Origin of the sequence: Microbacterium sp. Cr-K32, from assembly GCF_000708345.1 — a bacterium.
In the GTDB taxonomy this organism is placed as follows: Bacteria; Actinomycetota; Actinomycetes; order Actinomycetales; family Microbacteriaceae; genus Microbacterium; species Microbacterium maritypicum_A.
Genome location: NZ_JARD01000012.1, coordinates 114,884 through 227,759 on the forward strand (window position 1 = coordinate 114,884; position 112,876 = coordinate 227,759).

A 112,876-nucleotide genomic window follows, 5' to 3' on the forward strand; every position below is an offset into this window, starting at 1 on the left:
AAGAGGCGCGTGCCCAGCTGCTCGACGAGGTCGGTCGTCTGCCGGACGCCGTCATGGCGTGCGTCGGCGGCGGATCCAACGCGATCGGCATGTTCGACGCGTTCCTCGATGACGAGGGCGTCAAGCTCTACGGCGTCGAGGCGGCGGGCGACGGCGTCGACACCGAGAAGCACGCGGCGTCGATCGAGCGGGGCCGCCCCGGTGTGCTGCACGGTGCGAAGACCTACGTCCTCCAGGACGCCGACGGCCAGACCGTCGAGTCGCACTCGATCTCCGCCGGACTCGACTACCCGGGCGTCGGTCCGGAGCACTCGTGGCTCGCCGACATCGGTCGTGCCGAGTACATCCCGGCCACCGACGACGAGGCGATGCAGGCGCTGCGTCTGCTCAGCCGGACAGAGGGGATCATCCCCGCCATCGAGTCGGCGCACGCTCTCGCCGGTGCCCTGCGCATCGGCCGCGAGCTCGGCCCCGACGGACTGATCGCCGTGTGTCTGTCCGGCCGCGGCGACAAGGACATGGACACCGCGGCGCGCTACTTCCAGCTCTACGACGAGGCCGCTCTGGCCCACGATGTCGCCGCGGAGAGCGAAGAGGAAGAACTGGCCGCGAAGGGGGAGCCGCAGCTATGAGCCGCGTCGAACAGGCGATCCAGCGCGCACAGGACGCCGGGCGCAGTGCCTTCGTCGGCTATCTGCCCGTGGGTTTCCCCGACCTCGAGACGAGCATCCAGGCGGCCATCGCCCTCGCCGAGAACGGTGTCGACATCATCGAGCTGGGCCCGCCGTACAGCGACCCGGTGATGGACGGCGCGATCATCCAGGAGGCGACCACCAAGGCCCTGGCGGCAGGTTTCCGGATGGCCGACCTCTTCACGGCGATCCGCGCGATCACGGCGGCGACCGATGTGCCCGTCCTCGTGATGACGTACTGGAACCCGGTCATGCAGTACGGCATCGACCGTTACGCGGACGACCTGCTCGCTGCGGGCGGCGCCGGATTGATCACGCCCGACATCACACCCGACGCGGCAGGGGAGTGGATCGCCGCGAGCGAGCGGACGGGCCTGGACCGGGTGTTCCTCGCCGCTCCGACCTCTTCCGACGAGCGTCTCGACCTTGTGGTGAAGTCGTCCACCGGGTTCGTCTACACGGTCTCGACCATGGGCATCACCGGGGAGCGCATTGAGCTCGATCGCGCCGCCCGCACCCTGGTCGGGCGTCTTCGCGCGCACGGCGCTCACCGTGCATGCGTCGGCATCGGCATCTCCACCGCCGAGCAGATCGCCGGGGTGTCGGAGTATGCCGACGGCGCGATCGTCGGCACCGCGCTCGTCCGCGCCCTGCGTGACGGCGGCGTGCCCGCCCTTGCGGAAGTCACCCGAAACCTGGCCTCCGGCACCTCGTCGGCACGCCCCGATCACGAGAACTAGAATCGCACTCATGTCACTCGCGCTCCACAGCACCTTCACGAACGTGCTCGCCAGCATCCCGAGCCCCACGGTCTCGTACTTCGACCTCGGGCCGATCCGGATCCACTTCTACGCGCTGTGCATCATCGCCGGCATCATCGTGGCGACCTTCCTGACGAATCACCGTCTCACCAAGCGCGGAGCGGAGCCGTGGGTCGTCATCGACATCTCGATCCTGGCCGTGCCCCTGGCGATCATCGGTGCGCGCATCTTCCACGTCCTGACCCACCCGAACGACTACTTCGGGGAGGGGATCAACACCTGGAACCCCTTCCAGCCCGGCTCGGTGTGGGCGATCTGGGAGGGCGGAATCGCGATCTTCGGCGCCCTCATCGGCGGTGCGATCGGTGCGTACCTCGGGTGCCGTTGGACCGGTATCCGCTTCTGGACGTTCGCCGACGCCCTGGCCCCCGGCCTGCTGTTGGCGCAGGCCATGGGCCGCTTCGGCAACTGGTTCAACAACGAGCTCTTCGGTCTTCCCACGGACCTGCCCTGGGGGCTGGAGATCCCGTCCACGAACTCGGCCTTCCCCCCGGGACTGCCCGAGGGCACGCTGTTCCACCCGACCTTCCTCTACGAGGTTCTCTGGAACGGACTGGGCGTCATCGTCCTGCTCTGGCTCGGCCGCAAGCTCTTCTTCCAGTGGGGCCGTCTGTTCGCCATCTACCTGATCTGGTACAGCGCCGGGCGCATCGTCTGGGAGTCGATCCGCATCGATCCGAGCGAGATCATCCTCGGCCTGCGCAGCAACGTCCTTGCCGCGATCATCGGCGTCCTCGTCGGTCTCGCGATCCTCATCGTCCAGACACGTCGACACCCCGGACTCGAGCCCTCGCCGTACCAGCCGGGTCGCGAACGGACGGACGTGGACGCTGATGTACAATCGCAGAACAATCCCTCTGACTTCGTGGACGTGAGCGAGCCTCCGACCGAAGAAGTCACCGCAGGAGCCACCGCCACAAGCACTGCTCCCACGAGCGAGGACGGCTCTCGATAACGCCGCCTCGTGGCGGGAGAACCATTGCACTGAACGAGCGGGCCGACGTCGTCCCCGGGTTTCACTCGAAGATCTGAGGACGGTAACTGGTGTACTTCCAGCCCCCTTACGGCGCCTCCGGCGCATACCCCCCGAAGCAGGGCATGTACAACCCGGCGTTCGAGAAGGACGCCTGCGGCCTCGCCATGGTCGCGACCCTGCGCGGCGAAGCCGGGCACGACATCATCGCGTTGGCCCTCGAGGCCCTGCGCAACCTGGAGCACCGCGGAGCCATCGGCTCGGATGCGGGCACCGGGGACGGCGCCGGCATCCTGACGCAGATGCCCGATGCGTTCCTCCGCGCCGTCGTCGGCTTCGAACTGCCGCCCGTGGGGGAGTACGCGGCCGGACTGGCGTTCCTGCCCCGCGATTCGAGCGAGCGCCGCCAGCAGAAGGCCGGGATCGAGAAGATCGCCCGCTCCGAGGGCCTCCGGGTCCTCGGCTGGCGCGACGTCCCCACCGCCAACGAGAACCTCGGCAAGCTCGCCGATGAGGCCCGTCCTGCCTTCGAGCAGCTCTTCGTGAGCGCCGGCGGGGCGACCCACACCGATGCGCCGCTCACGGGCATCGCCCTCGACCGTGTCGCCTACCGGCTGCGCAAGCGCGCCGGTCACGAACTCGGCGCCTATTTCGTCTCGCTCTCGGCGCGCACGCTCGGCTACAAGGGCATGGTCACGACGCTCCAGCTCGAGCCGTTCTACCCCGACCTGCAGGATGAGCGCTTCGCGTCCGAACTCGCCGTGGTGCACTCCCGGTACTCCACGAACACGTTCCCCTCGTGGCCGCTCGCGCAGCCTCTGCGCATGCTCGCCCACAACGGTGAGATCAACACGGTCGGAGGCAACCGCAACTGGATGCGCGCCCGCCAGTCTCAACTCGAATCCGAACTGCTGGGCGACATCACCCCGCTCCTGCCCATCTGCACTGACGGTGCCAGCGACTCGGCCTCGTTCGACGAGGTGCTCGAACTGCTGACCCTCACCGGCCGCAGCCTGCCGCACGCCATCATGATGATGGTTCCTGAGGCCTACGAGAAGCAGGCCGACATCACACCGGAGCTGCGCTCGTTCTACGAGTACCACTCCAACCAGATGGAACCGTGGGACGGCCCTGCCGCCCTGATCTTCACCGACGGCACGCTCGTCGGTGCCACGCTCGACCGCAACGGCCTGCGTCCCGGACGCTGGACCGAGACGACCGACGGGCTCGTGGTCATCGGCTCCGAGACCGGCGTGCTGCAGTTCGAGCCGGAGCGCATCAAGCGCCGTGGTCGCCTGCAGCCCGGGAAGATGTTCCTCGTCGACACCGCGCAGCGCCGCATCGTCGAGGACAGCGAGATCAAGCACGACCTCGCCACGATGCACCCGTGGCAGGAGTGGCTGGACGCCGGTGCCGTGCGTCTTGCCGAGCTGCCGGAGCGCGAGCACATCGTGCACCCGCCGGCATCGATCACTCGCCGTCAGCGCACCTTCGGCTACACCGAGGAAGAGGTCCGCATCCTCCTCACCCCCATGGGGCAGACCGGCGTCGAGCCGCTCGGCGCCATGGGATCGGACACGCCGATCGCTGTGCTGAGCAAGCGTCCCCGGCTGTTGTTCGACTACTTCACGCAGCAGTTCGCGCAGGTGACCAACCCGCCTCTCGACTCGATCCGCGAAGAGGTCGTGACGAGCCTCAAGCTGGGCCTCGGCCCGGAGAGCAACCTGCTGTCGTGGGGGCCGGAGCACACCCGCACGGTCTCGCTCGACTTCCCGGTGATCGACAACGACGAGCTCGCGAAGATCCGCCACATCGACAAGGCCATGCCCGGCCGGTCGAGCGCGACCATCCGGGGTCTGTACCACTTCGATGCCGGGCCCCAGACGCTGCAGGACCGGCTCTCCGAGATGTGCGCAGAGGTGGACGAGGCGATCGAGAACGGCGCCGAGTTCATCATCCTGTCGGACCGCGACTCCAACAAGGACCTCACCCCGATCCCGTCTCTCCTCATGGTGTCGGCGATCCATCACCATCTCATCCGGCGCGAGAACCGCATGAAGGTCGGTCTCATCGTCGAAGCGGGTGACGTCCGCGAGGTGCACCACGTCGCGACGCTGATCGGCTACGGCGCCTCCGCCGTCAACCCGTACCTCGCTATGGAGACGGTCGAGCACCTCGTGCGCACCGGCTACATCAACGGCATCACGCCCGAGAAGGCGGTCAAGAACCTGATCTACGCGCTCGGCAAGGGCGTGCTCAAGATCATGTCGAAGATGGGCATCTCCACGGTGTCGTCGTACGCGGGCGCTCAGGTGTTCGAGGCGGTCGGCCTCAGCCAGGAGTTCATCGACGCGTACTTCACGCGCACCGAGTCCAAGCTCGGCGGTATCGGCATCGAGGAGATCTTCGCCGAGAACCAGGCGCGCCACGACTACGCGTATCCCGAGGATGCGGCCGCACGTGCGCACGAGCGTCTGTGGACCGGCGGCGAGTACCAGTGGCGTCGGGACGGTTCTCCGCACCTGTTCAATCCGGAGACGGTGTTCAAGCTGCAGCACTCGACGCGCACACGGCGGTACGACATCTTCCGCGAGTACACGAAGCTCGTCGACGAGCAGGCCGCAGAGCTGAAGACCCTGCGCGGACTCTTCACCCTGCGCACCGGCACACGCAAGCCCGTGCCGCTCGACGAGGTCGAACCGGTCTCCGCGATCGTCAAGCGGTTCTCCACGGGGGCGATGAGCTACGGCTCGATCTCCAGGGAAGCGCACGAGACCCTCGCGATCGCGATGAACAGCATCGGGGCCAAGTCGAACACGGGCGAGGGCGGCGAGGACCCTGATCGGCTGGTCGACCCCGAGCGCCGCAGCTCGATCAAGCAGGTCGCCTCCGGACGCTTCGGCGTCACGAGCCTCTACCTCACCGAGGCGGACGACATCCAGATCAAGCTCGCGCAGGGTGCCAAGCCTGGCGAGGGAGGTCAGCTGCCCCCGACCAAGGTGTACCCCTGGGTGGCACGTACACGTCACGCGACCGCCGGGGTGGGCCTGATCTCGCCGCCGCCGCATCACGACATCTACTCGATCGAAGACCTCAAGCAGTTGATCTTCGACCTGAAGAGAGCGAATCCCGAGGCACGCATCCACACCAAGCTGGTGAGCCAGTCGGGCATCGGTGCGGTGTCGGCGGGTGTCGCGAAGGCACTGAGCGACGTCATCCTGGTCTCCGGTCACGACGGGGGAACGGGTGCCAGCCCGCTGAACTCGCTCAAGCACGCCGGTACGCCGTGGGAGCTCGGTCTCGCCGAGACGCAGCAGACGCTCATGCTCAACGGCATGCGCGACCGTGTGGTCGTGCAGGTCGACGGGCAGCTCAAGACCGGTCGCGATGTGATCATCGGAGCCCTGCTGGGAGCCGAGGAGTTCGGCTTCGCCACGGCTCCGCTCGTGGTCAGCGGCTGCATCATGATGCGCGTATGCCACCTCGACACCTGCCCGGTGGGCGTCGCGACCCAGAACCCGGTGCTGCGCGAGCGGTTCACGGGCAAGCCCGAGTTCGTCGTGAACTTCATGGAGTTCATCGCGGAGGAGGTGCGCGAGCTCCTCGCCGAACTCGGATACCGCTCGATCGACGAGATCGTCGGCCGTGCCGACCTCATCGAGGTGAACGCCGCTGTCGAGCACTGGAAGGCCGAGGGGCTCGACCTCACTCCGGTGCTCGAAGGACCGGTGTTCCCTGCGGGTGAGCCGCGTCGCAGCGGGCGCACACAGGATCACGAGCTCGAGAAGCACTTCGACGTGCAGCTCATCGACATCGCGAAGGGGGCGCTCCTCAACGGCGAACCCGTCGTGGTGGAGCTGCCCATCGCCAACACCGAGCGCGCCGTGGGCACGATGCTGGGTCACCAGGTGACCTCGCGGCACGGGGCGGCGGGTCTGCCGCAGGGCACGATCGACGTCACGCTGCACGGCACCGCCGGACAGTCGCTCGGCGCGTTCCTGCCGCCGGGGATCGTGCTCCGCCTCGAGGGCGATGCGAACGACTACGTCGGCAAGGGGCTCTCCGGCGGCGACATCACGATCCGCCCGCCGCGCGGCTCCGCGATCGCTCCGCACGAGAACGTGATCGCCGGCAACGTGATCGGCTACGGCGCGACCTCGGGGACGATGTTCATCTCGGGCGTCGTCGGCGAGCGCTTCCTCGTGCGCAACTCCGGTGCGACCGCTGTCGTCGAGGGCGTGGGTGACCACGCTCTGGAGTACATGACGGGTGGTCTGGCCGTGATCCTCGGGTCGACCGGGCGCAACTTCGGCGCCGGCATGTCCGGGGGAGTGGCGTATGTGCACGCGCTCGACACGAGCAAGGTGAACGCGCAATCCCTCGGGAGTGGAGAGCTGCTGCTCGAACCGCTCGATCGAGCGGACCTCGAGGTGCTGCGCAGCCTGCTGGTCGCGCATGTCGAGCGCACGGCGTCGCCGTTGGCCTCGTCCTTCCTCGAGAGCTTCGAGGAGACCGCTGCAGAGTTCGTGAAGGTGCTGCCTCGTGACTTCGCCGCTGTGCGGAGCATGCGCGAGGAGGCGCTGGCCGAGGGGATCGACCCCGACGGCGACATCGTGTGGAACCGCATCCTGGAGGTGACCGGTGGCTGATCCCAAAGGCTTTCTGAAGGTGACCGAGCGGGAACTCCCCGCACGACGTCCGGTGCCGGTGCGCATCATGGACTGGAAAGAGGTCTACGAGCCCGGTGACAAGCAGGTGCTCCGTCGTCAGGCCGGCCGTTGCATGGACTGCGGTGTGCCGTTCTGCCACCAGGGGTGCCCGCTCGGCAACCTGATCCCCGAGTGGAACGACCTGACGTGGCGCGGTGAGGGTCGCGCGGCGATCGAGCGTCTGCACGCCACCAACAACTTCCCTGAGTTCACGGGACGGCTGTGCCCTGCGCCGTGCGAGAGCTCGTGCGTGCTCGGCATCAACCAGCCGGCCGTGACCATCAAGCAGATCGAGGTCTCGATCATCGACGAGGCGTTCGCGAAGGGCTGGGTCGAACCCGAGCCGCCGGAGCGCCTGACGGGCAAGACCGTCGCTGTCGTCGGATCGGGACCGGCGGGTCTCGCCGCCGCGCAGCAGCTCACCCGCGCCGGGCACACCGTCGCGGTCTTCGAGCGTGACGACCGCATCGGAGGTCTGCTCCGCTACGGCATCCCCGACTTCAAGATGGAGAAGACCCAGCTCGAGTCGCGTCTTCGTCAGATGCAGGAGGAGGGCACCCGCTTCCGTGCCGGTGTCGAGATCGGCAAGGACATCTCCTGGCCCGATCTGCGCGCGCGGTACGACGCGGTCGTCATCGCCACCGGATCCACGGTTCCTCGCGATCTCGCGATCCCCGGCCGTGACCTCGACGGGGTGCATTTCGCCATGGAGTACCTCGTGGAGTCGAACCACGCGGTCGCGGGAGACAAGGTCGCCGATCAGATCAGCGCCGAGGGCAAGCACGTCATCGTGATCGGCGGCGGTGACACCGGAGCGGACTGCATCGGCACCGCTCACCGTCAGGGCGCACTCAGCGTCACCAACCTCGCGATCGGCAAGCAGCCGGGTGTCACGCGTCCCGACCACCAGCCGTGGCCGATGATGCCGACCGTGTTCGAGGTCTCGTCTGCGCACGAGGAGGGCGGCGAGCGGGTGTTCCTCGCGTCGACCGTCGAGTTCCTCGGAAACGAGGTCGGCGAGGTCCGAGCCCTGCGTGTCGCCGAGACCGAGTACGTCGATGGACGCCGTGTGCCCAAGAGCGGCACCGAGAGGGAGATCCCGGCCGACCTCATCCTGATCGCGATGGGATTCACCGGTCCCGAGCAGGGCGGATACACCGAGGACACGCTTCCGCAGGTGACCGACCGGGGTGCGTTCCGTCGCGACTCCTCGTACGAGTCGACGGTTCCCGGCGTGTTCGTGGCCGGCGACGCCGGACGCGGTCAGTCGCTCATCGTCTGGGCCATCGCCGAAGGGCGTGCGGCGGCGGCGAACGTCGACCGGTTCCTGATGGGCACCACCGTGCTGCCCGAGCCGGTGCGCCCGAGTGATGTCGCGATCGGTCTCCAGCCCGCGTAGGCTGAGGCCGGCACCGTCGCCTGATTTACCTTCCCCCACTTCTACCCTGGAGAAATCTTTGAGACGCGCGAAAATCGTCGCCACCCTGGGCCCCGCCACCTCCACCTATGAGACGGTGCGCGCACTGATCGATGCGGGGGTGGATGTCGCTCGACTGAACCTCAGCCACGGCGACTACTCCGTGCACGAGAACAACTACGCCAACGTGCGTCGTGCCGCAGAAGACGCCGGCCGTGCCGTCGCCATCCTCGTCGACCTGCAGGGCCCGAAGATCCGTCTCGGCAAGTTCGAGAACGGCCCCTACGAACTCGCCAAGGGCGACATCTTCAAGATCACCACCGAGGACATCATCGGCAACAAGGACATCAGCGGGACGACCTTCAAGGGTCTGCCGCATGACGTCAAGCCGGGAGACTTCCTCCTGATCGACGACGGCAAGGTCCGGGTCGAGGTCGTCGAGACCGACGGCGTCACCGTCACGACCAAGGTCATCGTCGCCGGTGCCGTGTCCAACAACAAGGGCATCAACCTGCCCGGCGTCGCCGTCAACGTCCCCGCGCTGAGCGAGAAGGACGAAGACGACCTGCGCTGGGGTCTGCGCATCGGTGCCGACCTGATCGCCCTGTCGTTCGTGCGCAACGCCGCCGACGTCGAGCGTGTGCACGAGATCATGGCGGAAGAGGGCGTCCGCGTCCCTGTCATCGCCAAGGTCGAGAAGCCGCAGGCCGTCGACGCGCTCGAAGAGATCGTCGACGCGTTCGACGCGATCATGGTCGCTCGTGGCGACCTCGGTGTGGAACTTCCGCTCGAGGCCGTGCCGATTGTGCAGAAGCGCGCCGTCGAGATCGCGCGTCGCATGGCCAAGCCGGTCATCGTCGCGACGCAGATGCTCGAGTCGATGATCAGCAGCCCGGTGCCGACCCGCGCCGAGACCTCGGATGTCGCGAACGCCGTGCTCGACGGCGCGGACGCGGTCATGCTGTCGGGTGAGACCAGCGTCGGCGACTACCCGGTGGTCGTCGTCGAGACCATGGCGCGGATCATCGCGTCCACGGAAGAGCACGGCTTGGAGCGCATCGCGCCCCTCACGACCAAGCCCCGCACCCAGGGTGGTGCCATCACGCTTGCTGCTCTCGAGGTCGCCGAGTTCGTCGACGCGAAGTTCCTCTGCGTGTTCACCCAGTCGGGCGACTCCGCGCGTCGTCTGTCGCGCCTGCGCTCGCGCATCCCGATGATCGCGTTCACGCCCGAGCCGGGCATCCGTCGCCGTATGGCGCTGACCTGGGGCATCCGTTCGACCCTGGTCGACATGGTGCAGCACACCGACCTGATGTATCACCAGGTCGACGAGTATCTGCTCGGTAACGGTCTCGCCGAGGAAGGGGACAAGGTCGTCGTGATCTCCGGCTCCCCTCCCGGAATCGTCGGATCGACGAACGACCTTCGTGTGCACAAGGTCGGCGATGCGATCCGCGGTGCAGCTCCGATCTACAAGGCCGGCGTCTGACGCACAGCATCCAGAGGGGGCGGGACTTCGGTCCCGCCCCCTCTGTCATGCGCATCGGGTAGTTTTCACTCATGGAGCCGTGGTGTCGTCGGAGGAGCCTGTCATCGGCGTGCTGAAGAACGCGGGGTGGTGGATCGCCGACTACGTGTACGCCGGGTACTGGCAGGTGCGCGCGATGTTCGGCCGCACCGATCCGGCATCCTTCGCATCCGGGAGTGCTGCGCACATCATCGTCCTTCCGGGCGTCTATGAGACGTGGCGGTTCCTGCAGCCGCTCGTCGCCGCCATGCACGACCGCGGGCATCCGGTCCACATCGTCGATACGCTTCACCGGAATCAGCGACCGGTGGCGGACATGGCGCGAGCCGTGGAGGCGTTCCTGACGGAGAACGGGCTCGACGATGTGATCCTCGTCGCCCACAGCAAAGGGGGTCTCGCGGGAAAGGTCGTGATGACGGGTCCCGCGGGCGAGCGAGTGCGTTCGATGCTCGCGATCGCGACCCCGTTCGGGGGTTCGCGCTATGCCCGGCTCATGCTGTCGCGGACTCTGCGGGAGTTCTCACCGGAAGACCCGTCGATCGTGAGCCTCGCGCAGCAGCTCACGGTGAACGAGCGGATCGTGTCGGTCTATGCGGCGTTCGACCCCCATATCCCGGAGGGGAGCGAACTCGCCGGAGCCAAGAACGTCCGCCTCGACACGGGCGGGCACTTCCGGATCCTCGCGAATCCTCGGGTCTTGGCGGAACTCGCGGTCCTCGCGGAATAGTTCGTCGCCGAGGATCAGAAGGTCACCGGCAGCCGTCAGCCTCTGCGCGGTCTCCGTCCAGCGTCGGGAGCCACAGCAGCAGGTCCGGCAGGGAGGCATAGGCGGCGAGGCCATGGCTGACGCCGGGGTAGCGGTGGAACGTCACCTCGGCGTTCTGCGTGCACAGCAGCTTCACGTAGCCCTCGGTCGCGCTCGGCAGCACGAGTTCGTCGGCTTCTCCCTGGCCGACGAAGACGGGCACTCTGAGGGGACTGTTCCCCGCACTGTTCTCCCGCAGCATCGTCTGCCACGGCTCGGTCGTGGCGGGGTCGCTCCGAACATACCCGCCGACCAGCGGGTCGGCGATCGCGTGGATCTCCTCGTTCTGCGTGAGCAGGCACAGCGCGGCCATGTCCGGCGTCGCCTTCAGCCCGGCGGGCGTGAGGATGTCTGTGATCTCTGTGGCTCCGTACTGCTCGGCGTAGGCGGCCTCGTAGGCCGGGACGGCGAAGGAGGCGATCGTGACGCCGGAGAGGTTCACGATGTCGTCGGTCATCAGCGCGTTCAGGTTCGCTGCGGGGGCCGCCACAGCGACACCTTCGATCGTGAGCTCGTGCGCGTACTCCGCTGCACGTTCCGCAGCGAAGAGCACAGCCTGCCCGCCTTGCGAGTGTCCCCACAGCACGACCCGGTCGCTCACGTGTGCGTCGTCGATCCGTCGCGCCGCCCGGACGATGTCGAGCACACTGTTGGACTCGGGCACGCCGAGCAGATACGACGACGCGCCTTCGACGCCGAGCCCCGGATAGTCGGTGGCCACGACCGCGTAGCCCTCGGCGAGCAGCTCATGCATCCCCTCGATGTACTGGAACGGATCCAGGCCGCGTGAAGGCGCACACGTCGATGCCGCACCGGTGGTGGGATGGCCCCAGGAGATCACGGTGCGTCCGCCCTCGGGAGCAGGCCCGTCCGGGACGATCACCACGCCGGAGACAGGGATGTCTGCCCCCACGAGATCGCGGGAGTGGTAGATCACGCGCCACGCGACGGCGCCCACGGGTGCGCTCTCGATCGACTCGATGCGGATGATCTCGCCCGGATCTTCCCGGGGCGGGGGAGAGGGGAGGGTGTAGAACGCGGGATCCGCTCGGGCTTCGTCCTGCTCGGCGAGCGTTCTCCGTGTCACCTCGGTGGCGAGGAGCATGAGAGCCACGGCGAGGACGGCGCCGATGACGATGAGGGCACGGCGCCGACGTCGCGGACGCGCAGCGTGTGCGGCAGGCAGGTCGTCGCCTTCGTGCATAAGGACTTTCTAGCGCACGGGGCCGTTTCGAGGGAGGGGCCGGTGGGCGCGGAGGAGACGATGGAGGGAGTCTCATCGAGGGTGCCGGCGGTGGGACTCGAACCCACACGCCCTTTCGGACAAAGCATTTTGAGTGCTCCGCGTCTGCCATTCCGCCACGCCGGCTCGTGTGTCGCGTTTACGACTTTAGCGCAGGCGAGGCGCGTGAACGTCCGCGCCGAGCGCCTAGGGCCTGTGGACAGGGGCACTCCACTAGGATGGTTGTGTGACAGAGCAAGAAGAGCAGGCTGAGCAGCCCACGTCATCCGCACCCCGACGCGTCGTCGTCGCCGAAGATGAGTCGCTGATCCGTCTCGACATCGTCGAGATCCTCCGCGACAACGGCTTCGATGTCGTCGGTGAGGCCGGTGACGGAGAGACCGCTGTCGCTCTGGCGACCGAGCTGCGTCCCGACCTGGTCATCATGGACGTCAAGATGCCTCAGCTCGACGGCATCAGTGCCGCCGAGAAGCTGCACAAGGGCAACATCGCCCCCGTCGTCCTCCTCACGGCATTCAGCCAGAAGGAGCTCGTCGAGCGTGCCAGCGAGGCGGGTGCTCTCGCGTACGTCGTGAAGCCGTTCACCCCGAACGACCTCCTGCCCGCGATCGAGATCGCGCTGGCCCGCCACGAGCAGATCATCACGCTCGAGGCCGAGGTCGCCGACATGGTCGAGCGCTTCGAGACCCGCAAGCTCGTCGACCGCGCCAAGGGCCTCCTCAACGAGAAGATGGGCCTGAGCGAGCCCGAGGCGTTCCGATGGATCCAGAAGGCGTCCATGGACCGCCGTCTGACGATGCAGGACGTCGCCAAGGCGATCATCGAACAGCTCGCTCCCAAGAAGTAGCGGTGGACGCCGGGATCCTCCGGCTCGATACCGAGCACATCCTGCGGCCCGTACGGCGGGGCGATGGCGCTGCGCTCTCGCGCGCCTATCTCGCGAACCGCGAGCATCTCGCACCGTGGGAACCCACCCGAAGCGAGGCGTTCTTCTCCGTCGACTCGCAAGAGCAGCATGTGCAGCAATGCGTGGATGATGCGGCCTGTGGCCGTAGCATCCGCTTCGTCATCGAATCCGATGACGGAGAGATCCGCGGACGGATGAACATCAACAACATCGTCCGTGGCGCGTTCTGGAGCGCCGACCTCGGATACTGGGTCGACAGGTCGAGGCTGCACCGTGGGCTCGCGAGCCGCGGGGTCGCGCAGATCATCGAGTACTCGCGCGCGGAACTGCGCCTCCATCGGCTGCAGGCGGCGACGCTGCTGCACAATCTCGGGTCACAACGGGTGCTGCTCGGAAACGGCTTCGAGCGCATCGGTATGGCGCCGAAATACCTCCGCATCGCGGGGGAGTGGCAGGACCACCTGCTGTTCCAGCGACTGCTGGAGGAACCGCTCAGCGCTCGGCGGGAAGGTCCTTGATCATGTTGGTGATGCGGATCGTCGAGCAGCGGCGCCCCTGATCGTCCGTGACCACGATCTCGTGAACGGTGATGCTCCTGCCCAGGTGCACGGGCGTGCACACTCCCGTGACGACGCCCGAGGTCGCCGAACGCGTGTGCGTCGCGTTGATGTCGACACCGACGGCGAGTCGGCCGGCACCGGCGTGCAGGTTCGCCGCCATCGATCCGAGGGATTCCCCGAGCACCACGTAGGCGCCGCCGTGCATGAGTCCCACCGGCTGGGTGTTGCCTTCGACGGGCATGGTCGCGACGCAGCGCTCGACGCTGAACTCGACGAACTCCATGCCCATCTTCTCGGCCAGAGCACCCATTCCACGGGCCGTGGCCCAGTCGAGTCCCTCGCTCATCGCGACGTCGCTCATGCATCCTCCTCAGCGGGTGTCTGTCGTCCTCGTTAGGCTGACAGGGTGACGGACTCCGCAAAGCCTACCCTCATGGTCGTCGACGGCCACTCGCTCGCCTATCGTGCCTTCTTCGCCCTCCCGGTCGACAACTTCACGACCAAGGACAATCAGCACACCAACGGCATCTACGGCTTCCTGTCGATGCTGGTGAACCTCATCAAGGCCGAGCAGCCGACGCATCTGGCGATCGCCTTCGACACCTCGCGTCATTCGTTCCGCACGGATGAGTACCCGGAATACAAGGCGACGCGGTCGGAGTCGCCGCAGGAGTTCAAGGGTCAGATCCCTCTCCTTCAGGATTGCCTCGCCGCGATGTCCATCCCGGTCCTGACGAAAGAGGGGATCGAGGCCGATGACATCCTCGCGACCCTCGCGTCGCAGGGCGCGGAGCAGGGCTTCGAAGTGCTCGTCGTCTCCGGCGACCGCGACACCATCCAGCTCGTCAACGACGATGTCACTCTGCTGTACCCGTCGGTGCAGGGTGTCTCCCAGCTTAAGCGCTACGACCCGTCCACCGTTCAGGAGCGATACGGGGTGCGACCAGAGCAGTACCCCGACATCGCGGCACTCGTCGGGGAGACGAGCGACAACCTCCCCGGCGTGCCGAAGGTCGGCGAGAAGACCGCGGTCAAGTGGCTCACGCAGTTCGGCTCGCTCGATGAGCTGATCGCCCGTGCCGATGAGATCAAGGGCGTGGTCGGCGGCAACCTCCGCGAACACATCGAGGACGTCCGTCGCAACCGCAAGCTCAACCGCCTGCTCACCGACGTCGAGCTTCCGGTCGGCCCCGCCGATCTCGCGGTGGCACCGATCGATCCGCAGGCTGTGCGTGACATCTTCGCGCGCCTCGAGTTCCGCACCCTGTTGCCTCGCGTGTTCGAGGCCGTGGGCGCAGGCGAGGTCGCCGACGACCCCGCATCCGTCGTCGTCCTTCCCGTCCCCGCTGAGGTGACGCCGACCGATCTCGCCACGTGGGCCGCGGCCCAGGAAGGCGACGTCTCTCTGCGCATCACGACCCAAGGCGGGGTCCCCGTGCGCATCGGTGCCGCCACGCTGACCGAGCTCCGCGAGACCGACTGGGCAGACGCCGCCGCCGAAGCGTTGCGCGGATGGATCGAGTCCGACGCGCCGAAGGTGCTCCACGACGCGAAGCCGCAGGTGAAGGCGCTGATCCGCCAGGGCGTCCGCCTCGGCGGGCTCGCCTACGACACGAGCCTGGCTGGCTGGCTGCTGCGCCCCAGCTTCCCCGACAAGACGCTCTCCGATCTGGTCGAACGCTACCTCGGCGAGAAGCTTCCCGAGGCCGATCCGACGCAGCTCGTCCCCGAGACGGAGGGGGCCACCCCGTCGCAGGAGGCATGGTTCGCGCTTCGCGTCGCCGATGCGCTTCGCGAAGACATCCCCGAGCCGGTCGCCGCGGTCCTGGTCGACATCGAGCTCCCGACACTGCTCACCCTCGCCGATATGGAGGTCGCGGGCGTGGCGGTTTCTCACGACGTGCTGTCGACGTTCTCCGGTGAGCTCGCCACCCGAGCCGAAGGGCTCGCGCAGGAGGCGTTCTCCGTCGTGGGACGGGAGTTCAACCTCGGCTCGCCCAAGCAGCTCCAAGAGGTCCTGTTCGAAGACCTCCAGCTCCCCAAGACCCGCAAGACCAAGACCGGCTACTCGACGGATGCCGCGGTGCTGGCCGACCTGCAGGAGAGCAATCCCCATCCCTTCCTGAGCCTTCTGCTGCAGCATCGCGAAGCCACAAAGCTGCGCCAGATCATCGAGTCGCTCGACACGGCCATCGGCGACGACCACCGTGTGCACACGACCTATGTGCAGACCGGAAGCCAGACCGGTCGTCTCTCCAGCACCGATCCGAACCTGCAGAACATCCCGGTGCGCACCGAGGAATCTCGCCGCATCCGCAGTGCTTTCGAAGTCGGCGAGGGGTACGAGTCTCTGCTCACGGCTGACTACTCGCAGATCGAGATGCGCATCATGGCGCACCTGTCCGGTGATGAAGGATTGATCGAAGCGTTCAACAGCGGAGAAGACCTTCACCGCTTCGTCGGCGCGCGGGTGTTCGGCGTCGAGCCGAGCGACGTCACTGCGGCCATGCGCACCAAGGTGAAGGCCATGTCGTACGGTCTCGTCTACGGCCTCTCCGCCTTCGGGCTCTCCAAGCAGCTGCGTATCGAGCAGTCCGAGGCCAAGCAGCTCATGGTCGAGTACTTCGCACGTTTCGGCGCCGTGCGCGACTATCTGCGGGCCTCGGTGATGAAGGCGAAGGAGGTCGGCTACACCGAGACGATCTTCGGTCGCCGTCGCCCGTTCCCTGACCTGGCGAGTCCGAACCGGGTGCTGCGCGAGAACGCCGAGCGTGCGGCGCTCAACGCTCCGATCCAGGGCAGTGCGGCCGACATCATGAAGATCGCGCTTCTGCACATCCACGACGATCTCCGGTCCGAGCAGCTCTCCTCTCGCGTGCTGCTGCAGATCCACGACGAACTCGTGGTCGAGGTCGCTCCGGGGGAGTGGGATGCCACGGAGCGGATCGTGCGCGCCCGGATGGGGGATGCGGCCGAGCTCTCGGTGCCGCTCGACGTGCAGGTCGGACGCGGCCGCGACTGGAACGAAGCGGCGCACTGAGACCCGGCGGCGAGAGGGGGTCGGGGATTAGGCTGGCAGCTATGACTTCAGCTCCCCGCACTCCCTCCGCCATCGACGCCGTCGCCGATGAATGGGTCGACACGATCGCGGTACTGGCGCCCACTCTCGGGACCTACATCGGCCGCGACGAGGTGAACGATCGCTTCGGTGACCTGAGCCCCGCGGGGCAGGAAGAGATCGCCGCTGCGACTCGCGCGACACTCGACAGGCTCTCGGCCCTCGAGCCCGTCGACGCGATCGACGAGGTGACCAAGACCGACCTGGGCGCGGAGCTGCGTCTCGATCTCGAGTTTCACGACGCGAAGTGGCATCTGCGCGATCTCAACGTCATCGCCTCGGCGGCGCAGGATGTGCGTGCGGCCTTCGACCTGATGCCGACCGCGACAGTCGAGAACTGGGATGTGATCGCGACGAGGCTCGCCGCTGTTCCCGACGCCCTCCGTGGCTACGTCGAGACGCTGCGCACCGGTATCGCCGAGGGGGTGACGCCGGCACGTCGTCAAGTGATCGAGGTCGCGACGCAGATCGACCGTTACACCGCGGATGACGGATTCTTCGCCGCGTTCGTCGCGGAGGCCGACCCCGAAGAAGGCCAGCTGCCCGCCTCGCTCGCGCGTACTCTCGCCGACAACTCCGCCGCCGCACGCGTCGCGTACGACGAGCTGCGCCGCTTCCTCGCGGAGGAACTCGCCCCCGCCGCCGGAGAGGTCGACGCCGTCGGACGCGACCTGTACGCGCTCAACTCCCGTCGCTTCCTCGGGGCGACGATCGACCTCGACGAAACTTACGAGTGGGGCCGCGAAGAGCTCGCGCGCATGGTGGCGGAGCAGACCGCGATCGCGAATGAGATCCTGCCGGGGGCCTCCGTCGAAGAGGCCGTGGCCCACCTCGAAGCCGACCCTGCCCGCAAGCTCGTGGGCACCGACGCTCTCCAGAAGTGGATGCAGGAGACGAGCGATCGCGCGGTCGCCGAACTCGGAGCCTCCCACTTCGACATCCCCGAGGCGATCCGCACGCTCGAGTGCATGATCGCGCCCACCCAGGAAGGTGGCATCTACTACACGGGCCCGACCGACGACTTCTCGCGTCCCGGTCGTATGTGGTGGTCCGTTCCCGAGGGCGTCACGGAGTTCGACACCTGGCGAGAGCTCACCACCGTCTTCCATGAGGGCGTGCCGGGTCACCACCTGCAGATCGCCCAGGCCGTGTACAACCGGGCCGAGCTCAACTCCTGGCGCCGGCTGTTGGCCGGCACCTCGGGCCACGCCGAGGGGTGGGCCCTGTACGCCGAGCGTCTGATGGAGCAGCTCGGCTACCTCGACGATCCCGCCGATCGACTCGGCATGCTCGACGGACAGCGTATGCGGGCGGCCCGTGTGGTGCTCGACATCGGCGTACACCTGGGCAAGCCACGTCTCGATGGCACGGGAGTGTGGGATGCGGAGTACGCACTCGACTTCATGCGTCAGAACGTGAACATGTCGGATCAGTTCGTGCAGTTCGAGGTGAACCGCTACCTCGGCTGGCCGGGGCAGGCTCCGTCGTACAAGGTCGGTCAGCGCATCTGGGAGCAGGTGCGTGACGGCGTCCGTGCGGCGGAGGGCGACGCCTTCTCCTTCAAGGGCTTCCACAAGCGCGCGCTCGACATGGGTGGGGTCGGCCTCGACACGCTGCGCAGCGCGCTGCTTCCGCGCTGACGGGAATGCGATTCGATCGCCGCGTGTTCATTCACCTGAATAGAGAGGGATGACATGGGCATCGAATTCGGGCTGGACACCTTCGGGGACATCACGAGGGACACAGACGGAGAGCTCCTCACCGGAGCGCAGACCATCCGCAACGTCGTGGAGCAGGCAGAGCTCGCTGACACGGTGGGCGTGGACTTCTTCGGGGTGGGGGAGCACCACCGCGCCGAGTTCGCGGTGTCCGCGCCGGAGATGGTGCTGGCCGCGATCGCGGCTCGCACGGAACACATCCGACTGGGCACCGCGGTGACCGTGTTGTCCTCCGACGATCCGGTACGCGTGTTCGAACGCTTCTCGACGCTGGACGCGCTTTCGGACGGTCGCGCCGAGGTCGTTCTCGGGCGCGGATCCTTCATCGAGTCTTTCCCCCTGTTCGGCTACGACCTCCGCGACTACGACGCACTGTTCGAGCAGAAGCTGGAGCTGTTCGTCGAGCTGCTCAAGGAAGAGCCCGTGACATGGTCGGGCACGATGCGGGCGTCGCTCGACAACGCGAACGTGTTCCCCAAGACCGAGAAGGGTCTTCGCACGTGGGTTGGCGTGGGCGGCAGCCCGGAATCCGTCGTGCGGGTCGCTCGTCACGGGCTCGGGCTCATGCTGGCGATCATCGGGGGACCGGCCCATCGGTTCAAGCCGTTCGTCGACCTCTACCACCGCTCCGTGGCGTCGTTCGGCACGACCTCGCACCCCGTTTCCGTTCATTCGCCGGGCCACATCGCCGAGACCGACGCGGAGGCCTGGGACGCGGCGTACTCCGGCTTCGAGGCGATGAACAACACCATCGGCCGCGAGCGCGGCTGGCCGGCATACAGCCGCGCGCGTTTCCAGAACGATGTCGGTCCGGAAGGGGCGATCTATGCGGGCTCACCGGATCGAGTCGCCGCGAAGATCGCCGACACGATCACGACCTTGGGTCTCGGACGGTTCGACCTGAAGTACGCGACAGGTACCCTGTCGCACGAGTCGATGATGCGCAGTATCGAGCTGTACGGCACCGAAGTGATCCCTCGGGTGAAGCGGATCCTCGGCGCGCAGGACTGACGATATCGCGTGCGGGGCGTCCGGCGCTCGGCTCTACGATGAGGAGCATGGCCAACACCGCCCTGCCGAGCCGCTCATCGCTGGCCGAGCGCCTGGACGTCCTGCCGTTCACGCGTCGACACCTCCGGCTGCTCACCGGATCCGGGCTCGGATGGGCCCTGGACGCGATGGATGTCGGTCTGATCTCCTTCATCCTCGCGGCCCTCACGCAGCAGTGGGGACTGACCAAGGGCGAGGCGGGGTGGATCGCCTCGGTCGGTTTCATCGGGATGGCCATCGGTGCGACGCTCGGCGGTCTGCTGGCCGATCGCTTCGGTCGCCGCCAGGTGTTCGCACTCACCCTGCTCGTGTACGGCATCGCGACCGGGGCCAGCGCGCTCGTCGGCGGAATCGCAGCACTCCTCGTGCTGCGATTCCTCGTCGGGCTTGGTCTCGGTGCCGAGCTCCCGGTCGCGTCGACCTACGTGAGCGAGTTCGCTCCTGCTCGAATCCGCGGTCGTCTGATCGTCGTGTTGGAGGCCTTCTGGGCGCTCGGATGGACGGCAGCCGCCGTCATCGGGTTCCTGGTCATCCCGGCGTCCGACGACGGTTGGCGCTGGGCCTTCGCGCTCGGCGCGATTCCTGCCGTGTATGCCCTGTTCGTGCGGTGGCGGATGCCCGAGTCTCCGCGATGGCTCGCCTCGCGTGGACGCATCGCGGAAGCTGAACGAATCGTCTCGGCCTTCGAGGCTGATGCCGGTGTGGGGACGGCCCCGGCCATTCGGAAGGAGCCGGCGTCCCGCGCGATCGCGGTCACGGCTCGGGCCCGCCTCACCACGCTCTGGAACCCCGAGTTCCGCCTGCGCACCCTCTGCCTCTGGGTGGTGTGGCTGGGCGTGAACTTCGCCTATTACGGCGCGTTCATCTGGATTCCGAGCATCCTCGTGGACGCCGGGTTCGATCTCGTCCGCTCGTTCGGATTCACACTGATCATCACGCTCGCGCAGCTTCCGGGATACGCGGTCGCCGCGTGGCTGATCGAGGTCTGGGGGCGACGGCTGACCCTGTCGGTGTTCCTTCTGGGGTCGGCCGTCTCGGCTGTGATCTTCGGCACGGCCACGACCGAGGGGGCGATCATCGCTGCGGGTATGGCTCTGTCTTTCTTCAACCTCGGTGCCTGGGGCGCGCTGTACGCCGTCACGCCCGAGATCTATCCGACGTCGTTGCGGGGAACGGGCGCGGGCTGGGCCGCCGGGGTCGGCCGCATCGCGTCGATCGTGGCGCCGCTTTCCGTACCGGTCCTTCTGATCGCCGGTGGGGCTCCGCTGCTGTTCGCCGTGTTCGGCGTGTGCTTCCTCGGTGCGGCCGCCGCAGCATGGGGGCTCGTCGATCGGGGTGGTCAGGCTCTCGACGACCGTTGACGCCGCGCGTCGTGAGCCGCAATAGGCTGGGACGATGGCAGATGTGCGGTTCGTGGCGATCGGCGACTCGTTCACCGAGGGGGTCGGTGACGTTCTTCCGGATGGGCGGGAGCGCGGCTGGGCCGATCTCGCGGCCCAAGGCTGGGCGGACGCGGCGGGCCACTCCATCCAGTACGCGAACCTCGCGATCAGGGGCAAGCTCGCCTGGCCGATCGTCGAGCAGCAGCTCGAACCCGCGCTCGCCCTGCGCCCGACGCATCTCTCCTTCAACGGCGGTGGCAACGACATGCTGCGCCCGCGCACCGATGTCGAGCACATCGCCGATGCCTTCAGCCGAGTGCTGCGGCGGTGCGATGAGGAGGGCGTGACCATGATCCTGCTCTCGGGTGCCAATCCCAGCGGGCAGCTCCCGATGGGCTCCCTCGTCCAGCGGCGCGGCGATCTGCTCTCCGACGCGGTACTCCGGCGGATCGAAGAGCGCCCCGACGTGGTCCGAGCACTCAATTGGCCGGATCGTGAGCTCTCGCGCGGTGCGTACTGGGCGGATGACCGTCTGCACATGAACGCGGCGGGTCACCACCGTGTCGCTGCCCGCGTGCTGCACGCGCTCGGTTTCGAGCCCCCGGCGACATGGTGGGCCCCGAATGATCGACTGGGTACCGGGCCATCGGGGCTCGCCTACTACCGGGAGTTCGTCGGTCCCTGGGTCCGCCGACGCGTGACGCGCACCTCGTCGGGCGATGGCCGCACGGCGAAGTACCCGTCCTGGGTCGAACGAGTGCCCTCGTGATGCGAAGCGGTTCCTCGGTTGCGGGGGATCGGTGAGCGACTTCGAATTGGCGCGTATACCCGCCGGTGTTCTGACGCTGCACGATGCGCGTCGTGACGAGCGGCGTGATGTGACACTCGAGCCGTTCCGGATCGGTGTGTATCCGGTGACGGAGGAGCAGCTCACCGAGGTGCTGGGCATCCCGGTGCGCCACCCGCGTCGCCCCGCCGCCGACCTCAGTTGGTTGCGCGCGATCCACTTCTGCAACGCCGCATCCGAATGGGAGGGCCTGGATCGGGTCTATCTGTTCGATGGCGAGGAGGTGACCTGGGACACGACCGCCGACGGATACCGGCTCCCCACAGAAGCGGAGTGGGAGTTCGCCTGCCGCGCCGGGTCGACAGGTCCGCACTATGCGCCTCTTGCCGATGCGGCATGGACGAGTGCGGACGGGGTGTCCTCTCCGCAGGACATCGGCGGCAAGCTGCCGAACCTCAACGGTCTCTTCGACACGCTCGGCAACGTCTGGGAGTGGTGCTGGGACCTGTTGGATCCCGCCCGTTATGACGACTACCGCGTCTTCCGCGGCGGCGGGTTCGCCGACGACGCGTGGAGCGTGCGGGCATCGGTGCGCCGCGGGGGCGCGCCGCGCATGCATCACGAGGATGTCGGGCTCCGACTGGCGCGGGGTGCGTTCGACACGGTCGACGGTGCACAGGGCTGGTCCGCGCGCGCGGACCGCGAACGTGCTGTCCGGAATGGACCGTTGCCTTCCGGATGGACGCCTCGTCGGAGCTGAGACGCCGGTACCGCGCGGCCGCCGTGTCCGCATCACTCCACGTTTTGTCCTGACATCCCGCGGATGGAAAGCTGGGGACATGGCACCTTCCTACGCGCTCATCGTCTCCCAAGGCCGAGTGGCCGATCGCACCGACGGAGCGCTCGTGGGGGCACGACGCGTGGGTGACGCGGTCTCGGCATTGCTGGAGATCGAACCGCACGTCGTCGGTACCCCGACACCGGGCCTGGTCGATGACTGGTCCGTCGCGCTTCCCGAAGCGGAGGCGACTCTGAGCGGATTGCGCGCAGCGGTGCACGACGCCATCTCTACGGGCGCGACACCCCTCCTGATCACGAACACCTGTGCGGCGAGCCTCGGCACTCTTCCCACTGCTGCCGAGCACCATCCCGACGCCGTCGTGCTCTGGATCGACGCACACGGCGATTTCAACACTCCGGATACGACGGATTCGGGCTATCTCGGCGGTATGGTCCTGGCCGCGGCGTGCGGACTCTGGGACAGTGGGCACGGCGACGGCATCGATCCGACGCAGGTGATCGTGGTCGGCGGTCGCGACATCGACGTCGCTGAGGGTGAGTTGCTCGCCGAAGCGGGGGTCACCGTTCTCGCTCCTTCCGAGAGCACGCCGGAGCGCGTCCTCGAACTCGTCGCCGGACGTCCCGTGTGGATCCACGTCGATTGGGACGTGCTCGAACCCGGGTACATCCCCGCCGCCTACCGGGTCGGAGGCGGGTTGCTGCCTCACCACGTGGCGGCGATTTTCGCGGCGCTGCCGTCCGACTCGGTCCGGGGGATCGAACTCGCGGAGTTCGAAGCCGGCGACGACGAGGTGCCGGAGCGCGTCAGCGTCGAGCTCATCGTGGAGACGCTGCAGCACCTGCTCCGATAGGGTGCGCTCAGCGCCGACGTTCCGGATCGAGGCCCATCCGGATGCGCGTCCGCTTGCGTTCGATGAGGATGAACACTGTGCCGATGATCCAGAGGGGGATCGGCATCAGGAACGCGATCCGGAAGGCCTCGAGCGAGTATGTCTCGGGAGTGCCGGCGCCCTGCAGGTCGAGTGCGAGGCCGATGAGGAAGATGGCGATGAGCGCGGCGATGAACCCTCCCGCGTTCGTCACACCGGTGGCGGTGCTCAGACGGTGGGTGGGGTTGTGCGTCCGCGCATGGTCGAACGCGATCATGGAGGCGGGCCCTCCGGTCGCGAGGGCGATCGCCAGCACATAGAGGAGCCAGATGGGCGCGGTGTCGGGCACAGCGATGACAGCGACCCACGCTGCCATCTGCACCCCGACGGCGGGGAGCACCAGCGCGAGCGACCGGTGATTCGGAAGCCGCCGGGAGAGGTCGCCGATGAGGGGTCCCAGAAGCATGCCGGCCACGACATATACGGAGATGATTCCCGCGGCGTGGGCCGTGTCGAGCCCTTCCGCCGCGGTGAGGAAGGGCATTCCCCAGAGCAGCACGAACGCGGTACCCGCGAACGGGGTCGTGAAGTGCGACCAGAAGGCCAGCCGCGTGCCCGGGTGTGCCCAGGCGGCACGTATGCCGACACCGGTATCTATGGCGGAGGTGACGACGCGGACGACACCGGTATCGGTGTTCACCGTGACGTCGGCGCCGCGCTCTGCGGGATGGTTGCGAATCACCAGCGCCACGAGGATGGTGAACAGCACACCGAGGCCCGCGATGCTGCCGAAGGTGATGGTCCAGTTGGTGGCGTGCAGGAGTGCGGCCACCGGGACCAGGGCGATCAGCTGGCCGGCTTGACCGATGATGCCGGTGAACTGGACCATGAGCGGCCCGCGTTGGGCGGGAAACCAGGTCGCGACGAGTCGTAGCACCGCGGGGAAGATCGCGGCATCACCGGCACCGAGCAGGACGCGCGCGAAGATCGCGATGCCGATGCTGGGGGAGAGGGCCATGGTCAGCTGGCCCGCGGCCATCAGCAGCATGCCGACGGTCATGATCGGGCGCGAGCCGAAGCGATCGAGGAGCACTCCGATCGGGATCTGCATTCCGCCGTACACGGCGAGTTGGACCACGGCGAAAAGAGCGAGCGTCGATGCATCCGCCTGGAAGCGGTCGGCCGCTTCGACGCCGACAGCGCCGAGCGATGTGCGGTTCGTGATGGCCAACACGTAAGCGGCGACTCCGACCGACCAGATCACCCAGGCTCTCCACCCCGGTGTCGAGACGGGGGAGGGAGAGACCTGCGGCACGCCTCAACGCTACTCCTCCGCGGACGCGCATTCGGCGACCTCCGCTCGATGTCGGTCGGGGTCGCTACGGTGGCGCCATGACCAGTTCCCCTTTGCACCACTCACTCGACTACATCGAGCTCGTCGTCACCGATATGGAGGCGTCGAAGCGCTTTTTCGGTGACGCCTTCGGCTGGAGCTTCAACGACTACGGCCCAGGATACGCCGGGATCGTGTCGCCACGAGGAGACGGCAACGAAGCCGGTGGTCTGATGCTGGCCGACGAGCCGCGTCCCGTCGGAGGTCCGCTCGTACTGCTCTATTCGGAAGACCTCGACGCCACGAAGGCGGCTATCGAGAAGGCCGGCGGAACGATCCTCCAAGAGCCGTACGCGTTCCCCGGCGGCCGACGCCTGCACTTCGCCGACCCGACGGGCACGGAGCTCGGAGTCTGGTCGACGCAGTAGGAATCAGCCGTGGCTTCGCCGGTGTCGCGCGTGCGACGATTGCCGGTATGGCGGACATCGTGGCGGGTGACATCCCCGAGGACATCGAGAGATGCGTGGACGTCTGGATTCACGCGCTCCGGCACCGTGACGGGGATGTCGACTCCCGCTCGATCGCCGATCGCATGCGAAAGCTGTTCGATGGCCATGTCCTCCGGTTCGCGCTCACGGGGGAGCCTCTGGCGGGTTTCGCTCTCACCACGCCGAAGACACACGACGAGACGACGGCCGTGTTGGAGCGGATCGCCGTGATGCCGTCATCCGCCGGGCAGGGACATGGTCGTGCCCTGCTGCGCGATGCGATTCAGTATTCGACGGGTGCCGGCTTCTTCAGCCTCGAACTCGCGGTGCGGCGAGGGAACGCCGCCATCCAGCTCTACGAATCGGAGGGGTTCGCGGCGGTCTCGGAGCCTGTCCCGCACCCGCTCGGCGGCGAGCCCATGATCACCTACCGCCGTGATCTCGTCGATCGGCACAGCGGAGCGATCGCGGGTACCTCAGGACTCAGCGTTCCGCGGGTACAGGGCCCCGAGATCGTTCTCCGACCTTTCGAGGAATCTGACATCGATGCCGTGTTGGAGGCGTCCTTCGATCGTTCGATCACCGACGTCACCACCGTTCCCATCGTCGCTGATCCCGGGCTAGCCGGCGCGTGGCTGGTCCGGCAGCACGAGCGGGCAGCGAAGGGCATCGGCTACTCGTTCGCGATCGAGGCGAACGAAGAATGCGTGGGGCAGATCGGGCTGTGGCTTCGTGACCGGGACCAGGGTCGAGCGACCGTCGGCTACTGGATCCGACCCACGCGACGCGGCGAGGGATACGCCTACAGCGCGCTGCAAACCCTCACGGAATGGGCGTGGCACCTCGCCGATCTGCATCGTCTGCAGCTGCACATCGATCCGACGAACGGGCCCTCGCTCCGGACTGCTGAGAAGGCGGGCTATGCGCGCGAAGGGTTGCTTCATTCGTGGCAGAAGATCGGCGATGAGCGCCGGGACATGCTCGTGTACAGCCGACTCCGGTCACCGTGGCCGATTGCTGATCCGGCGGCTGAGGAACCGGCTTAGTCGACGATGCGGTGGCCGAGATCTTCGAGGATCATCGTCACGAGTTGATCGGTGGTCGTCTCGGGGCCGACCCGTCGCTCATCGAACCAGGGGAGTGGTTGCCACCCGTCGTGCCATCGGCGGATCTCGTCCTCCCCGAAAGCGTTCGCGAGAGGCCTTCCGGCATGGCGCCGAATCGTCTCTTCGAGGCCGACGTCGAACTGATAGATTCCTGTCGTTCCGCGATGGTCGAGGTACAAGCTCTCGAAGGCTTCGGCGTAGTCGCGCAGATTGAAGATCCCGTCGAGGATGACGTCGTAACCGAGGTCCAGCGCCTGCCGGGCGGCGCCGACGATCAGGATGCTCGCCGCTCGAGAGCGTCTCAACCGGTTGGGGTCGTGCAGCAGCTCACGGCGGAAGTGGTCTTGAGAGATGACGGCGACCCGTTGACCTAGTGCCGGTCGCAGTGCCCTCGCAGTCGTCGTCTTCCCCGATGCGGCGTCGCCGCGCAGGATGACGAGACGCGTGGAGCCACTGCCCGTGAGAGTCATCGAACCATCCTTGCAGCGCCCGCCAGGCGGGTCGAGTCCGGCGATCAATCGAGCGAGAACGGCATTCCCAGCACGGCCCTGAGTCTCGACGCGAATGTCTCGCGACGGCCGGGATCCACCCACTCCGCGTCTCCGTGTCGTTGGTACAGCCGATCGTCGGGAAAGCGGGGGAACACATGCACATGCAGGTGCCAGACGTCCTGGTCTCCTGCGGGCTCATTGTGCTGCCGGATGGAGGTCCCCTCGCATCCGTAGGATGACCGGATGCCGATCGCCACCCTCTGCGTCAGATCCCACACCGCGAAGCCGTCCTCCGGTGACAGGTCGTAGATGTTCTCCACGTGCGTCCGCGGGATGACGAGGACCGCTCCGGGGTTCCCCGGCCACCACTTCGGCGCGATCCGCGCGAATGCACGGTCGGTGACGGCGACCACGTCGGACGGCATGCTGAGTTGGTCGTACAGACCCTGTTGGAATTTGCAGAACGGACACGCATATCCGGGCGGCTCGTGGGTGGCTGGATACACGCACCGATCATCGCACGGGGGAGTGCTGGTACCGGGAGCTGCATCTGTCACCGGTGGCGCTGACGATCTTCTTAGCTGACATAATGTGCATTATCGGCTATCTTTCGTGATCCGAGAGCGGTGATCGATAGGCTCGCCTCGTGAACGGAAGCAACGTCGACATCGACTGGGAATCTGCGCGACGCGCGAATCAGGAGAACTGGGAGGATCGCGTCCCGGTGCACACGGAAGCCTATGGGCTCGCTGCGTTCGACGATCCCGCGCATCTCAGCGACGTCGTTCGCGACGACCTCGCGACGATGACCTCGTTCCTTCCTGCGGACGGTCTGTCCGGCCTCGATCTCTGTCACCTGCAATGCCACATCGGCACCCACACGGTCTCCCTGGCTCGCGCCGGTGCGACGGTGACCGGCGTCGATTTCTCGCCGTCTGCGCTCCGTGCGGCGACCGACCTCGCCGCGCGTCTGGGTATCGATGCGACGTGGGTGCAGACCGATGTGCTCGATGCACGGGCTGCAGTCACCGGTGACTTCGATGTCGTGTACACGAGTATCGGGACGATCAGCTGGCTCGACGACCTGGATCGGTGGGCGGCGCAGATCGTGCAGCTGCTGCGTCCGGGCGGGATGTTCTTCATCCGCGACGGTCATCCCGCCCTGTATGCGCTGGATGAGGACGCGGACACCTTGACCACGCGCTATTCCTACTTCGCGACCGGTCGCGCGCAGCAGTGGGACGACGACAGCACGTATGCCGGCGACGGTCGTATCGACCACGCCCGCACTTACGAGTGGCCGCACCCGTTGTCCGAGATCCTCGGCGCGCTGCTGCGTGCAGGGCTCAGACTCGTCCACTTCGATGAAGGCCGTACGCTGCCGTGGCGATTCAGCGATCGCATGGTCGAGGTGTCCGGCGGCTACGCCTGGCCCGAAGCCGAGCGGGACCTGATCCCCTGCACGTACACGATCATCGCGCGCGTCGACGGAGGCGGAGCCGCCGGAGACGCGTGATGGTCGGAGTGCGGGCGCGGGCACGCGCTCCGACCATTCTCACGCTCCGACGTACTGCGCGAGGTGCTCCCCCGTGAGTGTCGATTTTTGGGATACCAAATCCCTCGGCGTCCCCTCGAAGACGATCCTGCCACCGTCGTGTCCGGCTCCCGGCCCGATGTCGATGATCCAGTCCGCGTGCGCCATGACTGCCTGATGGTGCTCGATCACGATCACGGTCTTGCCGGCATCCACGAGTCGATCCAGCAGTCCCAGGATCTTGTCCACATCGGCGAGGTGAAGGCCGGTCGTGGGCTCGTCGAGCACGTAGACGTCGCCCTTCTCCCCCATCTGGATCGCGAGCTTGATGCGTTGGCGTTCGCCACCGGACAGCGTCGACAGCGGCTGCCCGAGTGACAGGTAGCCGAGTCCCACGTCTTCCATCCGCCCGAGGATCGCCGTGGCGGCGGGCAGCTTGGCCTCCCCGTCGCTGAAGAACACCCGGGCCTCGGAGACCGGCAGATCGAGCACCTCGGTGATGTCCTTGCCTGCGAGCTTGTACTCCAGCACCCCGGCCTGGAAGCGCTTGCCTCCGCAGTCCTCACAGGGAGTCTCGATCGTGTCCATGAAGCCGAGCTCCGTGATGATCACACCCGCGCCCTTGCACGAGGGACAGGCGCCTTCGGAGTTCGCGCTGAAAAGAGCCGGCTTCACGCCGTTCGCCTTCGCGAAAGCCTTGCGGATCGGCTCGAGCAGTCCCGTGTACGTCGCCGGGTTGCTTCGCCGGGAGCCCTTGATCGCGGCCTGGTCGATCGCCACGACTCCGTCGCGCTTGGACACCGACCCGTGGATGAGCGAGCTCTTGCCCGAGCCCGCCACGCCCGTCACGACGGTGAGGACCCCCGTCGGGATGTCGACATCGACGTCCTGGAGGTTGTTCGCCGTGGCCCCGCGCACTTCGATCGATCCGGTTCCGGAGCGCACTGCCTCCTTGAGCTGGGCCCGATCCTCGAGGTGGTCACCGGTCTTGGTGCCGCTGGCCTTCAGCCCCTCGACCGTGCCCTCGAAGCAGATCTCCCCACCGGCGCTGCCCGCACCAGGCCCCAGATCGACGACGTGGTCGCCGATCGCGATGGTCTCTGGCTTGTGCTCGACGACCAGCACGGTGTTGCCTTTGTCCCGCAGCTTCAGCAGCAGGCCGTTCATGCGCTGGATGTCGTGCGGGTGCAGACCGATCGTCGGCTCGTCGAACACGTAGGTGATGTCGGTGAGCGATGACCCGAGGTGCCGCAGCATCTTGATGCGCTGCGCCTCTCCCCCGGACAACGTGCCCGACGGACGCTCCAGACTGAGGTATCCGAGGCCGAGCGTCACGAAGGCGTCGAGATTGGCGCTGAGCGCCTGCAGCAGCGGGCCGGCTCCGGGGAGATCGAGTCCCCGGACCCAATCGGCCAGGTCTGTCACCTGCATGCGGCACGCTTCGGCGATGCTCACACCCTCGATCTTCGACGACCGCGCCCCCTCGGTGAGCCGCGTCCCATCGCACTCCGGGCAGACGGCGAACGTGGCCACGCGCTCCACGAAGGCCCGGATGTGCGGCTGCAGCGCGTCGAGGTCCTTCGAAAGCATCGACTTCGTGATCTTCGGGATGAGACCCTCGTACGTCATGTTGATCCCGGAGATCTTCACCTTCGTGACCTCGCCGTAGAGGAAGAGGTGCCGCTGCTTGTCGGTGAACTGGGAGATCGGCTTATCCGCGGGATAGAAGCCCGACTGGGAGAACCCCTTCACCATCCATCCGTCGGCCGTGTAGCCGGGCACCATGATGGCACCGTCGTCGAGAGACTTCGACTCGTCGACGATCTGGGCGAGATCGAGGTCGGACACCGCTCCCCTGCCCTCGCATCGCGGACACATGCCGCCGAGGTAGATCGCATCCTTCACGATCTTCTTCTCTCCACCCGGGCCTGTCATGACACCGCTGGCCTTCTGCGTCGGGATGTTGAACGAGAAGGCGGTCGGTCCGCCGATATAGGGCTGCCCCAGCCTGCTGAACAGGATGCGGAGCATCGCGTTGGCGTCGGTGACGGTGCCGACGGTCGATCGGGGGTTCGCTCCCAGACGCTCCTGGTCGACGATGATCGCCGTGGTCAGACCCTCGAGGATGTCGACATCTGGACGGGGCACCGACGGCATGAACCCCTGGACGAAGGCGCTGTAGGTCTCGTCGATCATGCGCCGCGACTCCGCCGCGATCGTGTCGAAGACGAGCGAGCTCTTCCCCGAACCAGACACGCCGGTGAACACGGTCAGACGGCGCTTCGGGATATCGACGCTGACGTCCTTGAGATTGTTCTCGCGCGCACCCTGTACGCGGATCAGGTCGTGGGTGTCTGCGGGGTGCTCGTCCGTGGTCATCGGCGTCTTTCGTGGGATCGGTGGAGAAGGTCAGGCGGCCTGGTTGATACGCAGCAGGTTGCCTGCAGGATCGCGGAACGCGCAGTCGCGCACACCGTAGGGCTGATCGATGGGCTCCTGCACGACATCGGCTCCACGTTCGACGAGACGCTCGAAGAGGGCGTCGACGTCATCGCTGGCCAGCGTGAGGGCCGCGTAGCTGCCCTTGGCGATCAGCTCGAGAATCGTCTGACGCTCGGCGTCCGTGATGCCCGGATCGGTTGCCGGCGGGTGCAGCACGATCGATGTCTGCGGCTGACCCTCGGGCCCGACGGTGAGCCACCGCAGGCCGTCGTACCCGACATCGTTGCGCACCTCGAAGCCGAGGGCGTCGCGATAGAACGCGAGGGCCGCTTCGGCATCGGTGTGCGGGAGGAATGCGTAGTGGATGCTGATGTTCATGGTGTTCACGTTAGGTGCGCATCGGTGCGCGGCGCTTCTCGATTCCTGATCGGTCTGGTCACGTGCTTGGCCTGGAACGAGGGGATTCCCTCGACGCTGGCAGCGCGTTCACGGTACACGCTGGGTGCGACACCGACCAGCTCGGAGAATCTCGTGCTGAACGTGCCGAGTGAGGAGCATCCCACCTCGAAGCACACTTCCGTCACCGTCAGGTCTCCGCGCCGCAGGAGCGCCATCGCCCGCTCGATCCGTCGGGTCATCAGGTAGGAGTACGGGGATTCGCCATAGGCCTCACGGAATTTCCGGCTCAGGTGTCCTGCGGACATGTGCACCCCGCGCGCGAGCGCCTCCACATCGAGTGGTCGCGCGTACTCCCGGTCGATGCGGTCTCGGACTCTCCTCATCACGGTGAGTTCGCGGAGGCGAACTTCGTCGACGTCGGTCACGACTTGATCTTGCCATGTCCCCGGAAGTCGCGGCATGACGGAACGAAACGCGGAAGACGGCTTCTCCCCCGCTCCGGCCCGGCGGAGCGCTACCCTGAGGGTGCATCCTCACAGGATCTTCTCAGAAAGGGGTCCCCACCATGTCTGAACCACTCACGGAGGCCAAGTCGTTGTTCAAGTCGATCCGCGTCACGCTGGCCGTCGCCGGTGTGCTGGCGCTGCTCGCCGGAATCGTCCTCCTCGTCTGGCCGGTGAAGTCCGCGGTCATCGTGACGGCGATCTTCGCCACCTACCTCATCATCGCCGGTCTCGTCTACGTCGGACTCGGCATCTTCTCGAGCGCGAAGGGCGGGTGGGCGCGCGTCGGTCACATCGTCCTCGGCCTGCTCTACATCGCTGCCGGTGTCATCGCGTACTTCAACCTGAATGCCGCCGCCGCCACGCTCGCCTTCGTGGTCGTGATCTTCATCGGCGTCAGCTGGATCGTCGATGGGATCGTCGCGCTCACACTGCTGGGCAGCGACGGCTCGCGCGTCTGGACCGTCCTCTACGCGATCCTGAGCATCGTCGCGGGAATCATCGTGTTGTTCTCGCCGCTCATCGCCGGCTTCGCGTTCTGGCTGCTGCTGGGCATCTCGCTGGTCGTGCTTGGAATCATCCAGATCGTGCGCGCCATCACGCTCGGTCGAGACGAGAAGGAATACGTCTCCGCCGTGCAGGGTGGAGCGACGAGCTGATCCTCTCGGTCTGAAAACAGAACGGCCCCGTCCCGCAGCGTGCAGGACGGGGCCGATCTGTGCGCCCTGGCTACTCGGCGGCGAAGGCGCTCACGTCACCGACGAGGCGCGTGTTGTCCGCCGGTACCGGGTCGATGACGGCCTTGGCGACCTCGGCTGCGAACTCCGAGACGTTGTAGAGCTTGCCGGCCGATTCCCGGCGCTCGGCGATGGCGCCCGGGTTCGCGCGCTCGAGCAGAGTCGCCGTGATCGTTCCTTCGATCATGTCGCCCGAGACGACGGTGAACCCGATCCCCTTCTCGGTCAGTCCGGGGATGAGCTCGCGGAGCGCGTCTTCCCCCGCCCGCTTCGAGAGTGCCACCGGTTCGTACTCCGGCATGGTCGGCGTGGTCCGGATGAAGTGCGCCTGGTGGCTGGTGACGAACACGACGCGCGCGCCGTCTCCGAGCAGGGGCGTCGCCGCGTTCAGGACGTTGAGCTGGGCGTCACGGTTCAGCGCGAGGGCGTAGTCCTCGGCCATGCCGGATTCCATGCCGCCGGAGGCGTTGAGCACGAGGACGTCGAGCCGCCCGTATTCGGCGCGGATCGCCTCGAACATCTCGGCGACGGATGCCTGGTCGGTCAGGTCCGCGCCGACGACGAGAGCGCGACGGCCGAGCTCGCGGAGCTGGGCGGCAAGCTTCTCTGCACGCGGTGCCTTGTTGCGGAAGTTGATGACGACGTCGGCGCCTGCCTCGGCGAGGTAGCGCACGGTGTCGGCGCCGATGCCCCGCGATGAACCGGTGACAAGAGCGACCTTGCCGTCAAGGGATCCTGCGGGAAGAACGTCGGTCACGGTGACTCCTCATGATGCGTGAAAAAGCCGTGATCGCACGGCCCTCTCACACTATCAAGCGCGCGCTGTGGCACCCTGATCCGTCGGTGCCCGCGTGATACGTTGACCACAAAGGAGGCCGCATGGACAACTTCACGACATTCGTCACGTTCATCGACCAATGGGCATGGATCGGCTGGCTGGTCCTGATCGCCGTCTTCCTCGTCATCGAGATGCTGTCGCTGGACTTCACCTTCCTGATGCTGAGCTTCGGCAGCGTCGTGGGGCTGGTCACGGACCTGATCGGTGTTCCGGTCTGGCTGCAGGTCATCATCGCCGCGGCCGCCGCCGCGCTGTTCATCCTCTTCCTGCGTCCCCCGCTCCTCAAGCGACTGCGCCGCGGAGAAGATCCGACCAAGTCGAATGTCGACGCCCTCGTCGACCTGCGCGGTATCGCGCTGCACGACATCACTCAGATCTCCGGCCAGGTCAAGCTCGCCAACGGCGACACCTGGACCGCTCGCACCGCCACGCCCGTGCCGATCCCGCAGGGCGCTCCGATCGCCGTGACCGCGATCAACGGTGCGACCGCCATCGTCCGTCCCGTCAACGACTAGGAGAACCCGTGAACGACGCATCGTTCATCCCCACAGCGATCCTGTGGATCCTCGTGATCGCGGTGATCATCTTCGTGGTGGTCACCGTCGCCCGTGCGATCCGCATCATCCCCCAGGCGACGGCAGGGGTCGTCGAGCGCCTCGGGCGCTATCACAAGACGTTGACCCCCGGTCTGAACGTCCTCGTCCCGTTCATCGATCGCCTGCGCCCCCTGATCGACATGCGCGAGCAGGTCGTGTCCTTCCCGCCGCAGCCGGTCATCACCGAGGACAACCTGGTCGTGTCGATCGACACGGTCGTCTACTTCCAGGTCACCGACGCGCGCGCAGCCACCTACGAGATCGCGAACTACCTCGGTGCGGTCGAACAGCTGACCACCACCACTCTTCGCAACGTCGTCGGTGGCCTCAACCTCGAAGAGGCACTCACAAGCCGCGACAACATCAACGGGCAGCTGCGCGTCGTGCTCGACGAGGCCACCGGCAAATGGGGAATCCGCGTCGGCCGCGTCGAGCTGAAGGCGATCGACCCGCCCATCTCGATCCAGGACTCCATGGAGAAGCAGATGCGCGCCGAGCGTGACCGACGCGCCGCGATCCTCACGGCCGAGGGAACCAAGCAGTCGGCGATCCTCGAGGCCGAGGGTGCCCGTCAGGCCGAGATCCTCCGGGCAGAGGGTGACAAGCAGGCTGCTGTGCTCCGCGCACAGGGTGAGGCCGAGGCGATTCAGAACGTCTTCAGCGCCATCCACCAGGGCGAGCCGGATGACAAGCTGCTCGCCTACCAGTACCTGCAGATGCTGCCGAAGATCAGCGAGGGGCAGTCCAACAAGCTGTGGATCATCCCGAGCGAACTCACCGAGGCGCTCAAGGGCATCGGCAGTGCGTTCACTCCGAAGGCGGGCCAGGGCCCGACGAACACGCTTCCGGGCGCGTGACGCACCCGTACTTCTCGAAGACGCGGCATCCCCGAGTCCTCGCCCACCGCGGTCTGATCACCGCGGCAGGCGAGGACTCCGGCGTCTGGGAGAACTCTGCCGCGGCTTTCGCCGCCGCGCACGCGGCGGGCGTCGACTATGTCGAGACCGACTGCCAGGTCACCGCGGACGGCGATGTGGTGCTGTTCCACGACACGACCCTGACCCGTCTGATCGGCGACAGCCGAAGGGTCCACGATGTGCGCACACGCGAACTGCGGACACTGTTCGCCGACCACGGTGGACTCCTGACGGTGTCGGAGGCGCTGGCTTCGTTCCCGGACGTGCGTTTCAACATCGATGTGAAGACGGCCGCAGCCGTCGAGCCTCTCGGCCCGATCCTGGTCGATCACACCCACCGCGTCCTCCTGACCAGCTTCTCCGACGCGAACCGCCGTGCCGCCCTCGCCTCGGTCCTGCGAGCCGGCGCCGCTCTCCGTCCCGCGACGTCGGGAGGGAGCCGGACGATCGCCTCCCTGCGGGGGGCCTCGGCACTCCACCTCTCCCCCGCCCGCCTGCTCCGCGAGATCGACGCGTTGCAGGTGCCCGAGCGCTACGGCGCGCTAAAGGTCCTGACCCCCGCGCTCCTGGGTGCGGCGCACCGGCACGGCGTCGAGGTCCATGTGTGGACCGTCAACGACCCCGAGGACATGCGGCGACTCGTCGGCCTCGGGGCAGACGGCATCGTCTCCGATCGCGCGGATCTCGCTCTCAAGACGCTCTCTCCCCACTGACTCCCGACTCGCCCCATAACCTCCGGCGCTGGGATTAACCTGTGAGTTCCGCCGAGAAGGCGGGCGCGTGGATGAAGCGCACAGGCTGGAGCGTTATACCTGACAGCGACGAGAGGACCACACAATGGCAGATCGCAGCCTGCGCGGCATCCGACTCGGCGCCCAGAGCCTACAGAGCGAAGAGGGCGTCGTTTTCATGGAGCGCCGTGAGACCACCTACACCTGTGACACTTGCGGCCACGTCACGAACCTGATGTTCGCGGCGGATGCAGAGCCGCCCCAGACCTGGGAGTGCCGCGCGTGCGGCGCCGAGGCGCGCTTGAACGTCGACGGTCAGGCCGTCACGCTCGAGGCCAGCGATGAGAAGGCCGCCCGCACCCATTGGGACATGCTCCTGGAGCGCCGTACCCGCGCCGAGCTCGAAGAGCTCCTCGAAGAGCGCCTCGCCTTCATCCGCGCCCGGCGCGGTGCCGGCGAAGACCCGACCCGCGAGAAGATCGGCGCCTAGCGCCTCCTGGCGCGCCACCACCCGACGAGGAGCGCGCCGAGACCGCCCCACAGCAGAATCGCCTGCACCCAGGGGCCCAGTACGACACCCGCCGTGAGGCCGGACCGGAGCTCGACATCTTCGAGCATCGCTCCGGCCTCATCTGCGTCCAGGCTGGTGACCGTCGAGCCGTCCGCGCGGATGACCTGGCTGGTGCCGACCGTGGAGACGTTCACCACGCTGCGGCCCGTCTCGATCGCCCGCATCCGCGCGAAGGCGAGCTGCTGGAGGTTCTCGTCCGTACCGCGGAAGTCGGCGTTGTTGGTCTGGAACACCAGCACCTCGGCACCGGAGTTCAGTCCCTGCCAGATCACGTCGTCGTAGATCACGTCGAAACAGATGGCGAGACCGACGCGCACGTCGCCCACATCCATGATCGGGGGGTTCGACCCCGGCGTGTACTCCCTCTGGATGAGCCCGATCAGATCGGGCGCGAGCGCGTTGAAGAAGGCGCGGTCGGGTACATACTCCCCGAACGGGACAGGGTGACGCTTGTCGTGCAGCTGCGTCGCGGAGCCGTCGGTGTTCCAGAGCATGGAGGTGTTGAAGAAGCGGTCGTCGCGCCCGGTGGCCGCATTCGCCAGCAACGGGGCGTCGATCCGATTGGCGACGAGCGTCATCCGTCGAGCGAGGGCGTCGATCTGGAAGGGGTCGCCGTCCAGTGAGCCTTCGGGCCAGACGAGGAGATCGACATCCTCGCCGTAAAGAGGCGCTGTGGCTTCGGTCTGCGCCTGGATGACGGCGAACGCTTCACGGTCATCGAAGTAGCCGGTGGGACCGTTCCCCTGCACCGCCGCGATGCGCAGGGAACCGCTCGGGGACGTCGGGAAGAGCGGGGTGAACAGCAGTACCGCGAGGACGGCGGCGGGCGCGATCAGAAGGAGCGGACCACGCCATGCACGCAGTCGGACGACTTCGATCAGCATCGCGACGACGAGCACCATCAGGAAACTGAGACCGCTGACGCCGACCCAGGACGTGACGGATGCCAGAGGGCTCTCCGCCTGACTCATGCCGATCCGTGCCCAGGGGAAGCCCCCGTAGGGCCAGGAGCCGATGAACAGCTCCCGAGCGACCCAAAGGGCGGCGATGACAGTGGGAAGCCCCAGGAGACGTCCTGCGGTCCCGGGGAAGGCCTTCGGCATCCAACGGTACGCGAGGGCGATCGGAACCAGGGCGACGGCGGTCAGCACACCTTCCACCACGCTGAGGGCGGCCCAGGGAACAGGTCCCAGGTATCGCGACGTCCAGGAGACGAGAAGCGCGAAGAACAGGATGCCGTAGACGAGACCGACGAGCAGAGCCCCACCGAACCGGCGCCCGATCAGCGCGACGAGCAGAAGCGCGGTCGCGGGGAAGGCGAGAATCCAGATCGCGGCCTCAGGATAGGCCAGGTCCATCACCAGGGCGGCGAGTGCGGCAGCGAGCACGGCGGCCCAAAGTGGCAGGAGGGCGCGCTGCGGCGCTGGTTTCTCGGTCATTCCGTCCATCTCACATCGACGAGTAGGCGACGATGCCGCGACGCACCCCGTCGAGCGCGGCACGAGCCGTACGCGCGAGAGCCGCATCCTCGGCCACGATCGACAGCTGGTCGAGCAGGTCGATCGTCTGCTTGGCCCAGCGCACGAAGTCCCCGGCCGCCATATCCGCATCGACCAGCACTCGGTCGAGCATCCCGCCCCGCGCCCAGGAGTGCATCGCGCCGGCCAGGCCTGCGGCCAGGGGCTCGCTTCCGGGGAGGTGGTGGTCCTGCTCGAGGTCGTCGAGCTCGGCCCAGAGCGTGGTCGTCTTCTCATACGCCGCGCGGAAGGGCCCTCGCGGTAGACCCCTCTCCCCCGTGTTCGCCTCGTCGCGGCGGGGTTCGTACACCAGACAGCACGCCATGGCTGCAAGGGACGGAGCATCGAGGCCGGCCCAGAGGCCTTGACGCAAGGACTCCGCGACGAGCAGGTCACGTTCGCCGTAGATGCGACGCATGGTCCGTCCGGCCTCGGTCAGCGTGGTCTCCCCGTCCTCATCACGTAGATAGTCGAGCGTCTCCAGGACCTCGACGACGCGGTCGAAGACCCGCGCGACGGTCCCGGTGCGTGTCTCGATCTGGCGACGGATGCGATCCGTCTGACGCTTCAACTTCCAGTAGCGCTCCGCCCAGCGTGCGTGCGCTTCGCGGTCGGGACAGCGATGGCACGGGTGACGCTGCATCTGCGTCCGCAGGGTCTGGATGCGCTTCATGCGCTTGTCGCGCGACGCGCGCGGGGCGTTCGAGTCCTGACGGTTCTTCTTCTCGAGGTCGCTCAGCTCGCGTCGGATCGCCGCGTACTCGGGGAAGTCGCCGTGTTCGCACGCCATTGCGCTCTGATAGCCGGCCAGCGATTCCTCGGCCTCACGCACCTGCCGCGCCAGCCCGACGACGGCACGGTCGGCCTGGAACTGGGCGAACGACGATTCCAGGATCTCACGGGCCCTGGGCTTGCCGAACAGGTCGATCAGGTTGACGGCCATGTTGTACGTCGGCCGGAAGCTGGAGTTCAACGGGTAGGTGCGGCGGGAGGCGAGTGCAGCGACCGCCTGCGGATCCATGCCCTCGGTCCACTGCACGACGGCGTGACCCTCGACATCGATCCCTCGGCGTCCTGCGCGCCCGGTGAGCTGGGTGTACTCCCCCGAGGTGATGGCCACCCGGGCCTCGCCGTTGAACTTCTCCATCTTCTCGAGCACAACGGTGCGTGCCGGCATGTTGATCCCGAGCGCGAGCGTCTCGGTGGCGAAGACGACCTTGACCAGCTTGCGCTGATAGAGCTCTTCGACGACCTCTTTGAAGGCGGGCAGCAGCCCCGCGTGATGCGACGCCACGCCGCGCTCCAGATTGTCGAGCCATTCCCAGTAGCCGAGGACGCCGAGGTCCTCCTCCTGGAGCGTGCGCGTGCGCTCTTCGACGATGGCCCGGATCTCGGCACGTTCCTCATTCGAGGTGAGCCGGATCCCCGAGCGGCGCACCTGTTGCACCGCGGCGTCACACCCCACGCGGCTGAAGATGAAGAAGATCGCCGGCAGCAGATTCGCCCGCTCCAGAAGCCGCACGACGTCGGGGCGGTCCATCCGCTCGATCCGGCGGGCATTGGCGGCACGCACCGGACGACGCCCTCCCCGCGGAGGCCGCTTCGCCTGACGGCCGGCATGACGGTCGCTGCGATAGGACTGCGCCTGGCGGTTGTTCTCGTAGGTCGTGCCCGTCGACGAGCGGATCCGCATCAACTCCTGGTTCACCTGCGCCGTGGCGAGACCAGCGCGGTCGTCGAACAGCGGCAGGAGGTCGTCGCGGACGAGCACGTGCTGCTCGAGCGGCACGGGACGGATCTCGGAGACGATCACCTCGGTGTCGCCGCGCACGGTGTCGAGCCAGTCGCCGAACTCCTCCGCGTTCGACACCGTGGCACTCAACGACACGAGGCGGACACGGGCGGGGAGGTGGATGATGACCTCCTCCCACACCGCGCCCCGGAACCGATCGGCGAGGTAGTGGACTTCGTCCATGATGACGTAGCGGAGGTCGCGGAGGGCCGAGGAATCGGCGTAGATCATGTTGCGAAGGACCTCGGTCGTCATCACGACGATCCGTGCGTTGCCGTTGATGTTCGTGTCGCCCGTAAGGAGTCCCACGTCGTCGGCACCATAGACGTCGACCAGTTCTCGGAACTTCTGGTTCGAGAGGGCCTTCATCGGCGTCGTGTAGAACGCCTTGTCACTCGGGGTCTGCATCGCGAGGTGGATAGCGAATTCGCCGACGATCGTCTTCCCGGCGCCCGTCGGCGCCGCGACCAACACGCTCCGGCCGCTCTCGAGCGCGTGACAGCCGGCGACCTGGAAGGGATCGAGCTGGAACTTCTGCAGTGCGGCGAACGCCGTCGACTGCGGGTGCTCCACTGCTTCCTGCGCGCGGGCGTACCTCTCGGAAGGCGAACTCATGCCGGATCCGGCAGAAGCCCTGATGCCTCGTCGCGTTTGCGCTTTCGTCGGTCGAAGATCAGCGAGAGACCTGCGGCGGCGAAGAAGAGGACGATCAGGATGCCCGCGAGCATCAGCATGCTGACGACGTCAGCCGCCGGCGTCGCGAGCGCCGCGAACACCGTGGCGATGATGATCGCGACACGCCATCCCTTGAGGATCGCCCGTCCGGACATGACGCCTGCGAGGTTGAGTGCCACCAGGAACACGGGCAATACGAACGAGATGCCGATCACGATCATCAGTTTGAAGATGAAGTCGTAGTACTCCTGGGCGGAGTAGAGGTTCGTCGCCCCGGCGGGCGTGAAGCTCCACATCAGTTCGATGATGTGGGGCATGATCATGACGCCGAGGTAGCAGCCGGCGAAGAACAGCGGAACGGCGGCCACGACGAAACCGATCGTGTACCTGACCTCCTTGCGGGTGAGACCGGGCATGATGAACGCCCAGATTTGCCACAGCCATACCGGAGCCGACAGGAAGATGCCGATGGAGAAGGCGATCCGCATGCGCATGTCGAACGCGGCCGTGACCGTGCCGAAATTGAGTGCGCTGAAGTCGTCTCCGCGCTTCTCGGCGATGATCCGTACCGGCTCGGTGATGAAGTTGATGATCGGGTCGGCGATGAGGAACGCGACGACCATGCCGACCAGCAGCGCGAGCGCAGCGAACATCAGGCGCTTGCGCAGTTCGACGAGATGCGCGCCCAGCGACATCCGTCGATCCCGATCCGCCTTCGGCATCACGGTCGGTTCGATGGCTGCCACGGCCGGTCAGGCGCGGGGCGGGGTCTCAGGGTCGATTCCCGAGTCCTTCACCGTGGTCGGCTCGGCGGCTGCGGAATCGGTGCGAGCGGCGTCGTCGTCCTTCATCGCCTTCATCTCGCCCTTGAACACGCGCGCGGACTGTCCCATGCTCTTCGCGAGAGCCGGCAACTTGGCAGCACCGAACAGGAGGAGGATCACGGCGAGCACGATAAGCAGGTGCCAGCCTTGCATTCCAGCGAACATGTCAGGATTCCCGTCGTCGGTGAGCGTTCACTCCAGTCTACAGATCAAACCTTTGCTTCGGGTTGGCGATACAGGGCGAGTCCCGAGGCGGCCCAGTCCCTCGCGGCTGCGCGGGCGACACCGGGTTCCAGGACTTCCATCGCTCCGCCGAAGCGCGCAGCCAGCCGCTTGATGCCCCGTGGGTCGGCGAGATGGAGGCGCGCTGTCACGGCCCCGCCGATCACCTCGGTCTCACCGGGGGGAAGGAATCCGTTCAGGAGCGGAGCCAACCGCTCGGCGACACGAACCGTGACCTCGCGCTCATCGTCGAGTCCTGCGAATGCCTCGGGAACCTGATCGCCCGCATGGGTGATCGGGATGTCGGTCAGCGTGGGGGCGCTCACCCGATCGAGATGGAAGGTGCGCATCGCCTGTCGGAGGTGACACCACCCCTGCAGGTACCACTGTCCGTTTGTGATGAGGATCTGCATCGGGTCGACCGTGCGCGTCGTCGGGGCTGCGTCGGGAGCCTGATAGGTGAAGGAGATCGCGACCCCCTCATGAAGTCCGCGGGCGACCGCCTCGCGAACCTCGTCGACGGCGCTCGGAGCGACGACCACATCGGCGGGCGCATCCGCGGCGCCTCGAGAGAGCTTGGAGATCAGGCCGGCGACGAGGCCCGAATCGGAGACGGCGGGCACCGCAGCCACCATCTGCAGACCCGCCAGGAGCGCGGCAGCCTCACGCGCGGTGAACCGTGGGACACGACGCAGAGCGACGTCGTTGGTGATCTCGATGACGTCGTCCAGATCGAGCAGGTCCCAGTTGATGTCGAACATCTCCTGAGGTTGCTGCCAGTAGCCCGATTCCCCGGGCAGACCGATGACGGTGAGCTTCTCGACCATGCTCCGCATCTCCTGCGGAGTCACGCCGAACTCTGTCGCCGCCTCCTGGAGAGAGACCTGCCCGTGCTCGAGGAGGTAAGGGACGAGGGTCAGATAGACCCGCACGCGATCAGCCGCGAGCAGGGGCTTCGCCTTCGCGCTCATTTCGCCTCCTCGACGTCGGTGTGGGCTCGCACGACGGCACGAAGGCGCGAGATCACCGCGTCCCGGAGCAGGGCGGGTTCGACCACTCTGACTTCCGGACCGTACGAGGCGAGTTCATCCGCGAGGATGTGCAGGTCGACGAAGGGGACGTTGATCCCCTGTGCTGCGGATGTGGCCCGTCGTCCCAGGCGCAGTGCGGCCTCAGTCCCTGGCGTGACCTCCAGGAGCGCGGAGTTCTCGGATGCGACGCGTTCCAACCCGGCGAGGGCGCGATCCCCCGCCCCGTCACGCAGCGCGGGGTCGAAGCTCTGCGTGCTCACGCGCACGTCGCCGACGACCCGGCTGAGGAGGAAAGTGCGATCTTCTTCGACGTCGACGTCGATGCCGAAGACATGCCAGCGTGCCTCGTAGTCGACCAGCGCCAAGGGGCGGATACGCCGACGACGAGGCGTGTCCTCGCCGGGCTTCAGATACTCGAACGTCACCACCTTGCACCGCTCGATCGCATCCTGCAGCGGCGAGAAGGCGGCGTCTCGTGCCGTGATGCGCGGCGCGAACCCGATGATCGGTTCGTCGCCGTCGATGCCGAGGGCTCGGATCTTGCGGACGCCGGACTGCGCATCGCCCGAGACCGACTCCGCGCTCCACACGCTGCCGGCGAGTTGCAGCACCGCCAGCTCGGCGGGCGAGAACTCGATGTCGCTGGGGAGATCGTATTCCGCCTGCGGAATGCGGTACCGCGCTTCGCGGAGATCGTTCGGGTCCGCGGCGTCCCCGATGGTCTCGATGGGCACGCCGAGCGAGCGCAGCTCGTCCTTGTCGCGCTCGAACATCTTCTCCAGGGCGTCCGAGCGGGTGCCCGCTTCGGCGCGTTGCCGATAGCCGGAGACGTTGTCGAGGATCTGCTGCTTGGTCAACCCGATCTCCGTGGCCATCAACGCCACGACGAGATTCGTCAGGCGCTCCTCCGCGGGGATCCGGGCGGCCATCACGGCGCAGGCGCCGTCACTGCGCCCAGGATGTCGACGACGATCGCGGTCGCGGGAGTGTTCTCGGCCGCGGGGAACACGACGAGGAGCTGAGAGCCGACAGCGGCGCCGACGAGTTGCTCTGCAGCAACGCTGACGCTGGCATCCTTGCCCCAGGAACTCGTCGTGACCTTCTTGTCGTCCCAGCCGACACCCATGACGTTCGAGACGACGATGTCGCCCTTCTTCACCTTCGGGCCGTCCCCCTTGATGAGCGTCTGGGTGGTGATCTCGGTGGGCGCCGGAACGTCGGGGATGATGATGCCGGGAGTTCCGTCAGGAGCGCGCACCACCGTCGGCATGCCGCGTGCGTCGTTGAACTGGAGCGCTCCCGTGGCCTTCGACGGCATGACGTCGAGCACATCGATCACGGCCACGATGTTCTCGCCCTTGTCGAGGCCGAACGCCTGGACGTTCTGCTCGCCGAAGTCCTCGGGGGTCAGGACGGCGAGGACGCGGCTGCCCTCGGTCGCGCATTCGAGCACGTCCGAGAGCCCCGCGGAACGCTGCGCCCAGTAGTCGATGCTGTGGACGCGGCTCTGGTCGCCGTTGAACTCGGACTGATAGAGCTTCTTGCCGCTGTCGCCGCCGTAGAAGGCGATGTCCAGCACCACCGGCTGGAAGTCCGAGCCCAGCGCGAGCCCGTCGCCGACCGTGACGTCGGCGAACGAGGTCTTGTCGCTCTTCACCGGCCCGAAGACGGTGACGTCCGGGACCGAGCCGAGGTCACCACTCACGTCGGCGACGTTCAGGATCTTGTCGTTGCCCCCGCGATCGCAAGCGGCGACACCGTCGGATGCGGTCGCGGTGCACCCTGTGAGGGCGAGGACGGCAAGGCTGAGAGAGGCCAGAACGGCGGACGTTTTACGCACGCGCTCCAGTCTATTCCGTCGCGTGCCCGGAATCGCGCGATGCGGCGGCCAGGCGCGCCCCCTCGGCGGCCTTCTCCGCCTCCCGCGCGCGCTTGCGCAGGTTCTTGTCGCTGATCTCGCGGTCGCCGACGGCGCCGGGGGTCCACGCCTCCACGTCTTCGTCGCCGTAGCTGCTCTTGGACGCCCGCCGCTTCACCGAGGGCGCGATGGCACCCGGTGCGAGTCGACGTGCGGTGAGGAGGAATCCCGTGTGCGCGACCATCCGGTGATCCGGCCGCACGGCGAGACCCTCGACGTGCCAGCCGCGGACCATCGTTTCGGAGGCATCGGGATCGGTGAAGAGCCCCGTGCCACGGATGTACTCGGCCACCCGGGAGAGCTGCGTCGCGGTCGCCACGTAGCAGAGCACGACCCCGCCAGGGGTGAGGGCCTCAGCGACGGCATCCATGCACTCCCACGGCGCCAGCATGTCGAGCACGACGCGGTCGACGGAGGCCGGAGCGGTCTCCGTCGGCAACGCCTCGACGAGATCGCCGACGACGACCCGCCAGGTGTCCGGGTGCTCGCCGAAGAACGTCTCGACGTTGCCGCGCGCCACATCGGCGAAATCTTCACGGCGCTCGAACGAGATGAGCCTTCCCGCCGGTCCCACCGCACGCAGGAGCGAGAGCGAGAGCGCGCCGGAACCGACCCCGGCCTCTACGACCACCGATCCAGGGAAGATGTCTGCCTGCATCACGATCTGCGCCGCGTCCTTGGGGTATACGATCGCGGCGCCGCGGGGCATCGACATCGCGAAGTCGCGCAGCAGCGGACGCAACGCCAGGTAGTCGTGTCCCGAGCTGTTGGCGACGACGGAGCCGTCGGGCAGCCCGATCAGGTCGCGATGACGGAGCACGCCCTGGTGCGTGTGGAGCTCGCCGTCCTCGCGGAGCGTCACGGTGTGCAGACGGCCTTTCGGACCGGTCAGCTGCACGCGATCGCCGGCGCGGAACGGCCCGCTGGGCCGCGGAGCTCGGGAGTCGGTCATCGGGTCGCTCCTGTCGAGGCGGTGCTGCTGTCATAGAGATCGGTGAGGTCGGCGGCTCCCCGGCCGGCGAGCGTCGGCCACAGCTCGTGCGCCCCGAGGTGATCCAGCGGGACGATGTGCGGAACGGCGAGCGTCAGCGCTCCGGAGGCGAGGCCGGCACGGACACCGGTCGGCGAGTCCTCGATGACGATCACCTCGGCGATGTCGACATCGAGGAGGGCTGCGGCCTGCAGATACGGCTCGGGGTGCGGCTTGGGGTTGTCGACGTCATCTCCCGCGACGACGATGTCGAAAGCCTCGAAATCGATCAGATCCACGACGTTCAGAGCCATCCGACGCAGCGACATCGTCACGAGCCCGGTCGGGATGCCCGCCGCCCGGAGATCCCGGAGCAGTTCGCGCGCGCCGGGACGGAACGGGACGCCCTGCGTGCGGAGCGATTCCTGCACGACGTCGGTCAGGTGGGACACGATCGCCTCGGCCTCCATGGCGACTCCGGCATTCTGAAGGATCACCGCGCTGTCGATCAATCCGCTGCCGACGAGCTGCAGAGCGTCTTCGTGGGTCCAGGATCCGCCGAAGGATTCGACCAGTGCTGTCTCGGCCGCCATCCAATACGGTTCGGTGTCGACGAGTGTTCCGTCCATGTCCCATAGGACCGCGCTGGGCTTTCTGCTCACTGAACCCATGCTAGCCGTGGTGCCGCCCGCTCCCCGCCTTCGCGGACTAGCCTGGAAGGATCACGACCGCGATCTCGAAGGGAGCCCTCGATGGATGTTCTCGGTCCGCGCATCGTCATCGCCGCCTTCGACGGCTGGAATGACGCGGGTGAAGCGGCGAGCAGTGCCATCGATGCGCTGCGCTCCTCGTCGGAATACGATCTCGTGCATTCCGTCGACCCCGAGCTGTACTTCGACTACCAGTACACGCGTCCGTCGACGCGGATGGATGCGGAAGGCCGTCGTCAGCTCACCTGGCCGGAAGCAGGTCTGTGGCGTCCTCGGAACCCCGGCCCGGGCCCGGAGTTCTGGCTTCTCACCGGAGCCGAGCCGGCGCGCACCTGGCAGGCGTTCGCCTCCGAGTTCATCGACATCGCTCTGCGCGACGACATCACCGGTCTCGTCACCCTCGGCGCCATGCTGTCCGACGTTCCGCACACACGGCCGATCTCGATCTTCGCCTCCAGCCAGAACGAGCAGGTGCGCGAGGCACATGGTCTGGAACGCTCGCTGTACGAGGGCCCCGTGGGGATCCTCACCGTCTTCGAGCACTTCGCGGAGAACGCCGGCATCCCCACCGCGAGCCTGTGGGCGAGCGTGCCGCACTACGTCGCTTCGGCGACACCCTCGCCGAAGGTCACGCTCGCCCTCCTCGACCGTCTCGAGGAGCTCACCGGAGTGGATGTGGATCGCACGGCGTTGCGCACGGAGGCCGCCGCCTGGGAGGCGTCGATCGATGCCGCCGCATCGGAGGACGAGGACATGGCGGAGTACATCCGCCAGCTCGAGCGCACCCGTGACACGTGGGACTCCCCCGAGGCGTCGGGCGATGCGATCGCCCAGGCATTCGAGCGCTACCTGCGCCGCCGCGACGACGGTCCGGGCGACCGCAAGCGCTGAGCGCGGGTCAGGCGGCGATCACGCCGGTGCCGAGAAGGACCAGCAGGACGGTGCCGAGCAGGATGCGGTAGATGACGAACGGCAGGAAGCTGCGCTTCGAGATCCAGTTCATGAAGAACGCGATCACGCCCAGTGCCACCACGAAGGCGATTCCCGTCGCGGCGAGGGTGTCGCCGAACGAGAAGAACGACGGCTCGTCCCAGCTCTTGAACACCTGGTAGAAGCCGCTGCCGAAGACGGCGGGGATTGCCAGCAGGAAGGCGTAGCGCGCTGCAGCCGCACGCTCGTATCCGAGGAACAGGCCCATCGTGATCGTGCCGCCCGAGCGGGAGACCCCGGGGATCAACGCCAGCGCCTGCGCGAAACCGAAGGCGATGCCGTGCGGGTAGGTGAGGTCATCGAGCTTTCGGCGCTTCGCTCCCACGTAGTCGGCGACGCCGAGCAGGATGCCGAACACGATCAGCATGACGGCGACGATCCACATCGATCGGAGCACGGTCTCGATCTGATCCTGGAAAAGGAGCCCGAGGACCACGATCGGGATGCTGCCGATGATGATCAACCAGCCCATCCTGGCGTCCGGATCGTTGCGCGGCGCCTTGCCGACGAGAGACCGGAACCACTGCGTGACGATGCGCACGATGTCGCGCCAGAAGAACACCACGACGGCGGCCTCGGTACCGATCTGTGTGATCGCGGTGAACGCGGCCCCCGGGTCCTCACCCGAGGGGAGGAACGTTCCGAGGATGCGCAGGTGAGCGCTGGAGGAGATCGGAAGGAACTCGGTGAGTCCCTGGACGATGCCGAGGATCAGTGCTTCGAGCAGGTGCATGGAGAGCTTTCAGTTCAGGGAGGCACGGAGCGCGCGGCGCTCAGTACGTGCGCAGCAGATCGGTCAGAACCTGCTGGCCGAAGACAAGCGATTCTACGGGTACTCGCTCATCGACTCCGTGGAACATGCCTGTGAAGTCGAGGTCGGCAGGCAGCCTGAGCGGCGCGAAGCCGTATCCGGTGATGCCCAGGTATGCCAGTGCCTTGTTGTCCGTGCCGGCACCGAGCAGATACGGGATGACCGGAACCCCCGGGTCGTGGCGGCCGATGCTGGCGACCATGGCCTCCACGAGCTCGCCCTCGAACGGCGTCTCCATCCCGATGTCGCGGACGACCGTCTCGATGACGATCTCGTCTCCGACGATCTGCTGCAGCTCGGCGAGGACGTCGTCCTCGGTCCCGGGGATCACCCGTACGTCGATCAGCGCCTCGGCGCGCTCCGGGATCACATTGTGCTTGTAGCCCGCTGCCAGCGCTGTCGGGTTCGTCGTCGTGCGGAACGAGGACCGCAGGAAGGCCTCGGCCGGTCCCGCGGCTGCGGCGAGGGCATCGGGGTCGTCGACGCTGCGCCCGGTCAGGTCGCTCAGGCCCTCCAGCAGGGCCCTGGTCGTCGACGTCAGACGGATCGGCCACCGGGTGCGCCCGATCGCCGCGACCGCTTCAGCGAGCTTCGTGACGGCGTTGTCGTCGTGCAGGCGGCTTCCGTGGCCCGCGCGGCCCTTCGCGACGAGCCGTATCCAGATCAGGGCCTTCTCCCCCACCTGCAGCAGATAGGCCCGTCGGTCATCGACGGTGATCGAGTAGCCGCCGACCTCGCTGATGGCGGCCGTCGCGCCCTCGAACCACTCCGGGCGGTTCTGCACGACGAGCGCTGACCCCTCGACACCGCCGTTCTCCTCGTCGGCGAAGAAGGCCAGCACGAGATCGCGTTCCGGTTGCTCGCCTGCGCGCAGGATCTCGGCCACCGACGTGAGGATCATGGCATTCATGTTCTTCATGTCGACGGCTCCACGGCCCCACAGCATTCCGTCCCGCACGAGGCCGGCGAACGGGTCGACGCTCCAGTCCTCCGCCATGGCGGGAACGACGTCGAGATGGCCGTGCACGACGAGCGCGGGCTTGTCCCTGTCACGCCCCGGCACCCTCGCCATCACGTTCGTGCGGCGCGGGATCGGCTCGTAGTACTCGACCGCGAGCCCGAGCCCCTCCAGGTAGGCACCGACATACTGCGCGGCCTCGCGCTCGCCCTTCGCGTTGCCCCCGCCGAAGTTGGAGGTGTCGAAGCGGATCAGGTCGCTCGCGATGCGGACGACCTCCGGAAGAGACGGATCGGTCATGGGTCCAGGCTATCGAAAGCGCGCGCCACGCCCGGGCGTGCGCCTCGGTTCGAGAGGCCGCCGGGGACGTGGTAATGTCATTCTTCGGTCGGCAACGATCATCCAACACCTGCGCGGGTGGCGGAATGGTAGACGCGCTACGTTGAGGTCGTAGTGCCCGTAAGGGCGTGGGGGTTCAAGTCCCCCTCCGCGCACAGGAAGAAGAAGGCCCCGGATCCCTGGATCCGGGGCCTTCTTCGTTGTCGTGTGGACGACCGACGTCGTGTGCGTCGACGACGCGGGGAACAGCTCACCGGAGAGCGGAGATACACGCCGCGCCTTGATCCGGAGCTACCGGGCTCCGCTCCATCGGGAGAACTCCGTCCGGTGATGCGGATGTACGAGCCCGCCTCCGTCGTCGTCGATGGCCGCTATCCTGTTCCGGCGATCACGCGATCGCAGGAACAGGAGTCGCTGCCGGTCACGCCGCGCTGACTCCGAAGAGAAGGCCCAGCAGGTAGGTGATGGCGGCTGCGCCGAAGCCGATGGCGAGTTGGCGCAGGGCGCGGCGCAGGGGCGGGCCGCCCGAGAGCACACCCACCATCGCGCCGGTGCTCAGGAGCGCGATGCCGACGAGCACGAGTGCGACGACGACGGCCGTCGTTCCCTCCAGGCCGAATATCCAGGGCAGCACCGGAATGATCGCCCCGGAGGCGAAGAGGAGGAAGCTCGAGATCGCGGCCGTCCAATCGCTGCCGACGATCTCGTGTGCGTCGCCGCCCTGGATGTCGACCGGACCGGTCGCGGCCCGGCGCGCCCCCGCCTGGGCTGCGCTCACGATGCGCCGGGCGCGCGCCAGCGATTCCTCCTGCTCCATGCCCCGTGCGCGGTAGACGAGCGCGAGCTCGTTCTCGTCGATGTCGAGATCGCCGGCCGACGCGTGGGCGTCTTCGTTCGCCTCGGTGGCCGCGAGCAGCTCGCGCTGGGATCGTACGGAGACGAACTCCCCCGCCCCCATGGACAGCGCTCCGGCCAGGAGACCAGCGATGCCGCTGAAGAGCACGAAACCAGAGCTCACCCCTGTCGCGCCGATGCCGAGGACGAGCGCCAGGTTGCTCACGAGGCCGTCGTTCGCTCCGAAGACGGCTGCACGGAAGGATCCGGAGAGGCGCCTGCGGCCGCGTGCCGCGAGCCCGCGCACGACCTCGTAGTGAACCTTCTCGTCGGCCCGCATCGCGGGGGTGGCGTACTGCTCCGCATCGTAGGGGGAACGCGCCTCCGCGCTCTGGGCGAGAGCCAGGACGAAGATGGACCCGAAACGACCGGCCATCCAGCCGAGGAGTCGCGAACGCACTCCGGCGCGGGGAAGTCGCTTCGGCTCGCTGCCGAGAAGATCGAGCCAATGCTGCTCATGGCGGCGTTCGGCGTCAGCGAGACTCAGCAGGATGTCGCGCTCCTCCCCCTCTCGTCGTGCAGCGAGCTTCTGATAAACGGCGCCTTCGGCACGCTCCTCGACGAGATAGCGCGCCCAGCGTCGGCGGTCGGCTGGCGTCGGTTCGACTGCGGCGGGGGCTGTCATGGATCCTCCAGAAAAGACGGTGCCCGGTGCGCGGGCAACCGTTCAACGCTAGCTCTGACGGCGCGCAGGAACCCTGCTCAGGCGCGGATTGACAGCATTTCGGGGATCCGAAGCACCGGCCGGACGTCATGCGGTCCTGTGGTCCTCAGGAACGCACGCGTTTGCGGAGAACCTCGATGCGCGACTGCAGCTGGGTCACCGTCGCCTGGGCGACGGCCGGACCTCCGCAGATCCGTCGGAGCTCGGCATGCACCGCGCCGTGGGGCTCGCCCTTCTGCCGGGCGTAGAGTCCGACGAGACTGTTCAGAAGCTGTCGCTGCTCTTTGAGCGTGCGATGCAGGGGCGGGGGCAGCGTCGTCGTCTCGGTCGGTGCGGTCGAGGCTTCTCGCGCTTCACGCAGACGCGATTGACGGGACTGACGCTGCATGAGCAGTTCGTGGACGTGTTCCGGTTCGAGGAGACCGGGGAATCCGATGAACTCCTCCTCTTCCGGTGTGCCGGGTTCTGCGAGCTGTCCGAACTCCTGACCTTCGAACACCACGCGATCGAAGTGCGCGACGGACGAGAGCGCCTGATAGCTGAACTCCTGCGTCAGCGCGTCCGAGGTCTCCTCTTCGCGATTCGCGCTCTCGAGCAGGGAGTCTTCCAGCCCGTCGTCCTCCTTCGACTGCCGGTCGAGTGCGTGGTCACGCTGCTTGTCCATCTCGTTCGCGAGCCCCATGAGCACGGGGACCTGCGGAAGGAACACGCTGGCGGCCTCACCGCGGCGTCGGGCCCGCACGAAACGACCGATGGCTTGGGCGAAGAACAGCGGAGTCGACGAGGAGGTCGCGTACACGCCCACCGCGAGGCGCGGCACGTCGACACCCTCCGACACCATGCGCACGGCCACCATCCACCGGGAGTCGTTCGCGCTGAACTTCTCGATGCGTTCCGAGGCGGTCGCGTCGTCGGAGAGCACGACTGTGGCCTGCTGGCCCGTGATGCTGTGCAGGATCTTGGCGTACGCCCGGGCGACGGTCTGATCGGTCGCCAGCACCAGACCGCCGGCGTCGGGGACGTGGTGGCGGATCTCGGTGAGGCGGCGGTCTGCGGCCGACAGCACGGCCGGCATCCAGTCGCCCTCGGGGTCGAGCGCGGTGCGCCAGGCCTGCGAAGTCACGTCCTTCGTGTTGTCCTGGCCCAGGTGCGTCTCGAGTTCGTCGCCCGTCGTCGTGCGCCACCGCATCTTGCCCGCATACATGTGGAACAGGACAGGTCGGACGACGCCGTCGGCCAGCGCACGACCGTAGCCGTAGTTGTAGTCGGTGCGAGAGATGCGCGCGCCGGATTCGTCGGGGTGGTATTCGACGAACGGGATCGGTGCCGTGTCGCTGCGGAACGGGGTTCCGGAGAGCAGGAGACGCCGCTTGGCGGGACCGTACGCATCGCGGATGGCGTCGCCCCAGCTCAGTGCATCACCGCCGTGGTGGACCTCGTCGAGGATCACCAGCGTCTTCGCGTCTTCCGTGAGATGCCGGTGCACGGAGGACTTCGCCGCGACCTGCGCATACGTCACGACCGCGCCGTGATAGTGGCGCGCGGGTGCCCAGTCGCTGTTGCGGAAACGGGGGTCGAGGCGGATGTGCGCGCGCGCGGCGGCATCGGCCCACTGCGTCTTGAGATGCTCGGTCGGAGCCACCACGATGATGCGGTTGACCTCGCCCATGCGCATGAGTTCGACCGCCAGGGTGAGAGCGAACGTGGTCTTCCCTGCGCCGGGGGTGGCAGCCACGAGGAAGTCGCGCTGATCCGCCGCGAAGTACTGTTCGAGGGCCTCCTGCTGCCACGCGCGCAGCTTGTTCGCGGTGCCCCAAGGGGCACGCTGTGGAAAGGACGGAGAGAGCATCGACTCCACGATAATCGCTGCCGGGGACACGGGATCACTCGCCGCCGTTCCCGCGCGTGCCCCTGCCCCGGACGTGCGCCTGCAGTAGGCTCTGTCACTGCGCAGCGGTCACCTCCGCCGGGCAGAATGTTCGTGAAGGAGAGCGGGATGACCGACCAGGATTCGACTCGGACCCCCTACGTTCCGAACGAGACCGCACATCCGTGGCGTCGTTTCGTCGCGATCGGCGATTCGTTCACGGAGGGCATCGGCGACCCGGATCCCGCACATCCCGGCAGTCACCGCGGCTGGGCCGACCGCGTCGCGGAGGTGCTCGCCTCGCAGGTGGACGACTTTGCCTACGCCAACCTCGCCGTCCGCGGCAAACTCATCGCACAGATCGTCGCCGACCAGATCGAGCCGGCCGTGGCGCTCCACCCCGATCTGGTGTCGATCTGTGCGGGCGGCAACGACGTGATCCGCCCCGGGACCGATCCGGACGCCATCGCGAGTCAGCTCGAAGATGCCGTGGCCCGACTGGCCTCGACGGGAGCGGCCGTGCTCCTCTTCACCGGGATCGACACCGCCTTCACGCCGGTGTTCCGGACGTTCCGCGGCAAGGTCGCGATCTACAACGAGAACGTCCGTGCGATCGCCGAGCGTCATGACTGCATCGTCGCCGATCAGTGGGCGCTCAAGGTCGTGCAGGACATGCGGTTCTTCGACGACGACCGCCTGCACTACAACGCCCTCGGTCACCACGAGGTGGCACGGATGGCGCTGCGCGCGCTGAACGTGCCGAACGACCTCGAGGCCATGCAGCCCGAGCCGTTCCCGCTGCGGACGTGGCGAGAGGCGCGCGCCGAGGACCTCGGCTGGGCACGCGAGCACCTGGTGCCGTGGGTGCTCCGGAGGTTGCGGCACCAGTCATCCGGAGACAACCTCGCGGCGAAGCGTCCGGAGCCCTCGCCGGTGTTCCGATTCGAGCAGACCCCTCCGGAGAGGGACTGAGAGGTCAGGCTTTCATCGACCAGAGCGCGACCGCGGCGGCGGATGCGACGTTGAGCGAGTCGACCCCGCCGGACATCGGGATGGTGACGATGGTGTCTGCACCCTCCATCGCCTCGCGCGAGAGGCCGTCGCCCTCCGAGCCCATGACGAGTGCGACGCGTTCCGGACGATCGGCGGCGTAGGTGTCGAGCGTCACCGCGTCGTCACGCAGCGCGAGGGCCGCGATGTCGAAGCCCGCGGCGTGAAGGTCTGCGATGGCGGAATCCCAGTCGGGGATACGCGTCCACGGCACCTGGAACACGGTCCCCATGCTCACGCGGACACTGCGACGGTACAGCGGGTCGGCGCCCCCTGGCGACACCAGCACCGCGTCGGCCCCCAGCCCGGCAGCCGCACGGAAGGCCGCTCCGACGTTGGTGTGGTCGCCGATGTTCTCGAGGATGAGCACGAGGGTCGCGCCCTGGATCACGTCGTGAACCGACGGCAGCTCGGGGCGGTGCATCGACGCGATCGTCCCCCTGTGCACCGCGAAGCCGGTCACCGTCTCGGCGATCTCATCCGGTACCACGTACACGGGCACATCGAGATCGCCGACGATCCTCCGGATGTCCTCCACCCGGCGCTCCTGGACCAGCACGGAACGCGGACGATGTCCAGCCGCCACCGCGCGGGCGATCACCTTCGTCGATTCCGCGATGTAGAGACCACCCGACGGCTCAGACAGGGCGCGAAGCGCGGTGTCGGTGAGTCCGCGGTAGTCGTCGAGACGCGGGTCGTCGGCATCGGTCACAGGCAGTAGTTCCACGATGTCCACTCTGCCATCGTCCGTGGGCAGGCCTCGCACGGCGTCGGCGCGCGCTGACGCCCCGTCGGCGGGCGCCGTGTCCGTCCCCGCACCGTAGACTCGCTCGAGGAGGTCCCGTGAGCGTGTCGAATCCCGCCGAGCTGTCGGCCACCATCGCCCACGCCGCCGAGTTGCTGCGCGAGAAGCGCATCGCACTTCTCACCGGCGCCGGTATCTCGACCGATTCCGGTATCCCCGCCTATCGCGGTGAAGGCGCCAGGACCCGCAGCGATCCGATGACGATCCAGACATTCTTGGGCGACGAGGCCGCGCGGCGTCGGTACTGGGTCGGGAGCCATCTCGGTTGGCGCGCGTTCGCCCGAGCTGAGCCGAACCCGGGACATATCGCGCTTGCGCAACTCGAAACCGTGGGCACCGTATCCGGAGTCATCACGCAGAACGTCGACGGTCTGCATCTGCGAGCCGGGAGCTCGCACGTGATCGAGGTGCACGGGACGATGCGCCGCGTGCTGTGCCTCAAGTGCGGTCAGGTGTTCGACCGCCGCGATGTCGCCGTGCAGATCGAGGAGCTCAACCCCTGGATCACGGTGCCGGAGAACATCGCGCTCGCTCCCGACGGCGACGTCCTGCCTGAGAGCACGGAGGGGTTCATCGTCCCGGTGTGCACGGTGTGCGCAGGGACGCTCAAGCCGGATGTGGTCTTCTTCGGCGAATACGTTCCCCAGGACCGCTTCCGTGCCGCCGAGTCGCTGCTGCGCTCGAGCACCGCACTGATCGTCGCGGGTTCCTCGCTGGTCGTCAACTCCGGCGTGCGTCTCGTCGAGCGCGCCCGTCGCCGCAACATCCCCTTGATCATCGTTAACCGTGAGCCGACGCGCGCGGATGCCTGGGCGCACCTCACCATCGCCGCCGGCACCAGCGACGTGCTCCCCGCACTCCAGGAACTCCTCTCGTGACCCACCTCACCCTCGTCCGCCACGGTCAGACCGACTGGAACCTCGCCAAGCGCATCCAAGGCTCCACCGACATCCCGCTGAACGAGACGGGGCGCGACGACGCGCGGTGGGCGGCGGAGAGGCTCGCTGCCGGTACGCATCATGCCGTCTACACCAGCCCCCTGCTGCGAGCGAGGGAGACGGCGGAGATCATCGCGGATCGGCTGGGGCTGGAGATCACCGGAGTCGTCCCCGACATCCGTGAGCGCGAGTTCGGCGAGGGCGAAGGCATGCTCGTGCCGGACTACATCAGGACCTACGGGGATTGGCATGCGGAGGTTCCCGGGGCCGAGTCCCTGCACGAGGTCGGCGAACGGGCCATCGCGGCGCTGCACGAGATCGCCCGAGACGCACGCCGGCGGTCCGCTCCTCGCGCGGAGTCGGTCATCGTGGTCGCCCATGGCGGAGTGATCCGGGCCGTGATCGACCACGTCTCCGGCGGAACCCTCCCCCGGGACGGCCAGGTCCTTCAGAACGGCTCGGCGCATCGGTTCGTGGCAGCTCCCGGATACCTTCGGCTGCTCGAGGAATCTCCGGTCCTCTGATCAGCTGCTGCTCTGATCAGCTGCTGCCCTGATCAGCTGCTGCCCTGATCAGCTGCTGCCCTGATCAGCCGAGGCGGCGATCAGCCGGCACGAGAGACGACGGAGCGCGCGTGCCGGAGCACTGGTTCGTCGATCATCCGTCCCTCGAACCGGAATACACCGCGCTCTGCCGCTGCGGCGAGGAGGACCGCACGCGCCCATGCCACGGTCGTCTCGTCGGGTCGGTAGGCGGCCCGGATCGCCGCCACCTGGTTGGGATGGATGCACGCCGTCGCGCGAAAGCCCGACGCGGCGGCATCGCGCGCCTCGCGATCGAGGCCCTCGGCGTCGTCGAGAGCGATGTGCACGGCATCGATGGCGGCTTTGCCCCGGGCCCCAGCCTCGAGGAGGATGCGCGCGCGGGCATAGCGGGCGATGTCGCGATAGCCCCCATCGGCATTCCGGGACGACGTGCCACCGAGGGAGGCCACGAGATCCTCGGCCCCCCACATCATCGCTGTGACCCGTGGGTGCGCGGCGATGCGGTCTGCGGCGTGCACGCCACGGGCGGTCTCGCACAGAGCGATCAGCGAGTAACGGTCGTCGAACGCTGAGAGGCTCTCCGCGCTCTCCGTCTTCGCCACCATCACGGTGCGGAAGTCCGTCTTCGCCAGCATCGCGAGGTCGGCGGTGAAGGCGTCGCTGTCCGCGGCATTCACGCGCACGATGACGCGGCCGGGGTCGAGGTCGGCTTCGATGACATTCCTGCGCGCGGCGTCCTTCGCATCCGGGAGCACCGCATCCTCGAGGTCGAGGATGATCGCATCGGCGCGCTCGGCGGCCTTCTGGAAACGCTCGGGTCGATCGGCGGGGCAGAACAGCAGAGCAGGGCCGAGGTCGAAGCTCATGCGGCGGGACCTTCCGGAAGGCAGTGCACCAACACCGAGCGCACGGCAGTGGCGACCACCGTTCCGTCCTGATTGCGTCCGGTGTGCGCGATCTTCACGATTCCCTGCCCCGGTCGGGACGAGGAGAGCCGTTTCTCCACGACGACGCTCTCGGTGTAGAGCGTGTCGCCGGCGAACAGCGGATGCGGGAAAGCCACGTCGCCGAAACCGAGCTGCGCGACGAGAGTTCCCTGGGTCAGCTGCGCGACCGATGATCCCACCATCGTCGACAGCGTCCACATCGAGTTCATCAGCCGCGCATGGAACGGATCCTGGGCCTCGGCGAAGGCCGCGTCGAGATGCAGCGCCTGCGTATTCATCGTGAGGGTCGTGAAGAGAACGTTGTCGGCCTCGGTCGCCGTGCGCCCAGGGCGATGCAGGTAGCGGCCGTCGACCGCGAACTCCTCGTAGTACAGCCCCCGCTGCAGGATGTCGTGCGTGGTCATACCGCCACGCTACCCGGCGAGTCCGAGTCCGCGCGCGATGACGAGGAGCTGCACCTCGGTGGTGCCCTCGCCGATCTCGAGGATCTTGGAGTCACGGTAATGACGGCCGACGGGGAACTCGTTCATGAACCCGTTTCCCCCGAAGATCTGCGTCGCATCCCTGGCGTTGTCCATCGCGGCCTCTCCGCCGACGAGCTTCGCGATGGCCGCTGCTTCGGCGAACGGCTTGCCGGCATCCCGCAACCGCGCGGCATGATGCCAGGCGAGTCGAGCGGTGTGAACCCGGGCCCGCATCCGCGCCAGCGTGAACTGGGCATTCTGGCGCGTGCTCAATGCGGCACCGAAGATCGTGCGGCTCTTCGCGTAGTCCACCGCCGCCTCCAGGCAGCCCTCCGCCGCCCCCGTCGAGAGAGCTGCGATGGCGATGCGGCCTTCGTCGAGGATGCTCAGGAAGCTGCGGAAGCCGCTCCCCCGTGGGCCGAGCAGGTTCGAGGCGGGCACCCGCGCCCCGTCGAAAGTCAGCGGATGCGTGTCGGAGGCGTTCCAGCCCACCTTGTCGTAGGGGGCCTCGACCGTGAATCCCGGGGTGCCGTTGGGCACGATGATCGTCGAGATCTCCTTGCGACCGTCCTCGTTCCCGGTCACCGCGGTGACCGTGACGAAGCGCGTGATCGGGGTACCGGAGTTGGTGATGAACTGCTTGGAGCCGTCGATGACCCACTCGTCGCCGTCGAGTCGGGCCGTGGTCCTGGTCGCGCCGGCGTCGCTGCCTGCCTCCGGCTCGGTGAGGCCGAAGCCCGCCAGCGCCCGTCCGGCGAGCAGATCGGGCAGCAGTTCCTGGCGCTGCTCCTCGGTGCCGAAGCGGAAGATCGGCATGGCGCCGAGGCTGACCCCTGCTTCGAGCGTGATCGCGATGGACTGATCGACGCGGCCGAGCGCCTCGATCGCGATGCCGAGCGCCATGTAGTCGCCGCCCTGTCCCCCGTACTCCTCGGGAAACGGCAGGCCGAACAGGCCGAGATCGCCCATCTGCGCCACGACGTCCATCGAGAGCGTATGGGTGCGGTCGGCCTCATAGGCCTGCGGCGCGACGACCGTGTCTGCGAACTCCCGCACCATGGCGGCGAGCTCGCGCTCCTCCTCGGTCAGATCTTCCATGTTCAGCTCTCCTCCGTCGTCACACGGGCGACCGGTTGGTCGCGCCGCACCTGATCGCCCACCGCGACCAGCAGGTGCACCACACCGTCGTGCGGTGCGAGCACCGGGTGCTCCATCTTCATCGCCTCGATCGAGACGAGAGGGTCGCCGGCGGAGACCCTCTCCCCGTCCGCGGCGTGAACCGCCACGACGCTGCCCGGCATCGGGGCCCGTCCCTCCGGTTCGGTCGCCCCGGATCCCGCCTCGCGCGCCGACAGCCGACGCCGCATCCGCTGCCTTCTGTCGAGGGGACGCAGGCGGACCGTGTGTCCGTCCTCGGCCACCCAGACCGCGCCGTCGCCGTCGACAGCGGCACGCACGGAGACTTGAGATCGTGTGGACAGGGCCTCGTGGAGCTCGACCTCTTCGTCGTCATCCGTGAGCGCCACGAACGGGGCGACCACCGTGTTCTCCGCTCCCAGGCGCCATCCCCGCAGCTCTCGCCACAGAGGGCTGGTCCGCACCGGCGCGCGGAGCTCCGAGATGGCATCCTTCGCGGCTGCGAGCTGTGCGGTCGACGGCGTCTGCGCGTCGAGGGGAAGCAGGGTCTCGATGAGTCCCGTGTCGAGATCCCCCGCGATCACGCGCGCGTCCTGGCAGAGAGTTCGCAGGAACGCGATGTTGGTCTCGACGCCCAGCACGACCGTGCGTGCGAGCGCCTCGTCGAGCCGCGCGAGTGCCGTGGCACGGTCGTCCGCGAAGGCGATCACCTTCGCGATCATCGGATCGTAGAACCCGGTCACCTCGCTTCCGGTCTCGATCGCCGCGTCGACGCGCACACCGACGGGCGGTTCGAACAACAGCACGTTCCCGGTGGAGGGGAGGAAGCCGCGCTCGGGCGATTCCGCATACACGCGCGCCTCCACAGCGTGACCGCGCAGACGCGGCGAGACATCCAGCGGAAGCCCATCGGCCGCGCGGAGTTGAAGGGCGACGAGATCGAGTCCGGTGACCTCCTCGGTGACCGGATGCTCCACCTGGAGGCGGGTGTTCATCTCGATGAAGAACACCTCGTCCGGCGCATCGGCGTCGATGAGGAACTCGACCGTGCCGGCCCCGATGTACTCGACGCTCTCAGCCGCCAGCACGGCGGCTGAGAGCAGTCGCTCCCGGGTGTGCGGGGGGATGCCTGCCGACGGCGCCTCCTCGACGACCTTCTGGTGCCGTCGCTGCAGCGTGCACTCCCGCTCCCCGAGCGCGATGACCGTACCGTGCGCGTCTCCGAAGACCTGCACCTCGATGTGCCGCGGACGTCTGATCAGGCGTTCGAGGATGAGCGCATCATCGCCGAACGCCGCGGCCGCCACGCGCCGGGCCGAGGCGAGCGCAGAGCGCAGCCCCGTCGAGTCGGCGACGACCTCCATGCCCTTGCCGCCTCCGCCGGCGCTGGGCTTGACCAGCAGTGGGTATCCGACGTTCTCCGCCTCTTCGGCGATCTCGACGTCGGACAGGCCTTTGGCGTCGAAACCGGGGACGACCGGAACGCCGAAACGCAGGACATGCTCGCGAGCGCGTGCCTTGTCCCCCATGATCTGCAGGGCCTCCACCGAGGGGCCGATGAAGACGATGCCGCTCTCGGCGCAGGCCTCGGCGAGTCCGACACTCTCAGAGAGGAATCCGTAGCCGGGGTGGATGGCTTGCGCGCCGCTGCGCCGAGCCGCCGCGATGACGGCATCGATGTCGAGGTACGACTCCGCAGCCGGTGCCGGGCCGATTCTCACGGCGACATCGGCCTCTCGCACGTGGGGTGCCGCGACGTCGGCGTCGCTGTAGACGGCGACGCTGCGGATCCCGAGCGTGCGCAGGGTGCGGATCACCCGTCGGGCGATCTCCCCGCGGTTGGCGACGAGAACGGTGTGGAAGGAGACGGTGTTCGACGACGACGTCGTGGTCATGGACAAGACACTCACATCCGGAAGACGCCGAAGCGCGGTTCGGGCAGCGGGCTGCGGGAGATGACGTCGAGGGAGAGCCCCAGGAGGTCGCGGGTCTGTGCAGGGTCGACGATCCCGTCGTCCCAGAGTCGGGCTGTGGCGTAATAGGGCTCGCCCTGGTGCTCGTACTGCTCACGGATCGGAGCCTCGAACGCCGCACGGTCCTCGCCGCTCCAGGCATCGCCGCGCGCGGTCAGCTGATCCTCCTTGACGGTGGCGAGCACCGACGCCGCCTGCGCGCCGCCCATCACGGAGATGCGGCTCGCAGGCCACGTCCACAGGAAGCGGGGCGAGTAGGCACGGCCGCACATGGAGTAGTTGCCGGCCCCGAAAGAACCTCCGATGATGACCGTGAGCTTCGGCACCCGTGTGCTTGCGACCGCAGTGACCATCTTCGCGCCGTCCTTCGCGATGCCTCCGGCCTCGGCGTCGGAGCCGACCATGAACCCGGTGATGTTCTGCAGGAACAACAGCGGGATCCCGCGCTGGTCGCACAGCTCGATGAAGTGGGCGCCCTTGAGCGCGGACTCGCTGAACAGCACGCCGTTGTTCGCGACGATGCCGATGGGATGACCATGGAGTCGGGCGAAACCGGTGACCAGGGTCGTGCCGTACTCGGGCTTGAACTCGAGGAACGTGTCGCCGTCGACGAGGCGTGAGATGACCTCGTGCACGTCGTACGCGGCATTCACGTCGACGGGAACCGCGTCGTAGAGGCTGGAGGACTCGGACGGCGGTCGGCTGGGCGCCACGTCCCAGGCCGGAGCTGCGGGTGCGGGGAGCGTGGCGACGATATCGCGCAGGATCTCGAGGGCGTGCTCGTCGTCTTCCGCGAGATGGTCGACCACACCGCTGCGTCGTGCGTGCAGTTCTCCCCCGCCCAGTTCCTCTGCGGTCACGATCTCGCCGATCGCGGCCTTCACCAGGGGCGGCCCCCCGAGGAAGATCGTTCCCTGGCCGCGGACGATCACGGTCTCGTCGCTCATGGCGGGGACATAGGCGCCACCCGCCGTGCAGGAACCGAGAACTGCAGCGAGCTGAGGGATCCCTTCGGCGGACATACGCGCCTGGTTGAAGAAGATCCGGCCGAAATGCTCCCGATCCGGGAAGACCTCGTCCTGCTTCGGGAGGAAGGCGCCTCCCGAGTCGACCAGGTACAGACAAGGCAGGCGATTCTCGAGGGCGATCTCCTGCGCACGCAGATGCTTCTTGACCGTGAGGGGGTAGTACGTGCCGCCCTTCACCGTCGCGTCGTTGCAGACCACCATGACGTGGCGACCGTGGACGAGTCCGATCCCGGCGATCACCCCGGCACCGGGCGCCTCTCCCCCGTACAGGCCGTCGGCCGCGAGGGGGGCGACTTCCAGGAACGGGCTGCCTTCATCGAGCACCCGAGCGACGCGGTCCCGCGGGAGAAGCTTGCCGCGCGCGACGTGGCGTTCGCGGGACGCCTCCGGTCCGCCGCGGGCCGCGGTCGCGAGGCGGTCTCGCAGCTCTTGCGCGAGAGACTCCTGGGTTGCCGGCATCGTGATGTCCTCCTCGACCCACGTCCGCGAGGGCGGGCCCTGGCGCGGTGCATGCACTTTCGGTTAGTGTTCACTAACCCGTTGATTCAGGTTAGCGAGGATTAACTGAGATGACAAGCCCGGTCACCGCCCGAGACCGCGCCAAGGCTGAACGGTCGGATGCGATCCTGCACGCTGCCGCGCGTCTCTTCGCCGCGCGTGGATACAGCGGCGTGAGCCTGGAGGACATCGGGGCTGCCGTCGGCGTATCCGGACCGGCCGTCTACCGTCACTTCGCCGGCAAGCAGGCACTGCTCGGGGCCGTACTCGTCAAGGTGAGTCAGGATCTGATCCGCGGTGGACGGCAGGTCTCCGAGGAAACTCCGACCCCCGACGAGCGGATGCGTGCGCTGATCGGCTTCCATGTCGAGTTCGCGCTGGGCAATGCCGAGGTCATCCAGGTGCAGGATCGTGATGTCGCGTTCCTCTCCGAGACGGACCGGGCCGAGGTCCGCCGCCTCCAGCGCGCGTACATCGAGTTGTGGATGGCAGCATTGTCGCCGTTGCATGCGACGCCGGGCGGCGGCGCGGATCAGGATGAGCTGCGGTTGCGCGTGCAGGCGTGCTTCGGGCTCATCAACTCGACTCCCCACAGCACCCGCGCCGCCGCCAGGCGGCATTCCGCCACCGCGACCGTACTGATCGCGATGGCGGACGCGGCTCTGCGCGCGACTACCTGAGCAGCATCGCCCGTCCGGGCTCTTCGAGGATGTCGGCGACATCCTTGAGGAAGCTCGCCCCCTCGGCTCCGTCGACCAGACGGTGATCGAACGAGAGGCTGAGGGTCATCATCTGCCGCAGGGCGATCTCGCCGTGGTGCTCCCACGGCTGACGCCGCACTGCTCCGACGGCCAGGATCCCGGATTGCCCCGGGGGCAGGATGGGTGTGCCGGCATCGACGCCGAAGACTCCGATGTTCGAGATCGAGAACGTGCCGCCTGCGAGTTCCGCCGGCGAGGTCTTCCCCGCACGGGCCACCTCGGCCAGCGACTTCACGGCATCCGCGAGACCGACGAGGGTCAACTGCTCCGCATCACGGATCATCGGGACGATGAGGCCCCGATCCGTCGCGGCGGCGATCCCCAGGTCGACGTAGTTGTGCTGGACGATCTCCCCGGCGGCCTCGTCCCAACGCGAGTTGAGCCCGGGCGTGCGGCTCAGAGCGAGACAGACGGCCTTCGCGACCACCGCGAGCGGGCCGATCCGGTGTGCGCTGAGGGAGCGATCGTCGCGAAGACTCGACAACAGGTCCATCGTCGCGGTCACGTCGACCGTGTGGAAGACCGTGACATGGGGGGCCGTGAACGCGCTCTGCACCATCGCCGCCGCCGTGTGCTTGCGCACGCCGCGGATGGGGATGCGGGTCTCTCGCTCCGCGTCTGTGAGCACTGACGCGTTCGACGGGGTGGGCGTCGACGACAGGTCGTCGGCACGCGGCGTGCGGTGGGCGATCCGCTCTGCGTATTCGTCGACGTCGCGGCGGGTGATGACTCGGTCCCCCACGTCGGCGGCGACCAGCACGAGATCGATGCCGAGACGCTTGGCATGAGCGCGCACGGGCGGGGTGGAGCGCGGCCGTTCGATGACCGCATCCACGGCTGCCGAGGGGCTGGCGTCATGCGGTGCGGCCTCGAGAACGGCCGTGTCGACCGGTGCCGGGGTGGCTCCGATGCGCCGAGCCCGTCGCGCAGGGCGGCCGGCGGTCGTGGGGGCGGCACCGTAGCCGACGAGGTTCGGCTGCGCCTTCTCCTCGGAATCCGACGCGGGTGCGGGCCCATCCTCGTCCTCCCCCACCACATCGAAGGCGATCAGCGGAGCACCGACGGCGACCGTCTGGCCGGCCTCGGCGTGCAGGGCCGATACCGTGCCCTCATAGGGCGAGGGCAGCTCGACGACCGCTTTCGCCGTCTCCACCTCCGCGAGAGTCTGGTTGAGCGAGACCGCGTCGCCGGGGGCGACGAGCCAGGTCACCACCTCGGCTTCGGTCAGTCCCTCTCCGAGGTCCGGAAGACGGAACTCCGCGATCATGCCCCTGCTCCCGTCAGACTGTTCGGTCGGTCCAGCACCCGGTCGACGGCATCGAGCAGCCGATCGAGATCGGGAAGGTGATACTTCTCGAGCTTTGCGGGCGGGTAGGGGACGTCGTGTCCGGTGACGCGCAACGGCGCCGACTCGAGGTACTCGAAGCAGCGCTCCGTGATGCTCGCGATCACCTCGGCTGCGACGCCGGCCTCGCGAGAGGCCTCGTGGGCGACGACCACGCGTCCCGTCTTGCGCACCGAGGCGGCGACCGAGTCGTAGTCCACCGGTGAGAGCGAGCGGAGGTCGATGACCTCGAGAGAGACGCCCTCGTCCGCTGCCGCGTCGGCCGCCTGAAGCGCCGTGGAGACCATCGCCCCGTAGGTGATCAGGGTCGCGTCGTTCCCGGTGCGCACGACGCGCGCGAGTCCCATGGGCGCTGCGTCCGCGAGCGGCGCCTCCAGATCGACATCGCCCTTGTGGTGGTACAGGCGTTTCGGCTCGAAGAAGATCACCGGATCGTCGGAGGCGATCGCCTGTCGCAGGCTGCGGTACGCGTCCTCCGGGTTCGAGACCGCGATCACGCGCAGACCGGCCGTGTGCACGAAGTAGGCCTCCGGGGACTCCGAGTGATGCTCGGCGGCGCCGATGCCTCCTGCCCACGGGATGCGGATGGTGATCGGCATCTTCACCCGGCCCTGGGTGCGGTAGTGCAGCTTCGCGACCTGAGCGACGATCTGGTCGAACGCGGGGTACACGAAGCCGTCGAACTGGATCTCGACCACCGGCCGATAACCGCGGAACGCCAGGCCCACGGCTGTTCCGACGATGCCCGACTCCGCGAGCGGAGTGTCGATCACCCGCGCTGCGCCGAACTCGTCGAGCAGCCCGTCGGTGATGCGGAAGACGCCACCGAGTTTCCCGATGTCCTCTCCGAGCAGCACCACCTTGTCGTCGTCGCGCATCGCCTGACGCAGTCCCGCGCCGAGCGCCTTTCCGAGGGTCAGTTCGGTCATGCGCCGGCCTCGCCCTCGAAGGAGGCGAGGTACGCGGCGTACTCACCACGCTGACGCTCGAGCCCGGTGTGCGGTTCGGCGTAGACGCCGTCGAAGACCGCGAGGGGCGGGCGCGTGACCATGCCGAGGCATGCGGCGCGCATCTCCTTCGCCACCGCGTCTGCTGCCGCCTGGGTCTCGGCGAGGTGCTCGTCGGTCAGATCTCCCGTGGCGCGCAGATGGGCTTCCAGCCGTGCGATCGGATCGCGTCGGCGCCAGGATTCGAGTTCGTCCTGGTCACGGTAGCGCGTCGGGTCATCGGCCGTGGTGTGCGGCCCCATTCGATACGTGACCGCCTCGATATAGGCGGGCCCCTTGCCGGCACGTGCATGATCGAGGGCCCAGCGCATGGCAGCCATGCAGGCGAGCACATCGTTGCCGTCGACGCGGACGCTGGGGATACCGAACCCCGGAGCCCGCCCGGCGATCGGATACTGCGACTGCACGGAGACGGGCTCCGAGATCGCCCAGTGGTTGTTCTGGCAGACGAAGACCACGGGGGCCTGGTACGAGGCGGCGAAGATCATCGCCTCGTTGACATCGCCCTGACTGGTGGCACCGTCGCCGAAGTACGTGACCGCGACTTCCTTGGCGCCATCGTGCTGGATGCCCAAGGCATAGCCGACGGCGTGCAGTGTCTGGGCACCGATGATGATCTGCAAGGGCGCGACTCCGAGTGCGGCCGGATCGTACGCGGCGCCCTCCTCGCCGCGCCACATGCGCACATAGTCGCCCGGCTGGGCGCCGCGCGCGTAGATGACCCCGGTTTCCCGGTAGCTCGGGAACACGTAGTCCTCCGGCGCGATGGCGCGTGCCGTGCCGATCTGGGTCGCCTCCTGCCCCTGGCAGGGTGCCCAGAGGCCGAGCTGTCCCTGGCGCTGCAGGGCGACGCCTTCGGCGTCGATCCGCCGGAGGATGACCATGTCCCGCAGCAGTGAACGCAGTTGCGCACTGTCGACGTCGGCGACGAAAGGATCCAGCCGAGGGTTCGCGATGCGACTGCCGTCCGGATTGAGGATGCGCTCCGAGAGCTCCAGATCCTGGGCGGTGTCTGCGATGGGGGTGATCTGCGGTGACATCGTCGTCCTCCTCGTCCTCGGCGGCCCTCGTGAGGCTCCGCGCACTGATGCCAGCGTCATCACCGGCATGGTCTGAGAGTACGTCTGCTCAACACCTCGCTCAAGCATTCTGAAAGGGCTTGAGCATGTTGCTCAATTTGGCGCGGAAGGCTCCTGCTAAGGTTTGGCACTATGCCAGGACTGGACCGCATCGATCTCGAGCTTCTCGCCGCACTCGCTGACGACCCGAGGACCACGATCGTCGCGCTCGCGGAGAGCCTGGGCCTGTCCCGCAACACGATCCAGGCGCGGATGGCACGTCTCGAGCAGAGCGGGATCTTCCTGTCCTACGAGAGGTCGTTCTCGCCTGACGTGCTCGGATTCCCGTTGCAGGCGTTCGTGAGCATCGGCGTCCGCCAGACGGAGCTTCCTCGCATCATCAACGAACTCGCCCGGATTCCCGAAGTCGTGCAGGCGCATGGGCTCAGCGGATCGATCGATCTGCTCGCACGCGTGGCCTGTCGCGACGCGCGTCACCTCTTCGACACCGACGCGCGCATCCTGTCGATCGAGGGAGTGGAACGCACCGAGACCTCACTCGCCATGGGCGAGGTGATCCCGTTCCGTGTGGCCGGCCTCATCGGCCTCGCACGACGGGAATCCTGAGGAAGCGCCGGATCGCCCCTGCGGCCTCCGCCGGCGTCTCGTAGTGGATCAGATGCCCGACGTGGGCGATCTCGACCAACCCGGCGTCCGGGAAGAGCGTCGCCAGCTTCCGCTCCGCTTCGATCGGCGTGATGTCGTCGCGTTCGGCCGCCACCAGGAGCGTCGGAACGTCGATGTCGGGCGCGAACTCGCGGACGTCGTGCGAGACGCTCGCGACGAAGGCATCGCGGAGCACATCACGATCGGAGAACCGGGAGAAGTAGGTGTCATGCTGGTCGTGGATGAACCGCCGGAGCTCGGGGTCCTTCGTCTTGGCCATCGTGATGCTCATGACCCGCACGATGATCCGATTGCGCAGCAGCGCGGTTCCGAAATTCTCCGGGAGCCGGGCACCGAGGGCGTAGTAGAACACGGCCAGGCGCGTCATGAGCCCCTTGGGCCCCTCGAGCGCGGGGGCACCGATGGGGTTCACGAGGATCAGGCGCGGAGTCTGCAATCCGCGGGCCACCGCCGCGGCCGTCACGATCGACCCGAAGGAGTGGCCGAGGATGACCGCGCCGGGTGCGACCTCGGTGGCGAAGTCCGTGAGCCATCCGGCGTACTCGTCGAGATCGTGACGGCGTCCCGGCAGCGGGGCCGTCTCACCGAAGCCCGGAAGGTCGGGCGCGATCACCCGCACCTCCGGGAGGTATGCGAGCACCGGTTCGAGGCCATGGTGCTCGCCCCGGAAGCCGTGCACCGCGACGACGGTCGTCTCGGCGTCTTCGGGTCCGTACGCCCAGTACGCCGTGGTCGCCCCGCGCACCTCGACCTCGTGGCGTTGCACGGGCAGACGACGAAGACGGTCCGCATACGGGGAAGGCACGGTCATCCTCAGAGTCTACGAGTCGCCGTGTCTACGAGTCGCCGTGCGCCTTCTCCTGAATGTCCGCGGCCGACCATAGCGTGAAGCCATGCCAGCCGGTCCCCCGTTTCCTGCCTGGCTCACCCGTGTCGGGGTGTTCGATCTGGAGACGACCGGAGTCGACGTCGAGTCGGACCGCGTGGTGACCGCCTACGTCGGTATCCTCGACGCCGACGGCAGACAGGTCGCGTCCCGTTCGTGGCTTGCGGACCCCGGTGTGCCGATCCCCGACGGCGCAACCGCGGTGCACGGGATCACGACGGCGCACGCGCGAGCCCATGGGCGGCCCGTCCCTGAGGTGGTCGCCGAAGTGACTGCTGCCCTGCGGTCCCTTTTCCGGCGGGGTGTGCCGGTCGTCGCCTACAACGCGTCGTTCGACTTCTCGCTGCTCGCCTGCGAAGCCGCTCGGCACGGGGTCGACCCGCTCACCGACCCCGCACCGGTGATCGACCCGCTCGTGATCGACAAGGCATATGACCGCTACCGGCGCGGTCGACGCACGCTCGAGGTGGTCGCGGCGCACTACGCCGTCCCGTTGGAGGGCGCCCACGAAGCGTCTGCGGATGCGATCGCCGCCGGGCGCGTGGCGCAGGCGCTCGCCCGTCAGTTCCGTCTCCCCGAGAATCCGGTACAGCTCCACACGCACCAGATCGGCTGGGCCCGCTCGCAGGCAGCCAACCTCACCGAGTACTTCGTGAGCATCGGACGTCTGGAACCCGATGACATGCTCGATGGACGCTGGCCGGTGCGGCACGCCGGCCCCATCGTGGAGTGACGTGCGTCGCTGCTCCTCGGCTCGGAATCAGGTGTCGTGGGATACGCTCCAGATGGTGCGCCCTCGAGTGGGATCAGGGCGCAAAGCACGAGGAGCAGCCCATGCAGTTCACGTCCGTCGATCTCGAACGGGTCGAGTCCACGTGGCAGCAGTTCGTTCCCTCGGCCTCCCTCCAGAATGCTGATCCGCGGAGCTTTCGATTCGACTGGCGATCCGAGGAACTCGAGACCGCGTCGTTCGTCGACTATCGCCTTTCCGCTCAGGTGCATTCGCGGGCCGAGCCGCAGGATCAGTTGCTCGTGTGCCGTGTGGACGCTCCGGACGCGCGCGTCTGGTCGGGGCGCGCTTCCTTGGACGCCGAGGCCGTCTGGATGTCAGACGGCACTGAGGTCGAGGCCAGATGGGACCGGTCGGCTCGCGTTCGCGCCATCGTCTTCGACCAGCAGGCCGCGCAGAGCAGAGCGCGGCAGATCACGGGCGACGATCGGCGAGAGCTTCGCACGACCGGACTCGCGCCGCACTCCGTCATGGGTTCCCAACGGTGGGAGCGGATGTTCGCCTACCTCGACCAGTCCCTGCGGGACGGGATCGCAGACGATCTGCTCGTCGCCGAGCTCGAACGCCATGCCCTGATGATCACGCTTTCGGCGTTCCCGACCACATTCTCCGAATCGCTGCGGCGCCCGGCGCAGCGCGCCGGTGCACCGGCGGCCGTTCGCCGAGCGCTCGCCTACATCGATGCGAACGCGCATCTGGCGATCACCATCGACGACGTCGCGGCCGCGTCCTACATCTCCACTCGTGGTCTGCAATACGCGTTCCGGCGGGCGCTCGACATCACGCCTGCGGATGCTCTGCGTCGGGCGCGCCTCGACGGCGCCCATCGTGATCTCCGCAACGGTCGGGGTCGCTCGGTCGGCGAGGTCGCTCGACGCTGGGGCTTCAGCAACTCCTCGCGGTTCGCTTCGGCCTACCGCGAGGCGTACGGGATGGCGCCCGCACTGCCATCGACCTGACAGGGAACGAATATTCTCTTCGCGTCGCTCGGCGGGTCGGGGGCGAGCGCGGGGCGTCGGAGCGATCTGCGGTTAGAGTTCGAGTGTCCCGGACCTCGGTCCTGCGAGCACGCCCCCGAGGAGAACCATGGTCCACGCGCGCCACCCCGACGAATCGTCCCCACGCTGATGGGAAGCCTCTACTACGGCGACGCGAAGACTCCCATCCACATCGATGACCGCGCGCTCGCGCATCTCAAAGTGGTCATCGCCACCAAGCTCCGTCGTAACGAGAGCTTCACCCTCTCGTGGCGGCACCCGGACGGCGATGCGCCCGGACGTTCCACCCTGTGGCTGCATCCCTCGATCCCGCTCCGCTTCGTCTTCCAGGACGCACAGACGCCGGAGCTGAGCAGAAGGTGGATCGAAGAGCTGGCTCATTCCGCGAGTTCGAGCGGTGGCATCACGCTCGTCGAGGAACATCTCGAGAGCGTCACCGCCGACTGACGGCGCCCGACACCCTCCGAGCTGGACGCCGTCAGCGGCTGGGCTCACACCGCTTCGTCGCCGCTGGTGCTCACGGAGCGACGCGTCGTCGGCTCTCCGGTGGCGGGATCGACGAAGGTGCGCGACACCGTCTCGGTGCGACGCCGACGTGCGAGCAGCACGATGCCGATGAGGAAGACGACGACGCCGGCCCCCATCAGGATGTAGCCGACCATGTCGAGGTCGACCCAGGGAACGTCGACGTTGATCGCGAAGACGAGGATCGCCCCGATCACGAAGAGCGCGATTCCGCTGCCGATGCTCATGGTGCCTCCCGTTCTGCGGCGCGGTGCCGCACATCGAAAGCATGGCGTGGTGCGGCACCGCCGAGGAGGGGCTTGACATCCGCGCGCCCGTTCCCCTCCCCCCCCTGTGTGCGGAGACCTCAGGCGGCGTCGGTCGCGGGCTGCTGCAGCCAGAGATCGGGGCCGAAGACCTCGTAGGCGATCCGCTCAGCGGGCACTCCTCGGCGCAGAAGGGTCGCTCTCGCGTTCCGCATGAACTCGAGCGGTCCGCACATGAACACGACCGCGTCGTCCGGCAGCTCCACATCGCTGAGGTCCATCCTGCCCGGAAGAGCGGGATGCAGGGTCGGGGCCCCGTCTGCGTCCTTCGCGTACCAGTTCTGTGCCCTGGCGTCGTCCATCGCGAGCACCTGACGACGAAGTGAGGGATACAGCGCATGCGTGTCGTGGGCGCGGTCCGCATGGAAGAGCCGCACAGTGCGGCCGGGAGAACGTCGCGACAGGTCCTCGACGATCGCAGCGATCGGAGTGATGCCGATACCCGCCGACACCAGGATCAGCGGGTGCTCGTCGTCGTCGAGCACGACATCGCCCGCCGGCTGCGATACGTCGAGCACTGTTCCGGGATGCGCGTGCTCATGCAGCCAGGTCGACACCAGGCCGTCGGGCAGGCCGCCCTCACCGCGTACCCGCTTCACCGTCACCCGCAGCGAATCGCCTCGCGGCCCGGAGGAGATCGTGTATTGGCGCGGCTGTCGGGAACCATCCGGCAGGTCGACGGCGATGGCGACGTACTGGCCGGTACGGTGCGAGGCCACTGCCCCCTCAACGGGAGCGAGGAGCAGGGAGATGACGTCGTCGGACTCCACCACGCGCTCCACGACGCGGTGTGTGCGCCACGGCTGCTCGGGATCAGTTCCGCCCTGCGCGTAGAGCTTCGCCTCCTCCGCGATGAGCGAGCAGCCGAAGAGCCAGTAGACCTCGTCCCAGGCGGCTCTGACCTCGGGGGTGACGGCATCGCCCAGGACCGTCTGGACAGCGTCGAGGAGGTGGTGCCCGACGATCGTGTACTGGCGTGCCTGTATGCCCAGGGAGACGTGCTTGTGAGCGATCCGGCGCATGACGGGCGTGAAATCGGGGGCCTCGGGGTCGATGAGGTGGACCGCGAACGCGACCACCGATGCGGCCAGCGCCTTGGGCTGCTCGCCTATCGCCTGGTTTGCACGATTGAACACACGGAGCAGTTCCGGATGTGCGGCGAACATCTCGCGGTAGAACAGCGTCGTGATCTCGTCCGCATGCTGCGCGACGACTCCCGCGGTCGCACGCACGACCGCCTCGGACTCCGTTGAGAGTTTCATGACTTCCCTTCTCTTCATCGTCATGGTTCTCCCACCCTTTCCCGCGGCGAGGGTACGCGCCGGGTCTTTCACCGGGTTATTTCCGGTGGAAAGGAGTCCTGGACTGTTCGCGCCCGCCTATCCTCGCCACATGCCCCGTCGCGCCCATGACTTCCGAGGACTCACTCAGCCGCGTCGACTCCAGCTGCTGCACGCCATACAACAGGCGCCCGGCCGGCGCGCCGGCGCGCTCGCCGAGGAGAGCGGCATCCCGCTGAACACCGTCCGGGATCATCTGCGGGTGTTGGAGGACGAGGGGCTGATCCGCAGTGAGACACGAAGGTCCGGCGGTCGAGGGCGTCCGTCCGTCGTCTTCCATCCTGTGCGCGACGTGACATCGAACACCGTCACGCGCGCGCGCGTCGACGGGGCGAGCGAGCGGGGGCGGATGCTCCGAGCCGTGACGGACGATGCCCCGACTGCGCTCGAGGAGGACGCCCTGCGTCAGGTCGACGTCCTCTACGAACACCTCGACGACGCCGGTCTGGACCCCGTCGTCGATGAAGCGGCGCTGCGCTTCGACTTGGCTCCGTGCCGCTATCAGGGGCTGTTGGCGGAGGATCAGGCGCTCGTCTGCGACGTTCACGCCCAGCTCGTCCGCGATGTGCTCCAGCTCAGCGACGGGCCGCTCGAGATGCAGCGGTTGGATCCGTTCGTCTCGCCGCGGCAATGCCGGCTGTTGCTCGGGCGGAGGGAACCCGGGAGCGGTCGTGGCTGAGGAGTAGGGCGGGCGGGACTTGAACCCGCGATCGTTGGGTTATGAGCCCACTGCCTTAACCAGCTTGGCCACCGCCCCGTACTCCTCCCAGCCTAGCGGCCGGGGCCGTCAGGCCGAGGTAGCCGACGAGTGCGTCTGCGAGTGCCCCAGATAGATGTCGGCGTTGGCGATGAGTCCCGCACGCTCCTCTTCACTGAGTGCCCGACGCACCTTCGCGGGAACACCGGCGACGAGGGAACCGGCGGGGATCTCCGTCCCGCCGAGCACGACGGCGCCTCCGGCGACGAGGCAGCCTTCACCGATCACCGCACCGCTGAGGATCACCGATCCCATGCCGACCAGCGTGCCGTCGCCGATCGTGCAGCCATGGACGACCGCATTGTGTCCGACCGATACCTTGGCACCGATCACGACCGGGTGTCCGGCATCCACGTGCACCGAGACGTTGTCCTGCACGTTCGAGCCGGGACCGATGACGATCCCGGCCGAGTCGCCACGAAGCACGGCGTTGTACCAGACGCTGGAACCGGCGGCGAGGGAGACTTCACCGATGATGCGCGCCCCGTCTGCGACGAAAGCCGTCGCGTCGATCGACGGGGTGCTGTTCGGCAGGGCGAGGACAGAGGCTCCGGACGCGATGCTCATGAGGCGAGACTACCCTCACTTCCCCGGAATCACGCGGAAGTGAGCCGAGCCTCAGCTTGCTTGCGGAATGTATGAGGCTGAGTAGCGTTGTCTTCATCAGATACGAGAACCCGTTCCAGAGGAGCACAAGATGAGCAAGGCACAGACCGTTTCCACCACCGCCATCGACCCGACCGTGGCTGCAGGGGCGGCCCAGTTCCTCTCCCCTGTCGTGCTCGGCCTCCAGGCGCTGACGCTCAACGGCAAGCAGGCGCACTGGCATGTCCGCGGCGCCAACTTCATCGGCGTCCACGAGTTGCTCGACACGATCGTCGCCCACGCCGGTGACTTCGCAGACACCGCCGCAGAGCGGATCGTCGCGCTCGGTCTGCCGATCGACGCTCGCGTCAACGCAGTCGCCGACAAGGCGGGAACCACCTCCGTCGCCGCCGGCTTCGCCCAGTCGGACGAACTGATCCGCGCCGTCATCTCTGACATCGACGCGATCCTCGTCGACGTCAAGGCCGCCGTCGACGGCCTCGACGAGGTCGACCTCACCAGCCAGGACGTCGCGATCGAGATCCAGCGCGGCCTCGAGAAGGACCGCTGGTTCCTGGTCTCGCACATCGCCGCCTGATCTGATCGGCACAGCAAGGGGCGATCCTCGGTTCTCCGAGGATCGCCCCTTCTTCGTGCGCGCTTCGTGCGTGCGGAAGATCAGCCGATGTGGGTGACGTATCCGGCCAGAATCGTGGAGCGAACGGGCATGGATCGCAGGTCCGCCCCTGTCGCCGTGCGAGGATCTGCGGCGCAGAGGGCGATGTCGGCGGGCTCGCCCGGACGCACCGACGAACGCACGCTCGCCTCGAGCGCCTGGTCGATCGTGATCCGTTCTTCCGGATGCCAGGGTTCCCGCGCGTCGTCGGTGCGCGATACCGCAGCCGCGATGGCGTGCCAGGGGTCGAGCTCGGCGACGGGTGCATCGGATCCGAAACGCAGGTGCACGCCGGCGTCGCGCAGCGATGCCAGTGGATAGCCGATCGCGGTCTGCTCCGCCCAGTGGCGATCCACCAGATCACGGTCATCCACGGCGTGCTGCGGCTGGACGCTGGCGACCACCCCGAGGCGCGCGAACCGCGCGAGATCGCTGTGTCGGACGAGTTGCACATGCTCGATCGACCCGACGGCGCCCGTGGTGGTGAAGGCGTCGAGCGCCGAGGTGATCGCCCGGTCGCCGATCGCATGCACGGCCACGCCCAGACCAGCGCCTGTCGCCCGGGTCAGGAGCGCGACGAGTTCATCGGAAGGCACGGTGAGCATCCCGAAGTTGTCGGGGTCACCGGGATAGGAGTGCGAGCAGGCGGCGGTTCGCGTGCCCAGCGAACCGTCGGTGATGATCTTCAGCGGCCCGACGTGGACCAGGCCTCTACCAGGTGTCGGAACGTCGTGCTCCTCGCGGAGTTCTCCCGTGCGCAACCCGGCGCCGATCGCACGGTCGAGGTCGAAGGGGTAGACCGCGAACTCGACACGGTGCCAGGCGAATCCGGCCAGGACCCGTCGGGGCCAGGCTTCCGCACTCCACGCCATGTCGAAATCGACCAGGCCGGTGATGCCGCGCGTGGCGGCCTGCTCTCCAGCGCGCATCATCGCGCGGTCGCCATGGGCGGCGTCAACCGCGTTGAGGCGCCGCGAGATCTCGAAGGCGTCGGTCTCGCGGAGCATGCCGTCATCGCTCCGGAACCCCTCACGAGCGAGTGCCGCGCTGTTGAGCCAGACGCTGTGGACGTCGGCATTGATGAGGTAGGTCGGGATATCCCCGGTCGCCGCGTCCAGGAGGTCGAGTGAGGGCCGATCCGACCACAGGGCGTCACGGAAACCGGTGCCGACACGACGTCCATCCGGCAACGGGGCCACACCGCTCATCGCCGCGGCGGCAGCGGCGGCGGATTCCAGGTGACCGAGCGGCGCTCGTTCCGATGCCAAAGCCCATTGCACCGTGTGCACGTGGTTGTCCCAGAGCCCCGGAACGGCCCAGGCGCCATCACCGCGGATGACCTCGCCCCGCGCCGGCAATGCACCGGTCGGCGCGATGTCGACGATGCGCCCGTCGGCGATGAAGATGTCCACGGGCTCGTCATCCATCAGGAATTCACGCCCGGGGCCCGCAATCCGCACGGCCGTGATGGTGTCGATCGCCGCTCCGCGTTCTGTCACTGCTGTCGTCCTCCTCGGCGCGCGTCCTGTGCGCGCCGCATCTCCGCGGCGAGAGCCGGGTTGGAATACGGTCCGTCGGTCGACAGCGCGGCGATCACCGTCTCGATCGTCTCCGGCGGCTTGTTCTGACTGAGTTTCCTCTTGGCGACGACGCGGGTCGGCGTCAACCGGAAGCCGACAGTCCCCGAAGCGAGCCGCTCGATGTATCCCGGGTCATTCGGACGCTCCCACATACGCCTCGGTTCGGGCATCCGCGATTCGAATCGCTCCACCAGCCGGTCGAGGACGACGAGGTTCTCTTCGTCAGTGAGGATCTCGGGCACGCCGGCCAGATGCACGGCGGTGTAGTTCCACGTCGGCACGGCGGCGACATCGCCGTACCAGCCCGGAGACACGTAACCGTGTGGACCCTGGAACACCGCGAGCATCTCTCGCCGGCCCATGCCGTGGATGAGATCGTCCGGACGGCCGACGTGCCCGACGACGGTCAGGTCGTCGCGCGATTCGTCGAGGAGAACGGCGTAGTGGGAGGCGACGAGTCCGTCATCGCCCGCGCTCATGATCGTCGCCCACGGATTCGCCTCGATCACTCGGCGGATCTCGGTCACGTCGGCCAGCGTGAAGCTGGGATTCTGTCGCATTCGATCAGCCTAGAACGGATGGCGGTGGCAGGTGCGTGGTCAGGCCTGACAACGGGGGCACCAGTAGAGCTTGCGCGCGCCGATCTCCTCGAGGGCGATCTCCGTCCCGCAGATGCGGCACGGAAGCCCCGCGCGGTGATACACCCAGTGGCGGTCGTCGCGGTTTGCCATCGCCGCTCGATAGTCCGCACCGGTGAGGCCGTCCATCGTCATCATCTGCCCGGTCTCCACACCGACGGCGAGCAGCCGCACCCAATCGTTCCAGAGCGCACGCACGACGTCTTCGGGCACATCCCGACCAGGTGTGTGCGGATTCAGCCGCTGCCGGAACAGCATCTCGGCCCGGTACACGTTCCCGATGCCGCTCACGACCGACTGGTCCATGAGCAGGAGTGCGATGACCGTCGGCTTCTTCCGGACCGCCCGGACGAACCGTTCTTCGTTCTCGACCGGATCGCCGACGAGCGGATCGGGCCCCAGCTTGGCGACGGTGGCGAGCATCTCTTCGGGCGTCTGCAGCACACAGGCGGTCGGTCCTCGGAGGTCGGCTGCGGTGATGTCGGTCATCAGGCGAAGGCGCACCTGCCCGACGACAGGAGGAGGCCACTCCATCCCCTCGTCGGCGAGGCCCTTCGTCTGCTCCGACATGCGCACATGCACCCGGGTGCGTCGAGGGGCTCCGATCGACGCCAGCGAGTTCTCCCCCGCATCATCGAGGATCGGCTCGTCGAGGACGGTGCCCCGCTGGTTGGTCTGGCCCATCCGCCCGTTCGCCGAGGCGATGGTCGGGTCGACGAGGATCTCGCCCGCGAAATCCCACGCCCCGTACAGACCGAGGTGCACGCGGAGCCACAGATCGCCTTCCGTCTCGAGGAACATCTGCTTGCCGACGGCCTGCACGCTCACCGCCGCGCGCCCGTCGAGGACAGCGGCACCTTCGGCGAACCGGCCCTGCGGGCTGGAGGCGCTCAGCGTCTTGCCGACGAAGTTGCGGTCGAACTGACGAGCGATCCGGTGGACGGAATGACCCTCGGGCATCTCAGGCCCGCGGGTCCGGGAGCAGGGAGCCGTCGCGTTCGAAGTCCGCGATCTGGCCGATGCGCCGCACGTGGCGCTCGTCTCCGGAGAACGGCGTCTCGATGAAACGGTCGATGAACGAGGTGACCTCGTCGTAGGTGTGCTGTCGTGCGCCGATGGAGATCACGTTGGCGTCGTTGTGCTCGCGGGCCAGTTCTGCCGTCGAGAGGTTCCACACGAGTGCGGCACGGACGCCTTCCACCTTGTTCGCAGCGATCTGCTCGCCGTTTCCGGAACCTCCGAAGACCACACCCAGAGCTTCGACGCCCGCCCGCTGATCGGCGATGACCGCCTGAGCCGCGCGGATGCAGAACGCGGGGTAGTCGTCGACCGCGTCGTACTCGATCGGACCGTGATCGACGACCTCGTGTCCGGCTGCGCGCAGATGTCCCTGCAGCTGGGTGGAGAAGTCGAGGCCCGCGTGGTCGGTGGCGATGTGGATGCGCATGACTCCCATCCTAGAAGTGCGCGTGCATCACCGAGAGGTCACGGGGCGACACCGGCCGCGGCCGGCTTGAAGCCCGCGCGGATGTTCTCACAGCACCCGGGACGGCACACGTCGAAACCTCCCGGGAGGGACGTGACATGCGCGCGCTCTTCGTTGGGGCGTCCCTGGAGACGCTCTTCGATCAGGTCAACGATGCCCGTCACGAACGCCGGTGACACGCCCGGGGTGGGTGTGCGCGTGAACGCGAGGCCCGCCTCCTCCGCGGCTTCGGCCGCTTCGGTGTCGAGATCCCACAGGACCTCCATGTGATCGCTCATGAAGCCCACTGGTACGACGGCGACGGCCTTGCGACCGCGCTCGGGCAGCTCGCCGATCACGTCGCACACATCGGGCTCGAGCCACGGCTGCGAGGCGGGGCCGGAGCGGGACTGGTAGACGAGTTCCCAGGACACATCGGCGGATGCCGGAACGGTCTGCCGCACGCGGTCCATCACCCAGGCGGCGACGGCGAGATGCTGTGCGGCGTACGCACCGCCTTCGCCCCAGTCGATGTCCCGTGCGCCGGAGCGCTCGGCGTCGGCCGTCGGGATGCTGTGCGTCGAGAAGAGGATCTGGATGTCGGCTGCGGCGACACCCTCGGCGAGGAAGCCTTCGACAGCCTCCCGCACGCCGGTCTCGAACGCTTCGACGAACCCCGGGTGATCGTAGAAGGGACGGATCTTGTCGATCGTCACGGTCTCGCCCAGGCCCGTCTCCTCGAGGATGCGGGCGAAGTCCTCGCGATACTGACGGCAACTGGAGAACGAGCTGTATGCACTGGTGGCGAAAGCCAGGAGGGTGTTGTGACCGTTGCCCGACGCCTCGGTGACGACCTCTTCCAGGTACGGGGCCCAGTTGCGGTTCCCCCAGTAGACAGGGAGCGTGATGCCTCGCTCGACCAGGGCGTTCTCGAGCGCCTGCTTGAGCACACGGTTCTGCCCGTTGATCGGGCTCACTCCGCCGAAGTGACGATAGTGGTGTGCAACCTCTTCGAGTCGTTCGTCGGGGATGCCGCGCCCGCGCGTCACATTCCGGAGGAACGGGATCACGTCTTCCTGACCCTCCGGCCCGCCGAATCCGGCGAGAAGGATCGCGTCGTAGGCGACCGGCGTGGTCACGAAGGGCGCACCGCCGGAGGCAGCAGGCGAAGCAAAGGGAACGACATTCGGCTCGATCGCAGTCACCCCTCCATCCTCCCACCTCGGCGGAGTGCGGGAGTGCGCGCATTCACCGTTTCTATCCGTTTCCGTTCCTGCGCCGCTGCGAGAGGGCATCCGTCGCACTGGCGTAGGCTGTCAGGGTTGCCGTCGGCGCCAACTGCGCCCAGCCCCGGTGACATCCCCTCACCCCTGGGAGTACAGCTGTGCCTGGAGAGAACCTCACCCGCATCGAAGCGCAGGAGCGCCGCGACGTCGTCGACACTCAGTCCTATGAAGTCGCCCTCGATCTGACCAAGGGCGCCGAAGTGTTCGGCTCCCGCAGCGTGGTGCGCTTCACCGCGACACCGGAGGGCTTCACCTTCATCGACCTCATCGCCCGCGAGGTGCGCGAGATCTCGCTCAACGGCGAGCAGTTGGACCCGAACGAGGTCTTCGCCGACTCGCGCATCGCGCTCACCGGGCTGCAGGCCGAGAACGTCCTCGTCGTGGACGCCGACTGCGAATACACCAACACGGGAGAAGGACTGCACCGCTTCGTCGACCCCGTCGACGGGGAGGTCTACCTCTACTCCCAGTTCGAGGTGCCCGACTCGCGCCGCGTGTTCGCGGTCTTCGAGCAGCCCGACCTCAAGGCGACGTTCCAGTTCACCGTGACGGCACCGGCAGCGTGGAAGGTCGTCTCCAACTCCCCCACGCCCGAGCCCATCGTGCACGACGACGACGTCACCGCCACCTGGGGCTTCGAGCCGACCCCGCGCATCTCGTCGTACATCACCGCACTCGTCGCCGGACCGTATGAATCGACCTTCTCGGAGCTGACGAGCGCCTCCGGCCGTGTCATCCCGCTGGGCGTGTACGGCCGCAAGAGCCTGTGGCAGCACCTCGACGCCGACTACATCTTCGACAAGACGCGCGAGGGCTTCGCCTACTTCGAGTCGAAGTTCGGCGTGCCGTACCCGTTCGCCAAGTACGACCAGCTCTTCGTGCCGGAGTTCAACGCCGGCGCCATGGAGAACGCGGGAGCGGTCACCTTCACCGAGACCTACGTCTTCCGCAGCAAGGTGACGGATGCTGTCAAGGAGCGCCGCGTCGTCACGATCCTGCACGAGCTCGCCCACATGTGGTTCGGTGACCTCGTCACCATGAAGTGGTGGAACGACCTCTGGCTGAACGAGTCGTTCGCTGAGTGGGCGTCGACCATCGCCACCGCCGAGGCCACCGAGTGGACCGAGGCGTGGACCACGTTCAACGCCATGGAGAAGACCTGGGCCTACCGCCAGGACCAGCTCCCGTCCACTCACCCGATCGTCGCCGAGATCAACGACCTCGAAGACGTGCAGGTGAACTTCGACGGCATCACATACGCCAAGGGCGGTTCCGTCCTGAAGCAGCTCGCCGCCTGGGTCGGCATCGAGGCGTTCTTCGCGGGCGTGTCGCAGTACTTCCAGAAGCACTCCTGGGGCAACACCGAGCTGAGCGACCTGCTCTCGGAGCTGGAAGCCACCAGCGGCCGCGACCTCAGTTCCTGGTCGAAGAAGTGGCTGGAGACCGCCGGCGTGAACACGCTCGAGCCGGTCATCGCAGAGGACCACGATGGAAAGATCTCGCGCTTCGCGATCACGCAGACCGCGCCGGCGGACTACCCGACGATTCGTCCGCACCGGCTCGGAATCGGCTTCTACACGCTGACCGACGGTTCGCTCACGCGCACGCACTACCTCGAGGTCGACGTCGACGGCGACCGCACCGAGGTGCCCGAGCTGCAGGGTCTCGCCCGGCCCGACCTCGTGCTGCTCAACGACAACGATCTCGCCTACGCGAAGATCCGCCTCGACGAGAAGTCGCTCGCCACCGCAATCGCGCACCTCGCCGACATCCACGACCCGCTCGCCCGCTCGCTCGTCTGGGGTGCCGCGTGGGATCAGACCCGCGACGCCGAGACCGGCGCCTCGGAGTACCTCGACCTCGTGCTGGGCAACATCGGTCGCGAGACCGAGTCGACGACGGTGCGCACCACGCTCGCCCAGCTGCGCACTGCGGCGACGCTGTACGTCACGCCGGCCGACCGCGAGGCGGCGCGGCTGAAGATCGCCGACGGCCTGTGGAGTCTCGCGGAGTCCGCCGAGCCGGGCAGCGACAGCCAGCTGCAGTTCGTCACCGCCTTCGCCAACGCGCTGGTCACCCCGGAGCATGCCGGCATCGTCGGGCGTCTGCGCTCCGGCGAGGACACCCTGCCCGGGCTCGAGATCGATGCCGACCTGAACTGGCAGCTCCTCGTGGGCCTCGCCACGATCGGCGCGACGGATGCCGCGACCATCGATGCCGCTCTCGCCGCGGACAACACCGCCAAGGGCGGGGAGTTCGCGGCACAGGCCCGCGCCTCTCTCCCGGACTCGGCGTCGAAGAAGGCCGCATGGGCGTCGCTCATCGAGCGCGATGACGCCCCGAACACGATCGTCCGCTCGGCGGCACTCGGCTTCACGCACCCGTCCGGAGCAGCGGCGCTGAGCGAGTTCGTCCCCGCGTACTTCGACATGCTGCTCCCCGTCTGGGAGTCGCGCACCTATCAGATCGCGCAGTACCTGATCGTCGGGCTCTTCCCGACGGCCCTGGCCGACATCGCCCTCCGCGACGCGACCCGCGGCTGGCTGGCCGCCCACCAGGACGCTGCACCGGCACTGCGCCGACTCGTGCTCGAGAATCTGGCCGATGTCGAACGGGCGCTCGCTGCGCAGGCGCGCGACGCCGAGGACTGATACCGGAGTACATCCGAAACGGAGACCATCTGTCTCGCCCTGGGAGTGTCCACACCACGACACGCCCCGGCTGAGGCAGATGGTCTCCGTTTTCGCGTGCGGCATCCACCACCCAGCCAGTGCAGAGGCCCGATCGCTAGGATCGGTGGTGATGATGATCCCCTCCACGACAGACACTCCCCCAGACCCCGTGCCGCTTCCCGACTGGGTGACGGCGCTGCTCGGCTGGCTCGGAAGCATCGGCATGAGTGCCCTGACTGTGGCGCTCATCATCGCCAGCTGCATAGTGATCGGGCTCATCCTCCGCCTGGTCATCCGGCGCGTCGTGCACCGCATCGTCGACAGCGCCAAGAACAAGGCGTCTGTCGACGACACGCAGGCGCTCGAGCGCTCCCCGCTCGCTGACATGCGCCTGGTACAGCGCACCCGCACCCTCGGGACGATCCTGCAGAACATCGTCAATGTGATGCTCGTCGTGATCGCGATCGTCCTCATCGTGAACGCCCTCAACCCGACGCTCCTCGGCTCGCTGACCCTCCTCACCGCAGCGGTCGGTGCCGGCCTCGGTTTCGGCGCCCAGAACATCGTCAAGGACGTGCTCAACGGGATGTTCATCGTCGCGGAGGACCAGATCGGTATCGGCGATGTGGTCGACCTCGGTCTCGCGAGCGGTGTGGTCGAGTACGTCAGCGTGCGCATCACGCAGGTGCGCGACGTCAACGGAACCCTCTGGTACGTGCGCAACGGCGAGGTCACCCGTATCGGCAACATGTCACAGGGATGGGCACGCTCCATCATCGACATCGGGGTGCCGGCCGACTCGGACCTCGACCAGGTCGAGCACATCATGCTCGAGACCGCGCAGGGCCTGTCGAAAGACCCGAAGTGGCGCACCCGCATCATCGAGAAGCCGGAGCTGTGGGGACTCGAATCCATCGACGGCGATGCGCTCGTCGTCCGCATCGTCATCAAGGCCCGTGCGAATGCGAAGGACGACGTGGCCCAGGAGCTGCGTCGTCGCCTGCGCGCCGCCCTGCTCGAGAAGGAGATCGGCGTGCCCCGCATGGTCGACGTCGTGCCGACGGGGCTCGACGGCGCACGTCGGGTACGAGGAGCGAACCCACCCAGGACCCGTCCGAACGCGGTCACGGGCGTGCCGATCATCCCCGATCGTGGGATCTGGCGCCGCAAGAAGCCGAATGATGACGGGAGCCCTCAGAAGTGACGTTCTACGACGAGATCGGCGGGCATGAGACCTTTCGGAAGATCGTCTCGGTGTTCTACCGCGAGGTCGCGCTCGACCCGGTGATGAAGCCGATGTACCCCGAGGAGGATCTCGGACCGGCGGAGGATCGGCTCCGGATGTTCCTCGAGCAGTACTGGGGAGGGCCGACGACCTATGGCGAGACGCGAGGGCACCCTCGGCTGCGCATGCGACACATGCCCTTCCACATCGATGCCGATGCCCGCGATCGTTGGCTTCGTCATATGAGAACGGCCGTCGACGAAGCGCAGTTGTCTCCTCTGCACGAAACGACGCTGTGGGACTACCTGGAGCGCGCCGCCTATGCCATGGTGAACACACTCGAGCCTTCCGGCATCGGCGCCGGTCCCGGCGGCCGTCCCACGCTCGAGACCCGCTCACGTCAGGAATCAACGGAGAACTCATGACGACAACGCCCCTGTCCACAGACGTCCTGGTGATCGGATGGGGGTTGGCCGGTCTGGTGGCCGCCGCAGAAGCGCTCGACGCCGGTCGGCGCGTGATCATCGTCGACCAGGAGCCACGCACAAACCTCGGTGGACAGGCGTGGTGGTCCTTCGGCGGTCTCTTCTTCATCGACTCCCCCGAGCAGCGGCGCTTCGGCATCAAGGACTCCCTGGAACTCGCCACTCAGGACTGGTTCGGAAACGCCGACTTCGATCGGCCGGAGGACGAATGGCCTCGTCGCTGGGCTGAGGCCTACCTGCAGTTCGCCGCCGGCGAGAAGCGCGCATGGCTGAGAGAACGCGGTGTCGGCTTCTTCCCCGTCGTGGGTTGGGCGGAGCGCGGCGGGTACGGCGCCACCGGTCCCGGCAACTCCGTCCCGCGCTTCCACATCACCTGGGGTACCGGTCCGGGGATCGTGGCCCCTTTCGCGGCGGCTGTCGAACAGGGCGAGCGGGAGGGACGGCTCACGGTCCTCCCCCGCCACCGCGTGACGGAACTGCTCGCCGCGGACGGGACCGTCACCGGAGCGCGAGGCGACGTCCTCGCGACGAGCGGATCCAGCCGCGGTGTGCCGTCCTCCCGCGACGTCATCGGCGACTTCGAGATCACGGCGAGATCGACCATCGTCTCGTCGGGCGGCATCGGAGGAAACCACGACCTCGTCCGCGCAGCCTGGCCGGCGCGCCTCGGTACCGCGCCGGAGCACATGCTCACCGGGGTACCGGCATACGTCGACGGATCGATGCACGGTGTGAGCGAAGCTGCCGGCGCCCGGCTGATCAACGGCGACCGGATGTGGCACTACGTCGAAGGCATCACGAACTGGGACCCGGTGTGGCCGTCACACGGCATCCGTATCCTCCCCGGCCCCTCCTCGCTCTGGCTCGACGCGACGGGTAAACGACTCCCTGTCCCCCTGTTTCCCGGATTCGACACCCTCGGAACGCTGGAGCACCTGCGCACGACCGGTCACGACCATTCCTGGTTCGTCACGTCACGCCAGATCGTCGAGAAGGAATTCGCACTTTCCGGCAGCGAGCAGAATCCCGATCTCACCGGCAAGGACGTCGGTCTCCTGGTGAGATCGCGCCTGGCCAAGGGACCGACCGGGCCTGTGCAGTCGTTTCTCGACGAGGGCGAGGACTTCATCGTGGAGAACGACCTGGAAACGCTGCTCGAACAGATGCAGCGGCATCCGGGCGGGGAGCTCCTCGACATCGACAACGTCCGGCGCGAGGTGCTCGCCCGCGACCGCGAGATGCAGAACGATTTCACGAAGGACGCGCAGATCGGGATGCTCCGATCGATGCGCAGCTACCGGGGCGACAGACTGATCCGTACCGCCGCACCGCATCGTCTCCAGGATCCTGCGGCCGGACCGCTCGTCGCCGTGAAGCTGCACGTGCTCACGCGGAAGTCTCTGGGCGGAATCAACACCGACCTCGAGGGCCGCGCTCTGAACCCGGCCGGAGAGCCGATCCCGGGGCTCTATGCGGCAGGCGAGGCGAGCGGCTTCGGTGGCGGGGGCGTGCACGGCTACCGGGCCCTCGAAGGCACGTTCCTCGGCGGTTGCCTGTTCTCGGGACGGACGGCGGGGCGGGCAGCGGCACTCGCGGGCTGAGGCACGTTCCGAGAGCGCCGGTTCCAGCTTTCCGGATGATGCCGTTCCGGGGATCCCTCCTGCCTGTTCGGGCTACCCCGAAGAAGTGTGTGCGTCACTCGAATCGCTCGATGTTCGTCCCTACTGTGGGCTCGTGCGCCTCCTCCCCGTTCTCGGTCTCCTGTCCGTTCTGATCCCGGGCACCGCGGTTCCCGCCGCCGCGACTTCCGCCCCACTCTCCTCCGACGCCACCGTGCAGGCCTACGTGGATGCGTTCGCGACACCGGGCATAGCTGCGGCGGTGGTCTCCGACGGAGGCGTCGAGCTGATCGTGCGCGGTCGGGATGGGGACGGGCGCACGATCACCCCGCACACGCTGTTTCGGATCGCTTCGATGAGCAAGTCGATGACGGCCACGGCGGTCATGCTGCTCGTTCAGGAAAGGAAGATCGCGCTCGACGACCGGGTAGTCGACACACTGCCGGAGTTCACCATGGCCGACGAGCGCTATGAGGAGGTCACGATACGGCAGCTGCTGTCGCACACCTCCGGACTCTCGCTGCGAACCAACCCCGAGTTCGCGCTCCCCTCCCCACGGACGACCGAGGCGGTCGTGGCCGAGCTCCGCGATCGGCGGCTGGTGGCCGAGCCCGGCGCCCGATTCGAGTATCACAACACCAACTACTCGATCGCGGCGCGCGTCGTCGAAGTCGTCTCCGGCCAGTCGCTGGACGACTTCTTCCGGCAGCGCCTCTTCGTCCCGCTCGGCATGCTCGACACACGGAGCGTCGATGCCTGCGATCAGGCGGTCGAACGACTTGCCCCCGGCTTCTCCGTCGTGCTCGGACTCGCCTACGTCATGCCGGAGATGCCCGGACGCTGCGGGGGGAACGGAGGTGTGGTGTCGACGCTCGCCGACATGGTGCGGTGGCTTCGGTTCCAGCAGGGCGAGGTCGGAGCGGGCGTCCTGGATCGCATACTTCTCGAAGAACTCCATGTCTCTCAGCCGGGCGCGGAGTCCTACGCCCTCGGCTGGCAACGCGCCGCTCCGGGCGGAGGTGACGCCCCCGGCTTCGTCTCCCACGGCGGCACATTGGCCACGTTCACCGGTTCGATGGCATTCGTTCCCGAGACGGGCCGAGCGGCAGTGGTGCTGACGAACGGCGTCGGCTCTCCCGGCGAGCTGGTGCAGAACCTGATCGTCGGTGCCGACGGGGTGGCGGCGAAGCCGTATGAGAATCCGCTGAACATCGTCAACGGGATCCTGTCGGCTCTCGCCGTGCTCGCTCTGATCCTTTTCCTGGTGACCGCACTTCGTGCTCCGCGGTGGGCGGCGCGGAGACGCGCAGCGCGAAGACCACGCGTCTGGCTTCGTCTGGTCCCGCTGACGCTCGTCATCGTGGCGGGCCTGTTCGTCCCGCTCGCACCGGCATTGCTCGGAGGATCGGTCGAATGGCAGTACTGGGTATTCGACCTCTGGCTGTTCCCGCTCCTCGATGTTCTCGGGATCGTGCTCGTGCTGGGGGGAATCAGTGCTCTGGTGAGCAGGATCGTCGCGCTCCTAGTCGTTCCGGTCGCGTCCCGGGGGCGCCTGCGCGCTTCGCGTCAGTCGAGCACGCCGGTCTGACGCACGCTCGTGAGGCCAGAGGCGACCGGTCCCCGAGAGAGCACATGCCCGCGCCGGAAGGCGAGTCGCGTCCATCGCCCGGATCGAGTCACCGATACCTGCTCCTCGCCGGAGATGAAACCCATCGCGTCCGCGGCGAAGGCGACCCCTCTCGGCAGACCCTCGAGCTCCTCGTCCGGCTCACCCCAGATCGCGGCACGCAGCGCCCGCACGGCTTCTTCTCCGGCGCCCGGCGTCGCGCCTCGGGCGACGGCGGAAATGCCCCACTGTGCTCGTCGGGCCAGCGTCGAGGCGTCGAGGACGGCTGACCGTTCCCATGGACCGCGAGGCGGAGCGATGCCGGCCCAGGCCGGAGAGAGGCCCGTATCCGGGAGGGTCAGGCGATCGGGGCCGTCGGTCTGCGTGAGTTGGTCGACGACGACATCGCACTCGAGTTCGGGGTCGGCATGGACGATGCGCATCGCGAGGATCGTCGGCGTCTGATCGAACAGACCGTGTGGTGCCAGGGCCGCCGTCGTGAGCGCGAGGACTCCCCCCGTCGCCTGCAGTCGTACGCCCTCGTCGCTGATTCTGGCGGCTCGCCCCACGAATGTCAGAACGTCTTTCGCCGTGTCGGCGTCGGCGAGGAGAAGGTGATGCGGCACGCGTTCTAAACTACCAACGGAGCGGCGTCCCGGGGCGCGGAGAGGAATCCATGAGCGCGGAAGAACACGCCATCCAGACCGTCGAGCGACTGCTCGAGGTCCTCGATCTCGATTCGACCCAGGCACGGACCACCGAGGACATCTTCACCGGTTCGTCGCACCCGATGCCCAGCGGGCGGATCTACGGTGGACAGGTTCTCGCCCAGGCGCTCCTCGCTGCGGAACGCACTCTTCCCGAAGATCGGGCGGTGCACTCGATGCATGGATACTTCCTGCGCCCCGGCGATGCGAGTCAGGGCATCACGATCTCGGTCGATCGTATTCATGACGGGCGCTCATTCTCGACACGCCGTGCCCAGGCATACCAGAACGGCGTACCCATCTTCTCGATGATCGCCTCGTTCCAGGATGCGGATCCCGGCGTCGAGCATGCGTCGTCGATGCCCGAGGGCATCCCCGAGCCTGAGGCGCTCCAGCCGGACGAGGACCGTGTACAGGGACTCCCCGGCGGCACGGCGCGGATGCTGAGCGACCGAGCGGCTGATGTCCGCCATGTCGACTCGCCGATGTATCTGCCGAGCGACGATGCCCGCACACCGCAGCAGGCCGTGTGGATGCGCCTTCGCGCGCCGCTTCCGGACGACCAGCGTCTGCACCGCGCAGCGCTCGCCTACCTCAGCGACATGACGATCCAGGAGTCGATTCTTCGCGCGCACGGGGTCTATTGGGCGCTCCCCGGTCTCAAGGTCGCGAGTCTCGATCACGCGATGTGGTGGCACCGCCCTGCTCGCGTGGATGAGTGGCTGCTCTACGTGCAGGAGTCACCCAACGCCCGCGGAGGCCGCGGACTCGCCACCGGACGGATCTTTACACGCGACGGCACCCTGGTGGCGAGTGTCGCCCAGGAGATCATGATCAGGGTTCCCGACGGCCAGGACTGACTTATCCGCTCAGACGCTCGTCGTGCTGCGGGTCTGCCCGGGTGGCCGTGCTCTGGTGCACGCCGTCGGTACCTGTGGCGGTCAGCGGTGGCTGTACTCGATCGATTCGCCGACGTACGGATCCCACGCCTCGCGCATCTCCTGGGTGAGACGGGTGGGACGTCCGGTCTTCGCATCGACGAGCACGATGATCGCCGTGGAGCGGGCGTAGATCTGACGCGGCGCCGCCGTGGGATCGTTGTGCACCTCGTAGCAGACCTCGACGCTGGAGCCGCCGAGCTTGCCGAACCACATCTGCACTTCGAGCGGTCGCCGCTGATAGGGCACCGGCGCGAGGTACTCGATCTCCTGTCGCGCGATGAGGGTGAGGATCCCCTCATCGATACCCGAGTCGAGTACCGCGGTGGATGGTGCCTCTTCGCCGGGGCCTGCACGCCAGAACGCTCGCACACGAGCTTCCTCGAGCAGCTTCAGCATCGAGGTGTTGTTGACGTGGTTGAACGCATCCAGATCGCCCCAGCGGAGCTGGATCGGGATGTGCAGACGGGGCCCCGGCGTCGCAGTCACGAGGTGCTCAGTCGCGCGTCAGCTTGCGGTGCGTCGAACGGTGCGGCTTGGCCGCATCGGCTCCGAGGCGTTCGATCTTGTTCTCCTCATACGCCTCGAAGTTGCCCTCGAACCAGTACCACTGGTCCGGCTTCTCGTCGGTGCCCTCGTAGGCGAGGATGTGCGTGGCGATGCGGTCGAGGAACCACCGGTCGTGGGTGATGACCACGGCGCATCCGGGGAACTCGAGCAGAGCGTTCTCGAGCGAGCTGAGGGTTTCGACATCCAGGTCGTTCGTCGGCTCATCGAGGAGCAGCAGGTTACCGCCCTCCTTGAGCGTCAGTGCGAGGTTCAGGCGGTTGCGTTCTCCACCGGAGAGCACCCCGGCCTTCTTCTGCTGGTCCGGCCCCTTGAAGCCGAACTTCGAGACGTACGCCCTGGACGGGATCTCGGTCTTGCCGACGGTGATGTAGTCGAGGCCGTCGGAGACGACTTCCCACAGCGTTTTGTTCGGGTCGATGTTGGAGCGTGACTGGTCGACGTAGCTGATCTTGACCGTCTCACCGATCTTCAGATCTCCGCCGTCCAGAGGCTCGAGGCCCACGATGGTCTTGAACAACGTCGTCTTTCCCACGCCGTTCGGACCGATGACGCCGACGATGCCGTTCGGCGGCAGGCTGAAGCTCAGGCCGTCGATGAGCGAGCGCCCGTCGAAGCCCTTCTTCAGGTTCTTGGCCTCGATGACGACGCTTCCGAGTCGAGGACCGGCGGGAATCTGGATCTCCTCGAAATCCAGCTTCCTGGTGCGCTCGGCCTCGGATGCCATCTCCTCGTAGCGGGCGAGACGTGCCTTCGACTTCGTCTGGCGGCCCTTCGCGCTGGAGCGCACCCACTCCAGCTCCTCCTTGAGGCGCTTGGCGAGCTTGGCGTCCTTCTTGCCCTGGATCTCGAGGCGCTCGCCCTTCTTCTCCAGGTACGTCGAGTAGTTGCCCTCGTAGCCGATCAGGCGACCGCGGTCGACCTCGGCGATCCACTCGGCCACGTGGTCGAGGAAGTACCGGTCGTGGGTGATCGCGATGACGGCACCCTTGTACGCCTGCAGGTGCTGCTCGAGCCACAGCACGCTCTCGGCGTCGAGGTGGTTGGTCGGCTCGTCGAGAAGCAGGAGATCGGGCTTCTGCAGGAGCAGCTTCGCCAGCGCCACTCGACGCTTCTCGCCACCGGAGAGAGGCGCGATCGCGGCGTCTCCCGGCGGGGTGCGGAGCGCATCCATGGCCTGGTCGAGCTGCGAGTCGAGGTCCCAGCCGTCGGCCGCGTCGATCTCTTCCTGGAGCGAACCCATCTCGGCGAGGAGCGCGTCGAAGTCGGCATCGGGATCGGCCATCAGCGCCGAGATCTCGTTGAAACGGTCGAGCTTCGCCTTGATCGCGATACCGTCCTGGATGTTCTCGAGCACGGTCTTCGTCTCGTCGAGCTCCGGCTCCTGCATCAGGATGCCGACAGTGAACCCCGGGGAGAGCTTCGCCTCACCGTTCGACGGAGTGTCGAGACCCGCCATGATCTTGAGGATCGTCGACTTGCCCGCGCCGTTGGGACCGACCATGCCGATCTTGGCCCCGGGGAGGAACGCCATGGTCACGTCGTCGAGGATGAGCTTCTCGCCCACTGCCTTGCGCGCACGAACCATCGAGTAGATGTACTCAGCCACCGAAAACCGCTCCTTCTGTTGGCGTCGAAGATCGACACTCCAGCCTACCGGCCCCCTGGCGTGTCACCAGTCGATCGGACGTGTGGTGCCGACCAGGCATCGCCCTTCGGCGAGTTGCGGGAGTACCGCGGTGACGACCTGCCCGGTGGACGGGCCGACCTGGCCGACCAAGCACTCGTCTTGACCCCACCGAACCGAGAACTGCAGACTCTCTGCCGGGTTGCCGACGGTGGTCTGATCCTGGGTCACCTGCATCGACTCGCGATCGAACCCTGCGCCGATCAGCGCGTCGATGTACGCACGGCCCGAACCGCGCTGATCTGTCGCCCAGATGCCCTCCGCAGTCGCGGTGAACACCGGCAGGTTGTCCTCTGCGCTGCCGTCGGGAACGAGCACGGGAGCAGACGGCGCCGTCGAGTCCGCATCGGGAGTTGCCGAACTCGACGGAGACGCCGTCGGTGCGGGTTCCGGAACGCAGCCCGAGAGCAGAAGGGCAGAGACGGCCGTGACCGCCAGGACGCCGGCTGCACGCGCCGGTGAGGAGACCGATCGACGAAGCACGTGCCGAGTCTACGTCGCCTTCCTCCCCGCCTCCGCGTGAATCGGCCGACAGCCGGCACCCGACGCTCTCGGGAACCGGTGCGCGTCAATCGCTCGCCGCTATCCTCGACGCCGGATCCGCCCACGAGAGGTCGAATGCCGCAGACTCCGACTCTGCGGCGTGTACAGGGGCTCTTTCCTCTGCAGAGTGAGCGCCCGGTGCGTCGGAGCTTGCCTCTGCGATCCCGGTCTGCGGCCGCGGCTGCGGTCGATACGCCGTGGTCCCCCACCGCAGATCGTGACCGATCGCCTCCGCTTCGACATCGACACTTGTGCCATGTTTGCCGTTGCTCTCCCAGTTCCGGATCTTCAGCCGTCCTGTCACGATCACCGCGTCACCCGTCCGCAGGGACGCCTTGGCGTTCTCGCCGAGCTGCCGGAACGCCGCCACCGAGTACCAGTTGGTCCCCGAGTCCGTCCAAGCCTGGGCTGCGGGGTCGAAACGTCGGTGGGTGCTGGCGAGACGGAAGTTGGTGACCGCCACACCTCCTGCGGTCTGCACCTGTGTCGGGTCGGTGGCGACTCTTCCCACGATGGTCAGCGTGTCGATCATGTTGCTCGTCCTCTCGTCTCCGGATCCCTTCCGGTCTTTCCAGCGTGCGCCGCCACGACGGAGGTGGAGAGCCCGAAACACGAAGTCGGTGGAGAGACCGAGACAGATGTCCTCTGTGGAGAGAAACCCCCGATGAGGACGAGAGGACTGCGCGCGAGGGAATGTCGGTGGTCGGTCGTATCTTCGAATCACGAAAGGAGCACCGATGTCCGACAGCATGATCACCTCTCTTCCCGAAGTCCCCTTCGCCACGCCTCGACTCTCGTCCCCGCGAGAGCATCTCGTCCGGGCTGCCGATCATCTCTGGAGGGTCCAGGACCAGAGAGAGCATGTTCTCGGACATCTGCGCATCGTCGCGGACCCGCTCGGTCTCCGGTACAGGGCGGAGAGGCTACACCTCGCAACCGGCGTGTTCCGAGTGGTCGGCGAGTTCTGGCGTGTCGATGACGCCGTCGCGGTGCTGCGCTATTCCTGACGGTGGTCGCCGCCCGCGACGCATGGCGTCGATCCGGGAGAGGTCGCTCTCTGCCCATGAGATCGTCTCTCGTCGGATCGATCATCCGTCGGAGCGATCACCCATTGGATCGAACATCCATCGGACCGAACATTCTCGAACGCCGACACCGTGAAGTGCCCCCGGCAGGATTCGAACCTGCGACCAAGAGATTAGAAGGCTCCTGCTCTATCCCCTGAGCTACGGAGGCGCACGACTCTAGAGTATCGCGGTCGCGCAGACGATTCACGAGTCACACTCCGGCCGGCGATGTCGGGGGCGTCGATAGTATGGCGAGATGGTATCTGCGTCCGAGAATGATCGTCTCGTATGGATCGACTGCGAGATGACGGGACTCGATCTCGCGGTCGACGAACTCGTCGAGATCGCCGTCGTCATCACCGACTTCGAGCTCAACCCGATCGACCCCGGATTCCAGGTGGTGATACGCCCCACCGAAGCCGCGCTCGCGCACATGAACGATTTCGTCACGAAGATGCATGAGACATCGGGCCTGATCGAGGAGATCCCCGGTGGCGTGTCGCTGGAGGAGGCGGAGTCCCAGACGCTGGCGTACATCAAGCGCTTCGTGCCCCTCGAGCGCAAGGCTCCATTGGCCGGCAACACGATCGGAACGGACCGCATGTTCCTGGCCAAATACATGCCGCAGGTGGATCAGTGGCTGCATTACCGCAATGTCGACGTCTCCAGCATCAAGGAACTGTCGCGACGCTGGTACCCGCGAGTCTTCTTCCAGGCTCCGCCCAAGGACGGAGGACACCGCGCCCTCGCCGACATTCTGGAGTCAATCCGAGAGCTCCGGTACTACCGCGACGCGGTGTTCGTCGATGAGCCGGGACCGTCCAGCGACGAAGCTCGCGAGATCGCTGCACGTACGGTGTCCGAGTTCACTCCGAACATGTAATAGACTCGTATGGTTGCCTGCTCCGGCAGGCACATGGTGGGTATAGCTCAGCTGGTAGAGCGCTGGCTTGTGGTGCCGGATGTCGCGGGTTCGAGTCCCGTTACTCACCCCACTGAAGAAGGCCCGAATCGCGAGATTCGGGCCTTCTTCGCGTCTACGCGCGGCTGGTACCCCTCCCCCGGCGCCCTAGACTGACGACGTGTCTCTCGCGGTCTGGTTCTCGTTGCTGACCGCGTCCGTCGTGATCAGCTTCACGCCCGGCGCCGGTGCGATCAACACGATGTCGAATGCGATGAACCAGGGCTGGCGGCGCTCGATCTGGGGCATCGTCGGCCAGCAGATCGCGTTGATCGTCCACGTCGCGATCGTGGCTGCCGGTGTCGGACTCCTGGTGTCACGTTCGGAAGTGCTGTTCAACGGCATCCGCTATGCCGGGGCCGCCTACCTGGTGTTCCTCGGGATCCGCCTCATCCTCGCGAAGCCCGCGGTCGTGGTCGACGACGATCCCCTGCCGGTAGACAGCCGCGAGAGCCACTGGTCGATGATCCGCCGCGGTTTCTGGGTCAATCTCCTGAACCCGAAGGCGATCGTGTTCTTCCTCGCGTTCATTCCGCAGTTCGTCAGGTTGGACGAGCCTCCGCTGCCCCAATACCTCACGCTCATCGTCACCGTGATCGTCGTCGACGTGATCGTGATGTGGGGATTCTTCGCTGCAGCCGCACGTCCGTTCCGTCGACTCACGCGAACCGCACGTGGACAGCGCATCCTCAACACCGTGTTCGGCGTCCTGTTCATCGTGGTGGCCGCGATCCTCGTTCTCCTGCACTGACCTCCCTCGGGCCCTAGGCTGAGGGGGATGGACATGGATGCCGCCGCCTTCGAAGAGCTCGTGATCGATGAGCTCGACCAGTTGCCCGACGACATGGTCGAAGGGTTGGAGAACGTCGTGTTCGTGGTGGAGGATCGGCCGGAGGACGGCAGCCTCGATCTGCTCGGCCTCTACGACGGGCTGGCGCTGACCGATCGGACCCAGTACGGGATGGGCGAGTTGCCCGATCGCATCGTGGTCTATCGCGAGCCGCACCTGGCCCAATGCGAGAACGAGCAAGAGCTCCGCGACGAGATCCACACCACGTTGGTGCATGAGATCGCGCATTTCTATGGCATCGACGACGAGCAGCTGCATGAGATGGGTTGGGCATGACGATCCCCGCCGCAGTTCCCGATCTCGATGAGGCGACCGATCTGAGCGCCGCTCCCCTGGAGCCGTGGCAGGTGGTCGTCTGGAACGACCCCGTCAATCTGATGAGCTACGTGGTCCGCGTCTTCCGCACGTATTTCGGATACTCGCTCGACCACGCGACGACGCTGATGCTCGCCGTGCACCACGACGGACACGCCATCGTGGCGACGGGGCCGCGCGAGACCATGGAGGTCCACGCGCAGGCCATGCATGACTACGGCCTGTGGGCCACGGTCAGGAAGGCCTCACAGTGACCAGGGACGCCGTCATCGTCACGATCACCGGGATCGAGGAGCTCCACCTCGCGAAGCTCGTGGACGATTTCATCGAGCTCCTCGCGACTTCGCGGGAGGTCGGGGACCCCGCCATCGACCGATTGACGCCGACTCCGTACCCCGACGATGCGGACTCCGCCGCCGAGTTCGCCGAAAGCACGAGGGATGATCTCCTCGATCGACGGCTCGCCGATGCGCGCCGGACACGTGGGTCTCTCGGAGACGTCACCGGTGACGACCTCGCCGAGGCAGAAGCGCTGCGGACGCGGGAGATGGCCGTGCCCGTGGAGGACGTCGACGCCTGGCTCCGAACGCTCACGGCTATTCGCCTCGTCATAGCCACGCGGCTCGGGATCACGACCGACGAACAGACCGCCACGGATGGGCGTCACGATGTGTACGACTGGCTCGGATACCGTTTGGAGCTTCTCATCCAGGCTGCAGACGAAGCGGATGAGGGCCGGAAGGTCTAAGGAACCTCGACGATTCTCGTAGCGAGGGATCGAGGGTCGTCCCGCTCGATGTGTCGGCGTTCCTGTGCCGCCCAACGGTCCCAGTGCGGCCGATAGGCGTCCCCATCGCGTGCCAGGGCACGCGCCTTCCTCGATGCCTCCGCCGACTCCACCCATACCCTGACATCGGCGAGAGCGGCGGACGAGGGGCGGAGGATCCCGCTGCCCTCGATGATGACTCCGAGGGCCGGGTCGACGGCGTGGCTCTCCGCCTCGGTGCGGTCCTCCCAGTCCCATCGCCGCCAGGTGCCGAGATACCCGCGGCCGTGCGGACGGAGGATCCAGTCGAGGGCGCGCTCAGCGCCTTCATCGAGTCCGTCCCAGCCCGGGTAGATGGAATCCAACGCGATGAGCTGTACGTGACCGACCACGGGCCAGCGACGCACCAACAGGGAGGCGAGGGACGACTTTCCCGCACCGCTGCCGCCATCGATGAGCACGACGGGGTTCGCGGCGGCGACGGCACGGACATCCCGCTCGATCAGCGTCGCGGCCAGCTCCAGCGCGGCAGCGACCGGATCGTCACTTCTTGAGGGCACGGATGATGCGAGTGAGCGCCCGTCCGGCGACCCAGACGAACGGCACGGCGACGACGAGCAACGTGACGATGTTCGGCTCGAAGCGCAGACCTTCCTCGCGACGCACGTAGACCCCGACCGGGACGGAGACACCGCCACCGCCACCACCCTCGCCACCGTCTCCGCTGCCTCCGCCGAAGCCCGAGTAGGTGAATGCCACCGGAGTGATGCTCACACCGTCGACATCCTGCGGCTCCCCGTACGCGCTCTTCACGCCGAAGGACGCAGCTTGCTTTCCGAGTTCCAGTGCAATGTTCGGCATACCCCCACGCTAGTCGAGGAACCGCGCGCGCGTGCGATCAATCCAGGCCGTGGGCCTTCGGATGTTGGGCGGCACCGCGACCGTCCCCGCGGCCGATGTGTCGCGCGCGGCTGATCGTCGCTGTGCCGAACCTGGCCATGGCCTCGTCGACTGCCCCCTCGACTCTGCGCCAGTCCTCGTCGTCGTCCCACAGCCCGAGACCGCCGCCGCCGGCCGGACGCAGGTTCTCGGCTCTGACGCCGACCAGACGCACGGGATCGCGTCGGTCGATCTGCTCGAACAGAGCCTGCGCAGCCTCGCCGATGCGCTGCCCGACCGCGGTGGGCTCGCTCAGCGTCTGAGAGCGACTCAGGGTGCGGAAGTCGTCGAAACGGATCTTGATGGCGACGGTCGACGTCTCCCACTCGGCGCGGCGGAGACGTGCGGCGACACGGTCAGCGAGCCGCAGGAGCTCCGCGCGGAGGAACGGACGATCGAGGATATCCGTATCGAAGGTCTCCTCATGACCGATGCTCTTCTCCACGCGCACCGTATCGACGGCGCGCGCATCCTCACCCATCGCGAGCTGAGCGAGGCGCGCGCCCAGGGCGGGGCCGACCGCACGCTCGATCATCTCGCGCGGAGCCTCGCGCACATCTCTCACGGTACGGATACCGCGTGCCTCCAGCGCCTCGGCAGCCTTCGGCCCGACGCCCCACATCGCGCGGACCGGACGTGGCGCGAGGAACTCGAGCGTGTCCTTTGCGGCGACGACGAGCATGCCGTTGGGCTTGGAGATCGTCGATGCCATCTTGGCGACGTGTTTGGTGGCCGCGACTCCGACACTGCAGGTGATGCCGACCTCATCGTGCACACGTCCGCGGATGAGCTCTGCGATGTGTGCAGGGCTGCCCCAGAGCCGTCGCACGCCCTGCACATCGAGGAACGCCTCGTCGACCGACAACGGCTCGACGAGCGGGGTGAACGATTCGAAGATCGCCATCACCTGCCGGGAGACCTCCTGATAGCGATGGAAGTGCGGCGGCACGATGCGCGCGGAGGGACACAGGCGCAGCGCCTGCGATACCGGCATCGCTGCGCGTACGCCGTATCGGCGGGCCTCGTAAGAGGCACTCGAGACGACCGAGCGGCCGTCCGGTGCGCCGATGATCAGCGGAAGCTCCCGGAGCGCGGGATCGTCGAGGACCTCGACAGCCGCGTAGAACGCGTCCATGTCGACGTGGAGGATGCGCGTCCCGGTGTCGTCGGCGTCGGAGGCGGAGACCATCCGTCCCGTGCCGTCACCGTGTCCCATACGACCATTCTCCCCCGGGCCTCCGACAGGAGGCCCGGGGCCACGCGCTACTGGGCAGCGCGCTCGAGGATGAGTTCACGCACGCGTGCCGCGTCCGCCTGGCCCTTCATGGCCTTCATGACGGCGCCGATGACAGCACCGGCGGCCTGGACCTTGCCGTCCTTGATCTTCGCCATCACATCCGGCTGGGCCGCGAGAGCCTCGTCGATCGCAGCGATCAGCGCGCCGTCGTCCGACACCACGGCGAGGCCACGGGCGTTGACGACCTCCTGCGGAGTGCCTTCCCCCGCGATGACGCCTTCGAGCACCTGGCGGGCGAGCTTGTCGGTGAGCGTGCCCGCGTCGACCAGCTGCTGCAGTGCGGCGACGTTCTCCGGGCTGATCAGCTCGGTGGCTTCCTTCTCCTGCGCGTTCGCGAGACGGGAGATCTCCCCCGTCCACCATTTCCGGGCGGTCGCAGGTGCCGCACCGGCGGCGATGGTCGCCTCGACCACTTCGAGCAGGCCTCCGTTGCGCACGTCCTGGAACTCCAGGTCGGTGAAGCCCCACTCCGTCATCAGGCGACGACGGCGGGCGACAGGCTGCTCGGGAAGAGCCGCGCGCAGCTCCTCGATCAGCTCGGCGGCCGGCTCCACGGGCAGCAGGTCGGGCTCCGGGAAGTAGCGGTAGTCGTCGGCGTCCGACTTCGGACGACCCGGCGATGTCGTACCGGTGTCCTCGTGCCAGTGCCGCGTCTCCTGCGTGATCGTGCCGCCATCGGCGAGGATCTGCGCCTGGCGCTGGATCTCGTACTTCACGGCCCGCTCGACCGAACGCATGGAGTTGACGTTCTTCGTCTCGGTGCGGGTGCCGAGCTTGTCGGTGCCACGCCGACGCAGAGAGACGTTGGCGTCGCAGCGCAGGTTTCCGCGTTCCAACCGGGCCTCGGAGATTCCGAGACCACGGACGATGTCGCGGATCGCCTGCACGTAGGCCTTGGCGACCTCGGGTGCGCGGTGCTCGGTGCCGTAGATGATGTTCGTCACGATCTCGACCAGCGGAACACCCGCGCGGTTGTAGTCGACGAGCGAGTACTCAGCGCCCTGGATGCGGCCGGTGGCGCCACCCATGTGGGTGAGCTTTCCCGCGTCTTCCTCCATATGCGCGCGCTCGATCGGAATCGTGATGAGTGTCCCGTCCTCGAGCTCGACCTCGACCGAACCGTCATAGGCGATCGGCTCGTCGTACTGCGAGATCTGGTAGTTCTTGCCGAGATCCGGGTAGAAATAGTTCTTCCGCGCGAACCGGCTCGATTCCGCGATCGAGCAACCGAGAGCGAGACCCAGGCTGATCGACGAACGGATCGCCGTCTCGTTCACGACCGGAAGCGACCCCGGCAGACCGAGGTCGACGGGCGCGATCAGCGTGTTCGGCTCAGCGGCGTGGAAGGCCTCGTTGGCCGGGTTCGGCGCATCGGAGAACATCTTCGTGTTGGTGTTGAGCTCGACGTGCACCTCGAATCCGAGGACCGGCTCGAACAGCTCGAGCGCCTTGTCGAAGTCCATGAGCTTGGCGGCGGCCATCAGCGCTTCCCTCCTGCGAGCTGCGGTGCGCGGGTGAGCAGCGGCGCACCCCAGGAGTCGACGAGCAGCGTCTCGAGCGCGGCGCCGACCTTGTAGAGACGTGCATCCTCCCGTGCCGGGGCGATGAACTGGATGCCGACGGGGAGTCCGTCGTCATCGGCCAGACCGCTGGGGACGGAGATGCCGGGAACGCCGGCGAGGTTCACCGGAATCGTGGTGATGTCGTTGAGATACATCTGCAGCGGGTCGTCGATCTTCTCGCCGAGCTTGAAGGCGGTGGTGGGCGCCGACGGCGTCGCGATGACGTCGACCTCGGCGAAGGCGTTGGCGAAGTCCTGCTGGATGAGTGTGCGGACCTTCTGCGCGCTGCCATAGTAGGCGTCGTAGTAACCGGCCGACAGTGCGTACGTGCCGAGGATGATGCGTCGCTTGACCTCGTCACCGAAGCCGGCGTCACGGGTTGCGGACATGACGTCCTCGACCGTCGGGTTTCCGTCGGGCGTCACCCGCAGACCGAAGCGCACCGAGTCGAACTTCGCGAGGTTGCTCGATGCCTCCGCGGGGAGGATCAGGTAGTACGCAGCCACGCCGTACTCGAAATGGGGAGCACCGATCTCGACGATCTCCGCGCCCTGAGCCTCCATGAGCGCGAGAGCATTGCGGAAGGATGCGGCGACGCCGGGCTGGAAGCCGCTGTCCGGCAGTTCGCGGATCACGCCGACCTTGAGACCCTTGAGCACGTCTCCGCGCGCACCCTCGCGAGCCGCCTCGGCGAACGAAGGCCATGCATCGCGCAGCGACGTCGAGTCCTTGGGGTCATGACCGCCGATCGCATCGTGCAGCAGGCCGGAGTCGAGCACGGTCCGCGAGACCGGACCGACCTGGTCGAGGCTGGAGGCGAGGGCGATCGCACCGTAGCGGCTCACGCCGCCGTACGTCGGCTTGACGCCGACCGTGCCGGTCACGTGGGCGGGCTGACGGATCGAGCCGCCGGTGTCGGAGCCGAGAGCGAGCGGTGCCTCGAATGCGGCGACAGCGGCAGCCGAACCTCCACCGGAGCCACCGGGGATGCGGTCGAGGTCCCAGGGGTTGTGCGTGGGGCCGTATGCGGAGTGCTCGGTAGACGACCCCATGGCGAATTCGTCCATGTTCGTCTTGCCGAGCGGGATGAGTCCCGCATCGCGCGAGCGTGCGACGACGGTCGCATCGTAAGGCGAGCGGTATCCCTCGAGGATGCGCGACCCGCTGGTCGTCGGCTGGTCGGTCGTGACGAGCACGTCCTTGATCGCGAGAGGAACGCCGGCGAGCGGTCCGAGGGCCTCGCCGGCGGCGCGACGGGCGTCGATGGCCGTTGCGGCCTCGAGCGCTCCCTCGTTGATGTGGAGGAAGGCGTGGACGTCGCCGTCCACGGCGGCGATGCGATCGAGGTGCGCCTGGGTCGCCTCGACGCTCGACACCTCACGAGAGGCGAGCTTCGCGGCGAGGTCAGCCGCATCCAGCCGGATGATGTCGCTCACTGTTCTTCTCCCAGGATCGCGGTCACGCGGAAGCGGCCGTCGGCGGCATCCGGGGCGTTCTGAAGCACCTGCTCGTGCGTGAGCGTCTCGCCGACCACGTCGGGTCGGAAGACGTTGCTCAACGGAATCGGGTGACTCGTCGCCACGACGTCGGCGGTCGCGACTTCCGACACCTTCGCGATGTTGTCGACGATGGCGTCGAGCTGGCCCGTGAGCCTCGACACCTCGTCGTCGTTCAGCTGGATGCGTGCAAGCACACCGAGGTGGCGCACGAGTTCAGGGGTGATTTCAGACACTCCCCCAGTCTAGTTGGCGCGCTCCCCGGTCCCATGCCCGACGAGCAGCTCGACATATGCTGGGCGGGTGAGCACGTTCCAGCCTCCTCGCCCGTGGGTCGCCAGCTACGCCCCAGGCGTCCCGGAAGACCTCGCCCCGGTCGACGGATCACTCGTCGACATCGTCGCCGCGTCGGCGCGGGACTACCCCGATGCCCCCGCGCTGCAATTCTTCGGGCGTGAGACGACATACGCACAGCTGCAAGCAGCGATCGACCGCGCGGCGACGGGGCTGCGGGACCTCGGCGTCCGCGCCGGCGATCCTGTGGCCATCGTGCTGCCGAACTGCCCGCAGCACATCGTGGCCTTCTACGCGGTGCTGCGACTCGGCGCCGTCGTCGTCGAGCACAACCCGCTATACACGCCTCGTGAGCTGCGCAAGCAGTTCGAGGACCATGGAGCGAAACACGCGATCGTGTGGAACAAGGTCGTCTCCACGGTGCAGGAGTTCCCGGCGGACCTCGCCGTGACGAACCTCATCTCCGTCGACGTGACGCGCGCCATGCCGTTCCTCACGCGCTTCGCCCTGCGTCTCCCCGTCGCGAAGGCTCGCGACTCCCGCGCGGCCCTCACGGCCAAGGTGCGCGGCACGGTCGTCTGGGACTCGCTGGTCGCTTCCGACCCTCTGCCGGAGACGCACCCGAAGCCGGGAACCGACGATCTGGCGATCATCCAATACACCTCCGGAACGACCGGAACGCCGAAGGGGGCGGCGCTCACACACCGCAACCTGCTGGCGAACGCCGCCCAGTCGCAGGCCTGGGTGCCGTCGATCCGACGCGGCAACGGTTGCGTCGTGTACGCGGTCCTTCCCATGTTCCACGCTTACGGACTCACGCTCTGTCTGACGTTCGCGATGTCGATGGGGGCTCGACTCGTGCTCTTCCCCAAGTTCGATCCGGACCTCGTGCTCGACGTCGTCAAGAAGCACCCCGCCACGTTCCTGCCGCTGGTACCGCCCATAGCCGACCGCCTTCTCGCCGCGGCCAAGGCGAAGGGCGTGTCGCTCGAGGGCATCGAGGTCGCGATCTCCGGCGCGATGGCGCTGCCACATGAACTGGTTGTCCCCTTCGAGGAGGCCACCCACGGATATCTCGTCGAAGGCTACGGGCTGAGCGAGTGCTCCCCTGTCCTGATGGCGAACCCGGTGGCGGACAACCGCGTTCCCGGAACCGTCGGGCTTCCCCTGCCCGGAACCGAATGCCGCGTGGTGGATCCGGAGAACCCTGGTGAGGACGTGCCGCCGGGCTCTGCCGGGGAACTCGTCGTGCGCGGGCCGCAGGTGTTCTCGGGGTACTACGGCAAGCCGGAGGAGACGGAGGCGGTCTTCGTCGACGGCTGGTACCGCACCGGCGACATCGTCACGATCGACGAGGCCGGCTTCGTTCGCATCGTCGATCGCATCAAGGAGCTCATCATCACGGGCGGCTTCAACGTCACACCCACCGAGGTGGAGAACGCCCTGCGCCAGCACCCGCAGGTCGCGGATGCCGCGGTCATCGGTCTGCCGAGCGAGCACTCCGGTGAAGAGGTCGTCGCCGCGATCGTCATCGATCAGGGAACCGACGTGGACGTCGAGGCCGTTCGTGAGTTCGCGCGCAGCATCCTCACCCCCTACAAGGTCCCCCGCCGCATCTTCGTGGTGGACGAACTCCCGAAGTCGCTGATCGGTAAGGTGCTCCGGCGCCAGGTCAAGGAGAAGCTCGTGGCGCTGAACACCGGCGCCTGAGGACGCCCTCACAGGCGGCGGACGCCGCAGCGCGCTACCCTTGGGAAGTGACCCCTGAAGATGCAGTGCTGACCGACGCCCCCGACGAATCTCCCGCGACCCCTGGATTCGAGGAGCTCGGCATCACCGGGCCCGTCCTCAAAGCCATCAAAGACCTCGGCTACGAGACGCCGTCGCCCATCCAGGCGGCCACCATCCCGACGCTCCTGGCTGGGCGCGATGTCGTCGGCATGGCGCAGACCGGTACCGGGAAGACCGCGGCCTTCGCCCTCCCCGTGCTCGAGCGCCTCGATGTCTCCCAGAAGACCCCGCAGGCCCTCGTGCTCGCACCCACCCGTGAGCTCGCGCTCCAGGTCTGCGAGGCGTTCGAGTCGTACGCCTCCAAGATGAAGGGCGTGCACGTGCTCCCCGTCTACGGCGGGCAGGGCTACGGCGTGCAGCTGTCGGCTCTGCGCCGCGGCGTCCACGTGATCGTCGGCACGCCGGGCCGCATCATGGACCACCTCGCCAAGGGCACGCTCGACCTGTCGCAGCTGCAGTACCTCGTGCTCGACGAGGCCGACGAGATGCTGAAGATGGGCTTCGCCGAAGACGTGGAGCAGATCCTCGCGCAGACGCCCGAGGAGAAGCAGGTCGCGCTGTTCTCCGCGACGATGCCGCCGCAGATCCGCCGTCTCGCCCAGAAGTACCTGCGAGACCCTGAAGAGATCAGCATCAAGTCGAAGACCGCGACCGGCACCAACATCACGCAGCGCTATCTCGTCGTGTCGTACGCGCAGAAGGTCGATGCGCTCACCCGGATCCTCGAGGTCGAGAACTTCGACGGAATGATCGTCTTCGTCCGTACGAAGAACGAGACCGAGACCCTGGCGGAGAAGCTGCGCGCCCGTGGCTACTCGGCCGCAGCCATCAACGGCGACGTGCCTCAGGTGCAGCGTGAGCGCAGTGTGAACCAGCTCAAGGACGGCAAGCTCGACATCCTGGTCGCGACCGACGTGGCCGCGCGAGGACTCGACGTCGAGCGCATCAGCCACGTCGTCAACTTCGACATCCCCACCGACACCGAGTCCTATGTGCACCGAATCGGTCGCACGGGCCGCGCCGGACGATCGGGCGACGCGATCAGCTTCATCACCCCGCGCGAGCGCTACCTCCTGAAGCACATCGAGAAGGCGACGCGTCAGCAGCCGGCCCAGATGCAGCTCCCGAGCACGGAAGACGTGAACACCACACGTCTGAACCGCTTCGACGACGCGATCACCACGGCGCTGTCGGAGACCGGGCGCATCGAGGCGTTCCGCGACATCGTGGCGCACTACGTGCGTCACCATGATGTCCCTGAGGGTGATGTGGCCGCCGCTCTGGCTGTCGTGGCGCAGGGTGACAAGCCGCTGCTGCTCGACCCCGCCAACGATCCGCTCACCAAGGCGGTCGAAGCAGACAACCGTCCCCCGCGCGAGCGCACGGGACGCGATGCTCGTGAGCCGCGTACGGAACGACGCGGGCGTGGCGACTACACCGCCTACCGCATCGAGGTCGGACGACGTCATCGTGTCGAACCCCGCCAGATCGTCGGGGCCCTCGCCAACGAGGGCGGTCTGGGACGCGACGACTTCGGTGCGATCAACATCCGTCCGGACTTCTCGACGGTCGAGCTGCCATCGAACCTGGATCCGTCTGTCCTCGAGAAGCTGCGCGACACGCGCATCTCGGGACGCCTGATCGAGATCAAGCCCGACCGCGGTCCCGGGGGCGCACGCCGCACCGGTGGCCCTCGGGAGGCCGGCGGTCGGGGTGACCGTTTCGAGCGTCGGGACCGCGATGATCGGCCGGCGCGCGACACGCGTGACGAGAAGCCGTACCGCAAGCCGCGTCACAAAAGCTGACCACCACTCGCGCGCGGAACGGATTATCCCGTCCCGCGCGCGAGTCGCGCGGCGACATCGATCAGCGGCTCCGGATGTGTGAGCAGCGCACGCTGCTCGGGGTGCGCGATGAGATGGGCGATCAGCCGATGCGCGCCCATGACCGCAGGCTCCCAGTATCCGCCGACGTGGTGTCTGCTCAGGGGCAGGACTCGAGATTCTCCGTCGACCGTCAGAGTCACGGAACCGTCGTCGGGATCGACTCCGGGATCGGTCAGCATGGCGGCGGTCAAAGCGCCGAGCAGAATCGTGCTGACGAGCCCAGGAAGACGGAACCTCGTCGTGGGGACGTCCATGACGATCGAGTCGAGCTCGCTCCAGCTCACGATCCCGCGATTATCGACGCCCTCGCGAATGATCACGGCATCAGGGCTCAACCGCAGATGATGGCGACCGGGATCTCCGACGGCGAGAGCCTCCGGGACGACGATCAGGGGCCCGAAGCGCTTCACGCCCCTTCGCCCGTGGGAGGGAGGGCATCCGGCCCCTGGGTCACCAGGATATGGAACTGCGCCGCGTCGAGGATTCGCAGGCCGAGGTCCTCCGCCTTCGCCAGCTTGGAACCCGCGCCGGGGCCGGCGGCGACGAAGTCGGTCTTCTTCGATACGCTCGACGCGGCCTTGCCGCCCGCGTTGATGATGGCCTCCTGTGCGCCGTCTCGTGTGTAACCGTCGAGGGATCCGGTGGCGACGACGGTCAGCCCCTCCAGGACTCCGCCCGCGGCCTCAGCCGCGCCGGGGCCGGGGTGCCCAGGCGTCGCCCACTGCACGCCCGCGTCCTCCCACTGCTGAACGATCTCCTGGTGCCAGTCCACCTCGAACCAGGCGAGAAGCGAATCGGCGATGATGCCACCGACGCCCTCGACCGCGGCGAGCTCGTCGCGTGACGCCGCGCGGATCGCGTCGAGCGACCCGAACCACTGAGCGAGCGCCCTCGCGGCGACAGGGCCGACATGGCGGATGTTCAGTGAGACGAGCAGCCGCCACAGGTCCTTCGTCTTGGCCTTCTCCAGTTCTGCGAGCAGGGTGAGCGCCTGTGCGGAGGGCTGGGGTCCGTCGAGACCGGACTTCTTCTCAGCCGCAGTGGGGTTGCGTCGGAAAGGAGCGCGAGTTTTGACGACCCCGTCCTCGTCTTCCTTGGGGAGACCCGTCTCGGCGTCGCGAACGAACAGCTCGATGGGGACCAGCTGTTCGAGGCTGAGCGCGAACAGGCCCGCCTCGGTCTCGAGCGGTGGCACTGCAGGAGACGTCGGCTGCGTCAGGGCCGCAGCGGTGACCTCGCCCAGTGCCTCGACGTCGAGGGCACCTCGCGAACCGATGTGCTCCACGCGTCCGCGCACCTGCGCCGGGCACGAGCGTGCGTTCGGACAGCGCAGATCGATATCGCCTTCCTTCATGGCTCGCAGGGGCGTGCCGCACTCCGGGCACTCGACGGGCATCACGAACTCGCGCTCGGTGCCGTCGCGCTTCTCGACGACCGGCCCGAGGACCTCGGGGATCACGTCGCCGGCTTTGCGCAGCACGACCGTGTCACCGATCAGCACGCCTTTCGCCTTCACGACGTCCTTGTTGTGCAGCGTCGCCTGGCGGACCACCGATCCGGCGACATGTGCGGGGGCCATGACGGCGAACGGAGTCGCACGACCGGTGCGACCGACCGACACGACGATATCGAGCAGCTTCGTCTGCACCTCTTCCGGCGGGTACTTGTAGGCGATCGCCCAGCGCGGGGCCCGGCTCGTCGCGCCGAGCTCGTCGTGCAGCTCGAGCTCGTCGACCTTGACCACGATGCCGTCGAGCTCATGCTCGACATCATGCCGATGCTCGCCGAAGTACTCGACGAACGTGACGACCTCGTCGATCGTGCGGCAGACCTTCGTGTGCGGGCTCGTGGGCAGCCCCCACTCCGCGAGCAGGTCGTACACCTCGCTCTGCGCGGCGACCGGAGGGTTCGACCATGCGCCGACCCCGTGCACGTACAGCGCGAGCGACTCGATCCGCAACAGTCCTGCTTCGAGCTCGAGGCCGTTCTTCTTGTCGATCTGCTGGCGGAGTCCACCGCTCGCCGCATTGCGGGGGTTCGCGAAGGCCGGGAATCGCCGGGCGGCCGCAGTGCGCGCCTTCTCATCGTCGAAGGGCTTCTTCACCCCGCCGCGCGACTCCCACCGCTCGAGCGCGTCGGCGTAGGCCCGGTCGCGGAAGGCCGCCTGCGCCCCATTGAGCCGTTCGAACGCCGCCACGGGGATGAAGACCTCGCCGCGCACTTCGACGATCGGGGGATGCCCGTCGCCGCTGAGCCGATATGGGATCTCAGGGAGACGCAAAGCGTTCTCGGTGACGATCTCTCCGACGCGTCCGTCGCCTCTGGTGGCCGCGGAGGTCAGCACACCGTTCTCGTAGCGGAGGTTGATCGCCAGTCCGTCGATCTTGAGCTCGGTGAGCCAGGCGACCTCGCGGCCCGCTGCGGCCTTCGTCTTCGCTGCCCACTCCTTCAGCTCGTCGATCGAGAAGACGTTGTCGAGGCTGAGCATCCGCTCGGCGTGCTCGATGGTCGCAAGACCCGTCGCCTCGGCCGCGCCGACCATCTGGGTGGGCGAGTCCTGTCCCTGAAGCTCGGGGTGCAGACGCTCGAGCTCTTCGAGCCGGTGCATCCATCCGTCATAGGTGAAGTCATCGACGACCGAGGTGTCGCGGCCGTAGTAGGCCTCTTTGGCGTCGAGGATGCGAGTGGTCAGCTCTTCAGCTTCGGTACGGGCGTCTTCCAGCGAGATGTTCTCCGGCACCCCGCCAGTCTACGAGCGGGTACCGACACCGGAAACGTCTACGCGCCGACGGGAACCGCCGAGACCGTCGTATCAATCGTGAACTGTCCGAGCACGCGCGTTCCGACATAGAGCACAGCGGTCTGCCCCGGTGCGACGCCGTCGAGGGGAACTTCCGGTATGACGCGTACACCCCCGTCGGAGACCTCGGCGTGTGCGGCCACGGGCTCGGAATGCGCACGGATCTGCACATGGCAGGAGAAGGACGATTCGGTCGGTGCAGCGCCGGCCCAGCTGAACCGCTCCCCCGCGATCTCGGCGATGGCGAGGGCCTCCTTCGGGCCGACGACGACGGTGTTGGAGACCGGGCGCACTTCGAGAACGAACCTGGGCTTGCCGTCGGCGGCGGGCACACCGAGCTTGAGACCGCGGCGCTGCCCGACGGTGAAGGCTTGAGCACCCTCGTGGGATCCGACGACCTCTCCGCTGCGGTCGACGATCTCGCCGGTCGCCGTGCCGACCTTCTCGGCGAGCCAACCGCGGGTGTCACCATCGGGGATGAAGCAGATGTCGTGGCTGTCCGGTTTCTGCGCGACGCTCAGACCGCGTGCCTCGGCTTCGGCGCGCACGATCGCCTTCGAGGGCGTGGTGCCGAGCGGGAAGTAAGTGTGCGCGAGCTGCTCGGCGTTGAGGACGCCCAGGACGTACGACTGGTCTTTGGCGTTGTCGGAGGCGCGGTGCAGCTCGAGACCCCCGTCGCCGTCGATCAACGTCGCGTAGTGCCCCGTGCACACGGCGTCGAACCCGAGCTCGATCGCTCGCTCCAGCAGTGCGGCGAACTTGATCTTCTCGTTGCATCGCATGCAGGGATTGGGGGTGCGACCGGCCTGGTACTCGGAGATGAAATCTGCGATCACGTCGTCGCGGAACCGCTCCGAGAAGTCCCAGACGTAGAACGGGATGCCGAGCACGTCGGCGGCGCGACGGGCGTCGAGGGCATCCTCGATCGTGCAGCAGCCGCGGCTGCCGGTGCGCAGGGTGCCGCCGGCACGGGACAGTGCCAGATGCACGCCGACCACGTCGTGCCCCGCCTCCACGGCCCTGGCGGCCGCGACGGCGGAGTCGACTCCACCGCTCATAGCCGCAAGGATCCGCATGAGACCAGTCTACGAGCGCGCGGCTGTGCCGGCGCCGGATGCGCGGGCATAGGCGTCAGCGATCGTGGCGAGCACCGCATCGACGTCGGTATCGGTCGAGGTCCGACCGAGCGAGAACCGCAGCACGCTGCGCGCATCCCGTTCGCTGCGCCCCATCGCCATCACGACGTGCGACGGCTCGGCGACGCCCGCCTGGCAGGCGGATCCCGTCGAGGCGGCGACGCCGGCGACATCCAGGAGGAAAAGCAGGCTCTCCCCCACCGCGCCGGGGAACAGCACGTGCGCGTTCCCCGGGAGGCGCACGGTCGGATCCCCCAGCAGTTCTGCTCTCGGCACGGCCGCCCTGATGCCGGACACGAGGCGGTCACGCAGCGCGCTGAGTCGTGCGGTCTCGTCCGATCGTTCGCGCTCTGCGAGCTCCAGCGCCGTCGCGAAAGCGGCAGCCCCGGGGACATCTTGCGTGCCCGCGCGCAACCCGCGCTGCTGAGCTCCCCCACGCAGCAACGCGGTGAGGCGGGCCGTGCGTGCCGTGACGAGGACTCCCACGCCGACCGGCGCGCCGATCTTGTGGCCGGCGAAGCTCATGGCGACCAGACCGACCCCACCGTCGGCATCACCTCGCAGGGTGCGGAACGACAGGCGCACGTGCCCGAGAGCCGCGACGGCGTCGATGTGCAGGGGAACACCCGCTCCCGCCGCCGCGGCTGCGAGGGAGCGGGTGTCGTTGATGGTTCCGGCCTCGTTGTTCGCCGCGAGGGCCGTCGCCAGAGCGGCACCGGGAAGCTCGGCGGCGAACTGCTCGGGATCGATCCGCGCGTCGGGCGCGACGGGCACTCGTCGCAGTGCTGCCCCTTCATCCACGAGCGCGGCGACCGTGTCTATGGTCGCGTGATGCTCGGCGTCGGGCATCACGATCGCCGACGTTCCGCCCGCGCGGCCGTGCCACAACCCCTGAAGAGCGAGGTTGATGGACTCCGTGCCCCCGGAGGTGAACACGATCTCGATCGGGTCGGCCTCCAGCACCGCGGCGACCCGTTCGCGCGACTCCTCGAGCAGCCGACGCGCATCCTGACCCGCCCCGTGCGTCGACGACGCATTGCCGACCATCTGGGAAGCGGCGAGCCAGGCCTCCCGTGCTTCGGGGCGCAGTGGCGTGGTCGCCGCGTGGTCCAGATAGTGCCGCATCCTTCGATTCTCTCCCGAAACGAGGGCGGAAGGGTGCTGCCTCCAGGTACCGGGTGCGCGCTGACATGAGACGGCAACACATCGCGCCTAGTGTGTACTCATGCCCGAGTCCCGAGACCTCACCGTGCCCGGCGGACCTGCCCTCGACAACCTCGGCGTTCGTCTGCACGACGGCGTCGGTACCCTGCGCGTCTGGTCGCAGAACGCCTCCTCCATCGAGTTGGTCGTCTTCGACGCCACCGACCTCGACTGGGCGACGGACGAAGTGCCGCTCGAGCGACTCGCCGGGGGCGTCTGGGAGGTCACCACCGAACTGCTCCAACCCGGTGTGCGGTATGCCATCCGTGTCGGGGGTCCGCACGGCCCCGGGAACACGTTCAACCCGGAGACGCTGCTCCTCGACCCCTACGCCCGCGGCCTCGCGCAGGGAGACGGGTACGAGGAATGGCGCTCCGTGGTGATCGTCGACGGCTTCGATTGGGGCGAGTCGCAGAAGCCTCGGGTGCCGTTGGACCGCACGGTCATCTACGAGGGGCATCTCAAGGGCCTCACCAAGCGTCATCCCGATGTTCCTCCCGCACTGCACGGCACCTACGCCGGGCTTGCCCACCCCGCGATGATCGCCTACTTCCACTCCCTGGGGATCACCTCGATCGAGCTGCTCCCGGTTCATGCCTTCGTGCCGGAACCTCGCCTCCTCGAGCGCGGTCTCACCAACTACTGGGGCTACAACACGCTGAACTTCTTCACCCCGCACACCGCCTACGCCACCGAGGAGGCCCGCAAGGAGGGGCCGGAGGCAGTGCTGGCCGAGTTCAAGGGCATGGTGCGGCTGCTGCACGAGGCCGGACTCGAGGTCATCCTCGACGTCGTGTACAACCACACGTCCGAAGAGGGCATCGGCGGTCCGCGCTCGAGCCTGCGCGGCATCGACAACGCCAACTACTACCGACAGGATGAGTCCGGCGTCTACGTCGACACCACCGGGTGCGGCAACACCCTGAACACGGCAACCGATGCCGGTGCCCGACTCGTTCTGGACTCCCTGCGCTACTGGGCGCAGGAGATGCAGATCGACGGCTTCCGCTTCGACCTCGCCACGGCCATCGCCCGCGACGCCGCCCACACATACACCCCGGAGCATCCGCTTCTCACCGCCATCGCGGACGATCCGATCCTCGCCGACACCAAGCTCATCGCCGAGCCATGGGACGTCGGTCTCGGCGGCTGGCAGACGGGCAACTTCCCGGCCGGCTGGCATGAGTGGAACGACCGCTATCGCGATCGGGTGCGCAACTTCTGGCTGAGCGACATCGACTACGCCCGGCGAGCATCTGCCCCGGTGGGCATCGGTGGATTCGCGACCCGTCTCGCCGGATCGTCGAACACCTTCAGCGAGGACCGCGGTCCGCTCGCCAGCGTGAACTTCGTCACGGCGCACGACGGCTTCACCCTGCACGACCTCGTCTCCTACGACGTCAAGCACAATGAGGCCAACGGCGAACAGAATCGCGACGGTGCGGACATGAACCGCGCGTTCAACCACGGAGTCGAGGGTCCGACAGACGACCCGACCATCCTCGCCTCGCGGCGCAAAGCCATGCGCAACCTGCTCGGAACGCTCCTGCTGTCCGCGGGCATTCCCATGCTCACCGCCGGCGACGAGGTCGGTCGCACCCAGCGAGGCAACAACAACGCCTATGCCCAGGACTCCGTCCTGACCTGGCTCGGTTGGGAGTTCGAGCCCTGGCAGGACGATCTGCGCGCCCACGTCTCCCGGCTCATCCGGCTGCGCCAGGAGAACCCCGCCTTGCGACCGAGCCGCTACGCGCGACTCGGCGAGCACATCCCCAACGCCTCGGTGATGGACTGGTACGACCAGAACGGGGAGACGATGGAGCAGGACCAATGGGCCGACCCAGGGAACCGGACGCTGCAGTATGTCGCCGCCTCCACTCCCGACACCGAGGCCTACAACCGCATCCTGCTGATCGTGCACGGTACCGAGTCGCCCATCGATGTACGCCTGCCCGTCGAGATCGAAGACGCGACCCGCTTCGTCTCGCTGTGGTCGAGTGCTCAGGAGCGCCCTTCCGATGACGAAGAGGTCTTCGCGCCTGGCGATGTGCTGCCGGTCTCGGGCACGTCGATGAGGCTGTTCCGCATCGAATGAAGCCGGCCGACGACGCACCCTCCGGCGCGCTACCCGTGGCCACGTCCGCGCGGTACATTCGGGAGGTGGCTGCACGTGCTGGTACTCGGTCCTCGGCTCTTCGGAGCCCCGCTCAGATCCCGGCGCGCGCCCTGGGCGTTGCGGATTCTCCCGGTGCACTTCGGACGACCCGCATCCCGCTACTCGACCCGTCGCCATCGGTACCCGGTGGCTTCAGGCCGAAGGCCTTCGTCGGCGAAGTGGTGCCCTTCAGCGTGGTCGCGTTCCGCGAGGGCCACGACGTCATCGGCGTGCACGTCCGGCTCACGTCCCCTTCCGGAGAAGAGACCCTGCATCGCCTCTCTCCCCGCGACGACGGCACCGACACCTGGTCGACGCCGATCGCGCTCGACGAACAGGGCGAATGGCTCTTCCGGTTCGAGGCCTTCTCCGATGACTTCGCGACCTGGGCGCACGCCGCGGAGCTCAAGGTCGCCGCCGGGGTCGACGTCCCGGTGATGGCAGCGCTGGGGGCAGATCTGCTGGCGCGGGCCGCCGCGGAGAAGGACCGCCCGGCACCGCAGCGGAAACGGCTCGGCGCAGACGCGGTATCCCTGCAGGACGGCGATGCCGCGACGACCATGGCGCTGGCGACGGATGCGGGATTGGTTCAGATCTTCCGCGACCGTCCCGTGACGACTCTGCGCTCCGCGACGCCGACACACACGCTGCATGCCGACCGGCGCGCGGCAGGTGTCGGCGCCTGGTACGAGTTCTTCCCCCGCTCCGAAGGCGCGCGGCGTCTGAAGGACGGCACCGTCAAGAGCGGCACGTTCCGCACCGCGACGCGGCGTCTGCCCGACGTCGCGGCGATGGGTTTCGACGTGGTGTATCTGGTGCCGATCCATCCGATCGGTTCCACCAATCGCAAGGGACGCAACAACACCCTCACCGCCGAGGCCGGAGACCCGGGTTCGCCGTACGCGATCGGGGCCGCGGAAGGCGGGCACGATGCGATCCATCCCGAACTTGGCACCCCGCAGGATTTCCGGGCGTTCGTGCGCGCGGCACGGAGGGAAGGGCTCGAGGTCGCGCTCGACCTCGCACTCCAGGCCTCGCCCGACCATCCATGGGTGCGCGAGCATCCGGAATGGTTCACGACCCTCCCGGACGGCACGATCGCCTACGCCGAGAACCCGCCGAAGAAGTACCAGGACATCTACCCTCTGAACTTCGACAACGATCCGGACGGCATCTACGCCGAGATGCTGCGGGTCGTGCAGCACTGGGTGGCGCAGGGCGTGAAGATCTTCCGCGTCGACAACCCGCACACGAAACCGCTCCAGTTCTGGGAATGGCTCATCGCAGAGGTGAACGCCGTCGACCCCGACGTGATCTTCCTCGCAGAGGCGTTCACCCGACCGGCCGTCATGCGCGCGCTCGCCGCGGTCGGTTTCCAGCAGAGCTACAGCTACTTCACCTGGCGCAACACGAAGGCCGAGCTCGAGGAGTTCCTCGGCTCGGTATCCCACGAGACCTCCGACTACATGAGGCCCAACCTCTTCGTGAACACCCACGACATCCTCACCGAGTACCTACAGTTCGGTGGCAGGGCGGCCTACAGGATCCGCGCCTGCATCGCCGCGACGGCAGGTCCCGTATGGGGCGTTTACGCGGGCTACGAACTCTTCGAGAACGTCGCCCGTCCCGGGTCCGAAGAGAACATCGACAACGAGAAGTACGAGTACAAGTTCCGAGACTGGGTCGGCGCCGAGGCTCGCGGCGAATCGCTCGCCCCCCTGCTGCGCCGACTCAACGAGATCCGGGGCGCTCATCCCGCGTTGCAGCAGCTCCGCAACTTCCGCGCGCACTGGAGCGACGACGACGCGGTGCTCGTCTACAGCAAGCATCTGGCGGCGCCGTTCACCGGCACCGGTCGCGGAGACACCGTCATCGTCGTCGCCAACGTCGACCCGCACTCGGTGCGGGAGACCACCGTGCACCTCGACACGACCCAGTGGGGCATCCTCCCGGGCGAGGCCTTCGAGGTGGAGGACCTCCTCACGGG

Annotated in this window: 106 protein-coding genes and 5 tRNA genes (2 of these 111 cut by a window edge); 53 read left to right on the forward strand and 58 right to left on the reverse strand. The window is 67.4% G+C overall.

Annotated features, from left to right (window positions below; all coding sequences use genetic code 11):
* The 7 genes from trpB to GZ64_RS0104940 form a co-directional block, all read left to right on the forward strand.
* Positions 1–632: the 3' portion of a tryptophan synthase subunit beta gene (gene trpB / locus GZ64_RS0104910; RefSeq protein WP_021200596.1), read on the forward strand. The gene continues 637 nt to the left of window position 1, outside the view; the window shows 632 of its 1,269 coding nt (coding positions 638–1,269); its start codon lies beyond the left edge, outside the window; the stop codon is at positions 630–632.
* Positions 629–1,432: a tryptophan synthase subunit alpha gene (gene trpA / locus GZ64_RS0104915; protein ID WP_029265362.1), complete on the forward strand. Its 804-nt coding sequence runs from the start codon at positions 629–631 to the stop codon at positions 1,430–1,432. The genes trpB and trpA overlap by 4 nt, the downstream gene beginning before the upstream one ends.
* A 10-nt stretch (positions 1,433–1,442) precedes the next feature.
* The gene (lgt, locus tag GZ64_RS0104920; protein ID WP_021200594.1) at positions 1,443–2,468 is read left to right on the forward strand and encodes a prolipoprotein diacylglyceryl transferase; all 1,026 of its coding nucleotides are present in this window, start codon (positions 1,443–1,445) and stop codon (positions 2,466–2,468) included.
* Positions 2,469–2,611: 143 nt separating this feature from the next.
* On the forward strand, positions 2,612–7,135 hold the full coding sequence (gltB, locus tag GZ64_RS0104925; RefSeq protein ID WP_096359530.1) for a glutamate synthase large subunit: 4,524 nt from the start codon (positions 2,612–2,614) through the stop codon (positions 7,133–7,135).
* On the forward strand, positions 7,128–8,594 hold the full coding sequence (locus GZ64_RS0104930; RefSeq protein WP_029265363.1) for a glutamate synthase subunit beta: 1,467 nt from the start codon (positions 7,128–7,130) through the stop codon (positions 8,592–8,594). The genes gltB and GZ64_RS0104930 overlap by 8 nt, the downstream gene beginning before the upstream one ends.
* A gap of 58 nt (positions 8,595–8,652) precedes the next feature.
* On the forward strand, positions 8,653–10,101 hold the full coding sequence (gene pyk, locus GZ64_RS0104935) for a pyruvate kinase (RefSeq protein WP_021200591.1): 1,449 nt from the start codon (positions 8,653–8,655) through the stop codon (positions 10,099–10,101).
* A 79-nt stretch (positions 10,102–10,180) separates the two neighbouring features.
* Entirely contained in the window at positions 10,181–10,867 is a 687-nt protein-coding gene (locus GZ64_RS0104940) for an esterase/lipase family protein (protein WP_029265364.1), read from the forward strand.
* A gap of 22 nt (positions 10,868–10,889) precedes the next feature.
* Here the strand turns inward: GZ64_RS0104940 and GZ64_RS0104945 are convergent, their stop codons facing one another.
* Together GZ64_RS0104945 and GZ64_RS0104950 are read right to left on the reverse strand one after the other, a co-directional pair.
* Positions 10,890–12,149: an alpha/beta fold hydrolase gene (locus GZ64_RS0104945; protein WP_029265365.1), complete on the reverse strand. Its 1,260-nt coding sequence runs from the start codon at positions 12,147–12,149 to the stop codon at positions 10,890–10,892.
* 82 nt (positions 12,150–12,231) lie between these two features.
* A tRNA-Leu gene (locus GZ64_RS0104950) sits at positions 12,232–12,314 on the reverse strand.
* A 100-nt stretch (positions 12,315–12,414) separates the two neighbouring features.
* On the opposite strand from GZ64_RS0104950, the gene GZ64_RS0104955 reads away from it, so the two are divergent.
* On the forward strand, positions 12,415–13,035 hold the full coding sequence (locus GZ64_RS0104955; RefSeq protein ID WP_017830602.1) for an ANTAR domain-containing response regulator: 621 nt from the start codon (positions 12,415–12,417) through the stop codon (positions 13,033–13,035).
* A 2-nt stretch (positions 13,036–13,037) separates the two neighbouring features.
* On the forward strand, positions 13,038–13,613 hold the full coding sequence (locus tag GZ64_RS0104960) for a GNAT family N-acetyltransferase (RefSeq protein ID WP_231479827.1): 576 nt from the start codon (positions 13,038–13,040) through the stop codon (positions 13,611–13,613).
* Here the strand turns inward: GZ64_RS0104960 and GZ64_RS0104965 are convergent.
* Positions 13,588–14,016, reverse strand: a complete 429-nt coding sequence (locus GZ64_RS0104965) for a hotdog fold thioesterase (protein WP_021200587.1) — start codon at positions 14,014–14,016, stop codon at positions 13,588–13,590. The two genes, GZ64_RS0104960 and GZ64_RS0104965, sit on opposite strands and share 26 nt — an antisense overlap.
* 45 nt (positions 14,017–14,061) lie before the next feature.
* Here GZ64_RS0104965 and polA point away from each other — a divergent pair, with 45 nt between their 5' ends.
* The 7 genes from polA to GZ64_RS0105000 all read left to right on the forward strand — a co-directional run bounded on the left by polA (position 14,062) and on the right by GZ64_RS0105000 (position 23,362).
* Complete coding sequence (gene polA / locus GZ64_RS0104970; protein ID WP_029265367.1) at positions 14,062–16,695, forward strand: DNA polymerase I; 2,634 nt, start codon at positions 14,062–14,064, stop codon at positions 16,693–16,695.
* Between the two features lie 41 nt (positions 16,696–16,736).
* A complete protein-coding gene (locus GZ64_RS0104975) occupies positions 16,737–18,413 on the forward strand; it encodes a DUF885 domain-containing protein (protein WP_029265368.1) in 1,677 nt (558 codons plus the stop codon).
* Between the two features lie 54 nt (positions 18,414–18,467).
* The gene (locus tag GZ64_RS0104980; protein WP_029265369.1) at positions 18,468–19,502 is read left to right on the forward strand and encodes an LLM class flavin-dependent oxidoreductase; all 1,035 of its coding nucleotides are present in this window, start codon (positions 18,468–18,470) and stop codon (positions 19,500–19,502) included.
* Positions 19,503–19,549: 47 nt separating this feature from the next.
* A complete protein-coding gene (locus GZ64_RS0104985; RefSeq protein ID WP_029265370.1) occupies positions 19,550–20,902 on the forward strand; it encodes an MFS transporter in 1,353 nt (450 codons plus the stop codon).
* 34 nt (positions 20,903–20,936) lie between these two features.
* Positions 20,937–21,692 (forward strand): SGNH/GDSL hydrolase family protein, encoded by a 756-nt coding sequence (locus GZ64_RS0104990; RefSeq protein ID WP_021200582.1) that lies wholly within the window; start codon positions 20,937–20,939, stop codon positions 21,690–21,692.
* A gap of 31 nt (positions 21,693–21,723) precedes the next feature.
* A complete protein-coding gene (locus tag GZ64_RS0104995; protein WP_029265372.1) occupies positions 21,724–22,470 on the forward strand; it encodes a formylglycine-generating enzyme family protein in 747 nt (248 codons plus the stop codon).
* Positions 22,471–22,549: 79 nt separating this feature from the next.
* The gene (locus GZ64_RS0105000; RefSeq protein WP_029265373.1) at positions 22,550–23,362 is read left to right on the forward strand and encodes an arginase family protein; all 813 of its coding nucleotides are present in this window, start codon (positions 22,550–22,552) and stop codon (positions 23,360–23,362) included.
* A gap of 7 nt (positions 23,363–23,369) precedes the next feature.
* Here the strand turns inward: GZ64_RS0105000 and GZ64_RS0105005 are convergent, their stop codons facing one another.
* Positions 23,370–24,695 (reverse strand): MFS transporter, encoded by a 1,326-nt coding sequence (locus tag GZ64_RS0105005; RefSeq protein ID WP_029265375.1) that lies wholly within the window; start codon positions 24,693–24,695, stop codon positions 23,370–23,372.
* Between the two features lie 77 nt (positions 24,696–24,772).
* Between GZ64_RS0105005 and GZ64_RS0105010 the strand changes: the two genes are divergently transcribed.
* The gene (locus GZ64_RS0105010; RefSeq protein ID WP_029265376.1) at positions 24,773–25,141 is read left to right on the forward strand and encodes a VOC family protein; all 369 of its coding nucleotides are present in this window, start codon (positions 24,773–24,775) and stop codon (positions 25,139–25,141) included.
* 47 nt (positions 25,142–25,188) lie between these two features.
* Complete coding sequence (locus GZ64_RS19655; protein ID WP_081859678.1) at positions 25,189–26,247, forward strand: GNAT family N-acetyltransferase; 1,059 nt, start codon at positions 25,189–25,191, stop codon at positions 26,245–26,247.
* Here GZ64_RS19655 and GZ64_RS0105020 read toward each other — a convergent pair.
* Both GZ64_RS0105020 and GZ64_RS0105025 read right to left on the reverse strand, forming a co-directional pair.
* The gene (locus GZ64_RS0105020; protein WP_029265379.1) at positions 26,244–26,777 is read right to left on the reverse strand and encodes an AAA family ATPase; all 534 of its coding nucleotides are present in this window, start codon (positions 26,775–26,777) and stop codon (positions 26,244–26,246) included. The two genes, GZ64_RS19655 and GZ64_RS0105020, sit on opposite strands and share 4 nt — an antisense overlap.
* Positions 26,778–26,821: 44 nt before the next feature.
* Complete coding sequence (locus tag GZ64_RS0105025) at positions 26,822–27,223, reverse strand: HIT family protein (protein ID WP_081859679.1); 402 nt, start codon at positions 27,221–27,223, stop codon at positions 26,822–26,824.
* A 221-nt stretch (positions 27,224–27,444) separates the two neighbouring features.
* Between GZ64_RS0105025 and GZ64_RS0105030 the strand changes: the two genes are divergently transcribed.
* Positions 27,445–28,314 carry a class I SAM-dependent methyltransferase gene (locus GZ64_RS0105030; RefSeq protein ID WP_029265382.1) on the forward strand — a complete coding sequence of 290 codons (870 nt, stop codon included), beginning with the start codon at positions 27,445–27,447 and terminating at the stop codon, positions 28,312–28,314.
* 39 nt (positions 28,315–28,353) lie between these two features.
* On the opposite strand, the gene GZ64_RS0105035 is transcribed toward GZ64_RS0105030, so the two are convergent.
* From GZ64_RS0105035 to GZ64_RS0105045, 3 genes are read right to left on the reverse strand one after another with little or no spacing between them, the layout of a single operon-like run.
* Entirely contained in the window at positions 28,354–30,711 is a 2,358-nt protein-coding gene (locus GZ64_RS0105035; protein WP_029265383.1) for an ATP-binding cassette domain-containing protein, read from the reverse strand.
* 30 nt (positions 30,712–30,741) lie between these two features.
* Positions 30,742–31,152: a VOC family protein gene (locus tag GZ64_RS0105040; RefSeq protein WP_029259226.1), complete on the reverse strand. Its 411-nt coding sequence runs from the start codon at positions 31,150–31,152 to the stop codon at positions 30,742–30,744.
* A 5-nt stretch (positions 31,153–31,157) separates the two neighbouring features.
* Positions 31,158–31,634, reverse strand: a complete 477-nt coding sequence (locus GZ64_RS0105045; protein ID WP_051667854.1) for a helix-turn-helix transcriptional regulator — start codon at positions 31,632–31,634, stop codon at positions 31,158–31,160.
* 104 nt (positions 31,635–31,738) lie between these two features.
* On the opposite strand from GZ64_RS0105045, the gene GZ64_RS0105050 reads away from it, so the two are divergent.
* Positions 31,739–32,335: an HdeD family acid-resistance protein gene (locus tag GZ64_RS0105050; protein WP_021200570.1), complete on the forward strand. Its 597-nt coding sequence runs from the start codon at positions 31,739–31,741 to the stop codon at positions 32,333–32,335.
* Between the two features lie 70 nt (positions 32,336–32,405).
* Here GZ64_RS0105050 and GZ64_RS0105055 read toward each other — a convergent pair whose 3' ends face one another.
* Positions 32,406–33,170 (reverse strand): SDR family oxidoreductase, encoded by a 765-nt coding sequence (locus GZ64_RS0105055; protein ID WP_021200569.1) that lies wholly within the window; start codon positions 33,168–33,170, stop codon positions 32,406–32,408.
* A 122-nt stretch (positions 33,171–33,292) separates the two neighbouring features.
* Here GZ64_RS0105055 and GZ64_RS0105060 point away from each other — a divergent pair, with 122 nt between their 5' ends.
* The 4 genes from GZ64_RS0105060 (at position 33,293) to GZ64_RS0105075 (ending at position 35,985) form a co-directional block, all read left to right on the forward strand.
* Complete coding sequence (locus GZ64_RS0105060) at positions 33,293–33,766, forward strand: NfeD family protein (protein ID WP_021200568.1); 474 nt, start codon at positions 33,293–33,295, stop codon at positions 33,764–33,766.
* A gap of 8 nt (positions 33,767–33,774) precedes the next feature.
* The gene (locus GZ64_RS0105065) at positions 33,775–34,704 is read left to right on the forward strand and encodes an SPFH domain-containing protein (RefSeq protein WP_029265385.1); all 930 of its coding nucleotides are present in this window, start codon (positions 33,775–33,777) and stop codon (positions 34,702–34,704) included.
* Positions 34,701–35,477, forward strand: a complete 777-nt coding sequence (locus GZ64_RS0105070; RefSeq protein ID WP_029265386.1) for a glycerophosphodiester phosphodiesterase family protein — start codon at positions 34,701–34,703, stop codon at positions 35,475–35,477. Before GZ64_RS0105065 ends, GZ64_RS0105070 begins: the two co-directional genes overlap by 4 nt.
* A 124-nt stretch (positions 35,478–35,601) precedes the next feature.
* The gene (locus GZ64_RS0105075; protein WP_021200565.1) at positions 35,602–35,985 is read left to right on the forward strand and encodes an RNA polymerase-binding protein RbpA; all 384 of its coding nucleotides are present in this window, start codon (positions 35,602–35,604) and stop codon (positions 35,983–35,985) included.
* Here the strand turns inward: GZ64_RS0105075 and lnt are convergent.
* The 9 genes from lnt to GZ64_RS0105120 are packed head-to-tail and all read right to left on the reverse strand — an operon-like array spanning position 35,982 to position 45,686.
* On the reverse strand, positions 35,982–37,514 hold the full coding sequence (lnt, locus tag GZ64_RS0105080) for an apolipoprotein N-acyltransferase (RefSeq protein WP_021200564.1): 1,533 nt from the start codon (positions 37,512–37,514) through the stop codon (positions 35,982–35,984). The genes GZ64_RS0105075 and lnt overlap by 4 nt on opposite strands.
* A gap of 1 nt (position 37,515) precedes the next feature.
* On the reverse strand, positions 37,516–39,990 hold the full coding sequence (locus GZ64_RS0105085) for a DEAD/DEAH box helicase (protein WP_029265387.1): 2,475 nt from the start codon (positions 39,988–39,990) through the stop codon (positions 37,516–37,518).
* Positions 39,987–40,745: a twin-arginine translocase subunit TatC gene (gene tatC, locus GZ64_RS0105090; protein WP_029259222.1), complete on the reverse strand. Its 759-nt coding sequence runs from the start codon at positions 40,743–40,745 to the stop codon at positions 39,987–39,989. Before tatC ends, GZ64_RS0105085 begins: the two co-directional genes overlap by 4 nt.
* 57 nt (positions 40,746–40,802) lie before the next feature.
* A complete protein-coding gene (gene tatA / locus GZ64_RS0105095) occupies positions 40,803–41,039 on the reverse strand; it encodes a Sec-independent protein translocase subunit TatA (protein WP_021200561.1) in 237 nt (78 codons plus the stop codon).
* A gap of 44 nt (positions 41,040–41,083) precedes the next feature.
* Positions 41,084–42,067: a helix-turn-helix transcriptional regulator gene (locus GZ64_RS0105100; RefSeq protein WP_029265388.1), complete on the reverse strand. Its 984-nt coding sequence runs from the start codon at positions 42,065–42,067 to the stop codon at positions 41,084–41,086.
* Complete coding sequence (locus GZ64_RS0105105; protein ID WP_029265390.1) at positions 42,064–43,056, reverse strand: helix-turn-helix transcriptional regulator; 993 nt, start codon at positions 43,054–43,056, stop codon at positions 42,064–42,066. The genes GZ64_RS0105100 and GZ64_RS0105105 overlap by 4 nt, the downstream gene beginning before the upstream one ends.
* The gene (locus tag GZ64_RS0105110) at positions 43,056–43,967 is read right to left on the reverse strand and encodes a hypothetical protein (RefSeq protein WP_029265391.1); all 912 of its coding nucleotides are present in this window, start codon (positions 43,965–43,967) and stop codon (positions 43,056–43,058) included. Before GZ64_RS0105110 ends, GZ64_RS0105105 begins: the two co-directional genes overlap by 1 nt.
* Before the next feature lie 10 nt (positions 43,968–43,977).
* Positions 43,978–44,997, reverse strand: coding sequence for a tRNA (adenine-N1)-methyltransferase (locus GZ64_RS0105115; protein WP_029259218.1), 1,020 nt, complete (start codon positions 44,995–44,997; stop codon positions 43,978–43,980).
* The gene (locus tag GZ64_RS0105120) at positions 44,994–45,686 is read right to left on the reverse strand and encodes an HAD family hydrolase (RefSeq protein ID WP_029259217.1); all 693 of its coding nucleotides are present in this window, start codon (positions 45,684–45,686) and stop codon (positions 44,994–44,996) included. The genes GZ64_RS0105115 and GZ64_RS0105120 overlap by 4 nt, the downstream gene beginning before the upstream one ends.
* An 81-nt stretch (positions 45,687–45,767) precedes the next feature.
* Between GZ64_RS0105120 and GZ64_RS0105125 the strand changes: the two genes are divergently transcribed.
* Positions 45,768–46,616: a PAC2 family protein gene (locus GZ64_RS0105125; protein WP_021200555.1), complete on the forward strand. Its 849-nt coding sequence runs from the start codon at positions 45,768–45,770 to the stop codon at positions 46,614–46,616.
* A gap of 7 nt (positions 46,617–46,623) precedes the next feature.
* Here GZ64_RS0105125 and GZ64_RS0105130 read toward each other — a convergent pair whose 3' ends face one another.
* Together GZ64_RS0105130 and GZ64_RS0105135 are read right to left on the reverse strand one after the other, a co-directional pair.
* A complete protein-coding gene (locus GZ64_RS0105130; protein WP_021200554.1) occupies positions 46,624–47,448 on the reverse strand; it encodes an undecaprenyl-diphosphate phosphatase in 825 nt (274 codons plus the stop codon).
* Positions 47,449–47,488: 40 nt separating this feature from the next.
* Positions 47,489–48,784, reverse strand: coding sequence for a M20/M25/M40 family metallo-hydrolase (locus tag GZ64_RS0105135; RefSeq protein ID WP_029259215.1), 1,296 nt, complete (start codon positions 48,782–48,784; stop codon positions 47,489–47,491).
* 111 nt (positions 48,785–48,895) lie between these two features.
* Here GZ64_RS0105135 and GZ64_RS0105140 point away from each other — a divergent pair.
* A tRNA-Leu gene (locus GZ64_RS0105140) sits at positions 48,896–48,978 on the forward strand.
* A gap of 266 nt (positions 48,979–49,244) precedes the next feature.
* On the opposite strand, the gene GZ64_RS0105150 is transcribed toward GZ64_RS0105140, so the two are convergent.
* Both GZ64_RS0105150 and GZ64_RS0105155 read right to left on the reverse strand, forming a co-directional pair.
* Positions 49,245–50,342, reverse strand: coding sequence for a VIT1/CCC1 transporter family protein (locus GZ64_RS0105150; protein ID WP_021200551.1), 1,098 nt, complete (start codon positions 50,340–50,342; stop codon positions 49,245–49,247).
* Positions 50,343–50,487: 145 nt separating this feature from the next.
* Positions 50,488–52,230 (reverse strand): DEAD/DEAH box helicase, encoded by a 1,743-nt coding sequence (locus tag GZ64_RS0105155; protein ID WP_029265392.1) that lies wholly within the window; start codon positions 52,228–52,230, stop codon positions 50,488–50,490.
* Between the two features lie 147 nt (positions 52,231–52,377).
* On the opposite strand from GZ64_RS0105155, the gene GZ64_RS0105160 reads away from it, so the two are divergent.
* Positions 52,378–53,220: an SGNH/GDSL hydrolase family protein gene (locus GZ64_RS0105160; RefSeq protein ID WP_051667855.1), complete on the forward strand. Its 843-nt coding sequence runs from the start codon at positions 52,378–52,380 to the stop codon at positions 53,218–53,220.
* 4 nt (positions 53,221–53,224) lie between these two features.
* On the opposite strand, the gene GZ64_RS0105165 is transcribed toward GZ64_RS0105160, so the two are convergent.
* Positions 53,225–54,025 carry a TrmH family RNA methyltransferase gene (locus GZ64_RS0105165; RefSeq protein ID WP_029259212.1) on the reverse strand — a complete coding sequence of 267 codons (801 nt, stop codon included), beginning with the start codon at positions 54,023–54,025 and terminating at the stop codon, positions 53,225–53,227.
* 116 nt (positions 54,026–54,141) lie between these two features.
* Between GZ64_RS0105165 and GZ64_RS0105170 the strand changes: the two genes are divergently transcribed.
* On the forward strand, positions 54,142–54,981 hold the full coding sequence (locus GZ64_RS0105170) for a Sir2 family NAD-dependent protein deacetylase (RefSeq protein ID WP_029265394.1): 840 nt from the start codon (positions 54,142–54,144) through the stop codon (positions 54,979–54,981).
* Entirely contained in the window at positions 54,978–55,565 is a 588-nt protein-coding gene (locus tag GZ64_RS0105175; protein ID WP_021200546.1) for a histidine phosphatase family protein, read from the forward strand. Before GZ64_RS0105170 ends, GZ64_RS0105175 begins: the two co-directional genes overlap by 4 nt.
* Positions 55,566–55,645: 80 nt before the next feature.
* Here GZ64_RS0105175 and GZ64_RS0105180 read toward each other — a convergent pair whose 3' ends face one another.
* The 5 genes from GZ64_RS0105180 to GZ64_RS0105200 are packed head-to-tail and all read right to left on the reverse strand — an operon-like array spanning position 55,646 to position 61,594.
* Positions 55,646–56,452, reverse strand: coding sequence for an HpcH/HpaI aldolase/citrate lyase family protein (locus GZ64_RS0105180; RefSeq protein ID WP_029259211.1), 807 nt, complete (start codon positions 56,450–56,452; stop codon positions 55,646–55,648).
* Positions 56,449–56,937 carry a MaoC family dehydratase gene (locus GZ64_RS0105185; RefSeq protein ID WP_029259210.1) on the reverse strand — a complete coding sequence of 163 codons (489 nt, stop codon included), beginning with the start codon at positions 56,935–56,937 and terminating at the stop codon, positions 56,449–56,451. The genes GZ64_RS0105180 and GZ64_RS0105185 overlap by 4 nt, the downstream gene beginning before the upstream one ends.
* A gap of 9 nt (positions 56,938–56,946) precedes the next feature.
* Positions 56,947–58,095 carry an acyl-CoA dehydrogenase family protein gene (locus tag GZ64_RS0105190; protein WP_029265395.1) on the reverse strand — a complete coding sequence of 383 codons (1,149 nt, stop codon included), beginning with the start codon at positions 58,093–58,095 and terminating at the stop codon, positions 56,947–56,949.
* A gap of 2 nt (positions 58,096–58,097) precedes the next feature.
* A complete protein-coding gene (locus GZ64_RS0105195; RefSeq protein ID WP_029265396.1) occupies positions 58,098–60,029 on the reverse strand; it encodes an acetyl/propionyl/methylcrotonyl-CoA carboxylase subunit alpha in 1,932 nt (643 codons plus the stop codon).
* 11 nt (positions 60,030–60,040) lie between these two features.
* The gene (locus tag GZ64_RS0105200) at positions 60,041–61,594 is read right to left on the reverse strand and encodes a carboxyl transferase domain-containing protein (RefSeq protein WP_051667856.1); all 1,554 of its coding nucleotides are present in this window, start codon (positions 61,592–61,594) and stop codon (positions 60,041–60,043) included.
* 110 nt (positions 61,595–61,704) lie between these two features.
* Here GZ64_RS0105200 and GZ64_RS0105205 point away from each other — a divergent pair, with 110 nt between their 5' ends.
* Positions 61,705–62,313 carry a TetR/AcrR family transcriptional regulator gene (locus GZ64_RS0105205; RefSeq protein ID WP_029265398.1) on the forward strand — a complete coding sequence of 203 codons (609 nt, stop codon included), beginning with the start codon at positions 61,705–61,707 and terminating at the stop codon, positions 62,311–62,313.
* Here the strand turns inward: GZ64_RS0105205 and GZ64_RS0105210 are convergent.
* From GZ64_RS0105210 to pdhA, 3 genes are read right to left on the reverse strand one after another with little or no spacing between them, the layout of a single operon-like run.
* A complete protein-coding gene (locus GZ64_RS0105210) occupies positions 62,306–63,661 on the reverse strand; it encodes a dihydrolipoamide acetyltransferase family protein (RefSeq protein WP_029265399.1) in 1,356 nt (451 codons plus the stop codon). The two genes, GZ64_RS0105205 and GZ64_RS0105210, sit on opposite strands and share 8 nt — an antisense overlap.
* Complete coding sequence (locus tag GZ64_RS0105215) at positions 63,658–64,668, reverse strand: alpha-ketoacid dehydrogenase subunit beta (protein ID WP_021200538.1); 1,011 nt, start codon at positions 64,666–64,668, stop codon at positions 63,658–63,660. Before GZ64_RS0105215 ends, GZ64_RS0105210 begins: the two co-directional genes overlap by 4 nt.
* Positions 64,665–65,786 carry a pyruvate dehydrogenase (acetyl-transferring) E1 component subunit alpha gene (pdhA, locus tag GZ64_RS0105220; protein ID WP_029265400.1) on the reverse strand — a complete coding sequence of 374 codons (1,122 nt, stop codon included), beginning with the start codon at positions 65,784–65,786 and terminating at the stop codon, positions 64,665–64,667. The genes GZ64_RS0105215 and pdhA overlap by 4 nt, the downstream gene beginning before the upstream one ends.
* A 171-nt stretch (positions 65,787–65,957) precedes the next feature.
* Here pdhA and GZ64_RS0105225 point away from each other — a divergent pair, with 171 nt between their 5' ends.
* Positions 65,958–66,431, forward strand: coding sequence for an Lrp/AsnC family transcriptional regulator (locus GZ64_RS0105225; protein WP_021200536.1), 474 nt, complete (start codon positions 65,958–65,960; stop codon positions 66,429–66,431).
* On the opposite strand, the gene GZ64_RS0105230 is transcribed toward GZ64_RS0105225, so the two are convergent.
* On the reverse strand, positions 66,403–67,302 hold the full coding sequence (locus GZ64_RS0105230) for an alpha/beta fold hydrolase (RefSeq protein WP_029265401.1): 900 nt from the start codon (positions 67,300–67,302) through the stop codon (positions 66,403–66,405). The genes GZ64_RS0105225 and GZ64_RS0105230 overlap by 29 nt on opposite strands.
* An 82-nt stretch (positions 67,303–67,384) precedes the next feature.
* Between GZ64_RS0105230 and GZ64_RS0105235 the strand changes: the two genes are divergently transcribed.
* The 3 genes from GZ64_RS0105235 (at position 67,385) to GZ64_RS0105245 (ending at position 69,612) form a co-directional block, all read left to right on the forward strand.
* Entirely contained in the window at positions 67,385–68,110 is a 726-nt protein-coding gene (locus tag GZ64_RS0105235) for a 3'-5' exonuclease (RefSeq protein WP_029265402.1), read from the forward strand.
* Between the two features lie 101 nt (positions 68,111–68,211).
* Positions 68,212–69,126, forward strand: coding sequence for a helix-turn-helix transcriptional regulator (locus tag GZ64_RS0105240; RefSeq protein WP_029265403.1), 915 nt, complete (start codon positions 68,212–68,214; stop codon positions 69,124–69,126).
* Between the two features lie 168 nt (positions 69,127–69,294).
* Positions 69,295–69,612 (forward strand): DUF7882 family protein, encoded by a 318-nt coding sequence (locus GZ64_RS0105245; RefSeq protein WP_021200532.1) that lies wholly within the window; start codon positions 69,295–69,297, stop codon positions 69,610–69,612.
* 44 nt (positions 69,613–69,656) lie between these two features.
* Here the strand turns inward: GZ64_RS0105245 and GZ64_RS0105250 are convergent, their stop codons facing one another.
* Complete coding sequence (locus GZ64_RS0105250; protein WP_021200531.1) at positions 69,657–69,917, reverse strand: DUF6458 family protein; 261 nt, start codon at positions 69,915–69,917, stop codon at positions 69,657–69,659.
* A 119-nt stretch (positions 69,918–70,036) separates the two neighbouring features.
* Positions 70,037–71,281, reverse strand: coding sequence for a globin domain-containing protein (locus GZ64_RS0105255; RefSeq protein ID WP_331280730.1), 1,245 nt, complete (start codon positions 71,279–71,281; stop codon positions 70,037–70,039).
* Between the two features lie 106 nt (positions 71,282–71,387).
* Between GZ64_RS0105255 and GZ64_RS19660 the strand changes: the two genes are divergently transcribed.
* Complete coding sequence (locus tag GZ64_RS19660; RefSeq protein WP_029259200.1) at positions 71,388–72,014, forward strand: helix-turn-helix domain-containing protein; 627 nt, start codon at positions 71,388–71,390, stop codon at positions 72,012–72,014.
* Between the two features lie 4 nt (positions 72,015–72,018).
* Here the strand turns inward: GZ64_RS19660 and GZ64_RS0105270 are convergent.
* A tRNA-Ile gene (locus GZ64_RS0105270) sits at positions 72,019–72,092 on the reverse strand.
* Positions 72,093–72,122: 30 nt separating this feature from the next.
* On the reverse strand, positions 72,123–72,659 hold the full coding sequence (locus tag GZ64_RS0105275) for a gamma carbonic anhydrase family protein (protein WP_029259199.1): 537 nt from the start codon (positions 72,657–72,659) through the stop codon (positions 72,123–72,125).
* A gap of 130 nt (positions 72,660–72,789) precedes the next feature.
* Between GZ64_RS0105275 and GZ64_RS0105280 the strand changes: the two genes are divergently transcribed.
* Complete coding sequence (locus tag GZ64_RS0105280; RefSeq protein ID WP_029259198.1) at positions 72,790–73,275, forward strand: Dps family protein; 486 nt, start codon at positions 72,790–72,792, stop codon at positions 73,273–73,275.
* Positions 73,276–73,355: 80 nt separating this feature from the next.
* Here GZ64_RS0105280 and GZ64_RS0105285 read toward each other — a convergent pair whose 3' ends face one another.
* The 5 genes from GZ64_RS0105285 to GZ64_RS0105305 are packed head-to-tail and all read right to left on the reverse strand — an operon-like array spanning position 73,356 to position 78,241.
* Complete coding sequence (locus GZ64_RS0105285) at positions 73,356–74,852, reverse strand: amidohydrolase (protein ID WP_029259197.1); 1,497 nt, start codon at positions 74,850–74,852, stop codon at positions 73,356–73,358.
* Entirely contained in the window at positions 74,849–75,493 is a 645-nt protein-coding gene (locus GZ64_RS0105290; RefSeq protein ID WP_029259196.1) for an FMN-binding negative transcriptional regulator, read from the reverse strand. Before GZ64_RS0105290 ends, GZ64_RS0105285 begins: the two co-directional genes overlap by 4 nt.
* A gap of 39 nt (positions 75,494–75,532) precedes the next feature.
* Positions 75,533–76,531, reverse strand: a complete 999-nt coding sequence (locus GZ64_RS0105295; protein WP_021200524.1) for an Fpg/Nei family DNA glycosylase — start codon at positions 76,529–76,531, stop codon at positions 75,533–75,535.
* 1 nt (position 76,532) lies between these two features.
* Complete coding sequence (locus GZ64_RS0105300; protein ID WP_021200523.1) at positions 76,533–77,018, reverse strand: ribose-5-phosphate isomerase; 486 nt, start codon at positions 77,016–77,018, stop codon at positions 76,533–76,535.
* 38 nt (positions 77,019–77,056) lie between these two features.
* Positions 77,057–78,241, reverse strand: coding sequence for a ferrochelatase (locus tag GZ64_RS0105305; RefSeq protein WP_029259195.1), 1,185 nt, complete (start codon positions 78,239–78,241; stop codon positions 77,057–77,059).
* A 179-nt stretch (positions 78,242–78,420) separates the two neighbouring features.
* Here GZ64_RS0105305 and pepN point away from each other — a divergent pair, with 179 nt between their 5' ends.
* From pepN to GZ64_RS0105330, 5 genes are all read left to right on the forward strand, one after another.
* Positions 78,421–80,973, forward strand: a complete 2,553-nt coding sequence (gene pepN / locus GZ64_RS0105310; protein ID WP_029265409.1) for an aminopeptidase N — start codon at positions 78,421–78,423, stop codon at positions 80,971–80,973.
* Positions 80,974–81,127: 154 nt separating this feature from the next.
* Complete coding sequence (locus GZ64_RS0105315; protein ID WP_416338484.1) at positions 81,128–82,198, forward strand: mechanosensitive ion channel family protein; 1,071 nt, start codon at positions 81,128–81,130, stop codon at positions 82,196–82,198.
* Positions 82,195–82,644, forward strand: a complete 450-nt coding sequence (locus GZ64_RS0105320; protein ID WP_021200519.1) for a globin — start codon at positions 82,195–82,197, stop codon at positions 82,642–82,644. Before GZ64_RS0105315 ends, GZ64_RS0105320 begins: the two co-directional genes overlap by 4 nt.
* Positions 82,641–84,305: an FAD-binding dehydrogenase gene (locus GZ64_RS0105325; RefSeq protein WP_029265412.1), complete on the forward strand. Its 1,665-nt coding sequence runs from the start codon at positions 82,641–82,643 to the stop codon at positions 84,303–84,305. The genes GZ64_RS0105320 and GZ64_RS0105325 overlap by 4 nt, the downstream gene beginning before the upstream one ends.
* 133 nt (positions 84,306–84,438) lie before the next feature.
* Complete coding sequence (locus tag GZ64_RS0105330) at positions 84,439–85,911, forward strand: serine hydrolase domain-containing protein (protein WP_081859681.1); 1,473 nt, start codon at positions 84,439–84,441, stop codon at positions 85,909–85,911.
* On the opposite strand, the gene GZ64_RS0105335 is transcribed toward GZ64_RS0105330, so the two are convergent.
* Complete coding sequence (locus tag GZ64_RS0105335; RefSeq protein WP_029259189.1) at positions 85,890–86,555, reverse strand: hypothetical protein; 666 nt, start codon at positions 86,553–86,555, stop codon at positions 85,890–85,892. The two genes, GZ64_RS0105330 and GZ64_RS0105335, sit on opposite strands and share 22 nt — an antisense overlap.
* 50 nt (positions 86,556–86,605) lie before the next feature.
* On the opposite strand from GZ64_RS0105335, the gene GZ64_RS0105340 reads away from it, so the two are divergent.
* Positions 86,606–87,496 carry an acyl-CoA thioesterase gene (locus tag GZ64_RS0105340; protein WP_021200515.1) on the forward strand — a complete coding sequence of 297 codons (891 nt, stop codon included), beginning with the start codon at positions 86,606–86,608 and terminating at the stop codon, positions 87,494–87,496.
* Positions 87,497–87,577: 81 nt separating this feature from the next.
* Here the strand turns inward: GZ64_RS0105340 and GZ64_RS0105345 are convergent, their stop codons facing one another.
* From GZ64_RS0105345 to GZ64_RS0105360, 4 genes are all read right to left on the reverse strand, one after another.
* Positions 87,578–88,063, reverse strand: coding sequence for an acyl-CoA thioesterase (locus GZ64_RS0105345; protein ID WP_029265414.1), 486 nt, complete (start codon positions 88,061–88,063; stop codon positions 87,578–87,580).
* Positions 88,064–88,070: 7 nt separating this feature from the next.
* A complete protein-coding gene (gene ettA / locus GZ64_RS0105350) occupies positions 88,071–89,750 on the reverse strand; it encodes an energy-dependent translational throttle protein EttA (RefSeq protein ID WP_017830677.1) in 1,680 nt (559 codons plus the stop codon).
* A 63-nt stretch (positions 89,751–89,813) separates the two neighbouring features.
* Positions 89,814–90,311, reverse strand: coding sequence for a DUF6993 domain-containing protein (locus GZ64_RS0105355; RefSeq protein WP_029265415.1), 498 nt, complete (start codon positions 90,309–90,311; stop codon positions 89,814–89,816).
* A gap of 85 nt (positions 90,312–90,396) precedes the next feature.
* A complete protein-coding gene (locus tag GZ64_RS0105360) occupies positions 90,397–90,903 on the reverse strand; it encodes a single-stranded DNA-binding protein (RefSeq protein WP_029265417.1) in 507 nt (168 codons plus the stop codon).
* Positions 90,904–91,108: 205 nt separating this feature from the next.
* Here GZ64_RS0105360 and GZ64_RS0105365 point away from each other — a divergent pair, with 205 nt between their 5' ends.
* Positions 91,109–91,378 (forward strand): hypothetical protein, encoded by a 270-nt coding sequence (locus GZ64_RS0105365; protein ID WP_029265418.1) that lies wholly within the window; start codon positions 91,109–91,111, stop codon positions 91,376–91,378.
* 156 nt (positions 91,379–91,534) lie between these two features.
* Here the strand turns inward: GZ64_RS0105365 and GZ64_RS0105370 are convergent.
* Positions 91,535–91,607 (reverse strand) — tRNA-Arg (locus tag GZ64_RS0105370).
* Between the two features lie 87 nt (positions 91,608–91,694).
* Between GZ64_RS0105370 and orn the strand changes: the two genes are divergently transcribed.
* The 6 genes from orn to GZ64_RS0105400 all read left to right on the forward strand — a co-directional run bounded on the left by orn (position 91,695) and on the right by GZ64_RS0105400 (position 94,312).
* Positions 91,695–92,321: an oligoribonuclease gene (gene orn / locus GZ64_RS0105375; RefSeq protein ID WP_029265419.1), complete on the forward strand. Its 627-nt coding sequence runs from the start codon at positions 91,695–91,697 to the stop codon at positions 92,319–92,321.
* 36 nt (positions 92,322–92,357) lie between these two features.
* A tRNA-His gene (locus tag GZ64_RS0105380) sits at positions 92,358–92,433 on the forward strand.
* A gap of 87 nt (positions 92,434–92,520) precedes the next feature.
* Positions 92,521–93,150, forward strand: coding sequence for a LysE family translocator (locus GZ64_RS0105385; protein ID WP_029265420.1), 630 nt, complete (start codon positions 92,521–92,523; stop codon positions 93,148–93,150).
* 27 nt (positions 93,151–93,177) lie between these two features.
* A complete protein-coding gene (locus tag GZ64_RS0105390) occupies positions 93,178–93,525 on the forward strand; it encodes a metallopeptidase family protein (RefSeq protein WP_029265421.1) in 348 nt (115 codons plus the stop codon).
* Entirely contained in the window at positions 93,522–93,818 is a 297-nt protein-coding gene (clpS, locus tag GZ64_RS0105395) for an ATP-dependent Clp protease adapter ClpS (RefSeq protein WP_021200507.1), read from the forward strand. The genes GZ64_RS0105390 and clpS overlap by 4 nt, the downstream gene beginning before the upstream one ends.
* Positions 93,815–94,312, forward strand: coding sequence for a DUF2017 family protein (locus GZ64_RS0105400; RefSeq protein WP_029265423.1), 498 nt, complete (start codon positions 93,815–93,817; stop codon positions 94,310–94,312). The genes clpS and GZ64_RS0105400 overlap by 4 nt, the downstream gene beginning before the upstream one ends.
* On the opposite strand, the gene GZ64_RS0105405 is transcribed toward GZ64_RS0105400, so the two are convergent.
* The 6 genes from GZ64_RS0105405 to gatC are packed head-to-tail and all read right to left on the reverse strand — an operon-like array spanning position 94,309 to position 99,860.
* The gene (locus GZ64_RS0105405) at positions 94,309–94,890 is read right to left on the reverse strand and encodes an aminobenzoate synthetase (RefSeq protein WP_029265425.1); all 582 of its coding nucleotides are present in this window, start codon (positions 94,888–94,890) and stop codon (positions 94,309–94,311) included. The two genes, GZ64_RS0105400 and GZ64_RS0105405, sit on opposite strands and share 4 nt — an antisense overlap.
* Entirely contained in the window at positions 94,874–95,191 is a 318-nt protein-coding gene (locus GZ64_RS0105410) for a hypothetical protein (protein WP_021200504.1), read from the reverse strand. Before GZ64_RS0105410 ends, GZ64_RS0105405 begins: the two co-directional genes overlap by 17 nt.
* Before the next feature lie 37 nt (positions 95,192–95,228).
* Complete coding sequence (dinB, locus tag GZ64_RS0105415) at positions 95,229–96,485, reverse strand: DNA polymerase IV (protein ID WP_029265426.1); 1,257 nt, start codon at positions 96,483–96,485, stop codon at positions 95,229–95,231.
* A 47-nt stretch (positions 96,486–96,532) separates the two neighbouring features.
* A complete protein-coding gene (gene gatB, locus GZ64_RS0105420; RefSeq protein ID WP_029259179.1) occupies positions 96,533–98,047 on the reverse strand; it encodes an Asp-tRNA(Asn)/Glu-tRNA(Gln) amidotransferase subunit GatB in 1,515 nt (504 codons plus the stop codon).
* Positions 98,047–99,564 (reverse strand): Asp-tRNA(Asn)/Glu-tRNA(Gln) amidotransferase subunit GatA, encoded by a 1,518-nt coding sequence (gatA, locus tag GZ64_RS0105425; RefSeq protein ID WP_029265427.1) that lies wholly within the window; start codon positions 99,562–99,564, stop codon positions 98,047–98,049. Before gatA ends, gatB begins: the two co-directional genes overlap by 1 nt.
* Positions 99,561–99,860: an Asp-tRNA(Asn)/Glu-tRNA(Gln) amidotransferase subunit GatC gene (gene gatC, locus GZ64_RS0105430; protein ID WP_029265429.1), complete on the reverse strand. Its 300-nt coding sequence runs from the start codon at positions 99,858–99,860 to the stop codon at positions 99,561–99,563. The genes gatA and gatC overlap by 4 nt, the downstream gene beginning before the upstream one ends.
* 67 nt (positions 99,861–99,927) lie before the next feature.
* Between gatC and GZ64_RS0105435 the strand changes: the two genes are divergently transcribed.
* Together GZ64_RS0105435 and GZ64_RS0105440 are read left to right on the forward strand one after the other, a co-directional pair.
* Positions 99,928–101,628, forward strand: a complete 1,701-nt coding sequence (locus tag GZ64_RS0105435; protein ID WP_029265431.1) for a long-chain-fatty-acid--CoA ligase — start codon at positions 99,928–99,930, stop codon at positions 101,626–101,628.
* A 65-nt stretch (positions 101,629–101,693) separates the two neighbouring features.
* Entirely contained in the window at positions 101,694–103,514 is a 1,821-nt protein-coding gene (locus GZ64_RS0105440; protein ID WP_021200498.1) for a DEAD/DEAH box helicase, read from the forward strand.
* 23 nt (positions 103,515–103,537) lie between these two features.
* Here GZ64_RS0105440 and GZ64_RS0105445 read toward each other — a convergent pair whose 3' ends face one another.
* The 4 genes from GZ64_RS0105445 to GZ64_RS0105460 are packed head-to-tail and all read right to left on the reverse strand — an operon-like array spanning position 103,538 to position 108,656.
* On the reverse strand, positions 103,538–104,005 hold the full coding sequence (locus tag GZ64_RS0105445) for a hypothetical protein (RefSeq protein ID WP_051667857.1): 468 nt from the start codon (positions 104,003–104,005) through the stop codon (positions 103,538–103,540).
* Positions 104,002–106,335 carry an NAD-dependent DNA ligase LigA gene (gene ligA / locus GZ64_RS0105450; RefSeq protein WP_029265433.1) on the reverse strand — a complete coding sequence of 778 codons (2,334 nt, stop codon included), beginning with the start codon at positions 106,333–106,335 and terminating at the stop codon, positions 104,002–104,004. The genes GZ64_RS0105445 and ligA overlap by 4 nt, the downstream gene beginning before the upstream one ends.
* 38 nt (positions 106,336–106,373) lie before the next feature.
* A complete protein-coding gene (gene mnmA, locus GZ64_RS0105455; RefSeq protein ID WP_029265434.1) occupies positions 106,374–107,471 on the reverse strand; it encodes a tRNA 2-thiouridine(34) synthase MnmA in 1,098 nt (365 codons plus the stop codon).
* Between the two features lie 9 nt (positions 107,472–107,480).
* Positions 107,481–108,656 (reverse strand): cysteine desulfurase family protein, encoded by a 1,176-nt coding sequence (locus GZ64_RS0105460; protein WP_029265436.1) that lies wholly within the window; start codon positions 108,654–108,656, stop codon positions 107,481–107,483.
* Between the two features lie 100 nt (positions 108,657–108,756).
* Here GZ64_RS0105460 and glgX point away from each other — a divergent pair, with 100 nt between their 5' ends.
* Both glgX and GZ64_RS0105470 read left to right on the forward strand, forming a co-directional pair.
* Positions 108,757–110,829 (forward strand): glycogen debranching protein GlgX, encoded by a 2,073-nt coding sequence (gene glgX / locus GZ64_RS0105465; protein ID WP_021200493.1) that lies wholly within the window; start codon positions 108,757–108,759, stop codon positions 110,827–110,829.
* Positions 110,826–112,876 carry the 5' portion of an alpha-1,4-glucan--maltose-1-phosphate maltosyltransferase gene (locus tag GZ64_RS0105470; RefSeq protein WP_401121569.1) on the forward strand. It continues 91 nt past the right edge of the window, so only the first 2,051 of its 2,142 coding nucleotides appear in the window; its start codon is at positions 110,826–110,828; its stop codon lies off the right edge, out of view. Before glgX ends, GZ64_RS0105470 begins: the two co-directional genes overlap by 4 nt.

What these genes read in the sequence shown, in the direction of transcription:
- trpA (WP_029265362.1), top strand. Translation starts at nt 629, where the DNA reads ATGAGCCGCGTCGAACAGGCGATCCAGCGCGCACAGGACGCCGGGCGC.
- lgt (WP_021200594.1), top strand. Translation starts at nt 1,443, where the DNA reads ATGTCACTCGCGCTCCACAGCACCTTCACGAACGTGCTCGCCAGCATC.
- gltB (WP_096359530.1), top strand. Translation starts at nt 2,612, where the DNA reads ATGTACAACCCGGCGTTCGAGAAGGACGCCTGCGGCCTCGCCATGGTC.
- GZ64_RS0104945 (WP_029265365.1), bottom strand. Translation starts at nt 12,149, where the DNA reads ATGCACGAAGGCGACGACCTGCCTGCCGCACACGCTGCGCGTCCGCGA.
- GZ64_RS0104965 (WP_021200587.1), bottom strand. Translation starts at nt 14,016, where the DNA reads ATGAGCGACGTCGCGATGAGCGAGGGACTCGACTGGGCCACGGCCCGT.
- GZ64_RS0104975 (WP_029265368.1), top strand. Translation starts at nt 16,737, where the DNA reads ATGACTTCAGCTCCCCGCACTCCCTCCGCCATCGACGCCGTCGCCGAT.
- GZ64_RS0104980 (WP_029265369.1), top strand. Translation starts at nt 18,468, where the DNA reads ATGGGCATCGAATTCGGGCTGGACACCTTCGGGGACATCACGAGGGAC.
- GZ64_RS0104985 (WP_029265370.1), top strand. Translation starts at nt 19,550, where the DNA reads ATGGCCAACACCGCCCTGCCGAGCCGCTCATCGCTGGCCGAGCGCCTG.
- GZ64_RS0104990 (WP_021200582.1), top strand. Translation starts at nt 20,937, where the DNA reads ATGGCAGATGTGCGGTTCGTGGCGATCGGCGACTCGTTCACCGAGGGG.
- GZ64_RS0105000 (WP_029265373.1), top strand. Translation starts at nt 22,550, where the DNA reads ATGGCACCTTCCTACGCGCTCATCGTCTCCCAAGGCCGAGTGGCCGAT.
- GZ64_RS0105010 (WP_029265376.1), top strand. Translation starts at nt 24,773, where the DNA reads ATGACCAGTTCCCCTTTGCACCACTCACTCGACTACATCGAGCTCGTC.
- GZ64_RS19655 (WP_081859678.1), top strand. Translation starts at nt 25,189, where the DNA reads ATGGCGGACATCGTGGCGGGTGACATCCCCGAGGACATCGAGAGATGC.
- GZ64_RS0105020 (WP_029265379.1), bottom strand. Translation starts at nt 26,777, where the DNA reads ATGACTCTCACGGGCAGTGGCTCCACGCGTCTCGTCATCCTGCGCGGC.
- GZ64_RS0105025 (WP_081859679.1), bottom strand. Translation starts at nt 27,223, where the DNA reads ATGCCGTCCGACGTGGTCGCCGTCACCGACCGTGCATTCGCGCGGATC.
- GZ64_RS0105035 (WP_029265383.1), bottom strand. Translation starts at nt 30,711, where the DNA reads ATGACCACGGACGAGCACCCCGCAGACACCCACGACCTGATCCGCGTA.
- GZ64_RS0105040 (WP_029259226.1), bottom strand. Translation starts at nt 31,152, where the DNA reads ATGAACATCAGCATCCACTACGCATTCCTCCCGCACACCGATGCCGAA.
- GZ64_RS0105045 (WP_051667854.1), bottom strand. Translation starts at nt 31,634, where the DNA reads ATGCCGCGACTTCCGGGGACATGGCAAGATCAAGTCGTGACCGACGTC.
- GZ64_RS0105050 (WP_021200570.1), top strand. Translation starts at nt 31,739, where the DNA reads ATGTCTGAACCACTCACGGAGGCCAAGTCGTTGTTCAAGTCGATCCGC.
- GZ64_RS0105060 (WP_021200568.1), top strand. Translation starts at nt 33,293, where the DNA reads ATGGACAACTTCACGACATTCGTCACGTTCATCGACCAATGGGCATGG.
- GZ64_RS0105075 (WP_021200565.1), top strand. Translation starts at nt 35,602, where the DNA reads ATGGCAGATCGCAGCCTGCGCGGCATCCGACTCGGCGCCCAGAGCCTA.
- lnt (WP_021200564.1), bottom strand. Translation starts at nt 37,514, where the DNA reads ATGGACGGAATGACCGAGAAACCAGCGCCGCAGCGCGCCCTCCTGCCA.
- GZ64_RS0105085 (WP_029265387.1), bottom strand. Translation starts at nt 39,990, where the DNA reads ATGAGTTCGCCTTCCGAGAGGTACGCCCGCGCGCAGGAAGCAGTGGAG.
- tatC (WP_029259222.1), bottom strand. Translation starts at nt 40,745, where the DNA reads ATGTCGCTGGGCGCGCATCTCGTCGAACTGCGCAAGCGCCTGATGTTC.
- tatA (WP_021200561.1), bottom strand. Translation starts at nt 41,039, where the DNA reads ATGTTCGCTGGAATGCAAGGCTGGCACCTGCTTATCGTGCTCGCCGTG.
- GZ64_RS0105100 (WP_029265388.1), bottom strand. Translation starts at nt 42,067, where the DNA reads ATGAGCGCGAAGGCGAAGCCCCTGCTCGCGGCTGATCGCGTGCGGGTC.
- GZ64_RS0105105 (WP_029265390.1), bottom strand. Translation starts at nt 43,056, where the DNA reads ATGGCCGCCCGGATCCCCGCGGAGGAGCGCCTGACGAATCTCGTCGTG.
- GZ64_RS0105115 (WP_029259218.1), bottom strand. Translation starts at nt 44,997, where the DNA reads ATGACCGACTCCCGAGCTCCGCGGCCCAGCGGGCCGTTCCGCGCCGGC.
- GZ64_RS0105120 (WP_029259217.1), bottom strand. Translation starts at nt 45,686, where the DNA reads ATGGGTTCAGTGAGCAGAAAGCCCAGCGCGGTCCTATGGGACATGGAC.
- GZ64_RS0105125 (WP_021200555.1), top strand. Translation starts at nt 45,768, where the DNA reads ATGGATGTTCTCGGTCCGCGCATCGTCATCGCCGCCTTCGACGGCTGG.
- GZ64_RS0105130 (WP_021200554.1), bottom strand. Translation starts at nt 47,448, where the DNA reads ATGCACCTGCTCGAAGCACTGATCCTCGGCATCGTCCAGGGACTCACC.
- GZ64_RS0105135 (WP_029259215.1), bottom strand. Translation starts at nt 48,784, where the DNA reads ATGACCGATCCGTCTCTTCCGGAGGTCGTCCGCATCGCGAGCGACCTG.
- GZ64_RS0105150 (WP_021200551.1), bottom strand. Translation starts at nt 50,342, where the DNA reads ATGACAGCCCCCGCCGCAGTCGAACCGACGCCAGCCGACCGCCGACGC.
- GZ64_RS0105155 (WP_029265392.1), bottom strand. Translation starts at nt 52,230, where the DNA reads ATGCTCTCTCCGTCCTTTCCACAGCGTGCCCCTTGGGGCACCGCGAAC.
- GZ64_RS0105160 (WP_051667855.1), top strand. Translation starts at nt 52,378, where the DNA reads ATGACCGACCAGGATTCGACTCGGACCCCCTACGTTCCGAACGAGACC.
- GZ64_RS0105180 (WP_029259211.1), bottom strand. Translation starts at nt 56,452, where the DNA reads ATGAGCTTCGACCTCGGCCCTGCTCTGCTGTTCTGCCCCGCCGATCGA.
- GZ64_RS0105185 (WP_029259210.1), bottom strand. Translation starts at nt 56,937, where the DNA reads ATGACCACGCACGACATCCTGCAGCGGGGGCTGTACTACGAGGAGTTC.
- GZ64_RS0105190 (WP_029265395.1), bottom strand. Translation starts at nt 58,095, where the DNA reads ATGGAAGATCTGACCGAGGAGGAGCGCGAGCTCGCCGCCATGGTGCGG.
- GZ64_RS0105195 (WP_029265396.1), bottom strand. Translation starts at nt 60,029, where the DNA reads ATGACCACGACGTCGTCGTCGAACACCGTCTCCTTCCACACCGTTCTC.
- GZ64_RS0105200 (WP_051667856.1), bottom strand. Translation starts at nt 61,594, where the DNA reads ATGCCGGCAACCCAGGAGTCTCTCGCGCAAGAGCTGCGAGACCGCCTC.
- GZ64_RS0105205 (WP_029265398.1), top strand. Translation starts at nt 61,705, where the DNA reads ATGACAAGCCCGGTCACCGCCCGAGACCGCGCCAAGGCTGAACGGTCG.
- GZ64_RS0105210 (WP_029265399.1), bottom strand. Translation starts at nt 63,661, where the DNA reads ATGATCGCGGAGTTCCGTCTTCCGGACCTCGGAGAGGGACTGACCGAA.
- GZ64_RS0105215 (WP_021200538.1), bottom strand. Translation starts at nt 64,668, where the DNA reads ATGACCGAACTGACCCTCGGAAAGGCGCTCGGCGCGGGACTGCGTCAG.
- pdhA (WP_029265400.1), bottom strand. Translation starts at nt 65,786, where the DNA reads ATGTCACCGCAGATCACCCCCATCGCAGACACCGCCCAGGATCTGGAG.
- GZ64_RS0105225 (WP_021200536.1), top strand. Translation starts at nt 65,958, where the DNA reads ATGCCAGGACTGGACCGCATCGATCTCGAGCTTCTCGCCGCACTCGCT.
- GZ64_RS0105230 (WP_029265401.1), bottom strand. Translation starts at nt 67,302, where the DNA reads ATGACCGTGCCTTCCCCGTATGCGGACCGTCTTCGTCGTCTGCCCGTG.
- GZ64_RS0105235 (WP_029265402.1), top strand. Translation starts at nt 67,385, where the DNA reads ATGCCAGCCGGTCCCCCGTTTCCTGCCTGGCTCACCCGTGTCGGGGTG.
- GZ64_RS0105240 (WP_029265403.1), top strand. Translation starts at nt 68,212, where the DNA reads ATGCAGTTCACGTCCGTCGATCTCGAACGGGTCGAGTCCACGTGGCAG.
- GZ64_RS0105245 (WP_021200532.1), top strand. Translation starts at nt 69,295, where the DNA reads ATGGGAAGCCTCTACTACGGCGACGCGAAGACTCCCATCCACATCGAT.
- GZ64_RS0105250 (WP_021200531.1), bottom strand. Translation starts at nt 69,917, where the DNA reads ATGAGCATCGGCAGCGGAATCGCGCTCTTCGTGATCGGGGCGATCCTC.
- GZ64_RS0105255 (WP_331280730.1), bottom strand. Translation starts at nt 71,281, where the DNA reads ATGACGATGAAGAGAAGGGAAGTCATGAAACTCTCAACGGAGTCCGAG.
- GZ64_RS19660 (WP_029259200.1), top strand. Translation starts at nt 71,388, where the DNA reads ATGCCCCGTCGCGCCCATGACTTCCGAGGACTCACTCAGCCGCGTCGA.
- GZ64_RS0105275 (WP_029259199.1), bottom strand. Translation starts at nt 72,659, where the DNA reads ATGAGCATCGCGTCCGGAGCCTCTGTCCTCGCCCTGCCGAACAGCACC.
- GZ64_RS0105280 (WP_029259198.1), top strand. Translation starts at nt 72,790, where the DNA reads ATGAGCAAGGCACAGACCGTTTCCACCACCGCCATCGACCCGACCGTG.
- GZ64_RS0105290 (WP_029259196.1), bottom strand. Translation starts at nt 75,493, where the DNA reads ATGCGACAGAATCCCAGCTTCACGCTGGCCGACGTGACCGAGATCCGC.
- GZ64_RS0105295 (WP_021200524.1), bottom strand. Translation starts at nt 76,531, where the DNA reads ATGCCCGAGGGTCATTCCGTCCACCGGATCGCTCGTCAGTTCGACCGC.
- GZ64_RS0105300 (WP_021200523.1), bottom strand. Translation starts at nt 77,018, where the DNA reads ATGCGCATCCACATCGCCACCGACCACGCGGGCCTCGACTTCTCCACC.
- GZ64_RS0105315 (WP_416338484.1), top strand. Translation starts at nt 81,128, where the DNA reads ATGATCCCCTCCACGACAGACACTCCCCCAGACCCCGTGCCGCTTCCC.
- GZ64_RS0105325 (WP_029265412.1), top strand. Translation starts at nt 82,641, where the DNA reads ATGACGACAACGCCCCTGTCCACAGACGTCCTGGTGATCGGATGGGGG.
- GZ64_RS0105340 (WP_021200515.1), top strand. Translation starts at nt 86,606, where the DNA reads ATGAGCGCGGAAGAACACGCCATCCAGACCGTCGAGCGACTGCTCGAG.
- GZ64_RS0105360 (WP_029265417.1), bottom strand. Translation starts at nt 90,903, where the DNA reads ATGATCGACACGCTGACCATCGTGGGAAGAGTCGCCACCGACCCGACA.
- GZ64_RS0105365 (WP_029265418.1), top strand. Translation starts at nt 91,109, where the DNA reads ATGTCCGACAGCATGATCACCTCTCTTCCCGAAGTCCCCTTCGCCACG.
- orn (WP_029265419.1), top strand. Translation starts at nt 91,695, where the DNA reads ATGGTATCTGCGTCCGAGAATGATCGTCTCGTATGGATCGACTGCGAG.
- GZ64_RS0105390 (WP_029265421.1), top strand. Translation starts at nt 93,178, where the DNA reads ATGGACATGGATGCCGCCGCCTTCGAAGAGCTCGTGATCGATGAGCTC.
- clpS (WP_021200507.1), top strand. Translation starts at nt 93,522, where the DNA reads ATGACGATCCCCGCCGCAGTTCCCGATCTCGATGAGGCGACCGATCTG.
- GZ64_RS0105410 (WP_021200504.1), bottom strand. Translation starts at nt 95,191, where the DNA reads ATGCCGAACATTGCACTGGAACTCGGAAAGCAAGCTGCGTCCTTCGGC.
- dinB (WP_029265426.1), bottom strand. Translation starts at nt 96,485, where the DNA reads ATGGGACACGGTGACGGCACGGGACGGATGGTCTCCGCCTCCGACGCC.
- gatB (WP_029259179.1), bottom strand. Translation starts at nt 98,047, where the DNA reads ATGGCCGCCGCCAAGCTCATGGACTTCGACAAGGCGCTCGAGCTGTTC.
- mnmA (WP_029265434.1), bottom strand. Translation starts at nt 107,471, where the DNA reads ATGCGGATCCTTGCGGCTATGAGCGGTGGAGTCGACTCCGCCGTCGCG.
- GZ64_RS0105460 (WP_029265436.1), bottom strand. Translation starts at nt 108,656, where the DNA reads ATGCGGCACTATCTGGACCACGCGGCGACCACGCCACTGCGCCCCGAA.
- glgX (WP_021200493.1), top strand. Translation starts at nt 108,757, where the DNA reads ATGCCCGAGTCCCGAGACCTCACCGTGCCCGGCGGACCTGCCCTCGAC.